This is a genomic window from Bradyrhizobium sp. CCH5-F6 (genome assembly GCF_001556045.1).
GTDB lineage: Bacteria > Pseudomonadota > Alphaproteobacteria > Rhizobiales > Xanthobacteraceae > Bradyrhizobium.
This window is the reverse complement of sequence record NZ_LSIC01000078.1, coordinates 1-115,343: the sequence shown is the minus strand read 5'-3', so window position 1 is coordinate 115,343 and position 115,343 is coordinate 1. Positions and strand designations below refer to the sequence as shown.

Annotated in this window: 98 protein-coding genes, 1 tRNA gene and 2 pseudogenes; 60 read left to right on the top strand and 41 right to left on the bottom strand. The window is 64.7% G+C overall.

Annotated elements, in window-relative coordinates:
- The first annotated feature begins 199 nt into the window (after nucleotides 1–199).
- The 3 genes from ispH to rnhA are packed head-to-tail and all read left to right on the top strand — an operon-like array spanning nucleotide 200 to nucleotide 2,619.
- On the top strand, nucleotides 200–1,168 hold the full coding sequence (gene ispH, locus AX729_RS14730; protein WP_061024173.1) for a 4-hydroxy-3-methylbut-2-enyl diphosphate reductase: 969 nt from the start codon (nucleotides 200–202) through the stop codon (nucleotides 1,166–1,168).
- Nucleotides 1,169–1,174: 6 nt separating this feature from the next.
- On the top strand, nucleotides 1,175–2,158 hold the full coding sequence (locus AX729_RS14725; RefSeq protein ID WP_061024172.1) for a homoserine kinase: 984 nt from the start codon (nucleotides 1,175–1,177) through the stop codon (nucleotides 2,156–2,158).
- Nucleotides 2,155–2,619 carry a ribonuclease HI gene (rnhA, locus tag AX729_RS14720; RefSeq protein ID WP_061024170.1) on the top strand — a complete coding sequence of 155 codons (465 nt, stop codon included), beginning with the start codon at nucleotides 2,155–2,157 and terminating at the stop codon, nucleotides 2,617–2,619. Before AX729_RS14725 ends, rnhA begins: the two co-directional genes overlap by 4 nt.
- Nucleotides 2,620–2,788: 169 nt before the next feature.
- On the opposite strand, the gene AX729_RS14715 is transcribed toward rnhA, so the two are convergent.
- The 6 genes from AX729_RS14715 to AX729_RS14690 all read right to left on the bottom strand — a co-directional run bounded on the left by AX729_RS14715 (nucleotide 2,789) and on the right by AX729_RS14690 (nucleotide 10,445).
- Nucleotides 2,789–3,274, bottom strand: coding sequence for a peroxiredoxin (locus AX729_RS14715; RefSeq protein WP_061024267.1), 486 nt, complete (start codon nucleotides 3,272–3,274; stop codon nucleotides 2,789–2,791).
- Nucleotides 3,275–3,380: 106 nt separating this feature from the next.
- A complete protein-coding gene (locus tag AX729_RS14710; protein ID WP_061024168.1) occupies nucleotides 3,381–3,935 on the bottom strand; it encodes a DUF924 family protein in 555 nt (184 codons plus the stop codon).
- 14 nt (nucleotides 3,936–3,949) lie between these two features.
- A complete protein-coding gene (locus AX729_RS14705) occupies nucleotides 3,950–5,635 on the bottom strand; it encodes a long-chain fatty acid--CoA ligase (protein WP_061024166.1) in 1,686 nt (561 codons plus the stop codon).
- Nucleotides 5,636–5,824: 189 nt separating this feature from the next.
- Entirely contained in the window at nucleotides 5,825–7,324 is a 1,500-nt protein-coding gene (locus AX729_RS14700; RefSeq protein ID WP_061024164.1) for a D-alanyl-D-alanine carboxypeptidase family protein, read from the bottom strand.
- A 189-nt stretch (nucleotides 7,325–7,513) separates the two neighbouring features.
- Nucleotides 7,514–9,310, bottom strand: a complete 1,797-nt coding sequence (locus AX729_RS14695; protein ID WP_061024162.1) for a glucan ABC transporter ATP-binding protein/ permease — start codon at nucleotides 9,308–9,310, stop codon at nucleotides 7,514–7,516.
- An 85-nt stretch (nucleotides 9,311–9,395) separates the two neighbouring features.
- Nucleotides 9,396–10,445 carry an ABC transporter substrate-binding protein gene (locus AX729_RS14690; protein WP_061024160.1) on the bottom strand — a complete coding sequence of 350 codons (1,050 nt, stop codon included), beginning with the start codon at nucleotides 10,443–10,445 and terminating at the stop codon, nucleotides 9,396–9,398.
- Nucleotides 10,446–10,672: 227 nt separating this feature from the next.
- Here AX729_RS14690 and AX729_RS14685 point away from each other — a divergent pair, with 227 nt between their 5' ends.
- The 7 genes from AX729_RS14685 (at nucleotide 10,673) to AX729_RS14655 (ending at nucleotide 16,454) form a co-directional block, all read left to right on the top strand.
- Entirely contained in the window at nucleotides 10,673–11,035 is a 363-nt protein-coding gene (locus AX729_RS14685) for a hypothetical protein (protein ID WP_061024158.1), read from the top strand.
- A gap of 117 nt (nucleotides 11,036–11,152) precedes the next feature.
- Entirely contained in the window at nucleotides 11,153–11,557 is a 405-nt protein-coding gene (gene hisE / locus AX729_RS14680; protein ID WP_061024156.1) for a phosphoribosyl-ATP diphosphatase, read from the top strand.
- A gap of 45 nt (nucleotides 11,558–11,602) precedes the next feature.
- Entirely contained in the window at nucleotides 11,603–12,205 is a 603-nt protein-coding gene (locus AX729_RS14675; RefSeq protein WP_197433603.1) for a YqaA family protein, read from the top strand.
- A gap of 140 nt (nucleotides 12,206–12,345) precedes the next feature.
- Entirely contained in the window at nucleotides 12,346–12,876 is a 531-nt protein-coding gene (locus AX729_RS14670) for a hypothetical protein (protein WP_061024154.1), read from the top strand.
- Nucleotides 12,877–12,912: 36 nt separating this feature from the next.
- Nucleotides 12,913–14,313, top strand: a complete 1,401-nt coding sequence (locus tag AX729_RS14665; protein WP_061024152.1) for an aspartate ammonia-lyase — start codon at nucleotides 12,913–12,915, stop codon at nucleotides 14,311–14,313.
- Between the two features lie 253 nt (nucleotides 14,314–14,566).
- The gene (locus AX729_RS14660) at nucleotides 14,567–15,535 is read left to right on the top strand and encodes an NAD(P)H-dependent flavin oxidoreductase (RefSeq protein WP_061024150.1); all 969 of its coding nucleotides are present in this window, start codon (nucleotides 14,567–14,569) and stop codon (nucleotides 15,533–15,535) included.
- 145 nt (nucleotides 15,536–15,680) lie between these two features.
- Entirely contained in the window at nucleotides 15,681–16,454 is a 774-nt protein-coding gene (locus AX729_RS14655; RefSeq protein ID WP_061024263.1) for a thioesterase family protein, read from the top strand.
- A gap of 321 nt (nucleotides 16,455–16,775) precedes the next feature.
- Here AX729_RS14655 and AX729_RS14650 read toward each other — a convergent pair whose 3' ends face one another.
- Entirely contained in the window at nucleotides 16,776–18,338 is a 1,563-nt protein-coding gene (locus AX729_RS14650) for an AMP-binding protein (RefSeq protein ID WP_061024148.1), read from the bottom strand.
- 107 nt (nucleotides 18,339–18,445) lie between these two features.
- Between AX729_RS14650 and AX729_RS14645 the strand changes: the two genes are divergently transcribed.
- The 4 genes from AX729_RS14645 (at nucleotide 18,446) to AX729_RS14630 (ending at nucleotide 21,421) form a co-directional block, all read left to right on the top strand.
- Nucleotides 18,446–19,411: an NAD(P)H-dependent flavin oxidoreductase gene (locus tag AX729_RS14645; RefSeq protein WP_061024146.1), complete on the top strand. Its 966-nt coding sequence runs from the start codon at nucleotides 18,446–18,448 to the stop codon at nucleotides 19,409–19,411.
- 163 nt (nucleotides 19,412–19,574) lie between these two features.
- On the top strand, nucleotides 19,575–19,823 hold the full coding sequence (locus AX729_RS14640) for a hypothetical protein (protein WP_061024145.1): 249 nt from the start codon (nucleotides 19,575–19,577) through the stop codon (nucleotides 19,821–19,823).
- 132 nt (nucleotides 19,824–19,955) lie between these two features.
- Nucleotides 19,956–20,663, top strand: coding sequence for a hypothetical protein (locus AX729_RS14635; RefSeq protein ID WP_061024261.1), 708 nt, complete (start codon nucleotides 19,956–19,958; stop codon nucleotides 20,661–20,663).
- An 89-nt stretch (nucleotides 20,664–20,752) separates the two neighbouring features.
- Nucleotides 20,753–21,421, top strand: a complete 669-nt coding sequence (locus tag AX729_RS14630) for a hypothetical protein (protein WP_061024143.1) — start codon at nucleotides 20,753–20,755, stop codon at nucleotides 21,419–21,421.
- 53 nt (nucleotides 21,422–21,474) lie between these two features.
- Here AX729_RS14630 and AX729_RS14625 read toward each other — a convergent pair whose 3' ends face one another.
- The gene (locus AX729_RS14625) at nucleotides 21,475–23,031 is read right to left on the bottom strand and encodes a winged helix-turn-helix domain-containing protein (protein ID WP_061024142.1); all 1,557 of its coding nucleotides are present in this window, start codon (nucleotides 23,029–23,031) and stop codon (nucleotides 21,475–21,477) included.
- 447 nt (nucleotides 23,032–23,478) lie between these two features.
- Between AX729_RS14625 and pcaB the strand changes: the two genes are divergently transcribed.
- The 3 genes from pcaB to AX729_RS14610 all read left to right on the top strand — a co-directional run bounded on the left by pcaB (nucleotide 23,479) and on the right by AX729_RS14610 (nucleotide 27,223).
- The gene (gene pcaB / locus AX729_RS14620; protein WP_061024140.1) at nucleotides 23,479–24,840 is read left to right on the top strand and encodes a 3-carboxy-cis,cis-muconate cycloisomerase; all 1,362 of its coding nucleotides are present in this window, start codon (nucleotides 23,479–23,481) and stop codon (nucleotides 24,838–24,840) included.
- A gap of 113 nt (nucleotides 24,841–24,953) precedes the next feature.
- Nucleotides 24,954–26,210, top strand: a complete 1,257-nt coding sequence (locus AX729_RS14615) for an aminopeptidase (RefSeq protein WP_061024138.1) — start codon at nucleotides 24,954–24,956, stop codon at nucleotides 26,208–26,210.
- A 557-nt stretch (nucleotides 26,211–26,767) separates the two neighbouring features.
- Nucleotides 26,768–27,223, top strand: a complete 456-nt coding sequence (locus AX729_RS14610) for a cupin domain-containing protein (protein WP_061024137.1) — start codon at nucleotides 26,768–26,770, stop codon at nucleotides 27,221–27,223.
- 81 nt (nucleotides 27,224–27,304) lie between these two features.
- Here AX729_RS14610 and AX729_RS14605 read toward each other — a convergent pair whose 3' ends face one another.
- The 5 genes from AX729_RS14605 to AX729_RS14585 form a co-directional block, all read right to left on the bottom strand.
- On the bottom strand, nucleotides 27,305–28,357 hold the full coding sequence (locus tag AX729_RS14605; protein ID WP_061024135.1) for an amidohydrolase family protein: 1,053 nt from the start codon (nucleotides 28,355–28,357) through the stop codon (nucleotides 27,305–27,307).
- A gap of 109 nt (nucleotides 28,358–28,466) precedes the next feature.
- Nucleotides 28,467–28,988: a hypothetical protein gene (locus AX729_RS14600; RefSeq protein WP_061024133.1), complete on the bottom strand. Its 522-nt coding sequence runs from the start codon at nucleotides 28,986–28,988 to the stop codon at nucleotides 28,467–28,469.
- A gap of 66 nt (nucleotides 28,989–29,054) precedes the next feature.
- Nucleotides 29,055–29,870, bottom strand: a complete 816-nt coding sequence (locus AX729_RS14595) for an MBL fold metallo-hydrolase (protein ID WP_061024131.1) — start codon at nucleotides 29,868–29,870, stop codon at nucleotides 29,055–29,057.
- A gap of 103 nt (nucleotides 29,871–29,973) precedes the next feature.
- Nucleotides 29,974–31,500 carry a hypothetical protein gene (locus AX729_RS14590; RefSeq protein ID WP_061024129.1) on the bottom strand — a complete coding sequence of 509 codons (1,527 nt, stop codon included), beginning with the start codon at nucleotides 31,498–31,500 and terminating at the stop codon, nucleotides 29,974–29,976.
- The gene (locus AX729_RS14585; protein ID WP_061024127.1) at nucleotides 31,497–32,246 is read right to left on the bottom strand and encodes an ABC transporter ATP-binding protein; all 750 of its coding nucleotides are present in this window, start codon (nucleotides 32,244–32,246) and stop codon (nucleotides 31,497–31,499) included. The genes AX729_RS14590 and AX729_RS14585 overlap by 4 nt, the downstream gene beginning before the upstream one ends.
- A gap of 262 nt (nucleotides 32,247–32,508) precedes the next feature.
- Between AX729_RS14585 and AX729_RS14580 the strand changes: the two genes are divergently transcribed.
- From AX729_RS14580 to AX729_RS14555, 6 genes are all read left to right on the top strand, one after another.
- Nucleotides 32,509–33,384: a branched-chain amino acid ABC transporter permease gene (locus AX729_RS14580; RefSeq protein ID WP_061024125.1), complete on the top strand. Its 876-nt coding sequence runs from the start codon at nucleotides 32,509–32,511 to the stop codon at nucleotides 33,382–33,384.
- 5 nt (nucleotides 33,385–33,389) lie between these two features.
- Nucleotides 33,390–34,541, top strand: a complete 1,152-nt coding sequence (locus AX729_RS14575) for a branched-chain amino acid ABC transporter permease (protein ID WP_061024122.1) — start codon at nucleotides 33,390–33,392, stop codon at nucleotides 34,539–34,541.
- The gene (locus AX729_RS14570) at nucleotides 34,538–35,296 is read left to right on the top strand and encodes an ABC transporter ATP-binding protein (protein ID WP_061024121.1); all 759 of its coding nucleotides are present in this window, start codon (nucleotides 34,538–34,540) and stop codon (nucleotides 35,294–35,296) included. The genes AX729_RS14575 and AX729_RS14570 overlap by 4 nt, the downstream gene beginning before the upstream one ends.
- Nucleotides 35,297–35,300: 4 nt before the next feature.
- The gene (locus tag AX729_RS14565; protein ID WP_061024119.1) at nucleotides 35,301–36,089 is read left to right on the top strand and encodes an ABC transporter ATP-binding protein; all 789 of its coding nucleotides are present in this window, start codon (nucleotides 35,301–35,303) and stop codon (nucleotides 36,087–36,089) included.
- Between the two features lie 91 nt (nucleotides 36,090–36,180).
- Entirely contained in the window at nucleotides 36,181–38,019 is a 1,839-nt protein-coding gene (locus tag AX729_RS14560; protein WP_061024117.1) for an AMP-dependent synthetase/ligase, read from the top strand.
- A gap of 80 nt (nucleotides 38,020–38,099) precedes the next feature.
- Nucleotides 38,100–39,299 carry an ABC transporter substrate-binding protein gene (locus tag AX729_RS14555; RefSeq protein ID WP_061024116.1) on the top strand — a complete coding sequence of 400 codons (1,200 nt, stop codon included), beginning with the start codon at nucleotides 38,100–38,102 and terminating at the stop codon, nucleotides 39,297–39,299.
- A gap of 125 nt (nucleotides 39,300–39,424) precedes the next feature.
- Here the strand turns inward: AX729_RS14555 and AX729_RS14550 are convergent, their stop codons facing one another.
- Together AX729_RS14550 and AX729_RS14545 are read right to left on the bottom strand one after the other, a co-directional pair.
- Nucleotides 39,425–40,540: a lysozyme inhibitor LprI family protein gene (locus tag AX729_RS14550; RefSeq protein ID WP_061024114.1), complete on the bottom strand. Its 1,116-nt coding sequence runs from the start codon at nucleotides 40,538–40,540 to the stop codon at nucleotides 39,425–39,427.
- A 169-nt stretch (nucleotides 40,541–40,709) separates the two neighbouring features.
- Nucleotides 40,710–41,441 (bottom strand): transglutaminase-like cysteine peptidase, encoded by a 732-nt coding sequence (locus AX729_RS14545; RefSeq protein ID WP_061024112.1) that lies wholly within the window; start codon nucleotides 41,439–41,441, stop codon nucleotides 40,710–40,712.
- 619 nt (nucleotides 41,442–42,060) lie between these two features.
- Here AX729_RS14545 and AX729_RS41785 point away from each other — a divergent pair.
- From AX729_RS41785 to AX729_RS14535, 3 genes and pseudogenes are all read left to right on the top strand, one after another.
- Nucleotides 42,061–44,172: pseudogene (locus AX729_RS41785) on the top strand (FecR family protein); the annotation flags it as partial.
- A 3-nt stretch (nucleotides 44,173–44,175) separates the two neighbouring features.
- Nucleotides 44,176–46,737 (top strand): beta strand repeat-containing protein, encoded by a 2,562-nt coding sequence (locus AX729_RS41780; protein WP_502686910.1) that lies wholly within the window; start codon nucleotides 44,176–44,178, stop codon nucleotides 46,735–46,737.
- Between the two features lie 70 nt (nucleotides 46,738–46,807).
- Nucleotides 46,808–49,039, top strand: a complete 2,232-nt coding sequence (locus tag AX729_RS14535) for a CHASE2 domain-containing protein (protein ID WP_061024105.1) — start codon at nucleotides 46,808–46,810, stop codon at nucleotides 49,037–49,039.
- Between the two features lie 213 nt (nucleotides 49,040–49,252).
- Here AX729_RS14535 and AX729_RS14530 read toward each other — a convergent pair whose 3' ends face one another.
- A complete protein-coding gene (locus AX729_RS14530) occupies nucleotides 49,253–50,848 on the bottom strand; it encodes an ABC transporter substrate-binding protein (protein ID WP_061024102.1) in 1,596 nt (531 codons plus the stop codon).
- 201 nt (nucleotides 50,849–51,049) lie between these two features.
- Between AX729_RS14530 and AX729_RS14525 the strand changes: the two genes are divergently transcribed.
- The 12 genes from AX729_RS14525 (at nucleotide 51,050) to AX729_RS14470 (ending at nucleotide 64,289) form a co-directional block, all read left to right on the top strand.
- Nucleotides 51,050–52,708, top strand: coding sequence for an ABC transporter substrate-binding protein (locus AX729_RS14525; RefSeq protein WP_061024098.1), 1,659 nt, complete (start codon nucleotides 51,050–51,052; stop codon nucleotides 52,706–52,708).
- Nucleotides 52,709–52,904: 196 nt separating this feature from the next.
- Nucleotides 52,905–53,858: an ABC transporter permease gene (locus AX729_RS14520; RefSeq protein WP_061024096.1), complete on the top strand. Its 954-nt coding sequence runs from the start codon at nucleotides 52,905–52,907 to the stop codon at nucleotides 53,856–53,858.
- Between the two features lie 3 nt (nucleotides 53,859–53,861).
- Nucleotides 53,862–54,764, top strand: a complete 903-nt coding sequence (locus AX729_RS14515; RefSeq protein ID WP_061024094.1) for an ABC transporter permease — start codon at nucleotides 53,862–53,864, stop codon at nucleotides 54,762–54,764.
- A 184-nt stretch (nucleotides 54,765–54,948) separates the two neighbouring features.
- Complete coding sequence (locus AX729_RS14510; protein ID WP_061024093.1) at nucleotides 54,949–56,010, top strand: ABC transporter ATP-binding protein; 1,062 nt, start codon at nucleotides 54,949–54,951, stop codon at nucleotides 56,008–56,010.
- Nucleotides 56,007–56,210, top strand: a complete 204-nt coding sequence (locus AX729_RS14505) for a hypothetical protein (RefSeq protein WP_061024092.1) — start codon at nucleotides 56,007–56,009, stop codon at nucleotides 56,208–56,210. Before AX729_RS14510 ends, AX729_RS14505 begins: the two co-directional genes overlap by 4 nt.
- Complete coding sequence (locus AX729_RS14500) at nucleotides 56,207–57,622, top strand: Asp-tRNA(Asn)/Glu-tRNA(Gln) amidotransferase GatCAB subunit A (protein WP_061024090.1); 1,416 nt, start codon at nucleotides 56,207–56,209, stop codon at nucleotides 57,620–57,622. The genes AX729_RS14505 and AX729_RS14500 overlap by 4 nt, the downstream gene beginning before the upstream one ends.
- Nucleotides 57,619–58,593: an ABC transporter ATP-binding protein gene (locus AX729_RS14495; protein WP_061024088.1), complete on the top strand. Its 975-nt coding sequence runs from the start codon at nucleotides 57,619–57,621 to the stop codon at nucleotides 58,591–58,593. The genes AX729_RS14500 and AX729_RS14495 overlap by 4 nt, the downstream gene beginning before the upstream one ends.
- 93 nt (nucleotides 58,594–58,686) lie before the next feature.
- Entirely contained in the window at nucleotides 58,687–58,956 is a 270-nt protein-coding gene (locus tag AX729_RS14490) for a GlsB/YeaQ/YmgE family stress response membrane protein (RefSeq protein ID WP_028179604.1), read from the top strand.
- Between the two features lie 251 nt (nucleotides 58,957–59,207).
- On the top strand, nucleotides 59,208–60,956 hold the full coding sequence (locus tag AX729_RS14485; RefSeq protein ID WP_061024086.1) for a type I secretion system permease/ATPase: 1,749 nt from the start codon (nucleotides 59,208–59,210) through the stop codon (nucleotides 60,954–60,956).
- A gap of 10 nt (nucleotides 60,957–60,966) precedes the next feature.
- Complete coding sequence (locus tag AX729_RS14480; protein ID WP_061024259.1) at nucleotides 60,967–62,301, top strand: HlyD family type I secretion periplasmic adaptor subunit; 1,335 nt, start codon at nucleotides 60,967–60,969, stop codon at nucleotides 62,299–62,301.
- Nucleotides 62,302–62,464: 163 nt separating this feature from the next.
- Nucleotides 62,465–63,934: an AMP nucleosidase gene (locus AX729_RS14475; RefSeq protein ID WP_061024085.1), complete on the top strand. Its 1,470-nt coding sequence runs from the start codon at nucleotides 62,465–62,467 to the stop codon at nucleotides 63,932–63,934.
- 79 nt (nucleotides 63,935–64,013) lie between these two features.
- On the top strand, nucleotides 64,014–64,289 hold the full coding sequence (locus AX729_RS14470) for a DUF1488 family protein (protein ID WP_027543415.1): 276 nt from the start codon (nucleotides 64,014–64,016) through the stop codon (nucleotides 64,287–64,289).
- Nucleotides 64,290–64,460: 171 nt separating this feature from the next.
- Here AX729_RS14470 and AX729_RS14465 read toward each other — a convergent pair whose 3' ends face one another.
- Complete coding sequence (locus AX729_RS14465) at nucleotides 64,461–64,943, bottom strand: CinA family protein (RefSeq protein WP_061024083.1); 483 nt, start codon at nucleotides 64,941–64,943, stop codon at nucleotides 64,461–64,463.
- Nucleotides 64,944–65,086: 143 nt separating this feature from the next.
- Here AX729_RS14465 and AX729_RS14460 point away from each other — a divergent pair, with 143 nt between their 5' ends.
- From AX729_RS14460 to AX729_RS14450, 3 genes are read left to right on the top strand one after another with little or no spacing between them, the layout of a single operon-like run.
- Nucleotides 65,087–66,145, top strand: coding sequence for an amidohydrolase family protein (locus AX729_RS14460; RefSeq protein ID WP_061024081.1), 1,059 nt, complete (start codon nucleotides 65,087–65,089; stop codon nucleotides 66,143–66,145).
- A gap of 25 nt (nucleotides 66,146–66,170) precedes the next feature.
- On the top strand, nucleotides 66,171–67,283 hold the full coding sequence (locus tag AX729_RS14455) for an amidohydrolase family protein (protein ID WP_061024079.1): 1,113 nt from the start codon (nucleotides 66,171–66,173) through the stop codon (nucleotides 67,281–67,283).
- Between the two features lie 52 nt (nucleotides 67,284–67,335).
- On the top strand, nucleotides 67,336–67,749 hold the full coding sequence (locus AX729_RS14450; protein WP_061024077.1) for a Rieske (2Fe-2S) protein: 414 nt from the start codon (nucleotides 67,336–67,338) through the stop codon (nucleotides 67,747–67,749).
- A gap of 183 nt (nucleotides 67,750–67,932) precedes the next feature.
- Here AX729_RS14450 and AX729_RS14445 read toward each other — a convergent pair whose 3' ends face one another.
- Both AX729_RS14445 and AX729_RS14440 read right to left on the bottom strand, forming a co-directional pair.
- Nucleotides 67,933–69,261, bottom strand: coding sequence for an MFS transporter (locus AX729_RS14445; protein WP_061024075.1), 1,329 nt, complete (start codon nucleotides 69,259–69,261; stop codon nucleotides 67,933–67,935).
- A gap of 145 nt (nucleotides 69,262–69,406) precedes the next feature.
- A complete protein-coding gene (locus AX729_RS14440; RefSeq protein WP_061024073.1) occupies nucleotides 69,407–70,306 on the bottom strand; it encodes a transcriptional regulator GcvA in 900 nt (299 codons plus the stop codon).
- Nucleotides 70,307–70,416: 110 nt separating this feature from the next.
- Here AX729_RS14440 and AX729_RS14435 point away from each other — a divergent pair, with 110 nt between their 5' ends.
- Both AX729_RS14435 and AX729_RS14430 read left to right on the top strand, forming a co-directional pair.
- Entirely contained in the window at nucleotides 70,417–70,620 is a 204-nt protein-coding gene (locus AX729_RS14435) for a DUF1127 domain-containing protein (RefSeq protein ID WP_061024070.1), read from the top strand.
- A 68-nt stretch (nucleotides 70,621–70,688) separates the two neighbouring features.
- Complete coding sequence (locus AX729_RS14430) at nucleotides 70,689–71,312, top strand: GNAT family N-acetyltransferase (protein ID WP_061024068.1); 624 nt, start codon at nucleotides 70,689–70,691, stop codon at nucleotides 71,310–71,312.
- A gap of 50 nt (nucleotides 71,313–71,362) precedes the next feature.
- On the opposite strand, the gene AX729_RS14425 is transcribed toward AX729_RS14430, so the two are convergent.
- Complete coding sequence (locus AX729_RS14425; RefSeq protein ID WP_061024066.1) at nucleotides 71,363–72,205, bottom strand: oxidoreductase; 843 nt, start codon at nucleotides 72,203–72,205, stop codon at nucleotides 71,363–71,365.
- A gap of 122 nt (nucleotides 72,206–72,327) precedes the next feature.
- On the opposite strand from AX729_RS14425, the gene AX729_RS14420 reads away from it, so the two are divergent.
- Nucleotides 72,328–73,218, top strand: a complete 891-nt coding sequence (locus AX729_RS14420; RefSeq protein WP_061024063.1) for a LysR family transcriptional regulator — start codon at nucleotides 72,328–72,330, stop codon at nucleotides 73,216–73,218.
- Nucleotides 73,219–73,412: 194 nt separating this feature from the next.
- Here AX729_RS14420 and AX729_RS14415 read toward each other — a convergent pair whose 3' ends face one another.
- Nucleotides 73,413–74,243: an enoyl-CoA hydratase gene (locus AX729_RS14415; RefSeq protein WP_061024062.1), complete on the bottom strand. Its 831-nt coding sequence runs from the start codon at nucleotides 74,241–74,243 to the stop codon at nucleotides 73,413–73,415.
- A gap of 152 nt (nucleotides 74,244–74,395) precedes the next feature.
- Nucleotides 74,396–75,097: an SDR family NAD(P)-dependent oxidoreductase gene (locus AX729_RS14410; protein ID WP_061024059.1), complete on the bottom strand. Its 702-nt coding sequence runs from the start codon at nucleotides 75,095–75,097 to the stop codon at nucleotides 74,396–74,398.
- A 221-nt stretch (nucleotides 75,098–75,318) separates the two neighbouring features.
- Here AX729_RS14410 and AX729_RS14405 point away from each other — a divergent pair, with 221 nt between their 5' ends.
- Entirely contained in the window at nucleotides 75,319–77,103 is a 1,785-nt protein-coding gene (locus AX729_RS14405) for an acyl-CoA dehydrogenase family protein (protein ID WP_061024257.1), read from the top strand.
- 40 nt (nucleotides 77,104–77,143) lie between these two features.
- Entirely contained in the window at nucleotides 77,144–78,232 is a 1,089-nt protein-coding gene (locus AX729_RS14400) for a Zn-dependent alcohol dehydrogenase (protein ID WP_061024058.1), read from the top strand.
- Here the strand turns inward: AX729_RS14400 and AX729_RS14395 are convergent.
- The 5 genes from AX729_RS14395 to AX729_RS14375 all read right to left on the bottom strand — a co-directional run bounded on the left by AX729_RS14395 (nucleotide 78,229) and on the right by AX729_RS14375 (nucleotide 84,511).
- Nucleotides 78,229–79,710 (bottom strand): putative hexosyltransferase, encoded by a 1,482-nt coding sequence (locus tag AX729_RS14395; RefSeq protein WP_245325169.1) that lies wholly within the window; start codon nucleotides 79,708–79,710, stop codon nucleotides 78,229–78,231. The genes AX729_RS14400 and AX729_RS14395 overlap by 4 nt on opposite strands.
- A 241-nt stretch (nucleotides 79,711–79,951) precedes the next feature.
- Complete coding sequence (locus AX729_RS14390) at nucleotides 79,952–81,424, bottom strand: amidase (RefSeq protein WP_061024055.1); 1,473 nt, start codon at nucleotides 81,422–81,424, stop codon at nucleotides 79,952–79,954.
- 103 nt (nucleotides 81,425–81,527) lie between these two features.
- Nucleotides 81,528–82,499: an iron exporter MbfA gene (gene mbfA, locus AX729_RS14385; RefSeq protein WP_061024054.1), complete on the bottom strand. Its 972-nt coding sequence runs from the start codon at nucleotides 82,497–82,499 to the stop codon at nucleotides 81,528–81,530.
- 66 nt (nucleotides 82,500–82,565) lie between these two features.
- Nucleotides 82,566–83,714 (bottom strand): alpha/beta hydrolase, encoded by a 1,149-nt coding sequence (locus AX729_RS14380; protein WP_061024051.1) that lies wholly within the window; start codon nucleotides 83,712–83,714, stop codon nucleotides 82,566–82,568.
- Between the two features lie 152 nt (nucleotides 83,715–83,866).
- Nucleotides 83,867–84,511 carry a TetR/AcrR family transcriptional regulator gene (locus tag AX729_RS14375; RefSeq protein ID WP_061024049.1) on the bottom strand — a complete coding sequence of 215 codons (645 nt, stop codon included), beginning with the start codon at nucleotides 84,509–84,511 and terminating at the stop codon, nucleotides 83,867–83,869.
- Between the two features lie 90 nt (nucleotides 84,512–84,601).
- On the opposite strand from AX729_RS14375, the gene AX729_RS14370 reads away from it, so the two are divergent.
- From AX729_RS14370 to AX729_RS14360, 3 genes are read left to right on the top strand one after another with little or no spacing between them, the layout of a single operon-like run.
- A complete protein-coding gene (locus tag AX729_RS14370; RefSeq protein ID WP_061024046.1) occupies nucleotides 84,602–85,678 on the top strand; it encodes an efflux RND transporter periplasmic adaptor subunit in 1,077 nt (358 codons plus the stop codon).
- Nucleotides 85,675–86,748, top strand: coding sequence for an efflux RND transporter periplasmic adaptor subunit (locus AX729_RS14365; protein ID WP_061024044.1), 1,074 nt, complete (start codon nucleotides 85,675–85,677; stop codon nucleotides 86,746–86,748). The genes AX729_RS14370 and AX729_RS14365 overlap by 4 nt, the downstream gene beginning before the upstream one ends.
- A complete protein-coding gene (locus tag AX729_RS14360; protein WP_061024043.1) occupies nucleotides 86,745–89,798 on the top strand; it encodes an efflux RND transporter permease subunit in 3,054 nt (1,017 codons plus the stop codon). The genes AX729_RS14365 and AX729_RS14360 overlap by 4 nt, the downstream gene beginning before the upstream one ends.
- Before the next feature lie 25 nt (nucleotides 89,799–89,823).
- On the opposite strand, the gene AX729_RS14355 is transcribed toward AX729_RS14360, so the two are convergent.
- The 4 genes from AX729_RS14355 to AX729_RS14340 form a co-directional block, all read right to left on the bottom strand.
- Nucleotides 89,824–90,693: an MBL fold metallo-hydrolase gene (locus AX729_RS14355; protein ID WP_061024041.1), complete on the bottom strand. Its 870-nt coding sequence runs from the start codon at nucleotides 90,691–90,693 to the stop codon at nucleotides 89,824–89,826.
- Nucleotides 90,694–90,708: 15 nt separating this feature from the next.
- The gene (locus AX729_RS14350; protein ID WP_061024039.1) at nucleotides 90,709–91,320 is read right to left on the bottom strand and encodes a glutathione S-transferase family protein; all 612 of its coding nucleotides are present in this window, start codon (nucleotides 91,318–91,320) and stop codon (nucleotides 90,709–90,711) included.
- Nucleotides 91,321–91,505: 185 nt separating this feature from the next.
- Nucleotides 91,506–92,348 carry a fumarylacetoacetate hydrolase family protein gene (locus AX729_RS14345; RefSeq protein WP_061024037.1) on the bottom strand — a complete coding sequence of 281 codons (843 nt, stop codon included), beginning with the start codon at nucleotides 92,346–92,348 and terminating at the stop codon, nucleotides 91,506–91,508.
- Between the two features lie 85 nt (nucleotides 92,349–92,433).
- A complete protein-coding gene (locus AX729_RS14340) occupies nucleotides 92,434–93,282 on the bottom strand; it encodes an MBL fold metallo-hydrolase (RefSeq protein WP_061024035.1) in 849 nt (282 codons plus the stop codon).
- A 169-nt stretch (nucleotides 93,283–93,451) separates the two neighbouring features.
- On the opposite strand from AX729_RS14340, the gene AX729_RS14335 reads away from it, so the two are divergent.
- Entirely contained in the window at nucleotides 93,452–93,928 is a 477-nt protein-coding gene (locus tag AX729_RS14335) for a DUF3775 domain-containing protein (RefSeq protein WP_061024250.1), read from the top strand.
- An 88-nt stretch (nucleotides 93,929–94,016) separates the two neighbouring features.
- Here AX729_RS14335 and AX729_RS14330 read toward each other — a convergent pair whose 3' ends face one another.
- Nucleotides 94,017–94,799, bottom strand: coding sequence for an SDR family oxidoreductase (locus AX729_RS14330; protein ID WP_061024033.1), 783 nt, complete (start codon nucleotides 94,797–94,799; stop codon nucleotides 94,017–94,019).
- 129 nt (nucleotides 94,800–94,928) lie between these two features.
- Nucleotides 94,929–95,441: a CvpA family protein gene (locus AX729_RS14325; protein ID WP_061024031.1), complete on the bottom strand. Its 513-nt coding sequence runs from the start codon at nucleotides 95,439–95,441 to the stop codon at nucleotides 94,929–94,931.
- Nucleotides 95,442–95,583: 142 nt separating this feature from the next.
- Here AX729_RS14325 and AX729_RS14320 point away from each other — a divergent pair, with 142 nt between their 5' ends.
- The gene (locus AX729_RS14320) at nucleotides 95,584–96,345 is read left to right on the top strand and encodes an SDR family oxidoreductase (RefSeq protein ID WP_061024029.1); all 762 of its coding nucleotides are present in this window, start codon (nucleotides 95,584–95,586) and stop codon (nucleotides 96,343–96,345) included.
- A gap of 203 nt (nucleotides 96,346–96,548) precedes the next feature.
- Here AX729_RS14320 and AX729_RS14315 read toward each other — a convergent pair whose 3' ends face one another.
- Complete coding sequence (locus AX729_RS14315) at nucleotides 96,549–98,141, bottom strand: GMC family oxidoreductase (RefSeq protein WP_061024028.1); 1,593 nt, start codon at nucleotides 98,139–98,141, stop codon at nucleotides 96,549–96,551.
- Between the two features lie 114 nt (nucleotides 98,142–98,255).
- Nucleotides 98,256–99,689: a coniferyl aldehyde dehydrogenase gene (locus AX729_RS14310; protein WP_061024026.1), complete on the bottom strand. Its 1,434-nt coding sequence runs from the start codon at nucleotides 99,687–99,689 to the stop codon at nucleotides 98,256–98,258.
- Between the two features lie 311 nt (nucleotides 99,690–100,000).
- Between AX729_RS14310 and AX729_RS14305 the strand changes: the two genes are divergently transcribed.
- A tRNA-Met gene (locus AX729_RS14305) sits at nucleotides 100,001–100,077 on the top strand.
- Between the two features lie 289 nt (nucleotides 100,078–100,366).
- Here AX729_RS14305 and AX729_RS14300 read toward each other — a convergent pair.
- The 4 genes from AX729_RS14300 to AX729_RS14285 all read right to left on the bottom strand — a co-directional run bounded on the left by AX729_RS14300 (nucleotide 100,367) and on the right by AX729_RS14285 (nucleotide 106,760).
- Nucleotides 100,367–101,479: an ABC transporter permease gene (locus tag AX729_RS14300; RefSeq protein WP_061024024.1), complete on the bottom strand. Its 1,113-nt coding sequence runs from the start codon at nucleotides 101,477–101,479 to the stop codon at nucleotides 100,367–100,369.
- A 2-nt stretch (nucleotides 101,480–101,481) separates the two neighbouring features.
- The gene (rbbA, locus tag AX729_RS14295; protein ID WP_061024022.1) at nucleotides 101,482–104,253 is read right to left on the bottom strand and encodes a ribosome-associated ATPase/putative transporter RbbA; all 2,772 of its coding nucleotides are present in this window, start codon (nucleotides 104,251–104,253) and stop codon (nucleotides 101,482–101,484) included.
- Nucleotides 104,250–105,317 (bottom strand): HlyD family secretion protein, encoded by a 1,068-nt coding sequence (locus AX729_RS14290; protein WP_061024248.1) that lies wholly within the window; start codon nucleotides 105,315–105,317, stop codon nucleotides 104,250–104,252. Before AX729_RS14290 ends, rbbA begins: the two co-directional genes overlap by 4 nt.
- Nucleotides 105,318–105,554: 237 nt before the next feature.
- Complete coding sequence (locus AX729_RS14285; protein ID WP_061024020.1) at nucleotides 105,555–106,760, bottom strand: ABC transporter substrate-binding protein; 1,206 nt, start codon at nucleotides 106,758–106,760, stop codon at nucleotides 105,555–105,557.
- Nucleotides 106,761–106,926: 166 nt separating this feature from the next.
- On the opposite strand from AX729_RS14285, the gene AX729_RS14280 reads away from it, so the two are divergent.
- From AX729_RS14280 to AX729_RS14270, 4 genes and pseudogenes are all read left to right on the top strand, one after another.
- On the top strand, nucleotides 106,927–107,694 hold the full coding sequence (locus AX729_RS14280; protein WP_502686909.1) for a FadR/GntR family transcriptional regulator: 768 nt from the start codon (nucleotides 106,927–106,929) through the stop codon (nucleotides 107,692–107,694).
- Between the two features lie 54 nt (nucleotides 107,695–107,748).
- A complete protein-coding gene (locus AX729_RS14275) occupies nucleotides 107,749–109,362 on the top strand; it encodes an acyl-CoA synthetase (protein ID WP_061024247.1) in 1,614 nt (537 codons plus the stop codon).
- Between the two features lie 15 nt (nucleotides 109,363–109,377).
- A pseudogene (locus tag AX729_RS41655) lies at nucleotides 109,378–109,593 on the top strand (alcohol dehydrogenase catalytic domain-containing protein); the annotation flags it as partial.
- Nucleotides 109,594–109,714: 121 nt separating this feature from the next.
- A complete protein-coding gene (locus AX729_RS14270; RefSeq protein WP_245325166.1) occupies nucleotides 109,715–110,371 on the top strand; it encodes a zinc-dependent alcohol dehydrogenase family protein in 657 nt (218 codons plus the stop codon).
- Here the strand turns inward: AX729_RS14270 and AX729_RS14265 are convergent.
- Complete coding sequence (locus tag AX729_RS14265) at nucleotides 110,368–111,318, bottom strand: AraC family transcriptional regulator (RefSeq protein WP_061024016.1); 951 nt, start codon at nucleotides 111,316–111,318, stop codon at nucleotides 110,368–110,370. The two genes, AX729_RS14270 and AX729_RS14265, sit on opposite strands and share 4 nt — an antisense overlap.
- Before the next feature lie 249 nt (nucleotides 111,319–111,567).
- Nucleotides 111,568–111,708: a hypothetical protein gene (locus tag AX729_RS39630; RefSeq protein ID WP_156456952.1), complete on the bottom strand. Its 141-nt coding sequence runs from the start codon at nucleotides 111,706–111,708 to the stop codon at nucleotides 111,568–111,570.
- 100 nt (nucleotides 111,709–111,808) lie between these two features.
- Here AX729_RS39630 and AX729_RS14260 point away from each other — a divergent pair, with 100 nt between their 5' ends.
- The 4 genes from AX729_RS14260 to AX729_RS14245 form a co-directional block, all read left to right on the top strand.
- Nucleotides 111,809–112,612: an MBL fold metallo-hydrolase gene (locus AX729_RS14260; protein WP_061024014.1), complete on the top strand. Its 804-nt coding sequence runs from the start codon at nucleotides 111,809–111,811 to the stop codon at nucleotides 112,610–112,612.
- A gap of 158 nt (nucleotides 112,613–112,770) precedes the next feature.
- Entirely contained in the window at nucleotides 112,771–113,787 is a 1,017-nt protein-coding gene (locus AX729_RS14255; protein WP_061024012.1) for an alpha/beta fold hydrolase, read from the top strand.
- 15 nt (nucleotides 113,788–113,802) lie between these two features.
- Complete coding sequence (locus AX729_RS14250) at nucleotides 113,803–114,750, top strand: fatty acid desaturase (RefSeq protein ID WP_061024010.1); 948 nt, start codon at nucleotides 113,803–113,805, stop codon at nucleotides 114,748–114,750.
- A gap of 269 nt (nucleotides 114,751–115,019) precedes the next feature.
- A partial coding sequence (locus AX729_RS14245) for a response regulator (RefSeq protein ID WP_197433602.1) occupies nucleotides 115,020–115,343 on the top strand: 324 nt, incomplete at its 3' end.

The following is a 115,343-nucleotide window of genomic DNA, read 5'->3' as shown; positions in this document are numbered from 1 at the left end:
GGGAATTCGCGCTATATAATCCCGGAGGGGGCAGCCATGCAATGGTTCTGCTATGGATAGTGCCTTGACACCGCCCGAAAGGGGGCCCAATTCCCTTTGAACCGGTGTAAGGTTCAAGCCGACCGTATTAAGCCCTTTCCCATCCATCGACCGCCCCCGCCAGAAGGCGAAACGGGTGATTCGGTCCCGAGATCGCTCAATGTCAGCCAAACCAGACCTCAAGATCGTGCTTTGTTCTCCCCGTGGCTTCTGCGCCGGGGTGGTCCGGGCGATCGACACCGTGGAGCGGGCGCTCGATAAGTACGGCGCCCCCGTCTATGTTCGCCACGAGATTGTGCACAACAAATACGTCGTCGACGGGTTGAAGAAGAAGGGCGCCATTTTCGTCGAGGAGCTTGCCGAAATCCCGGAAAATACCACTGCCCCGGTGGTGTTCTCGGCCCACGGCGTGCCGAAGTCGGTTCCGGCCGATGCCCAGTCCCGCAATCTGTTCTCGCTGGACGCGACCTGCCCGCTGGTCACCAAGGTGCATCGCGAGGCTGCGATTCATTTCAAGCGCGGCCGCGAGATCTTCCTGATCGGCCACTCCCATCATCCCGAGGTGGTCGGCACGCTTGGTCAGCTTCCGCCCGGCGCCGTGACCCTGATCGAGACCGCCGAGGACGCCAAGACCATCACGCCGAAGGACCCCAACAACCTCGCCTTCGTGACCCAGACCACGCTGTCGATCGACGACACCGCGGAGATCGTGGCGCTGCTCAAGGAGCGCTTCCCGAACATCAACGGCCCGCACAAGGAAGACATCTGCTACGCCACCACCAACCGCCAGCTCGCGGTGAAGAAGGTGGCGCCGGTGGTGGACGCCCTGATCGTGGTCGGCGCTCCGAACTCGTCGAACTCGCAGCGACTGCGCGAGGTTGCCGAGCGCGAGGGCTGCAAGATCGCGGTGCTCGCGCAACGCGCCACCGACATCGACTGGACCAGGTTCGGCAACATCACCAGCCTCGGCATCACGGCAGGCGCGTCCGCGCCGGAAGTGATCGTCGAGGAGATCATGGATGCCTTCGCCGAGCGCTACACGCTGCACGTGGAGACGGTCTCGGCCGCGGAGGAGAACGAGTTCTTCCCGCTGCCGCGTCAGGTGCGCCCCGAAGCTGCCGCCGAGTAGACCTTTATGGCGGTCTACACCGACGTCGCCGCCGACGAGCTAGCGGATTTCCTGAAACAATACGATCTTGGCGAATTGCTCTCCTACAAGGGCATCGCCGAGGGCGTCGAGAACACCAACTTCCTGCTGCACACCGGCAAGGGCTCGTTCATCCTCACGCTCTACGAGAAGCGCGTGGCGAAGAACGATCTGCCGTTCTTCCTCGCGCTGATGGCGCATCTGGCCGAGCATGGCGTCAACTGCCCGCTGCCGGTGAAGGGACGGGATGGCGAAGCATTGCGCGAGCTGGCAGGCCGGCCCGCCGCGATCATCACCTTTCTCGAAGGCATCTGGCCGCGCAAGCCGAACGTGACCCATTGCGCCGGGGTCGGCGAGGGGCTGGCCAGGATGCATCTGGCCGGCGCGAATTTTGCGATCAAGCGCGCCAATGCGCTCTCGGTCGCGGGCTGGCGGCCGTTGTTCGATGCGGCGTCAAACCGCGCCGACGAGGTGCAGCCGGGCCTGCGCGGTTTTCTTGCCGCCGAACTCGATTATCTCTCCAGCGGGGTCTGGCCCACCAATCTGCCGCAGGGCGTGATCCACGCCGACCTCTTCAACGACAACGTCTTCTTCCTCGGCGACAAACTCTCCGGGATCATCGACTTCACCTTCGCCTGCAACGACATGCTGGCCTATGACGTCGCGATCTGCCTCAACGCCTGGTGCTTCGAGCCGGATCATTCCCTCAACGTCACCAAGGCGCGTGCCTTCCTCAATGCTTACGGCCGCGTGCGCAAGCTGAGCGAAGCCGAGGAGGCCGCGCTGCCGCTGCTGGCGCGCGGCGCTGCGATCCGCTTCCTGCTGACGCGGCTGGTCGACTGGCTCAACGTGCCGCCGGGCGCGCTGGTCAAGCCGAAGGATCCCCTGGAATATGCCCGCAAGCTGCGCTTCCACCAGAGCGTGACGAGCGTGCGCGATTATGGGTTGATGCCGTCGGGGCTGGTGGCGTGAGCGAGCTTCCCGTTGTCACGATCTATACCGACGGTGCCTGCTCGGGAAATCCGGGGCCGGGCGGCTGGGGCGCGATCCTGAAGTTCGGCGACAAGGAAAAGGAGCTGAACGGCGGCGAGCGCCATACCACCAACAACCAGATGGAGCTGATGGCGGCGATCTCGGCGCTGGAGGCGCTGAAGAAGCCGTGCACGGTCGATCTCTACACCGACAGCCAGTATGTCCGGCAGGGCATCACGGGCTGGATCTTCGGCTGGAAGCGCAACGGCTGGCGCACCGCCGACAAGAAGCCGGTGAAGAATGTCGAGCTATGGCAGCGCCTGGATGCCGCGCTGAAGCAGCACGAGGTTCGCTGGCACTGGGTCAAGGGCCACGCCGGCCATCCCGAGAACGAGCGCGCCGATCAATTGGCGCGGGACGGGATCGTGAAGGCGAGGTTGCAGCAGCGGGTGGCGGAGTAGGCGGGCCGAAGTCGCCGGTGCCGCCTCATTCTCAACTGTCATCGCCCGGCTTGGCCGGGCGATCCAGTATTCCAGAGACGGTTGTGATTGAGCGAGAAGCCTCTGCGTACTGGATCGCCCGCCTTCGCGGGCGATGACAGTTGTGCAAATGGTGCGATGGCGTCGTGCCTTACAGCTGTCCCAGCAGCGTATCGCCGCCGGAGACCTCGACCTTGCCGGGCATCGCCTCGAGGTTCAGCTTCTTGACCACGCCGTCCTCGACCAGCATCGAATAGCGCTTGGAGCGGATGCCAAGGCCGTTGGCGGAGGCGTCCAGCTCCATGCCGATCGCCTTGGTGAAGTCGGCATTGCCGTCGGCGAGGAAGACCGCCTCGTCGCGCTGGTCGGTGTCGCGCTTCCAGGCGTTCATGACGAAGGCATCGTTGACGGAGACGATGGCGATGGTGTCGACGCCCTTGTCCTTCATGGCATAGGCGTTGAGGAAGATGCTCGGCAGATGCATCTTGTGGCAGGTGCCGGTATAGGCGCCGGGCACCGCGAACAGCGCCACCTTCTTGCCCTTGAAGACATCGTCGGTGGTCTTCACCTGCGGGCCTTCCGCCGTCATCACGCGGAATTTCGCCTCGGGCAGCTTGTCGCCAATCTGGATCGCCATCATCAGTCTCCCTGAATATCGGTCCTGCTTTTTAGACCGAGCTGCGGGCCTGCACAATATTGCCGGCGGGGAAGCGGCAGGCTTCCGACGCTTAACTGTCATGTCATCAGCCCGCGAAGCCGCCGCTGTCGAGGAAGGCCTGCTCTTCCGCCGTGGTCTCGCGGCCGAGGAACTGGTTACGGTGCGGAAAGCGGCCGAACCGGCGGATGATGTCGGCGTGCAGATGGGCGTATTCCAGGCTTTCGGCATTGTCGGTGCCCTGGAATAGCGCAATGCAATGCAACTGGTCGGCCAAATGCTCGGAATGCATGAAGGGCATGTAGAGAAATTCGAGCAGGACGGGATCGACCCTGCGGTCGACACCCCGCGCGATGGCGCGACGGGCGACCTCGCGCGCCTGCGCGTCGCTGGCGAAAGCCTGCGGGGTGCCGCGAAACATGTTGCGGGGGAACTGGTCGAGCACGATGACGAGCGCGATCGCGCCGTCATCGCTTGCCTCCCATGACGTGAACTCGCCGGCGGTCGCCTTCTGCCACACAGGGAGAAAGCGGCGCCTGATCTCTGCATCGAAGGCGTCGTCGCGCGTATACCAGCGCTCGCGGCCGGCCTCGCGCCAGAAGGCGAGAATTCCGGCCGGACTGATGTCACCGACCTCGGCCATGAATCAAGGCGTGCTTACGCGGCCTCGGCCTTCGTCTCGTCGCGGAGCTGCCGGCGCAGGATCTTGCCGACATTGGTCTTCGGCAGTTCGGTGCGGAATTCGATGTGCTTTGGCACTTTGTAGCCGGTGAGTTGCTCGTGACAGAACGTGATGACCGCATCGGCCGTGAGGTTCGGATCCTTCTTGACCACGAAGGCCTTCACCGCCTCGCCCGACTTGGAATCGGGGATGCCGATCACGGCGCATTCGAGCACACCCGGATGGCTCGCGATCACTTCCTCGACCTCGTTGGGATAGACGTTGAAGCCGGAGACCAGGATCATGTCCTTCTTGCGGTCGACGATCTTGGTGTAGCCCTTCTCGTCCATGATGCCGATGTCGCCGGTGCGGAAATAGCCGTCAGCGGTCATCACCTTCGCGGTCTCTTCCGGCCTGTTCCAGTAGCCCGACATCACCTGCGGGCCCTTGGCGCAGATCTCGCCGGGCTGGCCGAGCGGCACCTCGTTGCCGTCGTCGTCGCGGATCGAGATATACGTCGATGGCACGGGGATGCCGATCGAGCCGGAGAACTCGGTCGCGGTCGCGGGATTGCAGGTCAGCGTCGGCGAGGTCTCCGACAGGCCGTAGCCTTCGGCGATGAAGCAGCCGGTGATCGCCTTCCACTGGTCGGCGACGGGGCGCTGCACGGCCATGCCGCCGCCGTTGGAGATCTTCAGCTTGGAGAAGTCGAGCTTCTTGAAATCGGGATGGTGCATCAGCCCGTTGTAGAGCGTGTTCACGGCCGGGAAGCTGTTGACCTGGTATTTCGCCAGCTCCTTGATGAAGCCGGGAATGTCGCGCGGGTTGGGGATCAGGAGATTGCAGCCGCCCGCGCGCACCGCGAGCAGGTAGCAGGCGGTCAGCGCGAAGATGTGATAGAGCGGCAGCGCGCACACGACCATGAGCTGGTCGACATGCGGCGGCGCGGCGAGCGCCGGCTGGAGCCAGGCGTCGTTCTGGAGCACGTTGGCGACGATGTTGCGGTGGAGCAGCGTGGCGCCCTTGGAGAGGCCGGTGGTGCCGCCGGTGTATTGCAGGAAGGCGACGTCGCCCGGCGATAGTTTCGGCTTGCTGAACGTCATGCCGCGGCCGGCCGAGAGTGCATCGTTGAACGCGACTGCCCCCGGCAGCGACCAGGCCGGTACCATCTTCTTGACCCGGCGCACGACGAGATTGACGATGACCCCCTTGAAGCCGAGCAGGTCGCCCATGCTGGCGACGATGACGTGCTTCACCTGCGTCCTCGCGATCACCTGCTCGACCGTGTGGGCGAAATTCTCCAGCACGATGATGGCTTCGGCGCCGGAATCCTTGAGCTGGTGCTCGAGTTCGCGCGGCGTATAGAGCGGATTGACGTTGACCACCGCGTATCCGGCCCGCAGCACGGCAGCGGTCGCAACCGGGTATTGCAGTACGTTCGGCATCATGATCGCCACGCGGGCGCCGCGCTGGAGACCGCGGCCCTGCAGGTAGGCGGCAAGCGCGACAGACATCTGATCGAGGTCGCGATAGCTGATCGACTTGTCCATGCAGATGAACGCCTTGCGGTCGGCGAACTTGGCGAAGCTCTCCTCCAGCAGGTCGACCAGCGATGCGTATTGCGTCGGCTCGATATCGGCGGGCACGCCGGGCGGATATTGCTTGAGCCAGATGCGCTCCATGGTAGCTCCCCTCATCATACTGAGCCCGTTGTGTCTCGGGCTTGCCTCATTGCCGCCAGTATCCAACCTGCCGGAACGGGTGGCAAGCCGTCGTGGCTTAGGGCAAAGGTCGGGGCGGAGCTACTGGAATCATCGCAAAACGCGCTGCCGCGGGTGCGAGGCGCGGGCCGCGCTTTGATCCGAGAAACGTTAACTGTTGTTCGCCGGCTTCGCGGCAGCGGCGGGCTTGGTCGCGGCCTTGGGCTTGGCGGGCTTGGCCGCCTGATCGCCGCTTGCTGCAGGCTTGTCGGCGGGTTTCGCTGCCACATCGTGCTTGGTCCCGGCTGGCTTGGCTGCCGCCTTGGCACCGCTCTTGGCCTCCGGCTTGGCTTCGGACTTCGTCTCGGACTTGGCATCCGGCTTCACTGCCGCCGTCTTGGTGTCCTTGCCGGCGTCCTTGTTTGCATCCTTGGGCTTGCTGGCCGCGTCGGGCTTGCTGGCGACGCGCGACTTCTTGCCACGTGGCTTCGCCGTGGTCTGCTGGTCGGCATCGGCGGCAACCGCGGCGATCAGGGCGGTGCCGGTGCGGGTCGGGCCGGTATAGACCAGCACGGGCTCGGTCGCGGCCGGTGCCGAGGCCATCAGCTCGGAAGCCTTCATCATCGGCGGCTGCAGGCCGGCGGTGAAGAACGTGATCTGGGCCTCGCCGCCGGTGGCCGACGCCGATCCGGACGTGGCGCCGCCGTTGGTCGCGATCAGTGCACCATCGTCGTCACTGGCCGGCCGCTTGCGGTGGGGGCCGCACATCTCGTCGCGCAGGTTCGGCGGCGAGGCGTCGACCGGCACGAGGTTGTCGACGGTACCCAGCGAGGGACGCAGCCAGGTGAGATTGTCTTGAGCGAAGCCGCGCTCAAGCAGCTGCGCCGCCTTCACCGCGCGCGCCGTGCCGGAACTTGCGCCGAGCACCACCGCGATCAGCCGGCGGCCGTTGCGCGTGGCCGAGGCAACGAGATTGTATCCGGAGGCGCAGATGAACCCGGTCTTGAACCCGTCGGCGCCGGGATAGCGGCCGATCAGCTTGTTGAAATTGCCGGTGACGCGCTTGCCGAAGCGGATCGCCGGGACGTGCACGAAGTATTCGTATTCCGGCAGGTCGCGCAGGAACGAGCGCGCCAGAATGCCGAGGTCGCGCGCCGACGTGATCTGGCCCTCGGCGGGCAGGCCGTTCGGATTCACGTAGCTCGTCTGCGTCATGCCGAGCTTCTTCGCGGTGTCGTTCATCATCGCGGAGAAGCCGTCGATGGAGCCGCCGACGCCTTCGGCGAGCACCACGGCCACGTCGTTCGCCGACTTCACCATCATCATCTTCAGCGCGTTGTCGACGGTAAGCTGTGTTCCCGGGCGAAAACCCATCTTCGAGGGCGATTGCGAAGCAGCCGTCGGCGACACCGTGAGCAGCGTGTCGAGCGTGAGCCGGCCCTCCTTGACCGCCTTCAGCGTGACGTAGGCGGTCATGATCTTGGTGACGGAGGCCGGGTACCAGGGAATGGTCGCGTTATCGGCCTGCAGCACCTTGCCGCTGTCGGCCTCGATCAGCAGCAGCGCCTCGGCGCTCGCCGCGCGCGGCGCGAGCAGCACGGCGCATGCGAACGCCGCAGCGAGCAGGTTGAACAGGGATTTGCCAGGCAGCAGCGGGCGAAAGGCGTGCACTATCCGATTCCGGTCCTTGGAGATCCGCCTGATACGGTCGGCTCTCGTGATCTGATGGTCGGTTCTGAGATCCAGCGCCGCCGCTTGCGGCGTCGCAAACCTATACCGGCTGGTGCGTCGAGAATAGGGGGATCGCCGCGGTATTCCGCAATGAAATAGGCCGAATTTCGACGGTGCCGTGGGGACTTGTCAGGGGGATTTGGCAGCCGTCGCGGCAGTCTCGGCCGCCGTCACGCTGGCCCGTGCGTTCTCCTGAACCATGAATTGGGCCCTGGCGAGCTCGGCGAAGTGGCCGCCTTTGGCCACGAGTTCATCGAAAGTTCCACTTTCGATCACCCGACCGTTCTCGAACACCAGGATCCGCGTGGCGTTGCGGATGGTTGAAAGGCGATGGGCGATCACGAAGGTGGTGCGGCCCTTCATCACTTCGTCGAGAGCGGCATTCAACTTGGCCTCGGTGACGGCGTCGAGCGCGCTGGTGGCTTCGTCCAGGATCAGGATCGGCGGATCCTTCAGCAGCGCACGGGCGATGGACAGGCGCTGGCGCTCGCCACCGGAGAGCATGCGGCCGCGCTCGCCGGCATTCGTCTCGAAGCCGCCGCTGCGTTCGATGAATTCCAGCGCCTGAGCCCGCTCCGCCGCCTTGCGCATCTCGGCCTCGGTCGCGTCCGGCTTGCCGACGCGCAAATTATCCGCGATCGAGCGATTGAACAGCAGCGCTTCCTGGAACACCACGCCGATGTTTCGGCGCAGCGAGGTCAGCGTGAGGCCGCGCACGTCCATGCCGTCGATCTTGATGACGCCGGATTGCGGATCGAAGGCGCGATGCAACAGTGCAATCGCGGTCGACTTGCCGGCGCCGGTCGGGCCGACCATCGCAATGGTCTGGCCGGGCAGGGCGGTGAAGGAGAGGTCCTCGATCGCCGGACGCTTGCCGTCATAGGAGAAGGTGACGTCGTTGAACTCGACGAGGCCCGACAGCCTGCCGGCATCGATCGCGTCTGGCCGGTCGTGCACCGCGGGCACGGCGTCGAGCACGCCAAAGAACTCGCGCAGGCGCGGGGCTTCCATGAAAACGTTGTTGATGAAGCTCACGACCTGCTCCAGCTTCTGGATCAGCATCGTCGCGAAGCTCACGAACATCACGATCTCGCCGACCGAGGTGAGCCCCTGGTCGTGCAGGGCAATGCCGAAGGTGAAGATCGCGAGCACCGTGATGGTCGTGGAGGCGCGTGTGATCACCGTGACCAGGGCCCACCACGATAGCACCGGCATCTGCGCGGCCAGCAGCTCGTCGGCGACCGAGCGCAGCCCTTTCACCTCGGATTCGACGCGGACGAAGCTCTGCACCAGCGCGACGTTGCCGAGCGCATCCGAAGCGCGCGCGGAGAGCTCGCTGTAGTGCTCCTCGACCGCCATCTGCATGCCGAAGGTCCTGCGCACCACGAAGGTGGTCAGCGCCGTGAAGACGATGCAGAGCACGAACAGCAGAATTGCGAGCCGCCAGTTCAGATAGAGCGACAGCGGCAGCAGCACCAGGACCGAGAGGATCGCGGCAAAATGCTCGCGGAAGAAGCCGAGCCAGAGCCGCCACAGCGCGTCCGTGCCGTTGAGCATCACCTTCATCAGCCGGCCGGAATGCGTCCCGGAATGAAAGGTCAACGGCAGTTGCAGGATGTGCTCGAAATAGCTCGTCAGCACCGCCTGACGCTGGCGGTGCGCGAGCCGGTCGGCCTGCAGAGCCACGAGCGCGCTGCACGCGATGGTGAACAGCCCGAACGCGACCCAGGCGGCCAGGAACGGCCAGGCCGAGCTTGACCCCGCGACCGTCTTGCCCGAGAGCACGTCGACGATACGGCCGAACAGCACAGGCTCGGCGAATTGCGAGCCCGCGAGCAGGAGATTGGCGACCGCGAGCAGCCAGCCCAGCCGCGCCTCCTTGCCGAGCAGCTCGAGAACGCGGGTGTAGAGACGGAGGATGGACATGCGGGCGACGAACTCGGGCGAGTAACGGAGCCCGCATCTTAAGCAGGGATCGTGCGGGAGATATAGCGGAAGCTGTCAGTTTTGCTCAGTTGATCAGCCGTCCGGTAACCGGTGGCAGGAAACGGTCGTCGAAGATATCACCCGCGGTGAGCCGCCGGCGGAACTTGAAGTCCTGCGCGATCTGATCGATCGAGCGCTCCAGCCGTGCCGGCTCGACGCCGCCGATGCCGTTGCGCCTGACCTCGTCGGTCAGGATGTTGTCGGCGAGCACGGCGCGCAGGCGCTCCAGCTCCAGGTTGCGGTCGCCGTTGTCCATGCGGTTCGCCGCCTCCTCCGCCGCACGTCCCGGCTCCCTGACGGTCTCGGCAATGCCCGCGATCAAGGCGCGGATGAAGCCCTTCACGGCATCCGGCTTCGATGCGGCGAAGGCGGGGTTCACCACCATGGCAAAGCCATAGGCTTCGCATCCGTAGTCCGCATAGCGCAACACGACGAGATCGCCACCGGGCACCCCGCGGTCGCGCAGGTTCACGGCCGAGAGATAGCTGAAGCCCGCGACCGCATCGACCTGGCCCGCCGAGAGGATCGGCTCGCGCACTGCCGCACCGATCTTGTGGAATTTGACTCGCGATGCCTTGATGCCGTTCTGCTGCGCCAGCGCCGGCCATAGCCGCATCGACAGATCGCCGTCGGCAACGCCGACCGTCTTGCCGTCGAGATCGGGCAGCAGGTGGATGCCGCGGCTCCTCCGCGCGACGATCGCGTAGGGCGCGCGGTTGAACAGCACGAACACCGCCTTGACCGGCGCCGCGTCCTCCTTGTCGCGAAAGCGGATCAGCTCGTTGATGTCGACGAGCGCGAGCTCGCTGTCGCCCTTGGCGACGCGTGCGAGCGCCTCGGGCGATCCGGCCGCGGTATTGAAGGACACGCTGAGATGCTCGGCGCCGAACCTGCCGTCCTTTGCGGCCAGGAAGAACGGTGCCACGCTCGCGTCCACCGGTCGGTCGAAAGTGAGGTGAATCGTGATGGAAGGCACCGCGGTCTCTACCGCGCCGACATCGCGAGCAGTCAGTGTTGCAAGCGAGATCGAGAGGGCCAGCAGGCAACGAAGCGCGATCGTCCTGAATTCCGACATCAGTTGCGCCGGTCCCGCATTGTTGTGGTTTCGTGACGCCTTGAGCGCCGGCCGGCGTTCAGTCTTTCCGTGTCAACATGAACGGCCGATGAGCGGCGTTGCGGCATCGTTACGCAACCCCGTTCAGCTTGCGTTGGGGTTGGGGAACCTAACTTAGGTTATGCGGGTTTGAGAGGCATGAGCCTGTCCGCAGGCGTCGATTTCAGGTCCCAAAGGAGGGCCAAGACATGTTCGAGCGATTTTCCAAGTTTGCGGGCCGAAAGGCCGTTCTTGCCACCGCTGCGGTGCTGGCGCTGACCACGATTGCCCCGACCGCGTCATATGCGGGCGGTCGCCACTGGCATGGCGGTGGAGGTGGAGCGGCCGCCGCTGCGGCTTTCGCCGCCATCGGCACCGGTCTCGCCATCGCCGCCAGCCGTAACGCATACGACTACGGCCCGGGCTATGGCTATTACGGCGGTCCTGCCTATTACAGTGGCCCGGCCTACGGCCCCTATTACGGTCCGGGCCCGAACTACCAGTATCAGCGCTATGGCGGCACGGCTCCGTCAGAGTACTGCGGCCAGGGATATTACCAGAACTGCTATTAACTCTGGTAGCCGGGGTTAACCGGGACAGGCCGTCGCGCTTGCCGCGCCGGCCTGTTTTCTGCTTTTCTTGTCCTGCGTTAACACGACCACCATTTCTTTAGAGTAGTTTTGACTACCATGAGTGATTCGCTTGAGCGGCTATATCTGGCTGTGCTCGCGGCCAGGGATCTTGATCCGGCAACATCGCGCACGGCGCGGCTGTTTCAGCGTGGCCCGTCCAAGATGGCGAAGAAACTCGCCGAAGAGGCCATCGAAGTCGTGATCGATGCGGTCAACGGCGATAGCGAGGCCGTGGTCCGGGAAAGCGCCGACCTGCTCTACAATCTCACCGTGCTGTGGGCTTCGGCCGGAGTCCGTCCCGAGGACGTCTGGCGCGAGATGGCGCGGCGGGAAGACATGCTCGGCATCGCCGAGAAGCTGCCGAAATCGCCGATGAAACTGCCCAAAGTCGCGTCACCCCGCGTTGCGGCCAGGCGGCCAATTGTCGCGCTTGAGAGCCGTGCCGCGCGCAAGCGCCACTAGAAACGTCATAATTCGCCTCAATCTCGGCATGGACAAATCCGTCCCATGGTGCTTCATCGCGGCGCCATGCTGAAACATATCTACGACTGGTGCATCGACGCCGCCCACAAGCCCTACGCGCTCTGGATCATGGGCGTGGTGTCTTTCGCCGAAAGCTCCTTCTTTCCGGTCCCGCCGGATGTCATGCTGATTCCGATGTCACTGGCGCGTCCGGAGCGCGCCTGGCTCTATGCCGCGGTCTGCACCGCGACCTCGGTGCTCGGCGGCGTCGTCGGCTACGCCATCGGCGCGCTGCTGTTCGATTCGCTCGGCCAATGGCTGATCCAGGTCTACGGGCTTGCCGACAAGGTCGACGCCTTCCGCGCCTCCTATGCGGAATGGGGCGCGGTGATCATCCTGCTCAAGGGCCTGACGCCGATCCCCTACAAGCTCGTCACCATCACTTCGGGCTTCGCCGGCTACAACATCATCCTGTTCATCCTGTGCTCGATCGTGGCGCGCGGCGGACGCTTTTTCGTCGTGGCGATCCTGCTCAATCGCTATGGCGACTGGATCCGGGTCCGGATCGAGCGGCATCTCGGTCTGTGGGTCGCGCTCGGTGCCATCGTGCTGGTGCTCGGCTTCGTCATCGCCATCAAGCTGATCTAGACCACGATCGGATCAAACGGCCGCGCCAGCGCGAAGCGGCCTTCCCGCGCGACAAAGGCAGGCGTTGCGCGGGGATCATGTTCACTCGACAACGCCTCAGCGGCTTTGCCGCCGCTTCGGCTTCGGCTACGGTTGCCGTCATGATGGTTCGATCCGGCAATCCGGCCGTGCGGTTCGGGACGCTGACCTCAGCAGCGCTGCTGCTTCTGCTCGGTGGCGGCGGGACCGGGTGGACGCAATCCGCCCCGCCAGCGCTCGGCCTCCAGCAGCCGGGCGTGCAGGCGGCGCCGCCGCCCGCTCCATCTGCGTCACCGGCGCCTGCGGAAAATCCCGGGCTGATCAACGAAATGGGCAAGCTGTTCGACAAGCTGCCCTCGATCCTGCCGCCGATCAAAAGCCCGAGCGAGACCATGAACGATCTGTCGCGGCTGGCCAAACCCTCGACCGTGGTGTCGGGGCGGGTGGCCTGCCCGGTCTCGTCGAACGGCGCGCCCGACTGCAAGCAGGCCGCCGACCTGCTCTGCCAGAGCAAGGGTTACAAGGAAGGCAAGAGCCTGAATGCCGACTCCGCCGAGAAATGCTCGGCCAAGGTTCTCATTCCGGGCAGGCAACGCAAACCGGACGACTGCCGCACCGATACCTTCGTGACCAGCGCGCTATGCCAGAACTGACGTGATGGCCCAGCGCGGAAGCAGCAAGGAGCGCCCATGAGCCGGACGGAGCAGGACTTCCTCGGACAGCGTGAGATCGCCGACGACATCTATTACGGCGTCCAGACCATCCGCGGGAAGGAGAACTTCCACATCACCGGCATTCCGATGAACCAGGAGCCCTACTTCGTGAAGGCGCTTGGCTACGTCAAGAAGGCTGCGGCCATGGCCAATCGCGATCTCGGCGCGATCGACGCCAAGGTCGCGGACGCCATCATCCTCGGCTGCGACCGCGTCATCGCCGGTGACATGATGGATCAATTCGTCACCGACTTCATCCAGGGCGGTGCCGGCACCTCCACCAACATGAACGCCAACGAGGTGATCGCGAACCTCGCGCTGGAAGCGCTTGGCTTCAGCAAGGGCGACTACCAGCACGTCAGCCCCAACGATCACGTCAATTACGGCCAGTCGACCAACGACACCTATCCGACCGCCTTTCGGCTGGCGCTGATCCTGCGGCTCGAGAGCTACATGACGGCGCTGCGCCAGCTCCAGGAGGCCTTCTTCACCAAGGGGCGCGAGTTCGACCGCGTGCTGAAGATGGGACGCACGCATCTTCAGGACGCGGTGCCGATGTCGCTCGGCGCCGAATTCCGTGGCTGGGGCACCACGATCGGCGAGGAGGTCGAGCGCATTTCGGAAGCGCGCGCGCTGCTGCGCGAGATCAATCTCGGTGCCACCGCAATCGGCACCTCCGTCACCGCGGCGGTCGGCTATCCCAAGCTTGCCGTGCGGCACCTGAGCGCGCTGACCGGCGTCGACTTCATCCTCGCCGGCGATCTCGTCGAGGCGACCTCGGACACCGGCGCCTATGTGCAGCTTTCGGGCGTCTTGAAGCGCACCGCGAGCAAGCTCACCAAGATCTGCAACGACATCCGCCTGCTCGCTTCCGGCCCGCGCGCCGGCTTCAACGAGATCAACCTGCCGCAGCTTCAACCGGGCTCCTCGATCATGCCCGGCAAGGTCAATCCCGTCATTCCCGAGGTGGTCAACCAGACCAGCTTCCTGGTCATCGGGCTCGATACCACGGTGACGCTCGCTGCAAGTGCCGGCCAGCTCCAGCTCAACGTGATGGAGCCGGTGATCTCGTTCGCGCTGTTCTTCTCGATCCGCACCATGGAGCGCGCGGTCAACAGCCTGCGCGAGAATTGCGTCGTCGGCATCACCGCCAACGAGGAGCACACCCGCAACATGGTGCTGAATTCGCTTGGTATCGTCACGGTGCTGAAGCCGCTGCTCGGCTACAAGCAATGCGCCGAGATCGCACGCGAAGGTTACAGGACCGGCAAGTCGCTGCACCAGATCGTCGTCCTCGAGCGCAAGCTGCTGACGCAGGAGACGTGGGACGAGATGTTCTCGTTCGAGCGGCTGATCAACCCGGATTTGATGGGGTAAAGGTTGCTGTCATTCCGGGGCGCGCGAAGCGCGAGCCCGGAATCCATCGGCCCGCAGCGCGAATAGCGAAATGGATTCCGGGTTCGCGCCAAGAGGCGCGCCGCGGAATGACGGAGAAAGGAATTCCGCTGCTTGGAATTGCGGTGGTTCATCCATGCCGGCGTCAAAACGCAATACTTGACAGTGGAAAGATTGCCTTGTTGGTATGACGGCCAACCTTCGATTTGACCGCTAAACAGAGGATCGTTTCGCAATGTCCATGCCTGCCTTGTTCAAGGGGCGTCTGTCGATCCCGGTGATCGGCTCGCCGCTTTTCATCATCTCGGTGCCCGATCTCGTGATCGCGCAGTGCAAGGCGGGTGTGGTCGGCTCGTTTCCGGCGCTGAATGCGCGGCCGCCGGAGCTGCTCGACGAATGGCTGGCGCGGATCACCGAAGAGCTCGCGGCCTATGACCGCGCCCATCCCGACAGGCCGTCGGCGCCGTTCGCAGTCAATCAGATCGTGCACAAGTCGAACAACCGGCTCGATCACGACATGCAGCTTTGCGCCAAGTACAAGGTGCCGATGATCATCTCCTCGCTCGGCGCACGCGAGGAGCTGAACCAGGCGGTGCACGGCTGGGGCGGCATCGTCTTCCACGATGTGATCAACCAGAAATTCGCGCACAAGGCGATCGAGAAGGGCGCCGACGGCCTGATCCTGGTCGCAGCCGGCGCCGGCGGCCATGCCGGCACCATCTCGCCGCTGGCTTTCGTGGCGGAGACGCGAAAATGGTTCGACGGTCCGATCGCATTGTCGGGGGCGATCGCCAACGGCAAGGCCATCCGCGCCGCGCGCATCCTCGGCGCCGACTTCGCCTATATCGGCTCGGCCTTCATCGCCACCAAGGAGGCCAACGCGGTCGAGCGGTACAAGGAGATGATCGCGAGCTCGAGCGCCGACGACATCGTCTACTCCAACCTCTTCACCGGCGTGCACGGCAACTACCTGAAGCCTTCGATCCTCGCCGCAGGCATGGACCCCGACAACCTGCCGACCTCGGATCCCTCCAAGATGAACTTCGGCACCGACGCCTCCGGCGAGCGTGCCAAGCCGAAGGCCTGGAAGGAAATCTGGGGCTCCGGCCAGGGGATCGGCAGCATCGACGGCATCGTGCCCGCCGCCGACATGATCGCGCGCTTCAAGAAGGAGTACGACGAAGCGATCGATCCGCCGCTGTAGTTCTCGTGTCCTGGACGCGGTGCAATGCGCAGCATTGCTCCGCAGAACCGGGACCCATCGCCGCCACGCATGGCCTCCGGATCAACGGCGCAATGCTACGCTCTGCGCCGCGTCTGGGGAACGTCAACTGAGATTGATTGGAATGATGACCGCCATCTACCGCGTCGACGGCAACAGCGTCATCACCAGCCCGGATGCCGCCGGCCCCTGGGACAGGCGCATGCAGCACGGCTCGGCGCCGGCTTCGCTGGTGACATGGGCGGCCGAACGCATTCCGACGCCTGTCCCGATGGACATCGCGCGGGTCACGATCGATCTGATGCGTCCGGTGCCTGTCGCGCCGCTCACGATCGCGACCGAAGTCTTGCGCGAGGGCCGCAAGATCCAGCTCTGCGAGATCAAGCTGCTCGCCGACGGCGTGCAGGTCGTCGGCGCCACCGTGCTCAAGATCAAGGCGCAGGCACAGACGCTGCCGGATGACGTCAAGGAGCTGCCGCTCGCGCTGCCCTTGCCCGAGGATTCGCTGATTGAGGACGGCCATGCCGCCACCAGTCCGTTCGTGCGGTCGGTCTCGATGCGTGCGGCGCGCGGCCGCTTCGGTCAGGCAGGTGCCGGTGCGATCTGGTTTCGCGTCGACCATCCGCTGATCGAAGGGGAGGCCATCTCGCAGGCGATGCGCGCCGTGGTCGCCGCCGACTTCTCCAACGGCACCGCCTCCTCACTCGACTTCCGCGCCTGGACCTACATCAATGCCGATCTCACCGTGAATTTTTCACGCCAACCCGTCGGCGAGTGGATCTTGCTCGATGGCGAGTCGTGGATCGGGCCCGACGGCGTCGGCCTTGCGATGTCGAGGCTGGCCGACCGGCAGGGTTATTTCGGCCGCGCGGTGCAGAGCCTGGTGATCGAGAAACGGTGAGCGTGACGCAAGCGTCGCTCCTGGAGCCGATTGAACGGCAGGCTTCCGCCGCCGCGGAAGGGATGCTTGGCATCCTGCCAGTTCACATTCCGTAGAAGATCTTGATCTCCCACAGCACCACGATGATTGCCGTGATCAACGCAATCGCGGCGATTGCACTTTCCAGGGAAGCGACTCTCATCTCTCACTCCGCTTCCCAGCCCCATCAGCGGTCTAGGTGATTCCCTGATTCGCCGGCAATTGCGTGAACCTCGTCGGCACCCACTCCGTTGCGTGTTGTGGTGTCCGGGCCACAGCGCCCTCCGTAGAATCCCGGAGTGATCATCCCACCATACGGTCCCGGCCACTCCAGAAGCCCGCGCGCAGCACCTTTTTGTCGACCTTGCCGACGCCGGTCATCGGCAATTGCTTGACGAACTGGATCTGTTTCGGCGCATGCGCCGAGCCCTTTCTCGTCTTGACAAGGTTGATCAGCTCGTCCGGATCCGGCCTTGCGCCCTCGCGCGGCACGACGATGGCGGTGACGGCTTCGCCCCATTTCTCGTCGGGAATGCCGACGACTGCGACCATCGCGACGTCCGCGTGTTGCGACAGCACGTCCTCGATCTCGCGGGGGAAAATATTGAAGCCGCCGGTGACGATCATGTCCTTCTTGCGGTCGAGGATGAACATGTAGCCGCGCTCGTCCCTGCGCGCGATGTCGCCGGTGTGGACCCAGCCGTTCTTCAGTGTTTCGGCAGTGATGTCCGGCCGCTTCCAGTATTCCGCCATCACGTGCGGCGCGCGCACGCAGATCTCGCCGGCCTCGCCCGTCTTCACCTCCTGGTCGTTGTCGTCGAGAATCTTGACCTCGCAGGCCGCGATCGGGAAGCCGCAGGACAGGAACAGCTCAGGGTTCTTGGGATCGTGATCCGCCTTGCGCAACACCGAGACGGGATAGCATTCGGTCTGGCCGTAGAGCTGCGAGAACACCGGTCCGATGCGTTCGATGCCCTCGAGCAGCCGGCTCGGCGACATCGCGGAGGCGCCGTAGAGCACGAGCTCGAGCGAGGAGAGGTCGGTTTTGCTCAGCGCAGGCTGATCGAGCAGCACATAGATCATGGTCGGAACGAACAGCGTGAAGTTGATGCGTTCGCGCGCGATCGTCGACAGCACCGCCTCGGGATCGAAGCCCTTCAGCATGTGCACGGTGCCGCCGCGCATCAGGGTCGGCAGCACCTTCGTCCCGGCGACATGACTGATCGGCGCGACGGTGAGATAGCGCGCAGCCTCCGGAATCTCGAAGTCGGCGAGGATAGCGCCGGCAGCCCCGCTGTTCTCGCGATGATAGCGCAGCGCGCCCTTGGATTTGCCGGTGGTGCCGCCGGTGTAGTTCAGCGTGGCGAGATCGTCGGGGCCGGCAAGGCACAGCGGGCTCGCATGTCCTGCATCTTCGAGCGCGGCCAGCAGATCGACGCCGTAGCCGGCGGGGCCCGCGGTGAAGACCGCCTTCAGCCGGGTCGCCCTCGCAGCGAGCTCGCCGCCGCGGTCGTGGAAGGCGGCGGCGTCGACCACCAGCATCTCCGCGTCGGAGTCCTCGAGCTGGAACAGCTGGTCCTCCAGCGATCCGAGCGGATGCAGCCAGGTAATGCAGAGCCGCGCCAATTGTGCGGCGACGCCGGCGCACCAGGTGTCGGCGCGGTTCGCCGTGAGGAAAGCGACGCGCGCACCGGGCTGCAATCCAAGCCGCATGAACACGCCCTGGATGCGTCCGATCAGGTCGATGGTGCCGCTATAGCTCAGCGATCCGCCGGGCCAGGCGAAAGCGGTGCGGTCGGGATAGCGCGACAACGCCCGTAGCGTCTGCGCACAAGCTGGGGGCGATGCGTGGAGCGGATCAGACATATGTTTCCTCGTTGCTTTGTCACCGGCTTCTGGCGTGCCAATGTTGCTGATGACGCTAGCACAGGGAATGCGGGAGGAAACGACAAAGCCCGCGCAGGGAGGCATGCATGCCATCGGATCGACTGCAACGCTTCCACGATCGTCTCGCGCTGCCGCTGATCGCCGCGCCGATGTTCCTGGTGTCGGGCGTCGAGCTCATGGTCGCGTCCTGCCGCAACGGGGTGATCGGCAGCTTTCCCACCGCGAATTGCCGTGGCGCGGAACAACTCGATGAATGGCTCACCGCGATCGGGACGCGACTGCGGCAGCACGAAGATCAAACCGGCCGCAAGGCAGCGCCGCTCTGCCCGAACCTGATCGTGCACCGCTCCAATGCACGGCTCGCGGAGGATCTCACCGTGCTGCTGCGGCACAGGCCCGAGATCGTCATCACCTCGGTGGGATCGCCGGCGCAGGTGCTGAGTCCGCTCCATGATGCCGGCGCGTTGGTGCTGGCGGATGTCGCCTCGATCCGCCACGCCGAGCGTGCGGCGGAAGCAGGCGCGGACGGGCTGGTGCTGCTCACGGCGGGCGCGGGCGGACAGACGGGCTGGCTCAACCCCTTCGCCTTCGTCCGCGCGGTGCGCGCATTTTACGACGGCATCATCGTCTTGGCGGGCGGCATCAGTGACGGCTACGCGCTGCGGGCGGCGGAGGTGCTTGGCTGCGATCTCGCCTATATGGGCACGAAGTTCATTGCGACGCGGGAGAGCATGGCGGATGACCGCTACAAGCGCATGCTGGTCGAGAGCAGCGCAGACGACGTCATGCTCACCACCGCGTTCACGGGCTTGCAGACCAGCATGCTGAGGCCGTCGATCGTCGCCGCCGGGCTTGATCCCGACGATCTGCCGGCGCGTGGCGCGATCGACATCGCCAAGGACATCGACGTGACGGCACGCGAGAGCCGGCCCAAGCGCTGGCGCGACATCTGGAGCGGCGGGCACGCGACGTCAGGCGTCACCGATGTGCTCGCGGTCGACGATCTCGTCGCGCGGACCGCCGCGGAATACCGCGCGGCGGGTGGGCGGTAGGATTTTACGTCTATCCCGCAACGAGAGGGAGAGAGATGGTGCGATCGCATCGATCCCGGCTCATCCTCGCATACCTCAAAGTCCCCTGATTTAACGGCAGATTAACCATCGCCCGCCAAGAATCCTCCTCGATGCCGCCAACGGGGACCGAGAGGGACAGGCGATGGATTTCGATTTTCTCAACAGCAAGACGGCTGCGACGATGGACGAGATTCGCGTCCGCGTCGCCCATGCCCTGGCCCGCCATCCGCTGTGCCGCAACGTCCGTTTCGACGTCGTCAGCGTTCCGCGGACCCGCCGGGGCGGCAACTGGACGGTGACGCTGCAATCGGTCGAGCCGCGCGCGGTCTGGGAGGCCTCGGAGATCGTGGCCGACATCCAGGATGCTTACGACCTTGCGGCAGCTGCCTGATTTCCTTGGGCTTTTCCGGCGATGTCGCCGCAGTCCGCGCGATTGCCGCCGCATTGGCACGGTTAAGCCTTAATTATCGCCCAGTTTCCGAGCAGTGATCACGTGGACTTGAAGCCGGACGCGGAGGGACGTTTGTCCAAAGCCATCACCATCGTCGTGCTGACCTGTTTCCTCGTTCTCGGTGCCGCGACGACCGCCATCCTCGGACGCGACAGCGTGCCCAGCGTCAGCGCCGAGATGATCGCCCAGGCACCGCCGCCCAAGCCGCTCGCAACCAACCGCGCCGCCAAGGCCGACCGCCTGGTTCCGACGCTGGCGCTGGCCTCGGCCGCATACGAACCGGTCCAGGTGGCAGCCGACAAGCTTTCCCAGGCGCCCGTACTGACCGAACCGCTGCGTCAGGCCTTCGCCGCGGCCACGCCCGCTGATTTCCCGATGCCGAAAGCAAGCACCCACGAGGCGCCCGCCGCGACGGAGGTTCCAGCCGTCGAGGTTCCGGCCAAGCCGAAGGTCGTGGCCAAGCCGCAGAAGGCCTATTCGCTTTTGTCCGACATGCAGATCGCGGGAATCCGGGATCGCCTGAAACTGTCGTCCTCGCAGGAATATTACTGGCCCTCGGTCGAGACCGCGCTGCGCAACGTCGCCCGCAAGATCCAGGCGAACAAGCTGTCGAACCCGAACGCGCCGCCCAGCGCGCAGATCGATCCGAATTGCGACGAGGTGCAGCAACTGAAGTCGGCCGCCATGCCGCTGTTGTTCCAGCTTCGTGACGATCAGAAGGAAGAAGTGCGCAAGCTCGCTCGTCTCATCGGGCTCGAGAAGGTCGCGCAGCAAATCTGATCCCGCGCGGTTCCTCCTGGAGGAGCCGCGGCTATCAGGAACATCTGGCAATCCCCACGCGTTGCCCGCTCCAAAGAGGGAGTGGATGAATGCGCGCCTCGACAGCCTATTTTGTCGGTGCCGGGACCATCATCGCGGCCATCGCCATTGGTCTTGGCGGCGGTATCGTTGCCGGCAACATCATGAACCCGGTCGCGCCCAAGCAGGGCCCGGACACCAGCAAGATGGCGCAGCGGGCGGAGGCTGCCACACCGGCTTCCACGAACGCGCCGTCCGAGCGCGTCAACTATCTCACCGGCTCGCAAGCCTTTGGCGCGATGATCGCTGCGCCGGCGCGGGCCGAAGCAAAGCCTGAAGCCGCCAGGCCGGACACGCAAACCGCGCCGGCGAATGCTGAACCGCCGGCGCCTCAGCCCTCGCAAGCCGCTGCGGTCGAGCCGCCCAAGCCGGCACCGGCGTCTCCTCCACGCGCTGCAAAACCGGTCGAACAGCAGGCCTCGACGGAGCCTTCCTCTCCCGACAATGCGTTTGCCAAGGCGAGGGATTACGACGTCAAGCGGGCCGCGACCGAACGGCGCCGAGCGGAGCGTCGCGAGCGCCGCCACCAGGACCTCCGCGAGCCGCGCGGCATGCGCGACCGCACCGACTGGGACGACGTCGCGCGCAACATTCGCGAAGATTCCGATGCGCGCGATTACGCGGGCCGGCCGCGCGGCGGCTTCCCCCAGATCAGGCCGTTCGGGCCTGATGACGACTAGCGGTCAACGAAGGATCGCGGCTGCAAGGTACGCCGCCATCATCGCGGCAGGCGTCAGGTGACCCCCGCGCGCCGCAAGCCTTCGAGATAATGCACGCAATCCTCTTCGCGCAGCATCGGCAGCTCCCGCGTGATCCAGGCAAGCGAGACGTCGGGCTGGACGCGACGCAGGCCTTCCAGGGCGGAAGCCGCAAGCGTCGGAGCACCCAACATGCCGGCGGCTGCCGCCAGCACGCGGTGCGCGCCGACGAAATCTCCGCGCTGTCGCATTGATTCCCGAGCCATCTGTACCGCCCCCTCGTAGTCGCGGCCGACGAAACGGGCATAGGCCGCAACCCCGCAATAAATCGCTGCAAGCGGGTCACGCGGGCTCAGCCGCAGCGCATGGCGGGCGGCGGCATCGCCGTCCTGCCATCGCCCGGCGTAGCACAGCGTAACGCCGTGGAAGGCATGCGCCATCGCGAAATTCGGATTCAGCCTCAAGGCCAGCTCGAATTCGGCCAGCGCGTCGTCGAAGCGGCGGCGGAACAGATAGGTATAAGCGAGGCCGTGATGGGCCCAGGCATCCTCGCGATCGGCCTCCACTGCTGCGAGCGCCGCACGTTCGGCGACCGGCAGGGTCGCGGCCATGTCGGCCCAGCCCATATGCGCGCCGAAGATATGGCTGGTCGCGAGCAGGCCCAGCGCCTTGCCATAGGCGGAATCGACCGCGACGGCCTCTTTCAGCAGGCCTTGCGCGGCGGCATTGTCCTCGCGGTTGATGCGCCAGTAATGCGACATCGCGCGCATCACGAGATCCCATGCATCCAGGCTGCCCGGCGGCTTCTGCTGGGCTCGAAAGCTCTCGGCGGCATAGAGCTGCGGCTCGATCGCGGCGACGATCGCCTCGGTGATCTCGTCCTGTACGGCAAAGATGTCGGCGAGGTCGCGGTCGTAGCGCTCGGCCCAGAGATGGCTGCCCGTCGAAACGTCGTTGAGCTGGGCCGAGATGCGCACCCGCTCGCCGCTGCGCCGCACGCTGCCTTCGACCACGTAGCGCACCCCGAGTTCCCGCGCGACCTCGTGGATGTGCACGGCCCGGCCCTTGTAGACGAAGGAGGAGTTGCGCGCGACGACGAAGAACCACCGCAGCTTTGACAGCGCAGTGATGATGTCCTCGCTGATGCCGTCGGAGAAATAATCCTGCTCGGCCTCGCCGCTCATGTTGGTGAAGGGCAGCACGGCGATCGCTGGCCGATCCGGCAGCGCGAAGGCTGCCTGAGGCTGGGCGATACGGACCGGCTCAGGTGCGCTTGCGCCGAGTTGCATCTGAACATCGCCGACGAAACGAAAACCCTTGCGGGTGATCGTGCGGATCAGCGCCTGGCTGGCGCCATTGTCGCCGATCGCCTTGCGTGCCGCGTTGATGCGGCTGGTCAGGGTGGATTCGGAGACGCTGCGCCCGTGCCAGATCTTGTCGATCAGCTCGTCCTTGCTGACCACCCGGTCGCGATTTTGCATGAGATGGACGACGAGATCGAAAACCTGCGGCTCCACGGCAATGGGAACCTGCTCGCGGCTCAGCTCGCGCCGGTCGGTATCCAGAAGGTGGTCCCGGAACAGAAACTGCACGTCGAAAACCAGGCCTCATTACGAAAATGGTCAAGCAAAATGACAAAAGGAAATTTGGGTCGAAAACCGTGTGTCTGCCGAAGGGGGCACTTGGTTCATCGCGATCGCGTGATGACAGGCATGTCGTTTTCAGAGGGGAATACAACCGCAGCTGGAATGTTTGCCGTTGGATCCGGCTCGCGCCGATCCCTCGTCTCGAAGCGCCGGGGCGCAGAGGAGGCTCGAACAGCCACCTCCCGGCCGCTGATGCTTCGAGGCTCGGCGCTCTGCTTCGCCTCACGCGCCTCCCGGCTCGGATGACGGAGCTGAGCGCCGGAAGAAGCGGGGGCTTGGCGAGACGATCCTACGGCATCGAACGTGTGATGAACCCTGGATGTCGGATTGCCCTGCCCAGCAACCCGCGTAAGCTGCCGCTCACGCAAAACACCAACCACGAAGAAACGCCCCATGCCTGCTTTCCCCGCCTCCACCACCGTGCTCGACTCCATGCTGTTTCGCGACGCCTTCGGCACGCCTGAGATGCGCGAGGTGTTCTCCGACGTCGCGACGGTCGCGCGCTATGCCGAGGTCGAGGTGGCGCTGGCGAAGGCTGAGGCGAAGTGCGGCGTGATCCCGCAAGAGGCGGCCGCAGCGATCGCGGCGCGGACCGACGTCGCCGCGCTCGATTTCGATCTGCTGCGGCAGGAGACCGATGTCGTCGGCTATCCGATCCTGCCTTTGGTGCATCAGATGGTGAAACAATGCGGCGAGGCCGGTCGCTACGTGCATTGGGGCGCCACCACGCAGGACATCATGGACACCGCCGTGGTGCTGCAACTCCGCGCCGCGATCGAGATCGTCGAACGCGACATCGCCGAGCTGCGCAAGATCCTCGCCGATCTGTCGAAGCGCCATCGCGACACGGCGATGGCGGGCCGAACCCATCTCCAGCAAGCGCTGCCGGTGACCTTCGGCTACAAGACCGCGATCTGGCTCGCCATGTTCGATCGCCACGCCGAGCGGCTGGCGCAGCTGAAGCCGCGCGTTCTGGTCGGCCAGTTCGCCGGCGCTGCCGGCACGCTGGCCTCGCTTGGCGACAAGGGGTTCGAGGTGCAGGAGGCGCTCTGCGCCGAGCTGAAGCTCGGCGTTCCCGCCTCGACCTGGCACGTCGCGCGCGACGGCTTTGCGGAGGCGGTGAACTTCCTCGCCCTCGTCACCGGCTCGCTCGGCAAGATCGCGCTCGACATCATGATCATGGCCTCGACCGAGTTCGCCGAGGTCTACGAGCCCTTCGTCAAGGGGCGCGGCGCCTCCTCGACCATGCCGCAGAAGCGCAACCCGATCTCCTCCGAACTGATGCTTGCTGCGTCAAAAGCGGTGCGCCAGCACGCCGGTCTGATGCTCGACGCCATGGTGCAGGATTTCGAGCGTGCAACGGGGCCCTGGCACGCCGAATGGATGGCGATCCCCGAAAGCTTCGTGCTGACCGCCGGTGCGCTGCGCCAGGCGAAGTTTGCGCTCGCCGGCCTCATCGTGGACGAGGCGAAGATGAACGACAATCTCGCCATCAGCCGCGGCCTGATCGTGGCGGAGGCGGTCATGATGGGGCTCGCGCCGCAGATCGGGCGGCAGGAGGCGCATGACGTCGTCTACGACGCCTGCCGTGAGGCTAACGAGAAGGCAATCAGCCTTGCTGATGCGCTGTCGGCGGATTCACGGATATCGAGCCGCATCGACCGCGCCACGATCGAGGCGCTGACCTCACCGAAAAATTACCTCGGTCTCGCGCCCGCCATGGTCGATCGTGTGCTGAAATCGGCAACGCGTTGAAAACCAAAATGCGTGAAACCGCGTATCTTTCATGTGTCGCAAGACGCTCGCACACTTGTGTCTCGCGATGCTAGACTTAAATTGAATGAGCGACTTTCGGCAGAGGGCCCGGCATGACTGACAAACGCGATACCTCAACTCCCATCGATCCCGCGAAGCTCGACCGCCTGGCCGAGGTGGCGGTGAAGGTGGGCCTGGGCTTGCGGCCGGGACAGGATCTGCTTCTGACGGCGCCCGCGATCGCGCTACCGCTGGTGCGGCGAATCGCCGTGCATGCCTACAAGGCCGGTGCCGGCATCGTGACGCCGATCCTCTCGGACGAGGAGATGACGCTGGCGCGCTACCGCCACGGCCATGACAGCAGTTTCGATCGCGCCGCCGGCTGGCTCTACGAGGGCATGGCCAAGGCGTTCTCGAACAACACCGCACGGCTCGCCATCGTCGGCGACAACCCGATGCTGCTGTCGGGCGAGGATCCCTCCAAGGTGGCGCGCGCGAGCAAGGCGAATTCGATGGCCTATCAGCCCGCGCTGGAGAAGATCGTCAATTTCGACACCAACTGGAACATCATCGCCTATCCGAGCCCGTCCTGGGCGAAGCTGGTGTTCCCTGACGATTCCGAGGACGTCGCGGTCGGCAAGCTTGCGGATGCGATCTTCGCGGCGTCCCGCGTCGATCGCGAGGACGCGATGGACAATTGGGCGAGCCACAATGCGGTGCTGCGCGAGCGCACCAACTGGCTCAACGGCCAGCGCTTTCGCGCGCTGCAATATTCAGGTCCCGGCACCGACCTGACCATCGGACTTGCCGACGGCCACGAATGGGAAGGCGGCGCCTCGGTCTCCAAGAACGGCATCAGCTGCAACGCCAACATCCCGACCGAAGAGGTCTTCACCACGCCGCATTGCCGCCGCGTCTACGGCCACGTCGTGAGCTCGAAGCCGCTGTCCTACCAGGGCACGCTGATCGACAACATCGCCGTGCGTTTCGAGGACGGCAAGATCGTCGACGCAAAGGCCTCGCGCGGCGCCGAAGTGCTGAACAAGGTGCTCGACACCGACGAGGGCGCGCGGCGCCTCGGCGAAGTGGCGCTGGTGCCGCATTCCTCGCCGATCTCGCAGAGCGGGCTGTTGTTCTACAACACGCTCTTCGACGAGAACGCTGCGTCTCACATTGCGCTCGGCCAGTGCTATTCGAAATGCTTCGTCAACGGCGCTCAGCTCACGCCGCAGCAGATCGCGGCGCAAGGCGGCAATCAGAGCCTGATCCACATCGACTGGATGATCGGCTCGGCCGAGACCGACATCGACGGCATCTTGGCCGACGGCAGCAAGGTGCCCGTCTTCCGCAAGGGCGAATGGGCGAAGTGACGCCTCTTGCAGGCCGTGCTTCGGGACGCCTGCCGGCGTTGCGCAGCATTCGATGGTCGTCGATGTTGAAGCGGTTGAACAGAGTCGTGAACGGGCTGCCGTTGGTGGCCCGCACGATGGCGTCGGAAGCAGTCACCGCCTCGTAAAGCGCGGTAACAGGATCATCCGCCTCCGGGCAGGGCGCACGCGCCGCGGATCTCTTGACGAGCCTCATGGACCTCACCCTCGTCGTCGCGCGTCGCTTCCGCGCGGCCCTCAGATGAGACGTCAAGCACATCTTGTTACGGCAGCAGGACGAACGCGCCGCCGGAGCCGTCACTGCCGATTGGCCGCGATCTTTCGGTCGCGCACTTTGTCGCACCCAGGGAAAGATCAGTTCATCTGTCGGGATTCTCAGGCGAATCGTGACGTTAACCGTTTCGCCTTTCAACTGGGGGCTGATGGTCGAGGATCGTGTAAGAAAGAATTAGAAAACGGCTACTAGCGTCCCCGCCGTCTTTCGAAACAATCCGGGCCGAGACCCGGCCATTCATTTTATATTTCTCCTGAGGAAGCAGATGTCGCGCGCATTGATTGAAATCGGCAGTTGCAATGTGGACCTCGAGTTGCGGCCGATCGAGCCGTCCTGGATCATCGAGGGCAATCCGGTATCCCGCTCGCGCGTCCTGTCGACCAGCGCCGATGGCACCGCCCAGACGATCATCTGGCATTGCACCGAAGGACGCTTCAACTGGTACTACGACATCGACGAGACGATCATGATCATGGAAGGATCGATCGTGCTCGAAAGCGACGGCATGCCGCCCAAGCGCTACGGCCCAGGCGACGTCATCTTCTTCCGCGACGGCGCGCATGCCAAATGGCATGTCGAAGGTCACGTCAAGAAGATTGCCTTCTGCCGCAAGACCAATCCGGTGATGATTGGCTTCCTGATCCGTGTCGTCAATAAACTGAAGAAGATCTTTGCCTCCAGCGGCGAGCGCCGTCCGGCCTCGCTCATGGGTGCCGGCTAAGGCGGCAACAATATCTCAAGGACGCTTCCCAGCGGCCACGACGAAGAGGGGTCGGGATCAAAATCCCGGCCCCTCTTCTCGTCATGACGGCAGCTCGAGCCGATAGACATCGATGGCGGTCTGCGAGAACAGCGCCGTCTTCTCGGCCTCGCTCAGGGGCGATGCGATGCGCTTGAAGGTGTTGAAGATCACCTGGTAGCTGCACTGGCCCTTGTCCGGAGGGAAGTTGCTCTCGAACATCGCGCGCTTTGCGCCGAACGCCTCGATGCAGGTCTCGACATATGGCCGCCAGGCCGCGGCGAGTTCCTCGGATGACGGCGGCCTCTCGCGCAGATGGAAGTCGTAGCCGAGCAGGCACATGGCAAGGCCGCCGAGCTTGACCACCACGTTCTCGCATGTCGCGATCTCCTGGATCGAGGCGCGCCATTGCGCGAATACCTCCTCGCGCCGTCCTGCAAAGCGGCCGACGCCGGCCGGGCCGCCGCAATGGTCGAGCACGATCCTGGTGTCGGGAAAGGCGCGCGCCAGCTCGGTCAGCTCGCCGATCTGCGGATGGAGCAGCCAGGCATCGAAGCTGAGGTTCAGCGGCGCCAGGCAGGCGAAGCCTTTGCGGAAGGTCTCGTCCTGCAACAGCCCCTGCGGCCTGTTCGCATACATGCCGGCAACGACGGGGTCTTCGTCCCAGGCCGAGGAATGCCTGATGCCGCGGAAGCGGCCATTACCGGCCGCGATCTCCGCTTCCAGCACCGGCTTGGCGGCGTCTCCCAGCAGAAGATTGGCGTGGCTGACGATACCGGCGCAGATCGCCGCTTTGCCGTAGGCGCCGCTCGCGCTCATCGCCGCGACGCCGTTGGCGAACTCGACCTCGCCGACGGGCCGGAATGCCTCAGGTCCGTGCGCGCGATACATCGAGCGGCAATCGACATAGACCGTGGCGATGACGTTGTGGCCGGAGGCGATGTCCGCTGCCATCTCCTCGATCAGATAGCGGTGCCCGCGATTCCAGAGATGGTGATGGGGATCGACGATCGGCCGCGCCGGATCGATGATCTCCTCCTGGTGCTGCGCGAGCCAGTCCTCGCGCGGCTCGACGAATAGTCCGCTCGTGTTGGCAGGCAGACCGCTTGCGGCCATTGGCGTTCGCTCCCTCGCTATTTTTGTACCTGGAGCCTAGCACCTCATCTTGCCGCGCAGCAGCGCGCGCCATGCAACCGCACCCGTCATAGCGAGCACAGCGGCGGTGTCAGCCCTTGCGCCGCTTTGCTCTCACATCGACTATCAGCCGCCAGTCCGCTGCCGCGGCAGGTTTGATCTCCCCGAGCCAATGGAAGGAATCGCCGGTGATCTCCGTAAAGCTCCAGCGCGTCAGCTCGCCGGCTTCGGTCGTGCCTTCCTGAACGATGTCCTCGCCTCGTGGACGGCCGATCTGCTGGCGGAACACGCTGCGGCCGGGGTCGAACCAGGAAATCCGCCATGCGGCGATGGTTGGGTCATAGACACGCAGCGTCGTTCCGTACCAATTGCCGGCGATCGGAAAGGCCGGCGCGCCCGCCGGCCGGGGTATGATCCAGACGTCCTGCACGGCGCGGCCCTCGAGCACCCAGCCGAAATGGACCTCGCCGGGGGCGGTGTGCTCGGCCCCGTCAGGTCCATGGGCAGTGATCTCGGCATCCCAATCGCCGACGAAGCGGCCGTAAAGCTGCAGCGCTGCTGCATGCTCGGGATGCGGTCCGTCCGCGTGCAGCAATCTTGCAAAGTCGGTCATGTCGATCTCCTGTCGGGGGAGAGATCAGCACCAAAGGCCAACAGCCGACTTGGAGAAAATTGCGCCTCAGACCCCGTCGAGGATGATCACCGTCGGCTTCGGCGGCAGCGCATCCCGCGACATCCGGAACGAGCGCTCCATGCGCCGGTCGATCTCGAATTGCTGGCCGATCCGGCGCATGAAGTCGTCGAGCGGGGTGGCGAAGCGGTGCATAGGCAACACCACCGAAGCGCGCAGCCGCTTGGTGATCTCGGAGACGCCGTCCAGCGACATGGTGTAGGTGCCGTCGATCGGCACCATCACGATGTCCAGCCGCCCGATCTGGGCGAAATGACTGTCGTCGAGCTTGTGGTGGAGGTGGCCGAGATGACCGATGCAGAGGCCGGCGACCTCGAAGATGAAGATCGAATTGCCGTCGCGGATCATGTCTGTGCCGGCATCGTCGCCGAAATAGCGCCGGGTGTCGGTCGTGACGTTGCGGATGAAGGTGTCGCCGATGCGGCCCGACACGATGGCCGGCTTGCCGTCCTCGCTCCAGCCATGCAGCACATGGGGAATGCGCTTGTCCGGGAACAGGGTGTAGTGGGTGCTGTGGGCCCGGTTCATGGTGACGACGTCGGGTAGCCGGCCGACCTGATAGGCGCCGCTATAGTCGGTGGCAATGCGCAGGCCGCCGGGCGTGTCGATGAAATAGGTCGAGTGGCCGGCATAGGTGATCTCGACCTCGGCGGCACCGGCGGCCTGCCGGAACGCGACCGGCAGCGCGCGGGGCGCCGCGTTCGCCATCGCCAGACATTCGCTGCGTTGAGGGAGCTGCTGGGCAAGGGCAGGAGCGAAGGATACGCCGAACAGCGCCAGAGCCGCCGAAACCAGTCGCCACATGCATCCGTCCCCGATGACTTCGGGGAAAGTCTAGCGTGCTATGCCGCGCGTCGCCAATGGGCTGCGATCAACAGCGCGTCAGTGTCGCACCTCTTGCGCGCCCTTATTCCCGCCGCGGGCTGAACTTCCAGGTTACGGCAACAAGGCCGGCTGTGATCAGGCCGCTGACGAGGCCGGCGATGGGCAATGCGAGCAGGAGTGCTGCGGTGGCCGCCCAGCCGATCGAGGAAAAGGCCTCGGCAAAGGTCGCAAGCCGCGAGGACGTCTGGCGGCGGCGGAATTGGCTGCGCCGGGCCTGCACCCGGAACCAGAGCTGGATCGCAGTGGCCGAGGCCGCGCTGACGACGATCGCGCCGGCGCTGATTGCTGCCTGGAATGGCGAAGCGAAGGCCACGGCTGCGACCAGCGGACCAAAGATCACGGCGGTTGCGATCAGCACCACTTCGATCTTGGCGCGGATGATGCTCGACGGCGTCAGCGGTGCGGTGGCGACGAGATCGGGGGCGTCCTCGCCGGAGATCGTCAGCCAGGCGAGCCCGCCGGCAAGCTGTCCGGCCGCCATCACGATGACGGGGGTGATCAGCGTCAGGGCGGTGGAACTGTCGGCAAAGTTACGCCAGAGCAGGAGCGCCGGCGGCACCAGATAGAGCAACTGCATCAATGTCTGCGAGATCAGCCACGGATCCCGCCACAGGAGCATGAATTCCTTGCGCCGCAGCGCCTGTTGGCGCGATCCGCCGCGGAACGGGCGCTCCCTCGCGCGGACGCGGCCGGACCTGCCGTACGCCGCGGCATCGATCGCGGTGTCGGCGAAACGGTGCGAGAAGATCGCCATGACGCTGCCGAGCAGGACGAGCGCCAGGGCAAGGAGTAGCAGCAGCGCTTCGGTGTCGCCCATGGTCGCCCGCGCCGGCCACCACCAGATGCTGTCGACGTCGGGCGCGTAGGCGGCAAGGCTCCCCGAGGTCAGGATGGTGAAGCGCGACAGCGTGCCGTAGGACATGATCGCAGCGACTTGAAGCGCGATCACGAAGCCCGCGCCGATGATCGCGGCGAGGATCTGCGCAATCAGGCGCGTTCGCGCCGGGCCGATCAGCCGGAACAGGAGAATGGTGACGGCGATCGCGACCGCCGCAGCCGACAGGCCCATCGCGATGACGACGCCGAAGGCGGCAAGCCAGCGCGCGCCACCGCCGATCACCAGCACGTCGATGAAAGGCGTCGAGAACAGCAGCGCGAGAACGGTGACGGTCAGCGCGATCGCGGCGATGCGGACAGAGAACAGGTTGGCCAGCGTTGCCGGCGAGGACATGATCAGGTCGAGATCGGCGCGGGCATAGAATACCCGCGTCACCGATTCGATCGCCTGCGACAGCATCAAGGTCCAGGCGAAGAAAATCGTCGCCGAAATCACGATCAGCGAGGATTGGTCGAGCGGCAGCTGCGTGTCGGCGAAACGGCCGATCACCGCCCACGCCGGCAGATGCAGCAGCGCGGCGAAGCAGAGCAGGCCGATCACCGCAGCGCGCGTACGCCTGCGCCTGCCGCCCGTCATCATGGCGAGCCATTCGCGCCAGGCGAGCCGCAGCTCGTGGCGGGCAAACCAGGAGAGCGCGGTTGCCGAACTCATGCTGCGGCCTGAAGCGTCACCAGCGCGATGAAGAGATCTTCGAGGCTGGTATCGTCATGGCCGTTCTGCTGACGCAGCTCGGCCAGCGTGCCTTCGGCAACCAGGCGCCCGGACGCGATCACGCCGATGCGGTCCGCCATGCGCTCTGCGACCTCGAGAATATGCGTGGTCATGATGACGGTGCAACCGGCGCGAACGCGCTCGCTCAGCAGGCCCTTGACGTGGCGTGCGGAGACGGCATCGAGCCCCGTCAGCGGCTCATCGAGAATGATGAGGCGGGGATCGTGCACCAGCGCCCCTGCAAGAGCGACCTTCTGGCGCATGCCCTTCGAAAAGCCCTCGCAGCGCTCGTTCCGGTGCGGCTCGAGCCCGAGCGAGTCGAGCAGCTCTTGCGCGACCGGTTCCGAGGCCGAGGGGGCGATGCCCCAGAGGCCGGCGACGAATTCGAGGTATTCGAGCGGGGTCAGCTTGTCGTAGATCATGGGCTCGTCGGAGACCCACGCCATCACCTGCTTGGCGGCGGCGGGACTCTGCAACGCATCGATGCCGAAGATCGAGACGGCGCCGGCATCCGGGCGCAGGAGGCCCGCAACCATGCGCAAGCTGGTGGTCTTGCCGGCGCCGTTGGGACCGACCAGCGCATAGAATTCGCCGGCACGAATGGTGAGATCGAGGCTGTCGACCGCCAGACGGTCAAAACGCTTCGTTAACCCTCGGACTTCCAGCGCCGAGCTGTCCGGCTTCATGACGGCCACACCATCCGGTTTTGATCGCCCGCGACCATGACCCGAAGTTCGTTTCGGCACCGTGAATCGTGCTGCGGCAAATTCCGTCACCCGGGCTGGACCAAGGCAAGTCACCGTTTGTTGACAGCGCCTGACGGTTCAGGCTGAATTGGCGCCGGGACAAATGGCGCTAACGCAGCGAAACGACTGCGTAGCGACTGGACACAAGATGCGGCAAGGCGGTCATGAAGAACCGGCGGCTGCATCGGGAGGACGCGCGTCGATGCTGGATTTTGTTCAGCAGCTGGTCAGCGGTGTTGCGCTCGGCTGCGTTTACGGCCTGATCGCGCTCGGCTTCGTGCTCGTGTACAAGGCTACCGAGGTCGTCAATTTCGCCCAGGGCGATCTGATGATGCTGGGCGGCTTCTTCGCCTTCACCTTCATCGGCATGATGGGCCTGAACTACTGGATCGGCTTCGCCGGTGCGGTGGCCGCGATGGCGCTGTTCGGCATGCTGGCGGAGCGCGTGGTGGTGCGGCCGATCCTCGGCTATCCGCAGTTTTCGATCATCATGGCGACGATCGGCCTCGGCTACTTCCTGCGCTCCGTCGCGGGCATGATCTGGGGCACCGACGACCTGAAGATCGAGACGCCGTTCAGTCAGGGCGTGCTGCGCATGGGCTCGCTGGTACTCGCCTACGACAAGCTGTCGGTCATCGCGGCGACGATGATCCTGTGCGCGCTGCTCTGGCTGTTCTTCAACAAGACCATGCTCGGCACTGCGATGCGCGCCAGTTCCGAGAACATGCTGGCGGCCTATTATATGGGCATTCCGGTCAAGCGCGTGGTGTCGGTCGTCTGGGCGATCAGCGCGGCGGTCGCGACCTGCGCCGGCGTACTGCTGGCTCCGATCACCTTCATCCACTCCAATGTCGGCCTCGTGCTCGGCCTGAAGGCATTTCCCGCCGCCGTGCTCGGCGGCTTCGGCTCGATCCCCGGTGCCGTGGTCGGCGGCGTCCTGATCGGGGTGATCGAGAGCATGGCCGGCTTCTACCTGCCGGAGGGCTGGAAGGACGTCGCGCCCTATGTCGTGCTGCTGACGGTGCTGCTCCTGAAGCCCGAAGGCCTGTTCGGCCACCACGTCCGCAAGAAGGTCTGAACGCCATGCGCTTCATGTTCAAGACCGATTATGAAGACGACATCAGGCTGTTTCCGCATTCGGGCTACATCGTCACCTACGGCGTCCTGCTCGCCCTGCTGCTGATCGCACCTCATGTGCTGTCCAGCTACTTGATGAGCCAACTCGTCTTCGTCTGCATCTATGCAACCGTCGGCGTGGCGCTCTTGATCCTGACCGGGTTCACCGGCCAGGCTTCGCTCGGGCACGCCGCGTTCCTCGCAATCGGAGCCTATACCGCGGCCTATTTGCAGAAGTACAACGTGCCGTTCCCGGTCTACTTCCTCGCCGCCGGCCTCCTGACCGGCATCATCGGCGCGATGGTCGGCTTTCCCGCGCTGCGCCTGACCGGCATCTATCTCGTCATCGCCACCATCTCCTTTGCCCTGATCGTCGAGGAGATACTGGCGCGCTGGGAGAGCGTGACCCACGGCAACGAGGGCATGCGGGTCAAGACGCTGTCGCTGCTCGGCGTCGCGGTGCCGCGCGACAGCCCGACCTTCTATTACCTCTGTCTGGCCGTGCTGGTGCTGACCATCGTCGGCACGCTCAACCTGCTGCGCTCGCCGACCGGCCGGGCCTTCGTCGCGATCCGCGACTCCGAGACGGCGGCGCGCAGCATGGGTGTCAATGTCGCGCTATACAAGGTGAAGTCGTTCGCGATCTCGGCCGCGATCACCGGCTTTGCCGGCGTGCTGTTCGCCCACAAGCTCTCCTTCATCTCGCCGGAGATGTTCACGCTCCAGCTCTCGATCGAGTTCATCATCGTGATCCTGATCGGCGGCACCTTCAGCCTGCACGGGGCGGTGCTGGGTGCGATCTTCATCGTGATGATCGATCCTTTCCTGACCTATCTGAAGGACGACATGCCCGGCATCATCGCCGGCATTGCCGCAGCGTTCGGGGCGGGCTCGGCGACGGCCGGCAATATTCAATCGACCGTCGCTGCCTTCGCCTCGCTCAACGGGCTGAAGGGCGCGATCTACGGCATCATCATCGTCTTGTTCGTGCTGTTCGAGCCGCTCGGCCTCTATGGCCGCTGGTTGAAGATCAAGCTCTTCTTCCAGCTGTTCCCGCTCTACAAGCGCGCCACCTTCAAGCGGCAGAAGATCTACGTGAAGTCGGAGCGCAATCGATGAGCTATTTCCGCGCCGAGAACCTGTCGCTGCATTTCGGCGGTCTCAAGGCCGTCGATGCAGTCTCGTTCGCGGTCGAGAAAGGTGAGATCCTCTCGATCATCGGCCCCAACGGCGCCGGCAAGAGCTCGATCTTCAACCTGATCTCGCGGATCTACCGGCCGACCTCGGGCCGCATCTTCTTCGAGGACCAGGACATCACGGAGCAGCCGCCCTACGACATCGCCAAGCTCGGCATCGCCCGCACCTTCCAGAACATCGAGCTGTTCGAGAACGCGACCGTGCTCTCCAACCTGCTGGTCGGCCGCCACCGCCATTCCACCACGCAGCTCTGGCAGGAGTTGCTGTTTCTGCCGAGCGTACGGGCCAACGAGAAGGTGCACCGTCGCCGGGTCGAGCAGGTCATCGAATTCCTCGATCTCGAGCCCTATCGCGACAAGCTCATCTCCGGACTGCCCTACGGTGTGCGGAAGGTGATCGAGCTCGCCCGCGCGCTGTGCACGGAGCCGAAGCTGATCCTGCTCGACGAGCCGTCCTCCGGCCTCAATGTCGAAGAGACCGGCGACATGTCGTTCTGGATCCGCGACATGAAGAGCGAGCTCGGCATCACCGTACTGATGGTCGAACACGACATGTCGCTGGTCAATCGCGTCTCCGATCGCGTCATCGCGCTGAACTACGGCCGGGTGCTGGCGATGGGCTCGCCCGCCGAAGTGCAGCAGCATCCCGACGTCGTCGCCGCGTATCTGGGAGCTTGAAGCGATGGATGCGACCGCGACGCCAGAGACCATCCTGAAGCTTTCGAACATCGAGAGCTATTACGGGCCGATCATGGCGATTCGGGGCATCTCGCTGGAGGTGCCGCGCGGTCGCATCGTCACGCTGCTCGGGGCGAACGGAGCCGGCAAGACCACGGTGCTGAAGACCATCTCGGGCATCCTCGATCCGCAGAAAGGCACCATCGAGTTCATGGGCAAGCCGATCCAGCGCATGGAAGCCGACAGGATCGTGCGGCTCGGCCTTAGCCACGTGCCGGAGGGGCGCGAGGTGTTCCCGTTCCTCACGGTGCGCGAGAACCTGATGATGGGCGCCTATCCGCGCAAGGACCGGGACGGCGTCGCGGAGGATCTGGAGCGCGTCTACGGCTATTTCCCGCGGCTGAAGGAGCGGATCAATCAGCCGGCCGGCCAGCTCTCCGGCGGCGAGCAGCAGATGCTCGCGATCGGGCGCGCCCTGATGAACCGGCCGACGCTGCTGCTGCTCGACGAGCCTTCACTCGGCCTGTCGCCGCTGCTGGTGAAGGAGATCTTCACCATCATCCGCCGCGTCAACGAGGAGCAGGGGATGTCCATCCTTTTGGTCGAGCAGAACGCCAAGGTGGCGCTGGAAACGGCGCATTACGGCTATGTGCTCGAGATCGGCCGGATCGTGATGAACGACAGCTGCGACCGCTTGATGCATTCCCAGGACATCCAGGAGTTCTACCTTGGCGCCAAGGAAGCGGGCGCGCGGGGCGAGCGGCGCTGGAAAAAGAAGAAGACATGGCGGTGAGAACGAGCTGGCAGTAGGATGAGCTTGCCATCCGCAACAAAGACCGCCGGCAAGGCAGGCAGCGGAGGCAGGCGACAAGGAGGAGAGACGCATGGCCCGACCGGCGGTGCTGACGGTCGCTGATACGATCGCGAAGAGCTTTTTGCGCGCCGCCGAGACGCGGGGCGACAGGCCGGCGATCCGCGAGAAGAAGTTCGGCATCTGGCAGCCGACGAGCTGGCGCGAATGGCTGGAGATATCGAAGGAGATCGCCTACGCGCTTCGCGCGATCGGCTTCATGCCCGGCGACGTCGCCTCCATCGTCGCGAATGCCGTCCCGGAATGGGTCCATGCCGATATGGGCATCCTGTGCGCCGGCGGCGTCTCCTCCGGAATCTATCCGACCGATTCCTCGTCCCAGGTCGAGTATCTCGTCAACGATTCCCGCACCAAGGTGATCTTCGCCGAGGACGAGGAGCAGCTCGACAAGATTCTCACCTGCCGCGCACGTTGTCCGTCCTTGCAGAAGATCATCGTGTTCGACATGGAGGGCCTCAGCGGCTTCTGCGACGACATGGTGATGTCGCTCGACGAGCTTCGCGCGCTCGGCCGCAACCACATGGTCGGCCGCGAAGCGCTGTGGCAGGAGATGATCGACTGCCGCGGCGCCGACGATCTCGCGATCCTCGTCTATACGTCCGGCACGACGGGCCCGCCCAAGGGGGCGATGCACGCCAACCGCAGCGTCACACACCAGATGCGGCACGCCAACGACTTCATCCCGGCAAGAGAGGACGAAGACCGCCTGATCTTCCTGCCGCTCTGCCACGTCGCCGAGCGCATCGGGGGTTATTACATCTCGGTCGCGCTGGGCTCGGTGATGAATTTTGCCGAGAGTACGGAGACGGTGCCGGACAATTTGCGGGAGGTGCAGCCCACCATCTTCCTGGCGGTGCCGCGGGTCTGGGAAAAATTCCATTCCGCCATCACCATCGCGCTGAAGGACGCGACGCCGCTCCAGCAATGGGTCTATCGCCGCGCCATCGCCATCGGCTACCGTATGGTCGAGTGCAGGGTCGAGGGCAGGGCACCGCCGCTGTCGCTACGCATCGCCAATCGCATTGCCTACCAGGTCGCATTCCGCAACATTCGCCGCATGATCGGGCTCGACCGCTGCCGCATCGCCTTCACTGGCGCGGCGCCGATCGCACCGGAGCTGATCCGCTGGTATCTGGCGCTCGGCATCGACATGCACGAGGTCTACGGCCAGACCGAGAATTGCGGCGTCGCCACCATGATGCCGGCGGAAAGAATCAAGCTCGGCTCGGTCGGCACCGCGGTACCCTGGGGCGAGGTCGCGCTGTCGCCCGAGGGGGAGATCCTGATCAAGGGCGACTTCCTGTTCATGGGCTACCTGAATCAGCCCGAGAAGACCGCCGAGACCATCGATGCTCGCGGCTGGCTGCATACCGGCGACGTCGGCACCATCGACAACGAGGGCTTCGTCCGGATCACCGACCGGATGAAGGACATCATCATCACCTCCGGCGGCAAGAACATCACGCCTTCCGAGATCGAGAACCAGCTCAAGTTCTCGCCCTACATCTCGGATGCCGTGGTGATCGGCGACAAGCGGCCGTACCTCACCTGCCTCGTGATGATCGACCAGGAGAACGTGGAGAAGTTCGCCCAGGACCACGACATTCCGTTCACCAATTATGCCAGCCTGTGCCGGGCGACGGAGATCCAGCACCTGATCTGGCGCGAGATCGAAGCGGTCAATGCCAATTTCGCCCGCGTCGAGACCATCAAGAGATTCTACCTGATCGAGCGGCAGCTCAGTCCCGAGGACGAGGAGCTGACGCCGACCATGAAGCTGAAGCGCGGCTTCGTGAACAAGCGCTACGCCGCCGAGATCGAGGCGATGTATCGCGAGCGCGCGGTGGCGTGAGGCGCCTGCAAACTCGAGAAAGCGAAGGAGCCATGGCCCCGCCCTTCGTACAACACGGGCCTTGAGGAGAGGAGACGTCAATGTCGAAATCGTTCAGGACGTTCGGCCTTGCGGTGGGCGCTGTGGCCCTCACCTGTTTGCCGGCCGCAGCGCAAACCAAGGTCACCAACGAAGGCATCTCGGCGACCGAGATCGTCATCGGCACCCATCAGGACCTGTCGGGTCCGATCAAGGGCTGGGGCGTCCCGGTCGCAAACGGCATGAAGATGGCGGCTGAGGAGATCAATGCGTCCGGTGGGATCAACGGTCGCAAGATTCGGCTGGTCGTCGAGGACAGCGGCTATGACCCGAAAAAGGCCGTGTTGGCTTCGCAAAAGCTGATCGAGCGCGACAAGATCTTCGCAATGGTCGGACCGATGGGATCGCCGACAGTGCTCGCCGCGCAGGACATCCTCTTCGACGCCGGCGTCCTGCAGCTCTTCCCGCTGACGGCGGCCGAGTTCACCTTCAAGTTCGATCCAGCCAAGCCGCAGGAACGATTGAAGTTCAACAACCTGCTGCCATACGTCGAGAGCACGCGGGCCGCGCTGAAATACATGATGGAGTGGAAGGGCTTCAAGAAGCCGTGCATCATGCATCAGGACGACGAGTACGGGAAGAACGTGCTCGACGGCTTCAATCAGCAGCTGACCGCCATGAAGACGCAGCCGGCGTCGGTCACGAGCTACAAGCGTGGCGCCTCCGATTTCAGCGCGCAGATCGCCAAGATGAAGTCAGATGGCTGCGACCTCGTCGTGCTCGGCACCGTGCTCCGCGAAACCATCGGGGCGATGTCCGAAGCCAAGAAGCTCGGCTGGGACGTCACCTTCCTCGGTGCCACGCCCACCAACGTGATGGAGGTTCCGGCGCTGGGCAAGGAAACCGTCGAGGGTCTCTATGCCGCCAGCGGCTTCGAGATTCCTTATGAGGACACCGCCAAGGGCAAGGTGAAGGATTGGCTCGTCAACTACAAGAAGATGTTTGGCACCGACGCCAACACGCAGGCGATCATCGGCTACAATGCGGTGATGACGTTTGCGTTCTACGCGAACAAGGCGGGCAAGGAGCTCACGGGCCAGAAGATGCTCGATTCCCTCGAGTCGGGCGAGAAGTTCCTCGACATCTTCAACTCGCCGCCGACCAAGTTCTCCAAGACCGATCACCTCGCCAACACCATCACCCAGGTGCAGCAAGTCAAGGGCGGCCGCTGGGTGCTGGTGAAGGACAATCTGATGTTTTGACGAAGGGCGGCTCTCACGGCACGAACGGTGCACCCTCTCCCCTTGCGGGAGAGGGGCGCTTCGCATGAGCGAAGCCGGGTGAGGGGGGCCTTATCCTGACGAACAGTGTTGCGCGTGCAGAGAACCTACGATCCTCCGTCCGCCGTCCCTGAATTCACCGGGGCCAGCTCGTCCTCCCGGCAGCGCCAGCCGTCGGCGGCCTTCAAGAAGGCGAAAGTCCGCTGGATCCTCAGGCGGCGCGTGACGTTGAAGGCTTCTGCGGAGCGCTCCTTGTTGCCGGCTCCCGGCTGCGGACGGCCCGTCCTCGCGTCCCAGCAGGTGCCGGTGCAGGCGGAGGCGACCTTGCTGCACATGGTGAATGGCGCCAGCACGGCCATCTCGATCTCGCCCGTGACCTGCGCCTCCTGCTCGGTGACCTGGCTGTCGAGCGCGTAGACGCGATTGATCCGCAGGAAGTTGCCGCAGGAATTGGCGGCGTGGATTCGCGCGGCGCAGAAGTCGACTGCGTCGGTGTCGGGCGAGCGGGCCGCGACCTGCCGGCCGAACACCTTCTTGGGGTCGCCTTTGGCCGCGCGGATTTCATCGGCCTTGCGCTTCAATTGGTCGGCGAGACAGTCCTCTGCGGATTCCAGCTCTTGCAGCGGCACGTTCTCCTTGCCGACCAGATTGCATTTGCGGTCGCGCTCTCGCGTCCACCTCCCGTATTCGGCAAAGGCAAAGCGCGCCGCGGTCGGGTCAAGCTTGCCGATCAGGCCGAGCACCTGGCCGTTGAGCTCGGTTTCGGCGACCGCCAGCGATGGGTCCGCGCAGATCAGCGCGCCCGCTGCGGTGTTTGCGGCGAGGCAGTCGAAATCCGGATCGCGCACGATCGCGGCGCGCTCTTCGGTGACCTTGAGCAGGCACGCCCTGACCCGGTCGAAATCGTCGGCGCGTATCGCGGTCTGCCCGACGATGCCGCAGCTGAGATTGCGCTGACGGATCCAGATCGCATTCTCCTCGATCCCAGGCAGGCGATCGGGCAGGCGGGCGAGCCGCGCCTCGACCGCCACGCTCAGCTTCTCGGCGGCGGCGGCAAGCCCGGCGTCACCGCAGAATAATTGGTTGGCGGGGTCGCGAATCCTCTGGCAGTTGTTCTTGGCAAACAGCGGCAGCCTGTCGGCGATCGTGCGATCGGATTGCGCGGACGCGGGCGCCGCCGGCAATGCCAGCAGCGCAAGCACGGACAGCACGATGAATCGCATCCCAGTCGCCCCCGCAAAGCCGGGGCAATGCTAGCGTCCCGCATCGCGCGGTGGAATGGGTTTCTGGAGGGAGCAGATCCGTAGCCGCGATAGAGCAGTGCGCCGGTGCTGGCGGCAAGAATCCAGGATCTCGCTTGCGCTCTATCCGAACCCTAAGGCCACAGCGTGATCAGTGCGCCTCGGCGACCGCCATCGGGACCTGTACTGGTTCGTCGACATACTTCATCACCGCCGACCGGTAGAGCACGAACAGCGGCTGGTAGCTCCGGGTCGCGTCATCCTTGACCATCGCCATGCGGCGATTGTCGAGCATCAGCCATTGGCCATCGAGCCGTGCAGCGGCAATCGCGTGCTCCTCGCCGGCGCGGGTGTCGCGCACCACGACGATGCGGAGGTCTTCCGCGGCAATTCCCGCCAGCCGCAGCGCGGCGAGCTTGGCGATGGCGTAGTCCTCGCAATCGCCGGCGCCGCGCGCGAAGGTCGCAAGCGGCGGGCTCCAGACGTCGTCGGTGCCGTCATTGGCGGCGTGGATGGCGAGATTGATGGCGCGGTTGGTCTCGCCGAGGCGTGCGCGGCCCTCGCGGGCACGGGCCTGGTCGACGATGGCAAGCAGCTGCAGGGCCGCAGGGGATGCGCAATTGTCCCGGTCGCCGTCGCACAGCGCGAGCTGCACCATGTCGTCGTCGAGCTTGTCTTTCAGCGCGGACCATTTCTGCTGGAGGCCGCCGGACGAGATGGCAAAGGCGAACACGCCGAAAGGTTCGGCGGATTTGCGCACGAGGATGCCGGCGCCGGGCGACAGCAGCGTGCCGGCACGAAGCTCGGCGGCCGATCCGAGCAGGATCAAGCCGCACAAGATAAGGATTGCGCGCCAGGCGCGCGAGCGAGCAGCGGTCTCCATCTGACATCCCCTTCCCAGGCTTCGCGAGATCCCCCTCGATCCGACGTGCCGGGCTTTGTTGCTTTCGTGGAGATAGTGCGAGATCGGCCGTTTGGGTCTGCTTAACGCGCTCGGCAGGGGTCCTGAAACCGGAGGGCAGGCTGAAACAGGCCTGGCCAAATTGCGTAAAATTTTACGATTCGCAGGCTAGAGCGGTCTCGCTGCCGCGAAATGGAGCCATTTGCAGGCAGAGGTTGCGATGCGGCCGATTCTGCGCCCCATGGCTAACAATCCGCTATTTCACGGGTTCTGTTAGTTAGGTCACAGATTTAGCTCCGTGTTTGCCGCAGGATGCTGCGGGGCATCACGAAGGGAAGATGACGCAAGTATCTGTTGTATCAATTGTACGATCGATTACTTGGGATGGCGGGAAATGCAGGCATCTAAGCTGATTTCGACTTCAAAATGCTTCAAATATGTCTTCACCTTCTCTGGGAAGGCGCCGCCCCGCGGAGGCTCTTGCGGCCAAGTGACCCGAAATCACACAAGCAATAGATGGTTTCGCTAAGGACTTGGTAATGCTAAGCAAGCTTAGGCAGGCGATACTTACTTAAATTTTAACCCTTTTCACGGTGCCCGGTTGAATTACGCTGGCAAATTCGACGCCGCGATTTCCTTGGACGGCCAGGGTTCCGGCTCGTCCGCCTATGCTCCCGCCGATTCCTTGATGGCCAAGCCCTTCATCGCCAAGGGGCACGGCCATGTGCCTGATGGGGCGTTCGTTGTTCCCGACCCCAACCTGATCTTCAACGGCGAGTTCAAGCGCGCCGGCCTCGATCTCGTGCTGTCCCACGAAGGTCATGAGTTCGTGGTTCACGATTATTTCAGGGGGGACAAGCGCGCCGCCATCGCCTCGCCCGACGGCGCCCACCTCACCGGCGACATCGTCAACGCCCTCACCGGCCACGTCCAGGTTGCGCAGGCTGCACCCGGCGCCGCAGCGGCCCAGGTCATCGGTCACGTCACGAAACTCTCCGGCAGCGCGACCGCGATCCGCAATGGCGTGTCCGTCATCCTGAACAACGGCGACAATGTCGAGAAGGGCGACGTGGTCTCGACCGGCTCCGATTCGACGCTCGGCATCACCTTCATCGACGGCACCGTGTTCGGCCTGTCCTCCAATGCGCGGATGGTGCTGAACGAGATGGTCTACGACCCCAATGGGTCGAGCAACTCCTCGCTGCTCAGCCTGATTGCGGGCACCATCACCTTCGTCGCCGGCGAGACCGCCAAGCACGGCGACATGAAGGTCGACACGCCGGTCGCGACCATGGGCATTCGCGGCACGGCGGTGCTGACCCAGATCAACTTCGTCATTCCCGCCGGTGGCGGCGATCCGCAGCCGCAGGCGAGCTTCCAGGTGCTGGTCGAGCCGAACGGCACGACCGGCTCCTACATCCTGTTCGACAAGATCACGCTGCTGCCGATCGCGACGGTCAACCAGGCCGGCCAGATGATCCAGATCAGCGGCGGCAACGTCTCGATCACCAATGCGCTGATGTCGCCGGAAGTGCAGAAGCTGATCACGGACGTGTTCACGCTGAAGTTCACCGACAACAACACCAATACCAAGCTGACCACGAACTTCACCGACACCATCACGCCGTTCGGCGAAGGTCTGATCTTCAAGACGGCGTCGGGTTACTCTGCCACCCCGACCTTCGTGAACCTCAACCCGCCGGCATCCGAGGGGCCCGGCAATTCCCCGACCTCCGTCGGCCGTATTCCCGGCCAGCCGATCGTGCAAAGCTTCGACCTCGGCGGCAATGTGAAGACGGCGTTCGGGCTGACCGAACGCGCGGACACCACCGGCGACACGCAGGCTGATACGATTTCGGGCCTGATCAGATTCGTCGATCAAAACCTCGGCGACCGGCCGACGGTGAGCGTGAGCCTCGCCGAGGCGCCGAACTATGTCTACAAGAACGCGGGCCAGCAGGACGTCACCGGCTCGCTCACCGCGCTTCAGAAGCAGAGCATCGCGGCGACGCAGATCCAGATCGGCGTCGTTGCCGATCCCGCCAACGAGAACAACGGCTCGGCGGTCTGGACCTACACGATCCCCGACAAAGTCTTCGACTTCCTCGCGGCCGGCGAAACCGTGACGCTGACCTACATGGTCCGCGTCGACACCAATTTCTCGGTGAGCCCCGAGTCCAGATTCGTCCCGATCACCATCACGATCACGGGGACGAACGACAAGCCCACAGTCGCGACGTCGGGCGGCACCGTCATCGAGCAGGTCGGGACCGGCAACGATGCTCTGGACATCATCACGGGCACGGTCACCTTCACCGACGTCGATCTGACGGACCGGCCGATCGTGAGCGCGGAGCTCTCGTCCACCCAGCCGTTCAAATATCTCGATGCGGAAGGCAACGACATCACCGCGACGTTGACGCCAGAGCAGCTCGCGGCGATCTCTGCCGTCAAGGTGCCGCTGACCGTCGTTCAGGGCGCTGGTAACGGCAACAACGGAACCGCCACCTGGACCTACAGCGTTCCGGACCATCTCTTCGACTTCCTTGCCGAGGACGAGAAGCTGATCCTCAACTACGTGGTGCAGGTCGATGACGGGCACGGCGGCATCGTCAGCACGCCGCTCACGGTGTCCATCGACGGCGCGGACGTCAATGTCGAGGGCACCAACGACGTGCCGACGATCGTCGAAGACGACACGGACACGACCGGCGGGGTGACTGAGGATACGTCGGCAACCCTGACGGCGAACGGCACCATTGCCTTCAACGATCCCGATCTCACGGACACGCACAGTGCGAGCTTCGTCCTGAAGTCGACGACGTCGAACGCGCATCTGCCCGGATTCAACAACGGTACCTCGCATATCGGCACATTCGCGCTGGCGTCGGTCATTGAAAGTCCCGGCGCCAGTTCGCGAGGGTCGGTCGGCTGGACGTTTACGCTCGACAATGACGATCCGGTGCTCCAGTCGCTGGCCATGGGCCAGACCATCACGCAGGTCTACACCGTTACGGTCGACGACCATCACGGTGGGACGGTCACCAAGGACGTCACGATCACCATCACGGGGACCAACGATGCCCCGACCATCACCAGCGATGAAGACGCGGCGAAGGGCTGTGTCACCGAGGACGCGGGTCTGACACTCTCGATCGGCGGCACGCTCGCGATCCAGGATCTGGACCTGATCGACGTCCATACGGTGGATGCGGTGTTCACCTCGTCGTCCGTCAGCTCTTCTCTGCCGGGGTTCGGCGCCAACACGAATATCGGCACCTTCACGATCGATCCTTCGGTGCTGGAATCCAACACGGACACCAACAACGGCGCTACGCTGGGCTGGCACTTCACGCTCGACAACAACAACGCGGTGCTGCAATCGCTGGCGCAGGGCCAGTCCATCACCCAGGTCTACACCGTCACCTTCAAGGACAATCACAACGCGACGGTCACGCAGGAGGTCACGGTTACGATCAACGGTGCCAACGACGCGCCGACGATCATCAGCAGCGCCGCGAATGCCGCCGGAGCCGTGACCGAGGACAGCGCGACGCTGTCGATCGGCGGCACGCTTGAGATCCAGGACATTGACCTGATCGACACGCACACCGCGGAAGCCGTATTCAAATCGGCGACGTCCAACGCGCAGTTGCCCGGTTTCGACGGCAGTATACCGCTCGGCACTTTCACGATCGATGGGGACGTCGCGGAGTTCAATACCGACACCGACAATGGGGCGTCGCTGGGCTGGCACTTCACGCTCGACAACAGCAATGCGGTGCTGCAGTCGCTGGCGCAGGGCCAGACCATCACCCAGGTCTATACCGTCACCTTCACCGACGATCACGGCGCGCAAGTCTCGCAGGACGTCACGGTCACGATCAACGGCGTCAACGACGCGCCGACGATCACCAGTGGTGCTGACGATGCCGCCGGGGCAGTGACCGAGGATGGTGCGACGCTGTCGATCGGCGGCACGCTTGAAATACAGGATCTCGACCTGGTCGACACCCATGCTGCACAGGCGGCATTCAAGTCGTCATCGGTCAGCTCCGCCCTGCCGGGATTTGGCGCCAATGCGCATATCGGCACCTTCACCATCGATCTGTCGGTGCTCGAATCAAGCACCGACACCAGCAACAATGCGACCCTGGGCTGGCACTTCAGCCTCGACAACAACGATGCGGTGCTGCAGTCGCTGGCGCAGGGCCAGACCATTACCCAGGTCTATACCGTCACCTTCACCGACAATCACGGTGCCCAGGTCTGCCAGGACGTCACCGTTACGATCACGGGCACCAACGACGCGCCGACGCTCGCCGATCTGCACATCGGTCCGCTCACGGACACCGCCGCGGCCGACACCTTCTCCGATCTCACCGGCCAATTGTCCGGGGCCGACGCCGACAGCGGCGAGACGGCGACGCTGACTTATGCGGTTCTGAACGCGGATCACCATGCGGTGACGACGGTTGCAGGACTGTACGGCTCGCTGACCGTCAACCCCGACGGCAGCTACAGCTACGTTCCGGACGCGACGGCGATCAACGCGCTGCCGGAAGGATCCTATGCGGATACATTTACCGTCCAGACCAAGGACGCGCATGGAGCCACCGGAACGGCAACGCTCACCGTGGATGTGACCGGCGCGAATGACACGACCTCGGCGCCCGTGATCAACATCGACCAGATCAGCGTCACGCAGGAAGGAGACCAGGTCTTCGTCCACGGCATTTCCGTCAGCGACGCCGACTCTGCCGTCGATGAAACTTTCACGCTCGCCGCGACCGCCGATTCGGGCACCTCCGTGGACCCCGCATCGACCTCCGACACGTTGGCCACCGTCAATTCGGCGCTCCAGACGCTGACATATACCGATCCTGGCCAGAGCGCGGCAACGACAGACAAGGTCGCGATCACAGTGACCGACGGCAACGGCGCGAGCGATACGGTCAACCTGATCTTCAACCTGAGCGAACAAGGTCCGGTGACTCTTGCCAGTACCCAGAGCAAGGATGTGCTGTTCGGGACCGGCCATCAAGATCAGTTCGTGTTCGCAGCCAATTCGAACCACGATGTGATCCTCGATTTTGAGCACGGTCAGGACCACATCGACCTGACGGCGGTTGTGACGACCGATATCGACGCGGCATGGATAGCCCAGCATGTGGCGGCCTCAGGAGCCGATACCCTGATCACGATCAATGCGACGGACACGGTCCTCTTGAAGGGCGTCGCAAACGTCCAGGCGAGCGACTTCATCGTCCATGCCTGATTGAGGGACCGGTCGCCTGCACGCCCGATCCGCGCTGCCGTTCGCCGTCAAAGCGTGATATCCAAATCCCATGAAACGTCTCAAGATCCTGCGGCGGTGGTTTGCGCGGAAGTTCGGCCTTGCGCGGCTGATGTGCCTCGTGCTGCTGGTTCTGTTTGCCGGCGCCCGGCTATGGGATCCACCGCCGATCCAGGAATTGCGGCTGCGCACCTTCGACATGTTCCAGCTGATCGATCCGCGCCACAAGACGGCGCGACCGGTCACCATCGTCGACATCGACGACAAGAGCCTCGCCAAGCTCGGCCAGTGGCCGTGGCCGCGTACGCGGATCGCCGATATGATCCAGAACCTCACCAGCAACGGCGTGGTGGCGATCGGCTTCGACGTTGTGTTCTCTGAGCCTGACCGGCTCAATCCGGATCTGGTCGCGAGCCAGATGCGCTCTCTCGACGATGCCACCCGCGCCAAGCTGCGCGAGCTGCCGACCAACGACCAGATCCTCTCCGAGGCGATCAAGCGCTCACGCGTGGTGCTGGGCGAGACCGGACAGCGGGCGATCTCGTCCGAGCTCGACAAGTCGCTGCCGTTCACCGGCATCGCGACGGTCGGCGAGGAGGGCGCCGAACGCTTTCTGTTCGAATTCCCCGGCCTGCTCCGCAACGTGCCCGTCATCGAGAAGGCCGCGGCCGGCCGCGGCCTGTTCACCATCAAGACCGAGCGCGACGGCTTGATCCGCCGCGTGCCGATGGTGATGCGCGCCCAGGGCAACATCATGCCCTCGCTCAGCCTCGAGATCCTGCGCGTCGCCACGGGCACGCCGACGGTGCTGATCCGGACCGACAGGACCGGCGTGCGGGCCGTACGCCTCAAGGGCGTCGAGATTCCGACCGACAAGAACGCTCAGCTCTGGGTGCATTATGCGCGCCAGGACCCCTCGATCTACGTCTCGGCGGCCGACGTCCTCGACAACACCGTGCCGCCTGCCAAGCTCGCCGGAAAGCTGGTGCTGGTCGGCACTTCCGCAGTCGGGCTCAACGACATCAAGACGACGCCGGTGTCCTCGACCATGCCCGGGGTCGAGATCCATGCCCAGGTACTCGAGAGCCTGTTGAGCGGTGCGGTGATCTCCCAGCCGAACTACGCGCTCGGCGTCGAATTGATCGCCGCGCTCGTCATCGGCCTGCTCGTCATCATCTTCACGCCGAATCTGGGACCGGTGCGCCTCGTGCTCGTGGGCGCCACCTTCGCGGCCATCCTGGTCGGCGTATCCTGGTTCTTCTACGCGCAGTACCGTTACCTGATCGACTTCACCTATCCGCTGCTCTCGACCACGGCGATCTATCTGACGCTGATCTTCGCCAGCTTCGTTCGCGAGCAGCGCCAGCGGGTGCAGATCCGCGGCATGTTCGCGCAATACATGTCGCCGGTGCTGGTCGAGCAGCTGGCTCAGTCCCCGGAAAAGCTGGTGCTCGGCGGCGAGGAGCGCGAGATGACGATCATGTTCTCCGACGTGCGCGGCTTCACGACGATCTCGGAGAGCTACAAGCACGATCCGCAAGGGCTGATAGCGCTGATGAACCGCTTCCTGACGCCGCTGACCGACGTGATCATCGAGCGCAAGGGCTATATCGACAAGTACATGGGCGACGCCATCATGGCGTTCTGGAACGCGCCGCTCGACGATGCCGAGCACGAGGTCAACGCCTGCGAAGCCGCGATCCAGATGCTGGAGCAGATCGACGCGGTCAACAAGGAGCGCGAGCAGGAGGCGGCCGAAGGCGGCCACGTCTACATCCCGCTCAACGTCGGCATCGGTCTCAACACCGGCATCGGCGTCGTCGGCAACATGGGCTCCGACCTGAAGAAGAACTATTCGGTGCTCGGCGACAGCGTGAACCTGGCCTCGCGCCTGGAAGGGCAGACCAAGGAATACGGCTTCCCGATCATCGTCGGTTCGAAGACGGCGCTCGCGGTCAAGGACAAGTTCGCGATTCTCGAGCTCGACTTCATCATGGTCAAGGGCAAGACCGAGCCGGAAGTCATCTACGCCATTGCGGGTCGTGAAGACGTGATGCATTCCGGCGCGTTCCAGCGCCTGCGCAACGTCACCATCGAGATGCTCGGCTGCTACCGCAGCCGCGACTGGCGGGGCGCACTGGACGCGATCGAGCGCGGCCGCCGCAGCGAGGACGCCGACACGCTGGAGAAGCTGTTCAGGCTCTACGAGGCGCGGATCGAGGATTTCCAGATCAATCCACCGCCCGAGGGCTGGACCGGGGCATATGCGCTGCTGACGAAGTAGCGGCGCAAGTGTGGTCTTCCGCTGTTTGCCCACACTCCGTCATTGCGAGCGTAGCGAAGCAATCCAGACTGCCGCTGCGGAAAGATTCTGGATTGCTTCGCTACGCTCGCAATGACGAGTCTGTTGAGGCATTTGCGCGCAATGATTATGGGCGGTTGTCCAAGCGAATGCCTGGGCGACCGCGCTTATTGAAGGCAAGTGCTAAGGTCGCCCTCACTCCATCCCGATCGTCGTCAGATCCTGGAACCAGTGCTGCGCCTGGACGAACTGCTTGATCTTCGGCGACAGCGCGTGCGGGTTGGTGTCGTGGACCACCCAGACCAGCGTCGCATCGTCCACGATCAGCGCGTGCGCCTGGGCCAGTAATGCGTCCTGCTTGGCGCTGTCGAAAGTCTGCTTGGCCTCGTCGATCAGCGCGTCGACCTTGGGGTTCTTGTAGCCGCCCCAATTGACGCCGACAGGTGCGATCTGCCCGGAATGGAAGAAGCGGACGATGGCGTAGAGCGGGTCCGAGGTGACATAGGCGATGTTGTTGGCGGTGATGCCGGCGTTCATCTCGTCGGCCGCGCCCTTGCGCCAATGCGTATAGAGCGTCTCGAGCTCGACGACCTTGAAGTCGATGTCGATGCCGATCTCCTTGAAGCTCTGCTGCAGGAACTCGTTCATCGGCAGCGACAGCATCTGGCCGGTGCCGCCTTGCGCAATGATGAAGGTGGCCTTGAGCGGCTTCGACTTGGAGTAGCCGGCCTCCTCGACCAGTTTTTTCGCGGCGGCGAGATCATACTTCAATTCGAAGCTGGGCTTGCCGAACCACGGGCTCGACGGGTCGACCTGGCCCTTGGCCGGCTTGGCCAAACCGTTCATCAGGCCCACCACCGCCTCGCGGTCGATCGCAAGGTTCAGTGCCTTGCGCAGGCGGATGTCGGTCCAGGGCGAGCCCGGCAGCACGCTCAGATGATAATTCCAGACATGCGGCGTGACGTTGTCGACGAGCTTCATGCCGGCCGCTTTCAGCTGCGGTACCGCGTCAGGCGCCGGCGTCTCGATCAGGTCCACTTGCCCCGCGAGCAGCGCGTTGGTGCGCGTGAGCGCTTCCGGCATCGGCACGAGCACGATCTTGTCGGCCTTCGGAATCCGCTTCTTGTTCCAGTAGTCCGGGTTCTTGGTCAGCTCGGCGAGCTCGCGCGGCACCAGTTTGGTCAACTTGAAGGGGCCGGTGCCCGAGGGCTGGCTGGCGAACTTGTCCCAATCCTTGCCGAGCTTGTCGTATTGCGCCGGGCTCGACACCAGGAACCACAACATCTGATACGGGAAGAAGGAATCGACCGTCTTGGTGGTGATCTCCACGGTGGAGTCGTCGATCTTGGCGTAGCTCGCGACTGAAGGAAGGCGCGTCTTCACCTGCGCGCTCTGCCGCTTGTCGAACTGCGGCGCCTTGTCGTTGAGCACCTTGTCCAGGTTCCAGATCACCGCGTCGGCGTTGAATTCACTGCCGTCATGAAACTTCACGCCCTTGCGAAGGGTGAAGCGCCACTTCGTCTTGTCGGCGTCATCCACCTTCCATTCGGTGGCGAGGCCCGGCACCAGCTTGCCGGGCCGGTCGGCGACGTCCATCTCCCAGGCCACGAGCGGATCGTAGATCGTGTAGGCCGTGAATTGATACGCGCCTGCGCCGCGATCGGGTTGGCCGGTGGTCAGCGGGATATCCGCCATCGAGATGCCGTAGCGCACCACCGTCTCGGCGCCCGCCGAGATTGCGGAAGCCGCCAGCGCAAGCACGGCGAGACAGGTCGATAATCGGATACGCATGGCCTAAGGCTCCCAGGGAAATTTCGGAGCCAAACCTGCAATCTTGATGCCAGAATAGGCAGAGCGATGCGATGTCCCGCGCACGGGCTACAAGGACTTGTCGTCGCAGGGACAAATCGCAGAATAAGTTTCTCTTTGGCATAGCCATTGCATACGATTGCATCAAAAATAGTCATCGAAAGCCGGAAAAGGATTGAGGCAATGCTTATGAAGAACAAGAAGACCCGCGCGGCGCTGATCGCGCTCTTGGCGCTCGGCAGCGCGGCGGCGTGGCCACGTCTGGCCAGCGCCGAAACCGTGCTGCGCATCGGCATGACCGCTGCCGATATTCCGCGCACGCTGGGCCAGCCCGATCAGGGCTTTGAAGGCAACCGATTCACCGGCCTCACCATGTATGACGCGCTGACCGGTTGGGACCTGTCCTCAGCCGACAAGGCGAGCGTGGTGATCCCGGGTCTTGCCACCGAATGGAAGGTCGACGATGCCGACAAGACCAAGTGGGTGTTCAAGCTGCGCCCCGGCGTGACCTTCCATGATGGCTCGCCGTTCAACGCCGATGCCGTCGTGTGGAACGTCGAGAAGGTGCTGAAGCAGGACGCACCGCAATTCGACGCCAGCCAGGTCGGCGTCACGGCCTCGCGCATGCCGACGCTGGCCTCCGCCAAGAAGATCGACGACATGACGGTCGAGCTCACCACCAAGGAGCCCGACAGCTTCCTGCCGATCAACCTCACCAACCTGTTCATGGCGAGTCCTGCGAAGTGGCAGGCCTTCTATGACAAGGCCGAAGGCGCCGACGCCAAGGCGAAGTCGCAGGCCGCCTGGACGGCGTTTGCCAAGGACGCTTCGGGCACCGGCCCGTGGAAGATGGCGAGCTTCACGCCGCGCGAGCGGCTCGAGCTGGTCAAGAACGCCAACTACTGGAACAAGGATCGCGTGCCCAAGATCGACAAGATGGTGCTCTTGCCGATGCCGGAAGCGAACGCGCGCACCGCGGCGCTGCTCTCGGGGCAGGTCGATTGGGTCGAGGCGCCGGCGCCGGACGCGCTGCCCGAGCTCAAGCAGCGCGGCTTCAAGCTCTACGCCAACGAGCAGCCGCATGTCTGGCCCTGGCAGTTCTCGCGCGTCGAAGGCTCGCCCTGGAACGACATCCGCGTGCGCAAGGCGGCGAACCTCTGCATCGATCGCGAAGGCCTCAAGGACGGCCTGCTCGCCGGCCTGATGGTGCCCGCGACCGGCACCTTCGAGCCCGGCCATCCCTGGCGCGGCAAGCCGACCTTCGAGATCAAGTACGACAAGGCGGCGGCGCAAAAGCTGATGCAGGAGGCCGGCTTCGGTCCCAACAAGAAGCTGACGGTCAAGACCCAGACCTCGGCCTCGGGCTCGGGACAGATGCAGCCGCTGGCGATGAACGAATATCTCCAGCAGGCCCTCGCCGAATGCTATTTCGACGTGAAGCTCGACGTCATCGAGTGGAACACGCTGTTCACCAACTGGCGCCGCGGCGCCAAGGACCCCTCGGCCAACGGCTCGAACGCGACCAACGTCACCTATGCGGCGATGGACCCGTTCTTCGCGCTGGTGCGCTTCCTGCAATCGGGCATGGCGCCGCCGGTCTCGAACAATTGGGGCTTCATCAACAACCCCAAGTTCGATGAGCTGGTGAAGAAGGCGCGGCAGACCTTCGATCCCGCCGCACGTGACGCCGCGCTCGCCGAATTGCACGCTGCCTCCGTCGACGACGCGGCTTTCCTCTATGTCGCCCACGACGTCGGCCCGCGCGCGATGAGCCCGAAGGTGACAGGCGTCGTGCAGCCGAAGAGCTGGTTCATCGACTTCTCGCCGGTGTCGATCAAGTGACGTGATAGCCACGAACTCGATGCACCCTCTCCCCTTGTGGGAGAGGGTGGCTTCGCGACAGCGAAGCCGGGTGAGGGGTCTCTCTCCGCGGATTCCCCTTTCGCGTTCGTAACGACTGTACTCGCGGCCAGATACCCCTCATCCGGCGCTTCGCGCCACTTTCTCCCACAAGGGGAGAAGGAAGAAAGAAGTTAACGTGCTCGCCTATATCGCCCGACGCATCGTCTATGTCGTTCCGATCGTCATCAGCGTGGCGCTGGTGTGCTTCCTGCTCGTGCACATCACGCCGGGCGATCCGCTCGTTGCGGTGCTGCCGGCCGATGCGTCGCAGGAGCTCGCGGCGCAGCTTCGCGCCGCCTATGGTTTCGATCGCCCGCTGCCGGTGCAGTTCGGCCTCTGGCTCTTGCGTGCCCTCCATGGCGATCTCGGCAACTCCATTGCGACCGGACGCCCCGTGCTGGCCGAGGTCATGCGTGCGGTCGGCAATACCGTCACGCTCGCGATTGCCGCGGCCATCATCGGCTTCACCATGGGCGTCCTGCTCGGCCTGATCGCCGGCTATTTCCGCGAGACCTGGATCGACAAGGTCGCGACGTCCTTCGCCATCGCCGGCGTCTCGGTGCCGCATTACTGGCTCGGCATGTTGCTCGTCATCATCTTCTCGGTCCAGCTCAACTGGCTGCCCGCGGTCGGCGCCGGTCCCAGCGGCTCCAATTCCTGGGCCTGGGACTGGGCACATCTGAAATATCTCGTGCTCCCGGCGATCACGACCTCGGTGATTCCCATGGGCATCGTCACGCGCACGGTGCGTGCCCTCACCGGTGACATCCTCTCGCAGGATTTCGTCGAGGCGTTGCGGGCCAAGGGCCTGCGCGAAACCGGCGTCTTCCGTCACGTCATCAAGAACGCTGCGCCGACCGCGCTCGCCGTGATGGGCCTTCAACTCGGCTACATGCTCGGCGGCTCGATCCTGATCGAGACCGTGTTCTCCTGGCCGGGCTCGGGCTTCCTGCTCAACTCCGCGATCTTCCAGCGCGACCTGCCGCTGCTGCAAGGCACGATCCTGATCCTGGCGCTGTTCTTCGTGTTCCTCAATCTGCTGGTCGACATCGCCCAAGCCGCGATCGACCCACGCATCAAGCGGGGCTAGAGGATGAGCGAGCTTCCGTTGTCCGCCACCGCCGACGCCGCACTCCAGGCCGCGCCCGCGACCAAGGCGCGCGGCTACTGGGCGACCGTCGGCCGCCGCATCATGCGCGACAAGGTCAGCATGGCCTGCGCGCTGGTGTTGTTGCTGATCTTCCTGTCCGCCATCCTGGCGCCCTGGCTGGGTCTCGAAGACCCCTACAAGGGCTCGATGATCCGGCGTCTCCGCCACATCGGCACGACGGGCTATCCGCTCGGCACCGACGAGCTCGGCCGCGACATGCTGGCGCGGCTGATCTACGGCGGGCGGCTGTCGCTGGTCATCGGCATCTTGCCCGTGATCCTTGCATTCTGCATCGGCACCTCGCTCGGTCTCATTGCCGGCTACGTCGGCGGCAAGCTCAACACCGCGATCATGCGCACCGTGGACGTGTTCTACGCCTTCCCCTCCGTTCTGCTGGCGATCGCCATCTCCGGCGCGCTCGGCGCAGGCATCCTCAACTCCATCGTGTCGTTGACCGTCGTGTTCGTGCCGCAGATCACCCGCGTCGCCGAAAGCGTCACCACCGGCGTGCGCAACATGGATTTCGTCGAGGCCGCGCGCGCCTCGGGTGCCGGCGCCTTCACGATCATGCGCGTGCACATTCTCGGCAACGTGCTCGGCGCGATCTTCGTCTATGCCACCAGCCTGATCTCGGTCTCGATGATCCTCGCCGCCGGCCTCTCCTTCCTCGGTCTCGGCACGAAACCGCCGGAGCCGGAATGGGGCCTGATGCTGAACACGCTGCGCACGGCGATCTACGTCAATCCCTGGGTCGCAGCGTTGCCGGGCGCGATGATCTTCGCGGTCTCGATCTGCTTCAACCTGCTCTCGGACGGCCTGCGCAGCGCCATGGACATCAGGAACTAACGATGATGATGGAGATGCAAACTAGCGCCGCGCGCTCCGCACACCTCTCCCGAAGGGAGAGGTCGGATTGCATCGCAAGATGCAATCCGGGTGAGGGGTTACGCTCCACCGAGTTTGCCGCGCCCCCTCACCCGGCGCTGCGCGCCGACCTCTCCCCGGTGGGGAGAGGTGAAGGACGGTGGCTATGAGCGAGAGCACCACATCCGTTGAAATGCTGGAGCCGGTAGAGGACGTCGGCGGAGTCGCGCAGCCGCTGCTTCAGGTCAACGGCCTGACCAAGCACTTCCCGGTTCGCGGCGGGCTGTTCGCCGCCAAGCGTACCGTGCGCGCCGTCGACAACGTCTCGTTCTCCGTCGCCAAGGGCGAGACCGTCGGTATCGTCGGCGAGTCCGGCTGCGGCAAGTCCACCACCGCGCGACTGCTGATGCATCTGATGCCGCGCGACGACGGGGACATCATCTATGACGGCATGAGTGTCGGCCAATCGCTGTCGCTGCGCGAGCTGCGCCGCGGCATGCAGATGGTGTTTCAGGATTCCTACGCCTCGCTCAATCCGCGCCTCACCATCGAGGAATCGATCGCCTTCGGGCCCAAGGTCCACGGCATGGCTGACGGTGCGGCGCGCACGCTCGCGCGCGAGCTGCTCGGCAAGGTCGGTCTGCGGCCCGAGAATTTCGCCAACCGCTATCCGCACGAGATCTCCGGCGGCCAGCGCCAGCGCGTCAACATCGCCCGCGCGCTGGCGCTGTCGCCGCGGCTGGTGATCCTGGACGAAGCCGTCTCGGCGCTCGACAAATCCGTCGAGGCGCAGGTGCTCAATCTCCTGGCCGATCTCAAGCGCGAATTCGGCCTGACCTATCTGTTCATCAGCCACGACCTCAACGTCGTCCGCTACATCTCCGATCGCGTGCTGGTGATGTATCTCGGTGAGGTCGTCGAACTCGGTCCGGTCGACCAGGTCTGGGACCAGCCCGCCCACCCCTACACGCGGGCCCTTCTCGCGGCGATGCCGTCATCGGATCCCGACAAGCGCACCGAGACGCCGCCGATCACGGGCGATCCGCCCAATCCGATCGATCCGCCCCCGGGCTGCCGATTCCACACCCGATGTCCGTTTGCGGAGCCGCTCTGCGCAAATGCGACACCAAAGCTGACTGCGCTCGATAAGATGGGCCACGAGGTCGCGTGCTACATGGCGATAGCCGGTTCAGGCCATAGCCGCGCGCCCAGGGAGATGATCGCATGACGAGACCGACACCGAAAGAGATCAAGCCGATCGCGCAAATCGCGGGCGTTCCGGTGGATGACGAGATCGCAACCCGCATCTCCAATGCCATCGGACCTGCCTTCGAAGGCTTCGCGGCCATTGCCGGCACGCTGCCGTTCGATCTCGAGCCCGCCGGCTATGTCCTCGCGCAAGCGCAGAAGCAGAAGGTGTCGAAATGAGCATCGAGCCTGCATTGATGACGCTCACCGCGGTCGCACGGGCGATCGCGACGAAGCAGGTGTCGTCGCACGAGGTGACGCGCGCGCTGCTGCACCGCATCGCGCAGTGGCAGCCGCATCTCAACGCCTTCATGTCGATCGAGGCGGAGGCGGCGCTGAAGGCGGCCGAGGCTGCCGACGCCGAGCTCGCCAAGGGCAAGGCCCGTGGTCCGCTGCATGGCGTGCCGCTCGCGCACAAGGACATGTATTACGATGCCGGCAAGATCTCGACCTGCGGCTCGCTGATCCGCCGCGACTTCGTTCCGACCGTCACCTCCACCGCCTTGCAGCGGCTGAAGGACGCCGGCCAGGTCCGGCTCGGCACGTTGCACCTCGCCGAATTCGCCTATGGCCCGACCGGGCACAACGCCCATTACGGGCCGGTGCGCAATCCCTGGAACGTCGCGCACATCACCGGCGGCTCCTCGTCGGGGTCTGGCTCCGCGGTCGCCGCGCGCCTGACCTATGCGGCGCTCGGCTCGGACACCGGCGGCTCGATCCGCATGCCCGCGCATTTCTGCGGCGTCACCGGCCTCAAGACCACGGTGGGCCGCATCAGCCGTGCAGGCGCGATGCCGCTGTCGCAGTCGCTCGACACGGTCGGCCCGCTCGCCCGCACCGCCGAGGACTGCGCGCTGTTGCTGGCGTTGATGGCCGGCCCCGATCCCGCCGATTCGACCTGCAGTCACGAGCCGCTGTCGGACTACGTCGCGGCGACGAAGGGTTCGCTGAAGGGCCTCAAGATCGGCGTGCCGGTCTCCTTCTATGTCGACGATCTCGACAGCGAGGTCGCGCGCGTGCTCGATGAGACCATCGCGGTGCTCAAGCGCGAGGGCGCCGACATCGTGAAGGTCGAGCTGCCGGACCAGCGGCAATTGTCCTCGGCGAGCCAGCTCGTGCTCGCGGCGGAGGCGGCGGCCTTCCACAAGCGCTGGATGATCGAGCGTCCGCAGGATTATGGGCCGCAAGTCCTGATGCGGCTTCAGAACGGCCTCGCCGTTCCCGCCATCACCTATCTCGAGGCCATGCGCTGGCGTGGGCCGGCGCTCGCCGCGCACGACGCCGCAACCGCAGGCGTCGATGCGGTGATCGCACCGGCGTCCCCGGTGCCGGCGCCGACGATCGAGGAGAGCGACGTCGGCGGCGGGCCGAACGCGCCGGCGCTGTTGCAGCGGCTGACGCTGTTCACCCGCCCGGTGAATTTTCTGGGCCTGCCGTCGCTCACGGTGCCGTCCGGCTTTACCAGAACCGGCCTTCCGGTCGGCATGCAGCTGATCGGCCGCTCCTTCGATGAAGCGACCCTGCTCACCATCGGCGCGGCCTTCCAGCGCGTCACCGACTACCACGACCGGATGCCCAAACTGCCGTCATGACAAAACTCGTCGAGATATCAGGCCTCAACATCCGCTTCACCGGCGAGCGTACGGTCTATGCCGTGAATGATCTCAGTCTCTCGCTCGGTGACGGCGAGGTGCTGGGCCTGCTCGGCGAATCCGGTTCGGGCAAGAGTGTGACCTTGCGTGCGCTGATGCGCCTGTTGCCGAAGAAGCGCACGCAGATCACAGGCACCGTCAACGTCATGGGCCGCGACGTGCTCGCCTTGAACGACGAGGAGCTGTCGTCCTTCCGCGGGCAGACCGTCTCGATGATCTTCCAGGAGCCGGCGCTGGCGCTCGACCCGGTCTACACCATCGGTGCGCAGATCGCCGAAAGCGTGGTGCGCCATGAAGGCAAGTCTCACGCGGAGGGCAGGGCGAGGGCGCTCGAAATGCTCGAGGTCGTACGCATCCCCTCGGCCAAGCGAAGGCTGGATGCCTATCCGCACGAGATGTCCGGCGGCATGCGCCAGCGCGCGATGATCGCGCTGGCGCTCGCCTGTCGTCCCAAGATCCTGCTGGCCGACGAGCCGACCACCGCGCTCGATGCCACCGTGCAGATCCAGATCCTGTTGCTGCTGCGCGAACTGCAGCGCGAGTTCGGCATGTCCGTCATCTTCGTCACCCACGACATCGGCGTCGCCATCGAAATCTGCGACCGGGTCGCGGTGATGTATGCCGGCCAGATCGTGGAGCAGGGGAGCCTGCGCGACATCGTCCGCTCGCCCGTGCATCCTTATGCCAAGGGCCTGCTCGCCTCGACCATCCACGGCGCCAAGCGCGGCGCGCGGCTGGAGACGATCCCGGGCACGCCGCCCTCGCTGGCCGAAAGACCCCGCAATTGCTCCTTCGCTCCCCGCTGCAAGTTCGCCGAGCCGCGCTGTATGGAGCAATTGCCCGCGAATGTGGCGATCGGACCGGCCCGTGCGGCGAGGTGCGTGCTGGCGGAGCCGGTCGCCGCGCCGTAGCCGCTTCCTCAACGCGGCCTCGATGAACACATTCAGACCCCGTTCATCCCGGTTCCCGTTCCATGAGCCATTCACGCCAGAGGGACCGGACCCATGCACATTTCCAACGAAGGCCTGCTCGTCATCCTGTTCGTCGGCCTGGTCGCCGGCTGGCTTGCCGGCAAGGTCGTGCGCGGGACCGGCTTCGGCATCATCGGCGACATCGTGGTCGGCATCGCCGGCGCCCTGGTGGCGAGCTTCCTGTTCCCAAAGCTCGGCATCCGCCTCGGCACCGGGCTGGTGTCCGAGATCGTCTATTCCGCGATCGGCGCCGTCATCCTGCTCGTGGTGGTACGGCTGGTGCGTGGCGGGGGCAGGTTCTAGACCCCGCGAATTTTGCCACTTGCAGGTCTCGCTTTCCGGAGAAGAGCCTGAAAGCCTGCAAGAAAAAGCCGCAAGCCTGTGAAATTCCGGACTTGCGCGCGAGGCCGGTCGGGGTAGATGTGGCTCATTGGGCCCGGATGAGGTCGACTGCGTTGGACGCGCGGAAAACGCGATGTTAATCCGGGTCGAGTACTCCTGATTTCGCCTTTGAAATCAGAGGCTTTGCCTCTCACCCGAAAGAGACCATCCTGATGGCAGCCATCCCTGGCGTCCGCCGTTCAGAGCTCAGTGACGCCTTGCGCGCTTGTCGCACGGCGTTCGTCGGCGTCGGCTTGATGAGCTGCATGATCAACCTGCTCTATCTGACCGGGTCGATCTTCATGCTGGAGGTCTACGACCGGGTGCTGCCCAGTCGCAGCATCCCCACCCTGGTCGGCCTCATCATCCTCGCCAGCTTCCTCTATATGGCGCAGGGCCTGCTCGACATGATTCGCAACCGCATCCTGGGGCGGATCGGAACGTCGCTGGATGAGGCCCTCAACAAGCGCGTGTTCGACACCATCGTGCGCCTGCCGCTGCTGGTCGGCAACCGCAACGAGGGCCTTCAGCCGCTGCGCGACCTCGACAATGTCCGCTCCTTCCTTGGCAGCATGGGCCCGAGCGCGTTCTTCGACCTGCCCTGGCTGCCGCTCTATCTCGCCATCTGCTTCGCCTTCCACGTGCTGATCGGCGTCACCGCACTGGTCGGCGCCATCATCCTGGTCGGCCTGACGCTGGTCACCGAATTCATGTCCCGCCAGCCGGCGAAGGAGGCGATGGGGCTTGCCGCCCAGCGCAACGATCTCGCCCAGGCCAGCCGCCGCAACGCCGAAGTCATGGTGTCGATGGGCATGGCCGGCCGCATGAACCAGCGCTGGAGCGAGACCAACGAAAAATACCTGGCAGGCAATCAGCGCGCCAGCGACGTCGCCGGCGGGCTCGGCGCGGTCGCAAAGGTGCTGCGCATGATGTTGCAATCGGCCGTGCTCGCGGTCGGTGCCTATCTCGTCATCCACCAGGAGGCGACGGCCGGCATCATCATCGCCGGCTCGATCCTCTCCGCTCGCGCGCTCGCGCCGGTCGATCTCGCCATCGCGCATTGGAAATCCTTCGTGGCGGCACGCCAGAGCTGGCACCGCCTCACCCGCCTCCTGGAGCAGATGCCGGCGCAGGCGATGCCGACCCAGCTGCAGGCGCCCACCAGCCGGCTCTCGGTCGAAGGCATCGCCATGGTGCCGCCCGGCGATCAGCGGCTCGTAGTGCAGGACGTCACCTTCGCGCTCGCCGCCGGCAACGGCCTCGGCGTGATCGGGCCGAGCGGCTCCGGCAAGTCGTCATTGATTCGCGCGCTGGTCGGGGTCTGGCAGCCGGTGCGCGGCAAGGTGCGGCTCGACGGCGCGGCGCTCGACCAATGGTCGAGCGACACGCTCGGCCGCCACATCGGCTATCTGCCGCAGGACGTCGAATTGTTCGGCGGCACCATCGCCCAGAACATCAGCCGGTTCGATCCGGAAGCCACCTCCGATGCCATCATCGCCGCGGCGAAAGAGGCCGGCGTGCACGAGATGATCATCAAGATGCGCGAGGGCTACAACACGCAAGTCGGCGAGCAGGGCGCCGCGCTCTCGGCAGGCCAGGCGCAGCGCGTGGCGCTGGCGCGCGCGCTCTACGGCAATCCGTTCCTGATCGTGCTCGACGAGCCCAATTCCAACCTCGACACCGAAGGCGACGAGGCGCTGACCCGCGCCATCCGCTCGGCGCGCGAGCGCGGCGCCATCGTCGTCGTGGTGGCGCACCGCCCGATCGGCGTCGAGGCCGTCGACCAGATCCTGGTGCTGCGCGACGGCCGCATGCAGGCGTTCGGCCCCAAGGAGCAGGTGCTCGCCCAGGTGCTGCAGCCGCGCCCGACGCCGCCGGCACCGATCAAGATCGTCAGCGAAGGTGGAGTGGCCAAGCCGTGAGCACAAAGCCATGAGCACGCTGGCGATCGGCGGCACCAAGCCAGCCGCGAAGAGGACCGTGGGCGATTCGATCAAGTTCCACCTGTTGCTCGGACTGGGGATCGTGCTGGTCCTGGTCGTCGGACTCGGCGGCTGGGCGTCGACCGTATTGATCTCGGGTGCGCTGATCGCGCCGGGGCAGATCGTGGTCGAATCCAACGTCAAGAAGGTGCAGCACCCGACCGGCGGCGTGGTCGGCGAGGTGCGCGCCCGCGATGGCGACGTGGTCAAGGCCGGCGACATCGTGGTGCGGCTCGACGACACCGTCACCAAGGCCAACCTCGCCATCGTCACCAAGAACCTCGATGCCGCGCAGGCGCGCGCGGCGCGGCTGCAAGCCGAGCAGCGCGGTCTCGACAGAATCGAGTTTCCGCAAACGCTGCTGGATCGTGCCAACGATCCCGACGTCAAGGCGCTGCTCTCGGCCGAAACCAAGCTGTTCGACGTTCGGGTCAACGGCCGCACCGGGCAGAAGGCGCAGCTGCGCGAGCGCATCACGCAGCTCAACGAGGAGATCGCGGGTCTCAGTGCCCAGGAGAAGGCCAAGGACCAGGAGATCGCGCTGGTGCTGAACGAGCTCACCGGCGTGCGCGAGCTCTACGACAAGCGTCTGGTGCAGATCTCGCGTCTGACCCAGCTCGAACGCGACTCGGCGCGCCTCAACGGCGAGCGCGCCCAGTACATCGCCGCGCGCGCCCAGGCCAAGGGCAAGATCACCGAGACCGAGCTCCAGATCATCCAGATCGACAAGGACGTGGTCAGCGAGGTCTCCAAGGACCTGCGCGAGACCAACGACAAGATCGGCGAGCTGATCGAGCGCAAGGTTGCCGCCGAAGACCAGCTGCGCCGCGTCGACATCCGTGCGCCGCAGGACGGCATGGTGCTGCAATCGAACGTCCACACCGTCGGCGGCGTGGTCACGGCCGGCGATGCGCTGATGCTGATCGTGCCGCAGGCCGACGATCTCCAGGTCGAGGCCAAGGTCAATCCGGTCGACATCGACAAGCTCCAGATCGGCCAGAAGACGTTGCTGCGCCTCTCCGCGTTCAACCAGCGCACCACGCCCGAGCTCAACGGCCTCGTCAGCCGCGTCTCGCCGGACGTCACCACCGACCAGCGCACCGGCCAGAGCTACTACACGATCCGCGTCTCGATGCCGGCCGAAGAGATCGCCCGCCTCGGCGACGTCAAGATGATCCCGGGCATGCCCGTGGAGGCCTTCGTCCAGACCGGCGACCGCACCATGCTATCCTATCTGATGAAGCCGCTGCACGACCAGCTGATGCGGGCCTTCCGCGAGAAGTGACGCGCGACAGCGCCGCGTCGTCTGTCCTCGTCATTGCGAGCGTAGCGAAGCAATCCAGGCTGTCTCCGCGGACAGATTTCTGGATTGCTCGCTGCGCTCGCAATGACGACTTGGCCGCCAGTTTGCTATACTGCGATCGCAAACAGCAACCCGGCGGTCGATCATGCAATCCCCACCCTCCATCGCCACCGTATCCTTCTCCGACGCAGCTGCGGCCGTTGCCCGCCTCGAAGAGATCTACGAGCGCAACACGAAGTTCCTGCGCGACCGGTTCGAGGCCTATGTTGGTGGCGAAGCGATCACGACGCGGGTGCGGGCCCATTATCCCTTCGTCCGCATCACCACCGCGACGCATGCGCGGCTGGATTCGCGTCTCGCCTATGGCTTCGTCGCCGGCCCCGGCGTCCATGAAACCAGCGTGACGCGGCCGGATCTGTTTCGCGCCTATCTGACCGAGCAGATCGGCCTGTTGATCCAGAACCACGGCGCGCCCGTCGAGATCGGCGAGTCCGCGGAACCGATCCCCATCCACTTCGCCTATCGCCGCGACATCAACATCGAGGCCGCGATCACGACAAGCGAGAACTCTGCCGTCACGCGGTCGCTGCGCGATGCGTTCGACGTGCCTGATCTGGCCACCATGGACGATTCGATCGCCGACGGCACCTTCGAGCGCCAACCCGGCGCGCCCGAGCCGCTGTCGCTGTTCCGGGCCGCCCGCGTCGACTACTCGCTGCGTCGGCTCTATCACTACACCGGCACCGATCCCGAGCACTTCCAGAACTTCGTGATCTTCACCAACTACCAGTTCTACGTCGATGCCTTCGCGCAGCTCTGCCAGCAGCGGCTTCAGTCCGGCGAGGCCGGTCTCGATGCCTTCGTCGCGCCCGGCAATGTGATGACGCGCAGCGGCGGCGCAACGACCGGCGTCGCGCCCGCGCGCGCACCGCAGATGCCGGCGTTCCATCTGGTCACTCCCGGCTATCGCGGCATCACCCTGATCAACATCGGGACCGGTCCGTCCAATGCGCGCAATGTCACCGACCATGTGGCCGTGCTGCGCCCGCATGCCTGGCTAATGCTCGGTCATTGCGCGGGCCTGCGCAACACGCAGCGGCTCGGCGATTACGTGCTGGCGCACGGCTATGTGCGCGAGGACCATGTGCTCGACCGCGAGCTGCCGCCCTGGGTGCCGATCCCCGCGCTGGCCGAGATGCAGGTCGCGCTCGAGGAGGCGGTCGAGGACGTCACCGGGCTCGAGGGATTCGAGCTGAAACGGCTGATGCGCACGGGCACCGTCGCGAGCGTCGACAATCGCAATTGGGAAATCTCGGGGCCTGAGGTGATCCGCCGCCTGTCGCAGTCGCGCGCGGTCGCGCTCGACATGGAATCGGCTGCCATCGCCGCCAATGGCTACCGCTTTCGCGTGCCCTACGGCACGCTGCTCTGCGTCTCCGACAAGCCCCTGCACGGCGAGATCAAGCTTGCGGGCATGGCCAGCGAGTTCTACCGCCGCCGCGTCGGCCAGCATCTCGAGATCGGCCTCAAGGCGCTGGAGCGGCTCAAGCAGCAGGAATCGGAGCGGCTGCATTCGCGAAAGCTTCGCAGTTTCGCCGAAGTCGCGTTCCAGTAGGGAGAAAGCTCTCCTTTGCTGCTGACAAGCGGGGCGATTTTCAGCATTGTTCGGCGGGGGGCTCGACCGGGACGACTTGATGCCGCTCACGCGCGACAAGATCATTGGCCATGATCTCGAACGTCTGGCCTTTCGCTTCACCATGCTGAACGATGGCGAGGTCGTGCAGTGCCAGATCAGCGACGCTGCCATGGACGAGCTCGCGGGCATGCAGGGCACCGAGAGCAGCGCGCGCCAGGCACAATTTTTGTCGCTGCGCGAAACCATCGAACGCATTGCGTCGGACCTCTACGACGAAGCGCCGCGGTTTCAGGGATATGTGGTGCGGATCTTCATGCGGCATTTGGGGCGGTGAGGTCGCCATACTCTCTGCCGTCATTCCCCGCGAAGGCGGGGAATCCAGTACGCCGCGGCGTCTCGTTTCGATCACTGCCGTCTCGGAGTACTGGATCGCCCGGTCAAGCCGGGCGATGACAGTGGTGTTGGTGGTGAGGCGGTCTCTACTCACTCACTTGCGGCACCAGCGTCACCCCTCCAGCTTCCTCAGCAGCAACTTCAGTGCCGCCGCCGCGAACGCCTCCATGTTCGCAAGCCGGTCGTTGCTACCCGTCTCCAGCGTCATCACTTCGGGCACGGGTCCCGCCACCGCCATGCAGCTATGGCCGGCGGCATCGCCGTAGCGGTTGCCGCTGGGGCCGGCTGCGCCGGTTTCGGACAGGCCCCAGTCGCTGTTGAAGCGCGTTCGCATCTGCTCGGCCAGCAATTGCGCATAGGGCTCCGAGGAGGAGCGAAAGCCCTTCATGCCCTCATCCGAAATGTCCATCAGCACGCGCCTTGCATCGCGGGTGTAGACCACGGCACCGCCGAGGTAATAGGCGGAGGCGCCGGGCACCGCGAGCAGGCTGGCCGAGATCAGGCCTCCGGCCGAGGATTCGGCCACCGCAATGGTCTGCTTGCGCGCGATCAGTCTGGCGGCGACCTGTTCCGCAATGCCGACGAGCTCTTTCATTCCTGCACCTCTCATCCCGCAACCGAGCCCAGCCTTCCTAGCATATGCCGGCCGCCTTGGCCGAGTTGCGGGCACGGGGCAGTCCTGCTTGAATGGCAGGTGCAGAACAAGACGTGACGAGGAAACGTGAGAAGGGAGACGTGATGGCGTCCCTGATCGCCGGCGGCATCGATTGCGACGTGCATCCGGCCGTGCCGCATCTGACCAGCCTGCTGCCTTATCTGAACGATTACTGGCGCGATCAGGTGACGACGCGCGGCATGGTCGACCTCGTCTCGCAATCCTATCCCGAGAGGTCGCCGATCACGGCGCGGCCCGATTGGCGTCCGGAGACCGGCAAGCCGGGCGAAAGCCTGGCGGACATGCAGCGCCATGTGCTCGATCCCTTCCAGCTCAAGCATGCCATCTGCAACCCGCTCTACGGCGTGCAGATGGTGTTCTCCGAGGACATGCAGGCCGCCTTTTGCCGCGCGCTGAACGATTGGCTGGCGAAGGAATGGCTCGATCGCGACGCGCGGCTGCGCGGCTCGATCGTGATCCCCACGCAAAGCGTCGAGAAGGCGGTCGCCGAGATCGAACGCTGCGCGCCGGACAAGCGCTTCGTGCAGGTTCTGATGCTGGTGATGGGGGACGTGCCGCTCGGCAAGCGGGCGCTGTGGCCGATCTATGAGGCCGCGGAACGGCTGCAACTGCCGGTCGGAATCCACGCCGGTTCCGCCTATCACAATCCGCCGACCGCCGTGGGGTGGGGGTCCTATCACATCGAGGATTATGTCGGTCAGGCCCAGGCCTTCCAGACCCAGCTCACCAGCCTGATCGTCGAGGGCGTGTTCGCCAAATATCCGCGCCTGAAAATGGTGATGCTGGAGTCCGGAGTCTCCTGGATCGCACCCTATCTCTGGCGCCTGCACAAGTTCTGGCGCGGGGTGCGGATGGAGACCCCATGGGTCGATCGCGCGCCGCTGGAGATTGTGCGCAGCAACATCCGCTTCTCGTTACAGCCATTTGATGCGCCGCCGGAAGCCGAGACATTAATTCGCCTGTTTGATCATATGCAGTCGGACGAATTGGTCCTATTCTCCACCGACTATCCGCACTGGCAGTTCGACGGCCAGGACGCGCTGCCCGAAGGTCTGTCCCCCGATCTCGTGCGCAAGATCATGATCGACAATCCGTATGCAACCTATCCCCGCCTGACGTAAGCCCGCTGCCAAAGGAGGCAAGGCGATGAATATCCAGTTCCGCGAGAGCCAGGAAGCCGCTTCCCCGCTGACCGTCAAAACCGCGATCGCGGACTGCGACATCCATCCGGCACGCGCCACCCGTACCGAGCTCTATCCCTACCTCGCCAAACGCTGGCAGCATCACCTCGAAGTCTATGGTGTCCATGCCTATCAGGGCATGATGGAAGGCCCGCCCTATCCGAAGGCGCAGCCCAACGCCTCGCGCCGCGATGCCTATCCGCCGGAGGGCGGCCCGCAGGGCTCCTCGCTGTCTTTCATGCAGAAGCAGCTGCTCGATCCCAACAACGTGCAGCTCGGCGTGCTCAATCCGCTCAACACCGGGCAGGGCATCCGCAATCACGAGCTTTCGGCGGCCTTATGCTCGGCGATCAACGACTGGCAGATCGACAAATGGACCTCCAAGGACAAGCGGCTGAAAGCGTCCATCGTCGTTGGCAATGAGGACGGGCTGTCGGCCGCCGCCGAAATCCGCGAGCGCGCCGGCGACAAGAACTTCGTGCAGGTGCTGTTGCTCAGCCGCAATGTCGAGCCGCTCGGCCAGCGCCGTTATTGGCCGATCTACCAAGCCGCGGAAGAGGCCGGCCTTCCCGTCGGCGTCCATGCCTTCGGCTTCGGCGGCAACCCGATCACGCCCTCGGGCTGGCCGTCCTATTACATCGAGGAGATGGTGGGCCACTCGCAATGCCAGCAATCGGCGCTGGCGAGCCTCGTGCTGGAAGGCGTGTTCGAGCGCTTCCCGAAACTGAAAATGGTGATGATCGAGGCCGGCTTCGGCTGGGCGCCGTCGCTGGCGTGGCGGCTGGACAAGGTCTGGCAGCGGCTGAGGAGCGAGGTGCCGCATGTGAAGCGGCCGCCGTCGGAGTACATCCGCGAGCAGGTGTGGTGGACGACGCAGCCGATGGAGGATCCGGAGCGGCGCGAGGATCTGTTCGACGTCATCAAATGGATCGGCTGGGACCGGCTCCTGTTCGCGACCGATTATCCGCATTGGGATTACGATGAGCCGTCGCGTGTCTTGCCGGCGGGCGTCAGCGAGGCCAATCGCGAGGCGTTCTATCTCGGCAACGCCAAGAAGCTTTACGGGATCACCGCATGATCCGGAAAAGTGTGAAGCGGTTTTCCGATCAGATCATGCGGAAGACATAGGCATGGCCCGACATGTCATTGCCGCGGTCGATGAGCTTCCGCCGGGCACGCGAAAATTCCTGGAGATCGACGGGCGGCCGATCGCGGTCTTCAACATCAAGGGCGAGTATTTCGGCCTGATGAACCGCTGTCCGCATCAGGGTGCGGCGCTGTGCGAGGGGCCGCTGATCGGGCTCGCACAATCGAACAATCCCGGCGAGATCGAATACACGAAGCTCGGCGAGATCATCCGCTGCCCCTGGCACGGCTGGGAATTCGACATCCGCACCGGCCAATCCTACTGCGACCCCCGCCGCTTCCGCGTGAAGGCCTATCCGGCCCATGTCGAGCCGGGCGCGAGCGTGGTGAAGGGGCCATATGTCGCCGAGACGATCCCGGTCAGGATCGAGAGCGACTACGTGGTGGTGGAGCTGTAAGCGGCACGATCAGTGCGCCCCCTCGCCCCGTTCTTACGGGGAGAGGGCTGGGGTGAGGGGCCTCTCTCCGCACGTGGGATCGTCGAGAGACCTGTACCCCTCACCCGAATTCGATCTGCGATCGAATTCGACCTCTCCCCGCAAGCGGGGAGAGGTGAAGAGAGTGCGCGCCCGAAACGATGTTCAACGCCCCGCGACCGGCTCCGGCACCGCGTCATATGCCGGCACCGCCTTGCCGCCGCGATACACCGTCGAGGCCGCGATGATGCCGAGCAGGGCGGCGAACATCAGCCAGTAGCCGGGCGAGGCCTTGTCCCCGGTCCGCTCGATCAGCCAGGTCGAGGCGAACGGCGTGAAGGTGCCGAACAGGGCGGCGGCGAGCGCGAACGCCAGCGAGAAGCAGGTGGTGCGCACATGCGCCGGCACGATCTCGACGAGGGCACCCAACATGGTGCCGCTGTAGACGCCGAAATAGAACGAGAACATCATCTCGACCGCGAGCAGCTTGCCGAAGGTCGGCGCCGCCACCAGCCAGTGCAATGCCGGATAGGCGGTCACCAGCGACAGGCAGGCGATCGCGATCAGCACCGGCTTGCGGCCAATGCGATCGGAGAGCGCGCCGCCGACCGGATTCCAGATGAAGTTGGCCACCGCGACGAGCAGCGTGACCAGCAGCGCGTCATGCGTCGACAGCTTCAGCACGGTCTTGCCGAAGGTCGGCGTGTACACGGTGACGAAGTAGAAAGTCGTCGTGGTCAGGATCGCGATCATCATGCCGAGAACGACGATGCGCCAGTTGGCGAGTGCGGAGGCGAACACCTCGCTCGCGGTCGGATGCTTCTTCATGGCGAGGAAGGCCGGCGTCTCCTCCAGCGTTCGCCGCAGGAGGAAGATCAGCGGAATGATCAGGCATCCCACGAAGAACGGGATGCGCCAGCCCCAGGCGGCCACGGTGTCGGCGGGCATCACCTCGGAGAGGATGTAGCCGAGGATCGAGGCCACGAAGATCGCGACCTGCTGGCTCGACGACTGGAACGAAGTGTAGAAGCCGCGATTGCCCGGCGTCGCGATCTCCGCAAGATATACCGACACGCCGCCGAGCTCGACGCCGGCCGAGAAGCCTTGCAGCAGGCGGCCGATCAGCACGATGATCGGCGCCGCGATGCCGATGGTTGCGTAGCTCGGGCAGAACGCGATGACGATCGTGCCGAAGGCCATGATGCCGAGCGTGACGATCAGGCCCTGGCGGCGGCCGATGCGGTCGATATAGGCACCCAGCACGATGGCGCCGACGGGTCGCATCAAGGCGCCGAGCCAGAACACGCCGAAGGTGTTGAGCAGCGACGCGGTCTCGTCGGTGGAGGGGAAGAACGCCTTGCCGATCGCGGTGGCATAGAAGCCGAACAGGAAGAAGTCGAACTGTTCGAGGAAATTGCCTGATGTGGCGCGCAGGATCGCGCCGACGCGCGACTTGATTGCGGGCGGATTGGTTGAGGCGGCTGTTCCAGCCATGACGTTGCTCCCTTTCGAAAGACGCGGCCGGGCCGGAATCCATTTCACGGCAAGGCGACAGATTGATGCTGCGACAATCTGTCATACCCCTTCTCGCGCGGGGCGGGGCGAGTCAACCGGTTTTGGGGAGGAAGCTGCTGATTTTTCAGCCTTTATTTTGCGTTGCAGCGACGATCCATTGCCGGAAGGCCGCAAGCTTCGGCGCCTCACGGCGGCCTTCCGGTGCGACCAGGTAGAACCCGGCATCGGCCGGCAGCGCGATCTTGAAGGGGACGACGAGGCGGCCCTTGGCGATGTCGTCCTGCACGTAGGAGGTCCGTCCCATCGCCACGCCGATGCCGTCGATCGCGGCCTGGATGGTCATGAAGATCATGTCGAAGGTGATGCCGGGCTGTCTCGCGATATCGACGGGCAGGCCCGCCGCGGTCAGCCACAGCCGCCAGTCGTCGCTGTTGGTGTTCGAGGTGTGCAGCAGCGGATGGTTGCGGAGATCCTCAGGCCGGCGCAGCGGCTTGTCGGCGCGCAGCAGTGACGGACTGCACACCGGAAACAGCTCGTCCGCCATCAGCCAGTCGGCGCGCACGCCCGGCCACTGGCCGCGGCCATAGCGGATCGCGGCATCGACATTGTCGCGCTGGAAGTCGACCAGGCCGGTCGAGGTGGTGATACGCACGTCGATGCCGGGATGCTGCTCCTGGAAATCGGTCAGCCGCGGCAACAACCATTTTGCCGCGAGCGAGGCCAGCGTCGACACGGTCAGCACCTTGTCGTCCTCTTTGCGCAGCAGGCGATCGGTGGCGAGCCGGAGGTCGTTGAAGGCGGCGCGGACGCCTGGGAGGTAGTCGCGCGCCTCCGGCGTCAGCGCCAGTGCGCGGTTCTGCCGGATGAACAGGCGGATGCCGAGCTCTTCCTCCAGCCTGCGGATCTGATGGCTGATCGCAGTCTGGGTCACGTTCAGCTCGCTGGCTGCCAGCGTGAAGCTGAGATGGCGCGCGGCGGCCTCGAACGCCCGCAAGCCGTTCAGGGAGGGCAATCTGGCAGTCATCTGGCAGCAGGATACATGACGTTAATTCATGCGAAAAGGTACAAATTGTCGTTTGTCGCAACGCACAAGGAAGCAGATATTGGCAGCAACCCTAGCTCCAGGAGCTGAAAATGTCCACTTTGACTGACAATTCGATGACAAATCATCATGTGCCTGGCCTGATCGAGCAGATCGGCGAGACGCTTCACGTCTGGCACGAGCGCTACCGCACCAGGCGCGAGCTGACCAACTGGACGGCGCGAGACCTTCAGGACGTCGGGCTGTCCTGGACGGACGTTGCCTACGAGGCCGACAAACCCTTCTGGCGGGCCTGATTGGCCGCCAGGCCGGCGCTGCCTGACCACAGGGGCGCCGGCGGTCCCTCTTCCGCACGGCATGTGTCATGAGCATCCTTCGCCTCGAAGACCTGAAGCAACATTCGGATAGCCTGCGCACCCGCGACGGAACGGTGCTCAACGTTCGCTTCGTCGAGCCGCGCGATATCGATGAACTCCAGCACTATTTCCGCTCGCTCTCGAGCCGCTCCCGCTACAACCGGTTCTTCGGCGCGATCAGCGAGCTACCCGAGGGGCTGCTGCACGATTTCCTCGAAGTCGGCGAGCGCGAGCGCTTCACGGTGGTCGCGACCATGACGGTCGACGGCTTCGAAACGATCGTCGCCGAAATGCGCTATGCGCTCCAGGCCGAAACCGCGACAGTCGAGTTCGGCCTCTCGGTTGGCGACCGCTGGCAAGGCCACGGCATTGCCTCCGCGCTCTTGAAGAACCTCGAATGTCGCGCGGCCGCGCTTCGAGCCGAGCACGTGTTCGGCGACACGCTGCGCTCCAACGAAGCCATGGTCTCGCTCGCGCGCAAATCCGGCTTCTCCTTCGTCAATCATCCCGACGACTGGAAGCTGGTGCGTTTCGACAAGGAGATCAGCGTCGCGCCGAGAGACATTCCCTGCGCGAGCTGGCGCCTCGCCGCCCTTTCCCGTCAGGCCGTCAGCCCCTCAGCCACGGCCTGACACCACTGCAGCCCGGCCTGGCCAAGCCAGAGCCGGGTATTTTTTTGTCCTTATGCGGCATCGTTGTCGGTAAAGTCGGTCGAAGTCGCGACCGCCAGCCACTCCGCCAGCTCTTTCGCAACGAACGCGTTCTTCGCCTCGATCCGCTCGACCGTGTCGCTGCCGAGCGGCAGCCGCAGCGGCGGGTTCTTGGCATCAGCCAGCTTCAAGAAGGACTGCGCCAGCTTGCGCGGATCACCGCGCTGGGCGTGGTTCACGTCAGCCGCGTGCGCGCGGGTCTTGCCGACGCTCTCGTGATAGTCGTCGATCACCTGCGCGGTGCGCGACAGCGAGGTCTCGTCGAGGAAGTCGGTGCGGAAGAAACCCGGCTCGACCACGGTGACCTTGATGCCGAGTGGCGCGACTTCGCTGGCCAATGCTTCGCTGAGTCCCTCGACGGCGAATTTGGTCGCGCCATAGACACCCCAGCCGGGATAGCCGGTGTAGCCGCCGACCGACGAGATGTTGATGACGTGGCCGAATCGCTGTCGGCGCATATGCGGCAGCACGGCGCGGGTGACGCTGAGGAGTCCGAACACGTTGGTGCCGAACAGCTTGCGCGTCTCTGCGTCGCTGGCTTCCTCGATCGCGCCCAAGAGGCCATAGCCGGCATTGTTGACGAGGATGTCGATGCGGCCGAAGCGCTTGACTGCCAGGCCCGCGGCCTCGTGCGCTTCCGCCTCGCTGGTGACGTCGAGCCGGGTCGCGAGCAGCCGCTTGTGACTGCCGAGCCGAGCGGTGACGGTGGAGGTATCGCGCGCGGTGGCGACCACCGCGTCGCCTGCCTTGAGGGCTGCTTCGGCGATCAACGCCCCAAATCCGCGAGACGCCCCCGTGATGAACCAGACACGCATGATGTTGCCCTTTCCATTTAAGGCCGCGGCGATCTGCCGAGGCCGACGGGCAAGGTGTAGTGGCTCGTCATAACTGAGATAATCCGCTATGTATTCGACGTGCTACTGAGAAAAATTCATCAATGAGAATCGACCCGTCCGACCTCGCGACCTTCCTCGCCATCGCTCGCCACCGCAGCTTTCGCGCGGCGGCGACCGAGCTCGGCGTCACGCCATCGGCGCTATCGCATGCCCTGCGCAACATCGAGGAGCGGCTCGGCCTGCGCCTCGTCAACCGCACCACCCGCAGCGTGGCGCTGACCGAGGCCGGCGAACGGCTGTTCGCCCGCATCACACCGGCCTTCCGAGACATCGACGATGCGCTCGAGGATCTCAACAATTTCCGCGGCAAGCCCGCCGGCACGCTGCGCTTCACCGCCGCGCGCCAGTCGGCGCAGTTGGTACTGCTGCCGATCGTGACCCGCTTCTTGAAGTCGTTCCCTGACGTCAGCGTCGAGATCGTCGTCAACGACGCCCTGATCGATATGGTCGCGGCCGGCTTCGATGCCGGTGTCCGCTTCGGCGAGACCATTGCCGCCGACATGATCGCCGTGCCGATCGGTCCGCGGCACCGCTTTGCCGTGGTGGGCTCGCCCGCCTTCTTCAAGGTGCATAAGCAGCCAAACACACCGCGCGATCTCAAAGGCCTGCCCTGCATCCGCTACCGCTTCACCTCAGGCGCGCTCTATCACTGGGAGTTCGAGCGTGGCGGTATCGAGCTCGCCATCGACGTCACCGGGCCGCTGACCATGAACGACCAGGGCCTGATGGTCGATGCCGCGCTCGACGGGGCTGGTTTGGCCTATGTATTCGAACAGCAGGTGGAAACACTGCTCGCCAGGCGGAAGCTGGTGCGGGTTCTCACCGACTGGTGCCCCGCCTATCCCGGCTTCTTCCTCTACTATCCAAGCCGCCGCCAATTGCCGGCTGCGCTGCGGGCATTCGTGGATTTTGCGCGGACGCCTGCCAAGTAACCCGAGTCGAGCGACGTGTATCCCGTCATCCCGAGGTGCGATGCCTGGGACGCAAGCGTCCCATGGGGAGCCTCGAAGGATGATCGGCCCGATGCTCATGAAACGCGACTCGCAACCACAGCCGGGCTGTCGCCCTTCGAGGGCCGCGAAGGCGCGGCCGCCTCAGGGTGACGGTCAGAGATTGCCGTATCCTGCTACTTCCCCGTGAACACCGCCTTGCGCTTCTCGATGAAGGCCTGCACCGCCTCCTTGTGGTCGGCGGTCGTGGTCAGGCGGATCAGCCGTTCAGCCTCGTGGTCGCGCGCCGTTTCGAAGTCGAACAGCACGGCCTCGTCGAGATTGTCCTTCATGTAGCGCAGCGCCAGGCGCGGACCTTCGGCGAGCGATCTGGCCAGCGCGAAGGCCTCGGTTTGCAGCTTGTCGTCAGGCACCACGCGGTTGACGAGGCCGATGGCTTCGCAACGCGCGGCATCGACGCGTTCGCCGGTGAACATCAACTCGCGCGCCCGCGCGGTGCCGACGAGCCGGGTCAAGAGCCAAGCGATGCCGTAGTCGCCGCTGAGTGCGATGCGGGCATAACCCGTCGCAACGAAGGCCGATTGCGCGGCGATGCGGATATCGCAGGCCATCGCGATGGCAAGCCCGGCGCCGACTGCGGGCCCGGGCAGGGCGGCGATGGTCGGCTTGCGCACCGACGCCAGCGCGCCGGTCAGCAGCCGCTGCCGTTCCTGCAGATCGGCGATGCGATCTTCGAGCGACATCTCCAGCTTCTTGGGGTCGCGATGGGCGCCCATGCCCTTGACGTCGCCGCCGGCGCAGAACGCTTCGCCTGCGCCGGTGATCAAGAGCGCGCCGACATTGCGATCCTCACCGCAGGTCCGAATCATCATGCGCAGAGCCGGCGTCAGTAAGTCCGACAGCGAATTGCGCGCCTCCGGCCGGTTCAGCGTGATCACGGCGACGCGATCACGGATGACGCAGAGGAGCTCGCTGGTGCCGGTGTCGATGGTGGTTTCCGTGGTCATAGATCCTCCCTGTTCTTGCTGGCTCGTAGGGTGGTTTAGCTGAGCGGACTGCGCCTAGCGCAGTCTGCTCGGCGTAAACCACCTCCTTAGTGTCCGCGGAGACAGAAGAGGTGGGTTACGCCTTCGGCTAACCCACCCTACGGCATCTCATCTCAAAACCTCTCCACCCAGGGCCGCAGCTCCAACTCCCAGCTCCAGGCGCTGCGCGGCTGCTGCAGCACGTTCCAATAGCTCTCCGCGATCGCGTCGGGATCGAGCATCGAATCCGGCCTGTCCGCCGGTTCGGTTCGCTCCGCGCTGCGGATGCCGCCGTCGATGACGAAATGCGCGACATGGATGCCCTGTGGCGACAATTCGCGCGCCATGCTCTGCGCGAGGCCGCGCAGCGCGAACTTGCCCATCGCGAAGGGCGCGGACTGCGCATAGCCCTTGACGCTGGCGGAGGCGCCGGTGAACAGGATCGCGCCGTGCTTGTTCGGCAGCATGCGCCTGGCAGCCTGCTGCGCCACCAGGAAGCCGCCATAGGCGCTGACCGCAATCGCCTGCGCGACGTCGGCCGGAACGAGGTCGACGAACGGCCCGCGCGTGCGGCCGCTGGCATTGTAGACGACGAGGTCGGGCGTTCCGATCTCGCGCTCGACGAGGCCGAACAGCCGCTCCACCTCGTCGGGCTCGGTGGCGTTGCAGGCATAGGCCTTTGCGCCGGTCGCGCTGCAGAGCGCGCCGAGCTTTTCGATCTTTCGCGCGGCGAGCGCGATGCGGATACCCTGGGCGGAGAGCAGCCGCGCCAGCGAGGCACTGAGGCCTTCGCCGGCGCCGACGATGAGGGCGATCTTGTATTTCGGATGTTCCATGGCGTGATCTCTCGGAAACGGGAGCCGCTGATCTAGGCATGGGCCGTGCGAACAACCAGCCGGGTCGATCACAATTCCGCAGAGCGAATTGCTCCTCCACGGCGATCATGCCGCCCTGATAATTTGCGGCTTTATCGCTGCCTGCGACTGGAGCATGATCGACAACATCCAAAGCAGCAAGCGCAAAGAATTGCCGTCGGATGGAAACGAAGAGGACGATCATGCACAAGCCGGTCACAGCGCAGCCACAAAATGTCGCGGCCGCACCATCCGGCCTGCTGGCGCCCGATACGTCAGGCATGAATTTCTACCGCGCCGATCCGGCGCTGGCCGATCTCCTGCGCATTCATCTGCCGGACACGTTGTTCCGCCACATCGAGCCGCATCTCGATCGTCTCGGCGAACTGGCCGGCGGCCATCTCGACGAGTGCGCGCGGCTCGCCGACCGGCACACGCCGGTGCTGCACCAGCGCGACAAGTTCGGCCGCGACGTGCAGTGGATCGAATATCACCCGGCCTATCGCGAACTGGAGAATGCCGCGTTCGGCGAGTTCGGCATCCACGCGCTCTCGATCCGCAAGGGCATCATGGGCTGGCCGGACAAATATCCCGTCGTGGCCAAGCACGCCTTCACCTTCCTGTTCAACCAGACCGAATTCGGCATGGGCTGCCCGATCAACGTCACCGACGGCTGCGCAAAACTGCTGGCGAATTTCGGCAGCGAGGCGCTGAAGGCGAAATACCTCGACGGCTTGACCTCGACCGACATGAGCAAGCTGACCCAGGGCGGCCAGTTCATGACCGAGAAGGAAGGCGGCTCCGACGTCGGCACGCTGACCACGCGCGCGGTGCAGGAGGGCGACCACTGGCGTCTCTACGGCGAAAAATGGTTCTGCTCGAATGCGGACGCCAAGGTCGTGATGCTGCTCGCGCGCCCCGAAGGCGCCGGCCCCGGCACGCGCGGCGTCGGCCTGTTCGTGATGCCGCGCTTTCTCGACGACGGCTCGCAGAACAACTATCGGATCGTGCGCCTCAAGGACAAGCTCGGCACGCGTTCGATGGCCTCTGGTGAGATCAAGCTCGAAGGCGCGATCGCCTATGCGGTCGGCAAGCTCGACCGCGGCTTCGTGCAGATGGCCGAGATGGTGAACTCGTCGCGCCTCTCCAACGGCGTCAAGTCCACCGCGCTGATGCGCCGCGCCTATCATGACGCGATGACGGTGGCGACAAACCGTGTTGTGTTCGGCAGCCGCATCATCGACCTGCCGCTCGGGCGCCGCCAGATGCTGAAGATCATGCTGCCGGTCGAGCAGGCGCTTTCGATGAGCTTTCTCACCGCCGATGCGCTCGATCGCGCCGAAGCCGGCAGCCAGGATGCCGCGGCGCTGCTGCGCATCCTCACCCCGACGCTGAAATTCCGCGCCACGCGCGATGCGCGAAAGGTCTGCGGCGATGCGCTCGAGATGCGCGGCGGCATCGGCTATATCGAGGAATTCGCCACCGCCCGCCTGCTGCGCGATGCGCATCTCGGCTCGGTTTGGGAAGGCACCGGCAACATCGTGGCCATCGATGCGCTGCGGCGCGCGGTCGGCCGTCACGGCGCTGAATCGGCACTCGCGGCCGATCTGCACGCCCGGCTCGACGACAGCGCCTCCGTGCCGCAGGCCTGGAGCGACCGTCTGCGTGGCCTCGCCGATCGCGCCGTCGACTTCGCACGCGAAGTCGCGGCCAGGTCCGAGAACGAGGCGGATGCGCGCCGGGCCACCAGCCTGCTCTATCATGTCGCCAGCGCGGTCGCGCTCGCCTGGGAGGCGCATCGCATCCACGCCATGCGCGGCGATGCGCGCCGCCTGCTGTTGTCACGCCTCGTGGTCGACCATCGCGTGCTGCCGAGCGATCCGTTCCGGCTGACGGAAAATGCCGCGCAGGCGAAGATCGCCGCGCTGCTGCTCGGCGATCGCGCAGGCAGCATGAGCGAGGTTGGCGAACTGGTTCTGGCGGCGTAGGCTGCGCGTTCAAACAAAGAAAAACGACAGGGAGTGCTCGATGAAGGCCGCCGTCCTCTATGAAGTCAACCAGCCGCTGGTCATCGAAGATGTCAGCCTGCCGAAGCCCGGCCCGCGCGAAGTCCTGATCCGCACCACGGTCGCCGGGCTCTGCCATTCCGATCTGCATTTCATGGAAGGGCTCTATCCGCATCCGCTGCCCGCGGTGCTCGGTCACGAATCCGCCGGCGTCGTCGAGCAGGTCGGCTCCGATGTCACTTACGTCAAGCCGGGCGACCACGTCGTCACCTGCCTGTCGGTGTTCTGCGGCACCTGCGACAATTGCACCACGGGCCGCACCGTGCTCTGCACCGACACCACCGTGAAGCTGCTGCCTGGTGTCTCGAACCGCATGCAGTGGTCGAAGCCGGAAAAGCTGCACCAGTTCCTCAACCTCTCCTCTTTCGCCGAGCAGATGCTGGTGCACGAGAACGCCATCGTCAAAATCAGGAAGGAGATGCCGCTCGATCTCGCCGCGCTGATCGGCTGCGGCGTCATCACCGGCTACGGCGCGGTGGTGAACACGGCGAAGGTGACGGCCGGCGAGACCGTGGCCGTGATCGGCTGCGGCGGCGTCGGCATGGCGGCGATCAATGGCGCGCAGATCGCCGGCGCCGGCCGCATCATCGCCATCGACACCAATCCGGCCAAGCTCCAGCTCGCGACCAAGCTGGGCGCGACCGACATCATCAACCCGGCTGACGGCGACGTGGTGAAGCAGGTTCGCGATCTCACCAATGGCGGCGTACATCATTCCTTCGAGGTGCTCGGCCGCAAGGAAACCGCGGAGCAGGCGTTCGGCATGCTCGCCTCCGGCGGCACCGCGACGATCGTCGGCATGATTCCATTCGGCCAGAAGATCGAGCTGCACGGCTTCGACTTCCTGCGCGAGCGCAAGATCCAGGGCTCGTCGATGGGCTCGAACCACTTTCGCGTGGACATGCCGCGCCTTGTCGACTTCTACCTGCGCGGCCGCCTGCATCTGGAAGACTGGATCTCGGCCAAGCTGAAGCTGTCCGAGATCAACGAGGGCTTTGCCAACATGAAGGCCGGCAAGACGCTGCGCAGCGTGATCGTGTTCGATAGCTAGCGCAAGCGAGGCGCCAGGTCCGGGCCGTCGGCCGAGGCGCAGCGCGACTCCTTGACGAGCAGCAGCGTCATCGCCGTGGCTAGTCCCGCGGCGAGCATGTAGGCGGGGGACGCATTCAAGCCGGCGCCAACGAACAGCAGATAGGAGAACAGTCCCGCGGTCGATGCGGCGAAGCCGAGCCAGGCAAGCCTCGGAAGGCGAAATCCACGCTCGCCGCTCCGGAGATCAAGCACGAGGTAGAATACCAGAAAGGTGTTGCAGAGCGCCGCCGGCAGCAGACCCATGACGATCCCGCTCTCGAACGCGAGGTAGGATAGCACGCCGTCGACCTGGGCAATCACCGCGAACGGCAGATAGCGCAGATTGAGGCAGGCCAGGGCAATGCACGCGAGTTCGAACCCGTAGAAGTAGCGCTCGTGCATCTTCGGGAGCAAGTACGGCATGAGGATGAGCGATACACACGCCACGAGCAGAATGAACTCCGGGCCCTCCCGTTTGGCGCGCGCGATGAAGATCGACAAGGCAAGCCCGCTCGCAGCCGCGAGCACCAGGCCGGCGGCGACTCCGATCGCATACGGCGTGCCTCCAGCGAACACCCAGAGGTTCGCGGCATTCATGGACAGACGATGAAAGGTGTGAGCCTGGTCGAGATAGATCCCGAGCACAGACACCAAGGACCTGCCGGCGATGAGCACCGGAATGGCGAGGATCACATAGACTGCAGGAATTGCAGCGAGCCATGCCAGCTGGATCCTGCGGCGCAGAATCATGCCCAGCACGAAGGGTCCCAGGAATACGCCCTGGGCCTTCACCGAGAAAGCCATCGCGAACGGCAGAGTGCCATTTCGGTCCCGCATGAACATCGACACGGAAACCAGCGTGAAGAAGGCCCAGATCGAATCGGCTTGCCCCCACATGGCGCCGTTGAACAACACCGTCGGTGCAAGCCAGACCGCACAGAAGGCAAGGGACGTGCGCAACGGCAGCTTCGTAAATCGCCAGACCATCCGGGCCACGACGATCGCGCAACCGAACTCGAAGATGGTCGAGATCATCTTCACGAGGGAAAGCGGCTGGCCCAGCCGGTCAAATTGGGCGGCGATCAGCAGGAAGTAGCTGTAAATCGGGGTGTAGTTGGTAAAAGCGTCGGCAAGCCCGCCGATGCCGTGATCCCGGGCAAAGGTATACCAGGTAATGTATTCAGCGGCGTCGGCGGTCGCGTGTTCCCGCACGAGGTAACGGAGCCCAAGGCCGACAATCCCGCACCCGACAGCCACGGCAATCGGAATGTGCCATCTCTTGGGTAGCGCCTCGTCTGTACCGACGCCTTGGTAGGGGGCGCGGAGCGCGCCTATCTCAGCAGTGTTTTCTGTCACGCAATCACTCTTGCCGGATTGAGCGGTACCGATTGCCGGTTCAAAGGCATTCCAAGCTTTGCAACGCGTCCATAGCGACGCCTCGGCTGCGAGAGGCGTCATGCTGTGACCTGCAATCTCTACCGAGAAACAATTGCCGGTTGCGTAAATGCGGGTCGTGCAGGTTGCACATCGCCGCTGGGAGGAGATTATTGGTTAGCGATTGCTTTAAGATCGCTCCCGAAACGCCGGAGAGAGCCGCACCCCTCCCAGGCTCAAACCTTCTCCGCGCGTTTCCGGCGCTGCCCCTGGCGGCACCCGTTGATGAGGCGGCGCGACCGCCTCGCGGGCACCGAGGCGATAACTAATCATCAAACATCTGTGGCGGCACGAACCCGCCGAACTCGCGCTCGATCAACTCGGCGAGCTTGAGCGGCGTGCGGTCCTCGAGGAAGGGGCCCACGACCTGTACGCCGACGGGCAGGCCGTCCTTCGACAGGCCGAGCGGAACGGCCGTCGCCGGTAGGCCCGGAAGCGTAGCGACGCCCGGCCAGGCGAGCTGGTCGGAATAGGGATAGTCCTTGCCGTCGATGCTGATCGTTCGCAAGGCTTGCTCCGGCGAATGATCATGCGGATAGGCCGGCGTCGGCATGATCGGGCAGATCACCGCGTCAAAGCTCCTGAATAGCGCACGCCATTGCGCGCGCAACCCGGCGCGCGCAGCGGCGTCGAGCACCCAGGCGCGATGGCTTGAGGTGATGCCGCGCAGTCGCTCCGCGCCGAGGTTGCGATCCTCGGGCAAAAGCTGGCTAGCCCGCGCCTGCGCATCCGCAAGCTCATCCGGCGGGAGGAACGCGCCGAGGAAGCCCAGCAGCATGCGCATGTAAAGCCGCGACGTCTCCGTGAAGTCCGGGAGCAGCGCGCTCTCGCGCGCGACCGTCACGCCGGCCTTCGTGAGGTCGGATGCGAGCTTGTCGATCGCGCCGCGCACGTCCCGGTCGGTCGGCAACAGCGGGTGGCTGTCGATCACTAGGACGCGAAATTCCCGTAGCGACTGATGCCGTGCAACAGGCAGATCGAGCTTGTAGGCGATGCCGGCGTCCAGCGGATCCGGTCCGGCCATGACGTCGAGCAGCAAGGAAAGATCCGCCGCGGTGCGCGCCATCGGTCCGATGACGGCGAGGTCGTTGTCGCGCGGAATGGCTGGGAACGGCGGCGGGGTCTCGCCACGTGCCGCGCAGAGATTGAGGGTCGGCTTGTGAGCGAAGACGCCGCAATGAAATGCCGGCACACGCAGGGAGCCGCCGATGTCGGAGCCGGTGGCGAGCGCGCAATAGCCTGCGGCGAGGGCCGCGGACGATCCTCCGGAGGATCCGCCCGGCGTTCTGCCGAGATCATAGGGGTTGTTGGTGGTGCCGTAGATGTCGTTGTAGCTCTGCCAGTCTCCGAGGCCTACCGGCACGTTGGTCTTGCCGAGGATCACGCCGCCGGCCTGCTTGATACGGGCGACAGGTAGTGCGTCTTCCACAGGCTTGAAATCCTTCTGCGGAACGAACCCCCAGGTCGTCGGCAGGCCGGCGATGTTGAAGGATTCCTTGATCGTCACGGGCAGGCCGAGCAGCGGCTTGCGCTCGCCGCGCGCCAGCGCCGCGTCCGCCTCGCGCGCCGCGACGAGCGCGCGCTCGAAATCGCGTACGCAGATCGCATTGATCTTGCCGTCGTGCCGTTCGATGCGGCCGATCGCATCCCGTGCGAGCTCGACCGCGGAAACCTTCTTTGCGGTCAGCGCGGCCGACAGCTCGACCGCGCTCCTGAAACTCCATTCCGACCTCGCCACGGCGCTTCTCCCGCTCTGGTTGTTGGAGGATGATGCGCAGTTTGGCCGAACGCGGCAACGGCTGTTTGATGGCGATTGCTATGTCAGTGGGACAGTGTGGCTCCTACGCCGCCCCGATCACGATCCCCACCGCCAGCACGATGGCGCCGCCGAGGACGATCTGGAACACGGCCTGGAGGAACGGCGTGTCCATGTAGCGCGAGCGGATGAAGGCGATCGCCCACAATTCGAAGAACACGACGACGCATGCAATCGCGGTGGCGATCCAGAACGCGTTGGCCCAGCTGTCGGGTACGAGATAGGGCGCGGTATGGCCGAGCCCGCCGAGCGTGGTCATCGCGCCGCAGGTGATGCCGCGCAGCCAGGGCGAGCCGCGCCCGGTGAGCGAGCCGTCGTCGGACAGCGCCTCAGCAAAACCCATGCTGATCCCGGCGCCGATCGAGGCGGCGAGGCCCACCAGGAACGTCTGCCAGTTCTGGTGCGTGGCGAAGGCGGCGGCGAACAGCGGCGCCAGCGTCGAGACCGAGCCGTCCATCAGGCCGGCGAGGCCCGGCTGCACATATTGCAGCACGAACATCCGGCGTCGCGTGCGGTCTTCCTCGGCGCGCACGTCGGGCTTCAGGATCTCGTCAGTGAGTTTCGCGGCGGTATGCTCATGAGCCTTCTCGGCTTCGGCGAGATCCCCGAGCAGCCGGCGCACGTTGACATCCTCGGCCTGCTCGGCGGCCTTCGCATAGAAGCGCTCGGCCTCCAGTTCCATGGTCTCGACTTCCTTCCGGATCGTGTCGAGCGGCAGGTTCTTGGTCAGCCAGATCGGGCGGCGGCGCAGGAAGCCCTTGACGTCCTCGCGGCGGATCGGCGGCAGATGCTGGCCGAAGCGCTGCTCGTACGTTTCCAGCAGCATGTGGCGATGGCCGCGTTCCTCCTCGGCCATCTGCTCGAACAGCTTCGCCGAGTCGGGATAGCGCTCCTTCAGGTCCTCGGCGAAGGTCATGTAAATGCGGCTGTCTTCCTCCTCGGAGGAGATCGCAACCGCCAGCACCTCGCGCTCGGTCAGATCGGCAAAGTTCTTCACGGCCGGCCCATCATCTAGTTTAGAATAATTCTAAACTATATAGGGCGCGGTGGTTCCCCGGTCAAATCAGGCGGTGCCGGCCCTGATGAGGAAGTCCAGCAGCAAGCGGGTGACCTCGGCCGGCTGCTCCTGCTGCACCCAATGGCCGGCGCCGTCGACGAGATGGCAGCCGAGCATCTTCGTGCACGCGCTTTTCTGCATCGCCTCGAACACGCCGGGGCGCTGATAGGTGCCCCAGTCCTGCTTGCCGGAGATGAAGCAGGAGGGCACGTCGATGCTGCGGCCGGCAAACAATTGCAGCTCCCTGTTGAGCGTGCCCGATGTGCCGTAGCGATACCATTGCAGCCCACCCTGAAATCCAGTGCGGCCATATTCGCCGCTGTAATAGGCGAGGTCGCTGTCGGGCAGCCAGCGATTGGCAGCGATCGCCGCGCGCGAGGGCATCTCCTTCGCCACCGTCTCGGCCATGGTCTCGCGCAGGTCCATCACGTAGTAGGTCGGCAGCTTCGCAAGCTCACCCGCCGACCACGACTCGAGCGGATACGGCTTGTTGTCGGTCCAGTCGGCACTCTTGTGATGATAGTAGGCGCGCAGGAAATCGTGCACGCCCTGCGGCGCGTGCTGCATGTCCGCGTTCGCCTCGCGCGTCGAGTAGTACCATTGATAGTGCTTTCGCGGCCGCGGCAGCGCGGCAAGCTCGCGATGAACGGGGTCTTCCGCCGCAGGCTTTGCCGGCGTGTCGACCGTGCCGAACGCCAGCGGCGGCGGTCCGCCGAACGGCGCGCTCATCATCGTCACCGAGCGAAACACGTCGGGCCGGATCAAGGCGCACCAGGCTGCGACAGGGCTGCCGAAATCATGGCCGACCACATCGACCTGCCTGTAGCCGAACGCAAACACCAGGGCGAGCGCATCGCGCACGAGATTGAGGAGCGAGAAGGGGGCGAGATCGCCGTCGTACTCCGCACTCCATCCCGTCGTGCGTCCATAGCCGCGCTGATCCGGCGCGATCACGTGATGACCCGCGTCCGCCAGCGCCGGCATCACCTTGCGCCAGGAGAAGGCAAGCTCCGGAAAGCCGTGCAGCAGCAGGATGCAGCGCCGCCCCTTGGTCTCGAAGCCCGCCTCGAGCACATGCATGCGCAAGCCGTTGATGCCGTCGACGTGACGCGAGCGGATGCCGGCGGGCAGGGGGATGTTGGGGAGATCGGCCATGATGTTTCCCGATGACTGAGGATTTGCTGATGCGGCCTGTTGCGAGGGACAATTGTAGGGACATTCGGACCGGCAACAAGCGCGGCGCCAGGATCATAGCGTGATCTGATGTGCGTATCGTCCAGCCGCGTCCGACGATCTCGACCGCCCCGTCAGCCGCGATCGTGTTGCAAGGCAGGTTGCACGATGCCTTGCATCAGCAAGTCGATACTCGCCTCGGTGAATGCTTCGACGTCGATCGGCCGGCGACTGCCGAAAAGCAGCGACCAGAAGCTGAGGAACAAGCCTGGACTCAGCATCAGTTCGGTGAATGCCATGGCAGGAAACGGCCGGAACTCACCCGCGGCGATGCCGTCTGCGATCAGCTCCTCGAAGCGCTCGATCATCGGGCGAATGAATTCGTCGTAGTGCCGGTCGACCAGGCCGGGAAACCGGCTGCCCTCGGCGATCAGGAAGCGGAGCGTCTCGCGTGAGGATCGGTCTTCGGCGATGTACTTGTGGACGAAGACGATCATCGATCGCAGGCGCTCTGCACAGCTCCCCTGCAATCCACTCGCGTAGTCTTGAACCTTGGGAAAGAACGACTGTGACTTGTAGCGGATCATCTCGTCGAAGACCCGCTCCTTGGTGTCGAAATAGAAATAGATCGTCCCTTTCGTCACCCCGGCGCGCGCAGCCACGTCTTCCAGGCGAGTGGCCGCGTAACCGCTTTTCACGAATTCCTCGAAAGCCGCTTCAAGAATTTCCCCGGGACGCTCCGCTTTCCGACGGGCTCGTTTCTTGGGTTCACCTGTCATTTACCACCACACAATCACCGTCACCACATTATTATTGACTTTGCCGTCAGTCAATAATAATCCCGGCACGCTACTCTGTAGAGGCAGGCGATGCGATCACTCTTCCGGATTCAACTTTTGGTCTTGCTGGCGGTGTCGACTTCCGCCTGCGGGAGAGACCAGGCGCCGGTTCGCCCTGCGGCGCTGGTCAAATCCGAAGTCGTCAGCCTGAAGCCGCGCCAGACGGCCATCCGCTTGTCCGGCGATGTCCAGGCGCGCGTCAGCAGCGAATTGTCGTTTCAGGTGAGCGGACGAGTGACCGAGCGGCTCGTCGATGTTGGAGACCACGTCAAGGCCGGTGAAGTGCTGGCCAGGATCGATCCCACCGAACAGCTCGCCGACCTCGAAGGCGCGAAGGCCGCCGTGACATCGGCCGAAGCGCAATTGCGGGTGGCCACAGCGAATTTCCAGCGTCAGAAAACCTTGATGGCCAGCGGATTCACGACCCGGCCCTCTTACGATCAGGCGCAGGAAGCGCTCCATACCGCCGAAGGAAATCTCGAAGCCGCGAGGGCCCAATTGGGCACTTCGACCGATGCGCTCGGATACACGGAGCTTCGGGCGAGTGCGGCAGGCATCATCACGGCCCGCAACATCGAGGTCGGCCAGGTCGCGCAATCGGCCCAATCGGCCTACACGCTCGCCGAAGACGGTGCGCGCGACGCGGTCTTCGACGTCTACGAATCCATCTTCCTGCAAAAGCCCGAAGGCGACACGATCCAGCTCGCGCTGGTGTCGAAGCCGGACATTACCGCGCTCGGCAAGGTTCGCGAAATTTCCCCCACGCTCGATCCCAAGACCGGGACCGTCAAGGTCAAGATCGATATCCTGAATCCGCCGCCGGAAATGACCCTCGGCAGCATCGTCATCGGGGAAGGCAAGAGCCGGCCCGTCGACAAGATCGTGTTGCCCTGGGATGCGATGTCGGCATCCCTGAAGGGGCCGGCCGTATGGGTCATCGACCCCGCGACCCATGCCGTTTCACTTCGGGACATCGTCGTCGAAAGCTACGAAACAAGCACTTTCGTGGTCGGCGCCGGGCTTGCTCTCGGCGAGCGCGTCGTCACGAGCGGCGGGAAATTGCTGCGGCCTGGCCAGATCGTGACCTTTGAAGGGAACGACGCATGAGCCGCCTCCGGACCCTTGGCATGATCGCGGCCTGCGCGATCCTCGCCGGTTGTGGCGACAAGCCCGCCGCGCCCGACCCGATCCGGCCGGTTCTCTCAATGGTGGTTGTCCCGCGCGGCGCCGCCAGCATCAGCGTGGTTGGAACGATCCAGCCGCGATATCAGACCGACTACGGATTCCGCATGCTGGGCCGCCTGATCGCGCGGCGAGTCAATGTCGGCGACACCGTCGAGAAGGGGCAGCCGCTCGCGGCCGTGGATGCGACCGCGGCCGAACTGGCCGTGAGGTCCACCATGGGGGCGCTGACCACCGCCCAGGGGCAGCTGTCCAACGCATCCGGCACGGCGGGGCGGCAGCGCACCCTGCTCGAAACCGGTGCCACGACGCAAGCAAGCCTCGACTCCGCCGAACAAAGCTATGCGGCGGCACAGGCCGGGGTCGTTCGCGCCCAATCCGATCTCGCCAAGGCGCGCGAGCAACTCGGCTATACCAAACTCAACGCAGAATATGCCGGTGTGGTCACGGCCGTCGGCGCGCAGGTCGGACAGATCGTCAGTCCCGGCCAGACCGTGGTTACCGTGGCTCGGCCCGACGTCCGCGAGGCGGTGATCGACGTCGCCTCCGATCTGGCCGAAACCCTGCAAACAGGCATGCCGCTGACAGTCAGCCTGCAGCTCGATCCCGACAGCCGCGCCGAGGGCAAGTTGCGCGAGATCGGCCCGCAATCCGACACGCTGACGCGTCTGCGCCGTGTTCGCATCACGCTCGAATCGGCGCCCGAAACATTTCGCCTGGGATCGACGGTCACGACATTCATTCCAGGCAAGCCGGTACCGGGATTTCGTCTGCCGTCGTCGGCGATCCTGACCCGGGACGGCAAGTCCAGCGTCTGGGTGTTCGATCCCGCGACGAGGTCGGTCGCAACGCGCAATGTCGAAGTCATCTCGAACGATGATGGCTCGGTCGACGTGACGAGCGGTATCGCGGCCGGCGACCGTGTGGTGACCGCCGGTGTGCATCATCTCAAGGAGGGCCAGAAGGTCCGCCTCGAACAGGAACCCGCAAATTGAAACCCTTCAACCTTTCCGACTGGGCGCTGCATCACCGCGCGCTGGTGTGGTACTTCATGATCGCCTTCATGGCTGTCGGCCTGTATGCCTATGTCAATCTGGGGCGCGAGGAGGATCCGGCCTTCACGATCAAGACGATGCTGATCCAGGCCAAATGGCCGGGCGCTTCGGCTGAGGAGGTCACCAAGCAGGTCACCGACCGGATCGAGAAGAAGCTGGAAGAGCTCGAAACGCTCGACTACACGAAGAGCATCACGACGCCCGGTCAAACCACGGTGTTCGTGAACTTGCGCGATACCACCAAGGCCCGCGACGTGGTCCCGACCTGGCTGCGCGTCCGCAACATGATCGCCGACATCCAGGGCGACTTTCCGAGCGGTGTCGTCGGCCCGGCATTCAATGATCGCTTCGGCGACGTTTTCGGCAACATCTACGCGCTCACCAGCGACGGCCTGACACAGCGCCAGTTGCGCGACCGCGTCGAGGACGTGCGCGCCAAGGTGTTGCAGGTCCCGGACGTCGGACGCGTCGATATCGTCGGCGCGCAGGACGAGGTGATCTATCTCGAGTTCTCGACCCGAAAGGTCGCGGCGCTCGGGCTCGACCAGCAATCGATACAGTCCTCGCTCCAGGCCCAGAACGCCATCACGCCGTCGGGCGTGCTGCAGGCGGGGCCGGAACGAATTCTCGTCAGGGTCAGCGGCCAGTTCACCACCGAAGAGAGCCTGAAGTCGATCAATCTGCGCGTCAACGATCGTTTTTTCCCCCTTACGGACGTGGCAACCGTCCGTCGCGGTTACGTCGATCCGCCGACGTCGCTGTTCAGGTTCAATGGCAAGCCGGCGATCGGCCTCACCATCGGCATGAAGCCGGGCGCCAATCTGCTCAAGTTCGGTGAGGCGCTGCAGAAAGAGATGGCACGCATCTCCGGCGACCTGCCGGTCGGCGCCGAGATCCATCTGGTATCGGACCAACCGAAGATCGTGGACGAGGCGGTCTCCGGCTTTACCCGTGCCCTGTTCGAGGCGATCGTCATCGTGCTGGCCATCAGCTTCATCAGCCTCGGCTTGCGCGCGGGCCTCGTGGTCGCGATATCGATTCCGCTGGTGCTTGCGATCACCTTCGTCGTCATGCTCTACACCGGCGTCTCTCTGCAGCGCATTTCGCTGGGCGCGCTCATCATCGCTCTCGGCCTGCTGGTAGACGACGCCATGATCGCCGTCGAGATGATGGTGGCCCGGCTGGAATTGGGCGATACGCTCGCCAAGGCGGCAACTTACGTCTATACCTCGACAGCCTTTCCCATGCTGACGGGCACGCTGGTCACCGTCGCCAGTTTCGTCCCGATCGGCCTCAACAGCAGCGCGGCCGGCGAATTCACCTTTACCCTGTTCGTCGTCATCGCCGTCTCGCTCATCGTGTCGTGGATCGTCGCGGTGCTGTTCACGCCTCTGCTCGGGGTTGCCATCCTGCCGAGCAGGATGGAAGGCCATCACGAGAAACAGGGCTGGTTCTCGGCCGCCTTCGGCCGCGCACTCAGGTTCTGCATGAACCACCGCTGGCTCACCATCGGCGTGACCCTCGGCGCCTTCCTGCTTTCGGTCTTCGGCCTGAGCTACGTGCAGCAGCAATTCTTTCCGTCGTCGGATCGCAACGAGTTGATCGTGGACTGGAATTTGCCGCAGAACAGCTCGATCGCGGAAACCAACGCGCAGATGGCGCAGTTCGAGCGGGAAGCCCTGCAAGGGCAGCGCGACATCGATCACTGGTCGACCTATGTCGGGCAGGGGGCTCCGCGCTTCGTGCTGTCTTTCGACGTGCAGCCGGCGGACGTCTCTTTCGGTCAAATGGTGATCGTCACGAGGAATCTCGAGGCCCGTGACCGGCTGAGAGGCGAATTGCAGGCCTACCTGAAGAAGACGTTTCCCGGGACCGACGCCAACGTGAAGCTGCTCGACATCGGTCCACCGGTCGGCCGGCCGGTGCAGTACCGGCTCAGCGGTCCGGACGTCGGAAAAGTCCGCGCCTATGCCCAGCAACTTGCGGGGTTGATGTCGGACAATCCGCATCTCGGCAGCGTGGTGTTCGACTGGATGGAGCCGGCCCGCGTCGTGAAGGTCGAAGTCTTGCAGGACAAGGCACGCCAACTCGGCGTCACCACCAAGGATATCGCATCGACGTTGAACGGCATCGTCGATGGAACCTCAATCACTCAGGTGCGCGACGACATCTATCTGATCAACGTGCTCGGCCGCGCCAACGACTCGGAACGAGGTTCGATCGAAACCCTTCGGAATCTTCAATTGTCGGGCACCAGCGGTCAGTCCGTACCGCTCGCGGCCGTGGCGCAATTCCGCTACCAGCTCGAGCAGCCGACGATCTGGCGACGCTCGCGACTTCCTACCATCACGCTCGCCGCCGGCGTGCTCGACGACGTGCAGCCGGCCACCATCGTCAAGCAATTGCAGCAGCCGATCGCCGAATTCTCGGCGAAACTGCCGGTGGGCTACCAGGTCGTGATCGGCGGTGCCGTCGAGCAGAGCGCCAAATCGCAGGCGCCGATCGCCGCGGTCATTCCCGTCATGTTGTTCATCATGGCGACCATCCTGATGATCCAGTTGCAGAGCTTCAGCCGGCTGTTTTTGGTGTTTGCGGTGGCGCCCCTCGCGCTGATCGGCGTGGTCGCGGCCTTGCTTCCGAGCAGGGCTCCGCTCGGCTTCGTCGCCATCCTTGGCGTGTTGGCGCTGATCGGCATCCTGATCCGGAACTCGGTGATCCTGATCGTGCAGATCGAACATCTGCGCGACGAAGGAAAGCCCGCCTGGCAGGCCGTGATCGAAGCCACCGAACACCGGATGCGCCCGATCCTGCTCACCGCCGCCGCGGCCAGCCTCGCGCTGATCCCGATCTCGCGGGAGGTTTTCTGGGGGCCGATGGCCTACGCCATGATGGGCGGCATCATCGTCGGCACCGTGCTGACTCTCCTGTTCCTGCCGGCGCTTTACGTGGCCTGGTTCCGCATCAAGCCGGAGGATGGGGCCGCGGCATGACATGCAGCGGCTCCAAACCCCCGCACTATGTCACCGCCGCGCAGACGAACCCACTGCCCTTGCGTCGGATATTCCCCACCGACGGCGAGGGAAAATGTGCCGTGCAGCACAGCGTGTCGGTGTCGCAATAGCGATCGAGGAAGCTGCGGCGCGTCGTGGCTGCCTTGGCCGGATCGACATCGAACTTGATCGACAGTTCCGGATAGAGCGTCTGCAACGGCGAGTGCATGAGATCGCCGGAGAACACCGCCTCGTCCTTGCCGCGGCCCATCGCGAAGGCGACGTGACCCGGCGTGTGACCGGGCGTCGGCAGGATGCGGACATGATCGCCGATCTGATGATCGTTGCCGACGAGTTCGTGCCTGTTGGCTTCGACCACCGGCAGCACGCTGTCGGCGAAAGGCGGGATCTCCGCCTTCGCATTCTGCTCGGACCAGTGGTCGAACTCCTGCTTGGCGAAGACGTAGCGCGCCTTGGGGAAGGTCGGCACCCAGCGGCCGTTCTCCAGCCGCGTGTTCCAGCCGACGTGATCGACATGCAGATGCGTGCACATCACGAAGTCGATGTCCTCGACCGCAAATCCGGCGGCGCTGAGCCCGCGCAGATAGGTGTCGTCGGTCTTCATGTTCCATTTCGGCCGCGGCCGCGGCTTGTCGTTGCCGATGCAGCTGTCGACCAGGATCGTATGATGCGGCGTCTTCACGACGTAGGACTGGAAGCACAGCAGTAGCACGTCCTGATCGTCCAGCGCCCGGGCCTGCCGCATCCACGCCCGATTCTCGGCCAGCACCTCCGCCGTCAGTCCCGGCAGCATTTCCAGCGCAGGGACGAACGAGGTCTCCTGCTCGATGACGCGATGGATGGTGAGATCGCCGACCGAGAACTTCAGGCTCATGAGAACTCCCGAGATTTATGCGGCCGGCGGCACCGAGATCTTTACGGAGGGCCGCTCCAGCATCTTCTGGTGAAACGCGTCGAGCTTCGGATAGGCCTTGCGCCAGCCGCAATCGGCGAAGCGGAAGTCGGCGTAGCCGAGCACGCAAACGAGGCCGATCTGCGAGATGTCGAACGGGCCGTTCAGGACGTCGGGCATGTTCTCGAAGCGCGCCATGCCGGTCCAGGCCCTGTTCCAGTGGTCGTCCGACCAGGCCTGCCATTGCGAGCCCTGCGGGCGCACCATCTTCTCGTAGCGGCACAGCAGCATGGAATCGAGCATGCCGTTGATCAGCGAATGGTTGGTCTTGGCCTTCCAGCGCCGCGGACCGTAGTCGGGGATCAGGCTGCCGCCAGCCATCTCGTTGAGATATTCGACGATGACGTAGGAGTCCAGGATGACGTCGCCGTCGTTGGTGATCAGCACCGGCAGCTTCTTCAGCGGCGTGATGCGCGAATAGTCCTCGTTGGCCGTGCCCGGCGTCACGGCCGCGGGCACGAACTCGATCTTGTCGATCAGCCCGAGCTCGATCGCGGCGATGCGCACCTTGCGGGCGAAGGGCGAGGCGGGGGAGAAGGTGAGCTTCATGGGAAATAACCTCTATCCAGACACACGGTCCTCATCCTGAGGAGCGCGCCCTTGGCGCGCGTCTCGAAGGATGGACAAGAAGGATGGTCTCTCGTCACCCGGCGCGAACGTCGGGTGATCGTGCTTGTGGCGCATCCTTCGAGACGCGCGCGTTGCGCGCTCCTCAGGATGAGGGCCGGAGGCCGTTACGCCGCGATGATCTCCTGGCGCTGCTCGCCGAGGCCCTCGATGCCGAGCGTCACGACGTCGCCGACATTGAGAAAGGTCGGCGGCTTCATGCCGAGGCCGACGCCGGGCGGGGTGCCGGTGGTGATGATGTCGCCGGGCAGCAGCGTCATGAACTGCGAGACGTAGGAGACGCACTTGGCCATGGAGAAGATCATGGTCTTGGTCGAGCCGGTCTGTCGGCGCTGGCCGTTGACGTCGAGCCACATCGACAGGTCCTGCACGTCCTTGATCTCGTCCTTGGTGGCGAGCCACGGGCCGAGCGGGCCGAACGTGTCGTGCGACTTGCCCTTGGTCCACTGCCCCAGGCGCTCGATCTGGAATGCGCGCTCGGAGACGTCGTTGCAGACGCAATAGCCGGCGACATGGTTGAGCGCGTCGGCTTCCGAGACGTATTTCGCGCGGGTGCCGATGATGGCGGCGATCTCGACCTCCCAGTCGAGCTTGGTCGAGCCGCGCGGCTTCTCGACCGGATCGTTCGGGCCGGACAGCGAGGTGTTGGCCTTCATGAAGATGATCGGCTCGCTCGGAATGTCGGCGCCCGTCTCCTTGGCATGGTCGCTGTAGTTGAGGCCGATCGCCACGAATTTCGAGATGCCGGTGACGGGCGCACCGAACCGCGGCTTGCCGGAGACGGCGGGCAGCGAGGCGGGATCGAGCGCCGCCAGCTTCTTCAGGGACTCGGGCGAATAGGCCTCGCCGGTGAGGTCCTTCACATGCGCCGACAGGTCGCGCAGCTGGCCGGATTTGTCGATCAGGCCGGGCTTTTCCGCACCCTTCTCGCCGTAACGAACAAGCTTCATTCTCGTTTCTCCCTGGAGATTGGACCGGTCGGTTAACAGCTTCATGGAACAGGGCGGCAGGAAATTCAACCGCCCAAAACGGAGATCACCCCAGCGCTACGAAGCTGAACGCGTCCCCATCCCGCCTGATATGCCCGGCCGAAAAGTGTCCTCCGATCACCAGCGTCGGCGTGTCGGCAAAGCGGCCGAACAGCGCTGCCCGCGTCGCGGCGGATTGCGCCTGGTCGGAATCGGCTGTCGAGGACCAGTCGAGATGGGCCATCTGGCAGGGGTGATGCGCGACGTCGCCGGTGAGCAGGGCCTGCTCGCCGTCCGACTGGATGAGGATGCTCATATGGCCGGGACTGTGGCCCGGAGTCGGGATCATGCTGATCTCCTCGCAGAGACGGTGGTCGCTCGGGATCAGGTCGGCCCTGTCGGCATCGACGATCGGTTGCACGGAATCGCCGAACACGGCCTGCTTGTCCGGCTCGGTCGAATGGTCGCGCCAGTATTCGTATTCGGTCCTGCCGAAAACGTAGCGCGCCTTCGGGAAGGTCGGCACCCATTTGCCGCCGGACAGTTTCGTATTCCAGCCGACGTGATCGACATGAAGATGCGTGCACAGCACGGTGTCGATGCTGTCGGGCGGAAAACCGGCCGCCGTCATCGTCTCCAGGAACGGCGTGCTGCGGTTGTTCCAGGTCGGGACGTTGCGGCCCTGCTTGTCGTTGCCGAGGCCGGTATCCACCACGATGCGTTTGCCGGGCGTTTCCACCACCAGCGAATGGATCGACATTTTCAGCCGGCCTTCTTCCGTGGCGAAATGCGGGATCAGCCAGGGCAGCTTGCAAATTTCTTCGTTGCTCGCGAGCGGCAGGATGAAACGGGTCGAGCCGACCGTCTCCAATTCCACCACCTTGGTGATTTTGACCTTGCCCACCTGCCACTGCATCCGGCACCTTCCCATGTCCTTGCTTCACCATCTCCGCCATTCCTGGTCGCGACTGCGTGGCGCCCCGGAATGACGGGAAAAGAGGGCGAAACATGCACACTTTCCGCATCTTGGCGCAATGGATCATCTGACGCGATGCGGCGTTATCGCGGGAACCCTGGAGAAAGCCATGCCGGAGCTTACGATTTCCGCCGAGAAGGTCGCCTTCATCATCGAGAAGGCGCGTGAATTCGACGTCAAGGAGGGGGATTCCGATCCGGATTCCGGCTCGAACCCGAGCGATGACGATGCGCTCGATGTCCTCGAGGATGATGGCTCCGACCCTGTCGTCAACGAGCTCGGAAGCTTCATGATCGCCTTGAACGAGGACGAGCAGGTCGATCTCGTCACGCTGACCTGGCTTGGTCGCGGCGACGGCACGATCGATGATTGGGACGATCTGCGCGCCCGCGCCGTGGAGGCGCGCGGTGAGTATCGCAGCCCGCGCCGCGAAACGGTTCACTATCTGCTCGGCGAGCCGATGCTGGGCGACCTGCTCGCCAACGGGCTCGAGGAATTCGGCATCGACTGGACCGGCGAGCGCACGACGCCGGATTCGTCCGGCCCAAGTCAGCAGGACGAAGACGAGCCGACGAAGCAGCGGTGAATTCCCAAGCACATCGTCTTGCCCGGGGCAGGCCCGGGCATGACGATCTTCCGCAGATCCGCGCCGTCCTGGATGCGATGAAGGTGTCTTACAGCGTTCCCGGGAAGGCGCCACCATCCAGCAAGATGTTCTGCCCGGTGATGAAGCCGGCCTTGGCGCCGCACAGGAAGGCGCAGGCATAGCCGAACTCGTCGGGCTGGCCGAAGCGTCCGGCGGGGTTCAGCTTGGCGCGTTCGGCCAGGATCTGCTCCGGCGTGACGCCGCGCTTGTCGGCCTCGGCCTTGGCGGTGCCGGTGAGCCGATCGGTCTCGAACGGGCCCGGCAACAGGCCGTTGATCGTGACGTTGTTGATCACCGTCTTGCGCGAGAGGCCGGCGATGAAGCCGGTGAGGCCGGCGCGCGCGCCGTTGGAGAGGCCGAGGATGTCGATCGGCGCCTTCACGGCGGCCGACGTGATGTTGACGATGCGGCCGAACTTGCGCGCCATCATGCCGTCCACCGTCGCCTTGATCAGCTCGATCGGGGTCAGCATGTTGGCGTCGATCGCCTTGATCCAGTCGTCGCGGGTCCAGTTGCGGAAATCGCCGGGCGGCGGGCCGCCGGCATTGTTGATCAGGATATCGGGCTCGGGACAGGCCTTCAGCACCGCCTCACGGCCGGCGGGTGTCGTGATGTCGCCGACGATCTCGGTGACCGTCACGTCAGGGTAGGCCTTGCGGATCTCATCGGCGGTTTTCTTCAGGGCTTCGGCGCCGCGCGCAGTCAGCGTGACGTGAACGCCGGCGTCCGCCAGCGAGATGGCGCAGGCGCGACCGAGGCCTTTGCTGGATGCGCAGACGATGGCGCGGCGACCTTTGATCCCAAGATCCACTGTTTCACTCCCGTAATGTCAGGCAGGTTTTGGACGGCCGTCACTTTAGCCAACCTCGGTGCCGCTGATAAGGGATGGGCTCGCACCAAAATGCATGGCGCGCCCGCGCGGCGATGCAGATGCGCCCGATCAGATGCGCCGTTCCTGCTTGAGGCGGTCGATCGCGGCGGCCGCCTCCGGCGGCAGGGACTTGAAGCCCATCTGGCCTGCCGTCGAGAACAGCGGCCGCAGATGCGAGCCGGCGAGGAAAGGCGGCTGGCGGTTGGCCGGCACGATCTGGTCGAACACCAGCACCAGGGTGGTCGCGACGAGGCCGACCCTGATGGCGCCGAGCGCGGCGCCGCCGAGCCGGTCGCCGATGCCGGCCTCGCCGATGGTGTCGTTCAGTGCGATGCGCCCGATGTGACCGAACAGCATGCCGACCACCACGAAGATGCCGAAGAACCAGATCCAGTTCTGGAGCAGCGGCGAGTTTGGATTTCCGGCAATCTGCGGTGCGATCAGCGGCATCAACGCAACCGCGATCGGCGCGGCGAGGAGATAGGCGAGGATGGTCATGGCGCTGCGCAGCAGGCCGGTCCTGAACCCGAAGCCGACCGCGACGGCGAGGGCGGCATAGACGGCAAGATCGAAACTGTTCATGAGCAAAACCCTGCCTCGACGGAACGGGTGAACGCCGGACCGATCATTCCGGTTTCAGATCGCTAAAATCGTCTGTATTGATGGCCCCAAAGCTCGCGGGACTGCGCCCGAGAAACCCACGGAAATCGCCAGGGAAATCGTCATGTCAGACCTATTCGACGTCAGTAAAGAAACCATCCTCGTCACGGGCGCGAGCCAGGGGCTGGGCCGGCAGTTTGCGCGGGTGCTGGCGGCGCATGGCGCGTCCGTCGCGCTCGCCGCGCGGCAGGCCGACAAGCTGAAGAGCCTGGAGGAGGAGATCCGCGGCAAGGGCGGCCGCGCGGCTGCGGTCGCGCTCGACGTCACCGACACGGCCTCGATCGCCAGGGCTGTCGACGCCGTCGAAGCCGCCCTCGGCCCCGTCACGGTGCTGATCAACAATGCCGGCATCGCCATCGAGAAGCTCGCAACCGAGCAGACCGAGGCGGACTGGGACGCGGTGATCGGCGCCAATCTCAAGGGCGCCTATTTCCTCGCGACGGAAGTCGCGCGGCGCATGATTGCGCGCAAGCAGCCGGGCAACATCGTCAACATCGCCTCCGTGCTCGGCACCGGCGTGCTCAAGGCGGTCTCGCCCTACGCGATCTCCAAGGCCGGCATCATCCAGGCGACCCGGGCGATGGCGCTGGAGCTGGCGGGGCAGAACATCCGCATCAACGCGCTCGCGCCCGGCTATATCGATACCGAAATGAACCATGCGTTCTGGTCGACGCCGGCGGGCGAGCGCCTCGCCAAGCGCATCCCGCAGCGCCGCGTCGGCGCCGAGTCCGACCTCGACGGCGCGATCCTGCTATTGGCGTCCAACGCGTCGCGGTACATGACGGGGAGTGTGGTGACGGTGGATGGCGGGTTTCTGCTGAATTGAACGTCTCTTCGCCTCTCCCCGCCTGCGGAGAGAGGCCGGCGAGCAAATTCCGGGTGAGGGGGCTCTCCGCCGGCTCGATACCGTTGGCTAACGAATGCTCCATCCGCATCGTCATTGCGAGCGCAGCGAAGCAATCCAGACTCTTTCCGCAGAGGGATTCTGGATTGCTTCGCTGCGCTCGCAATGACGGAGAGTGAGAAGTTTTACCGCATCTCCGCCCTGATCATGTCCGCCGCCTTCTCCCCGATCATGATCGTCGGCGCATTGGTGTTGCCGCCAATCAGCGTCGGCATGATCGAGGCGTCGACGACGCGCAAAGCTTCGACGCCGTGCACCTTCAGCGTTGGGTCGACCACGGCCATTGCATCCGTCCCCATCTTGCAGGTACCGACCGGGTGATAGACGGTGTCGACACGCTCGCGCAGCACGGCGCGGATGTCGTCGTCGGTTCTCACGTTGGACGTGAACATGTCCTTCTTCTGCAAAGCGCGCAGCGCTGGCGTCTCCATCAGGCGGCGCGTGGTCTTGAAGCCTGCGACCATCGCTTCGATATCCTCTGCCTCGCCGAGGAAATTCGGATCGATCATCGGCGCTGCGAGCGGATCGGCGCTCTTCAGCCATACGCTGCCGCGGCTCTTCGGCCGCAACAGGCAGACATGGCACGAGAAGCCCGCCTCCTTGTGCTTCTTGCGGCCGTGGTCGTCGAGCATCGCGATGACGAAGTGGAGTTGAATGTCGGGTATGTCGAGGTCGGGCCGGCTCTTCAGGAAGCCGCCCCACTCGGCGAAATTGGTGGTCATCAGGCCGCGCCGTTCACGGCGATAGCGCTGGATGGCGCGGAGCAGGGACGGTAGCCGGCCGAGCGAGGCGTGAACGAAGTGCGGATAGTCGGAGGCGTAGACGAACACGAAATCCGGATGGTCCTGCAGATTGCGCCCGACGCCGGGCAGATGGTGCACGACGCCAATGCCGTGTGATCGAAGCGCGTCGCCATCGCCCACACCCGACAGCATCAGCAATTGCGGTGACTGGAAGGCGCCGGAGGCCAGGATCACCTCGCGGCGGGCGCGCAACGTCTTCGTCTGCTTGCCCTGCAGATATTCGACGCCGACCGCGCGGCTGCCTTCGAACAGGATCTTCGTGGCGTGTGCGCCCGTCTCGACGCGCAGATTTGTGCGCTTGCCCACGTGGGGATCGAGATAAGCGCGCGCTGCGCTCCAGCGCTCGCCATTGTGCTGCGTCACCTGGTAACCGCCGAGCCCTTCATGATCCTCGGCATTGAAGTCCTCGCGGATGCGAAACTGCGCCTCGCGCGCGGCCTGATGGAACACGTCATGGATCGGGTTTTCGGAGCGCAGCCTGTTGACATGCAGCGGGCCGCCCTTGCCGTGATACTCGCCGTCGAAATCGACGTTGTTCTCCGAGCGTTTGAAGTAGGGCAGCACGTCGGCATAGGACCAGCCGGTGTTGCCGAGCGAGGCCCAGTGGTCGTAGTCCCATTTGTGGCCGCGGATGTAGACCATGGCGTTGATCGCCGAGGAGCCGCCGAGGCCCTTGCCGCGCGGCTGATAGCCGATGCGGCCGTTCAATCCCTTCTGCGGTACGGTATCGAAGGCCCAGTTGGCCGTTTTGTAGGGCAGGGCAAGCCCGAATGGCGTGGTGATTCGCCAGGTGTCGTTCCGTCCGCCTGCATCGAGCAGCGCCACGGACGTCGCCGCATCCTCCGACAGCCGGCCCGCGACGGTGCAGCCGCCCGAGCCCGCGCCCACGACGACGAAATCGAATGTGTCAGTCAATGTTTCCCCCTGCATTTCTTTTTCGTCATTGCGAGCGCAGCGAAGCAATCCAGGCTGTCACCGCGGAGGGACTCTGGATTGCTTCGTTGCGCTCGCAATGACGGCTTTGACGAGCTACGACATGAACCGCATCAACTTCTCCAGCCGCGCGATCTTGCCGCCATAGGGCGGATAGAGATCTGCGAGGCGGTTGAACCGGGAGCGGTAGAACACCGGCTTCAGCTTGCTGAACGTCTTGAAGCCCCATTCGCCGTGATAGGCGCCGGTGCCGGACGCGCCGACGCCGCCCATCGGCTGGTTGATCTGCGCGAAATGAAACAGGCAGTCGTTGATCGTGACGCCGCCGGAAACGGTGCGCGCCAGCACCGCGTCGCGCGCGCTCTGGTCGCTGCCGAACCAGTACAGCGCCAGCGGCCGGTCGCGGGCGTTGACGAAAGCAATCGCCTCCGCCGGCTCGCGATAACCCAGCACCGGCAGCACGGGCCCAAAGATCTCCTCCTGCATCGCCGCCATTGCTTCGCTCGCGCCGACGATCAGCGTCGGCGGAAATTTGCGATGCGCCTTCCAGTTGGGATCATCGGGCTTTGCCGGTTGCAGGATTTTTGCGCCGCGCTGCGCCGCATCCGCGACCAGACCTTCTAGCCGGGCATAGTGCCGGTCGGAGATGATCGAGGTGTAATCCTTGTTGGCGGGATCGGTGCCGAACATGCGCCGCATCTGCGCGCGCACCTTCTCGGCGAAGGCCTGCAACGAAACCTCCGGCACCAACACATAGTCCGGCGCGATGCAGGTCTGCCCGGCATTGAGCAGCTTTCCGTAGGCGATGCGCTCGGCCGCCTCGTCGAGATCGGCCGAGGCGTCGACGATCGCGGGCGATTTGCCGCCCAGCTCGAGCGTGACCGGCGTCAGATTGCGCCCGGCGACCTCCGCGACCAGCCGGCCAACCCGCGTCGAGCCGGTGAAGACCAGATGATCGAACGGCAGGTTCGCAAAGCCCTTGGCGATCTCGTCCTCGACGCCGGTGACGAACACCTCCGTTGCATCGAATCGCTGCCCGACCGTCTCCTTGAGCCGCGCCGAGAAGTGCGGGACCAGCTCGCTCGGCTTGATGATGACGCGGTTGCCTGCGGCAATGGCGCCGATCGCGGGCGCGAGCGTCAGCTGGAGCGGGTAATTCCACGGCGCGATGATGCCGACGACGCCGAGCGGCTGCGGCATCAGGCGGTTGCGCGCCGGCAGGAATTGCAGCGCGGTCGCGACGCGCTGCGGCGCCATCCAGGTCTTCAGGTGCTTCGTGGCATGCCGGATCTCCGAGAACACCAGCATGGTCTCCGCGATGGTGGTCTCGACCGCGCAGCGGTGGCCGAAATCGGCCGAGATCGCCTGCCGGAAGCGCTCCTCGTTGTCGGCGACCACGGCGCGCAGCCGCGCCAGCCGGTCGAGCCGCTGGGCAAGGTCGGGCGCCGGCTCGTTCCGAGTCCGCGCGACCATGGCATGGAAGCCATCCTCCAGCGCCCGCAGCGGGGCGCTCGTCAGGGATTTGTCCACGGCGTTCCTCCCTCGTCCGGCGTTTCCGCCTTGCTCTCGTTGCCGCAAAGCTGGCCCTTTGTGGAACTTCTGGCAAGACCACGGCAAAGGGACCGGAAATCGGTTGATCCGCCTGTCATAAAGTCGAAAAAAACGTTCCCGCGGCCCTTTCCAAAGCCAGCCCGCCTTGATACATACGCCCCGCACCCGACGGGCTTTGCCCCGGGTCGCCTTCCAAGGAAGCCTTTGGGACGGAACAAGCAAGCCACGCGAACAGCGCGGCCCTCAATCCACCGTCCCCGGGATTTAACCGAAGGCGTGCAAGTGTTTAACGCGGGGTGGAGCAGCCCGGTAGCTCGTCAGGCTCATAACCTGAAGGTCATAGGTTCAAATCCTATCCCCGCAACCAAATTCGGTTTGACCGGATCCGATACGAAAATGGCCCGCGATGAGCGGGCCATTTCTGTTTTGGGCACGGCATTGGCGATTGCTCAGCCCTGCGAAGGGGCGCGCCACTCAACGCAAGCCAAGTGAAACGAGCGAAGGGCGATGAGTTGAGCGGACTGCGCTCCCGCCCCACTCAGGGTGGCCGCAGGCACGATCCTGCCCGACAGATCAAATAAATCCCTCAGCCAAAACAAGGACATCGCTACTGTGCATGGGGTTGTTTTCACCGTTTTGAAGCGCTGCCCTTCGCGTCACGCCAGGAACGCTCTGAACCGGCGCAACGCGATCACGAAGAAGATGCTGCCGATCACGGCGAGCGCGAGGAGTTGCGGCCAGACCGCCTCCAGGCCCGCGCCGCGAAACAGGATCGCCTGCGCCAGCATCACGAAATGCGTGTTGGGCGCCGCCAGCATGATGTCCTGGACGAATTGCGGCATGCTCTCCCGCGGCGTCATGCTGCCCGACAGGGTTTGCAGCGGCAGCAGGGTCATGATCAGCAGCAGTCCGAACTGCGGCATCGATCCGGCGACGGTGGCGAGGAAGATGCCCATGCTGGTGGTGGCGAACAGCTGCAGCGCCGCGCCGACCAGGAACAGCGCCAGCGAGCCGTCGATGGTGACCGCCAGCCAGCCCTTGACGACGAAGGCGATCGACAGCGCCGAGGCGAGCAGCACCACCGCTCCCATCGACCAGACCTTGCTCACCATGATCTCCAGCGGCGTGACCGGCATCACCAGCAGATGCTCGATCGTGCCGTGCTCGCGCTCGCGGATCAGCGCCGCGCCGGTCAGGATGATCGAGAGCATGGTGATCGAGGTGATCACGTGATCGATGGCGCCGAACCACGACTTCTTCAGTTCCGGGTTGAACCTCGCCCGCAGGGTGAGCTCGATCGGCGGGGTCTGCGCATTGCGCGTCCGCGCCAGGAACTCGGCGATTTCCGCGCTGACGATCTGCTCGATATAGCCGCCGCCGTTGAACGCCTGCGAAATCCGCGTTGCGTCGATGTTGAGCTGAATCGCCGGCGACTTCCGTGCCAGCAGGTCGCGCTGGAATTCCGGCGGAATGTTCAGCGCAAACGTGTCGAGCCCCGCGTCCATCCGCCGGTCCATTTCATATTGCGAGATCAGGCGCGGCGCGGAAAAGTACGGCGGCGTGAAGGCCAGTTCGATGCGGCTGGAAACCGGGGAACGGTCCTCGTCGACGATGGCGATCGCGGCGCGGTTCAGGGTTTCCGGCAGCGCCTTGGCCCCGGCATAGATTGCGAGCGTGAAGGAATAGACGATCAGCACGAGCAGCATGGGGTCGCGCACCAGGCCGCGCAATTCCTTGATGCCGAGTTGAAACACGTTGTCGAAGCGCATGGTCAACGGGCCTGTTTCTTCAGCAGCATTGCGCCGGCCGCCATCAGCACGGGCACCATGATGGCGAGCGCCAGCAGATCGTTGTGGAGGGTGTCGAAGCCGAGGCCCTTGGAGAAGGTGCCGCGCGAGATCGTGACGAAGTAGGTGGTGGGATAGAGCCGCCCGATCGCGGCCCCCAGGCCCTGGAGCGACGAGACCGGATCAATCAGGCCGGAATACTGGATGGCCGGTATCAGCGTGATCAGCACGGTGCCGAACAAGGCCGCGATCTGGCTGTTCATGAAGGCCGAGATCACCAGCCCCAAGCCGGTCGTGGCCGTGACGTAGAGCAGCGCGGCCAGCGCATAGGTCGGAAAGCTCCCGGTGAAAGGCACGCGGAAGACGGCGAGGGCAAAGCCGACGAGGAGGAGAAAGTTTCCGAATGCCAGCACGACATAGGGCAGCTGGGTGCCGAGCAGGAACTCCAGCCGTGTCACCGGCGTCACGTAGAAATTGACGATCGATCCGAGCTCCTTCTCGCGCACAACAGCCAGTGCGGCGAGCACGGCAGGAATCATGACCAGCAGCAGCGGGATGATGCCCGGCGCCATGGCGACGACGCTGATTACATCAGGATTGTAGCGATAGCGCAGCTGGAGCTGGTAGGCGCCGGCGATGGCAGCATCGCCATAGAGCTCGCGGCCTTTCTGTGCGAGCCAGCTCGCGTGGATCGCCTGGGCGTAGGAGCGCAGCGTCTCGGCCCGCGTCGGATTGGCGCCGTCGACCCAGGCGCCGATCTCGACATGGCGGCCGCGGCTGACGTCGCGGCCGAAACCCGGCGGCAGCTCGATGGCGAGGCCGATCTCGCCGGCGCGCATGCGGCGGTCGAGATCGGCGTAGTCTGTGATCGGGGGCTTCTCGGTGAAATAGCGCGAGCCCGCGATCTGAAGGCTGTAGTCGCGGCTGATCGCGCTGTCGTCGCGGTCGAGCACGGCGAAGGTCAGATTCTCGACGTCCATGCTGATGCCGTAGCCGAGCACGAACAGCAGCAGCACGCTGCCGAGGATCGCGAGCGTGGCGCGGATCGGATCGCGCCGCAGCTCGAGCGTTTCGCGCCGGGAATAGGCGAGCATGCGCGTGGGATTGAATCTCGCGCCGTGCTTGCGCGGAAGCGCCGCGGTCTCCGCGGGCGCCGGCGATCCGACCGCAGGCGGTCCGGCTGAGTCCCCGGTGTCGGCGATCGCTGCCTCCAGGCAGGCAATGAAGGCCTCTTCCAGCGTGGCCGTGCCGTGCGCAGCCACGATGGCTGCGGGCGAGTCCGAGGTCAGCACCTTGCCGGCATGCATCAGCGAGATCCGGTCGCAGCGCTCCGCCTCGTTCATGAAATGAGTCGAGACGAAAATGGTGACGTTGTCCTTGCGGGAAAGCTCGGCCAGGATCTGCCAGAAGCGGTCGCGAGCGACGGGATCGACGCCGGAGGTCGGCTCGTCGAGGATGAGAATGTCCGGCGCATGGATCATGGCGACCGCCAGCGACAGCCGCTGCCGCAGCCCGAGCGGCAAGGCGTCGGGCAGGGCATCGACGACGTCGGCAAGATCGAACCGGGCGATCATCTCGCGGATGCGCGGCGCGATCGTGTCCGCCGGCAGATCGAACAGCCGCGCATGCAGATCCAGGTTCTGCGCAACCGTGAGCTCCGAATAGAGCGAGAAGCCCTGCGACATGTAGCCGATGCGCCGCCGCACCGACATGTCGCGGGCGTCGATGGTGTTGCCGAACAGCCGCGCGGTGCCTTCGCTGACGGGCAGGAGGCCGGTCAGCATCTTCATGGTCGTGGTCTTGCCGCAACCGTTCGAGCCGAGAAAGCCGAAGATCTCGCCCTTCCTGATGCGGAAGCTGACGTCGTCGACGGCAACGAAGCCGTTGAACCGTCGGGTCAGGTGGTCGGCTTCGATCGCGATCTCCTCGTGACCTTCGCCGCGCGGCGGGATGACGACATCGATATGGTTGCTGCGCTCCGTGTGGGGCAGGAGACGGATGAAGGCCTCATCGAGTGTATCGGCGCCGGTCTGCCGTTTGAGTTCAGCGGGCGTGCCGGTCGCCAGCACGCGGCCGGCGTTCATCGCGATCAGGAAATCAAACTGCGCAGCTTCTTCCATGTAGGCGGTCGAGACGATCACGCTCATGCCGGGCCGGCCGTCGCGGATCGAGGCGATCAGTTCCCAGAACTGGCGGCGCGACAGCGGATCGACGCCGGTGGTCGGCTCGTCCAGGATCAGGAGTTCGGGATCGTGGATCAGCGCGCAGCACAGGCCGACCTTCTGCTTCATGCCGCCGGAGAGTTTTGCCGCCGGCCGGTCGGCAAAGGGCGTGAGCCCGGTGTCGCGCAGCAGGCCGGCGATCCGCCTGTTCCGCTCCGCCTTGTCGTGTCCGAACAGGCGGCCGAAGAAATCGATGTTCTCGAACACCGACAGTGTCGGATACAGGTTCTTGCCGAGGCCCTGCGGCATGTAGGCGATGTCGGGGCAGACCATGCGGCGGTGGCGCGCGCTCGCCATGTCGCCGCCGAGCACGTGGATGCGCCCCTGCTGGATCTCGCGCGCGCCCGCGATCAGGGCGAGCAGGCTGGATTTGCCGACGCCGTCGGGGCCGATCACCCCGACCATGCAGCCGGACGGCAGGTCGAGCGTGATGGACTCGAGCGCCCGGGTCTTGCCGTAGCTCAGGCCCACGCCGTCCAGCTGCACCACGCTGCCGACGGCAGCCGGCGCTTCGGCTGCGGCAGTCGTGCTCATCGTGTCAGCTTGATTTTGAGGTTGTCGGGCCATTGCGCGGCCGGATCGAGCTGCACATAGGCCATGCCGGGCAGGCCGGTCTTCACATGCTCGATGTGCTGGCGCAGCAGATCGGGCGCGATATGCGCCTTGATGCGGAACATCAGCTTCTGGCGTTCCTCCTCGGTCTCGACCGTCTTGGGCGTGAACTGCGCGACGTCGGCGACGAAGCTGGCTTTGGCGGGAACCACATATTGCGGGATGGCGTCCAGCACGAGGCGAACCTCGGCACCGATCGCGACGCGGCCGGCATCGGCCGTCGGAAGGAAGAACGTCATGTAGACGTCGCCGAGATCGACCATGTTGAGGACGCGGCCCCCGCCAGCGAGCACCTCGCCGGGCTGGGACACGCGATACTGCACGCGACCGTCGCGCGGCGCCTTCAGCACGCTGTCGTTGAGGTCGGCGTTGATGCTTTCGATCGCGGCTTTGGCCGCGTCGACCGCGGCGCCGGCATCGATCACCAGGGCCCGCGCGGAGCTGATCGCAGCTTCCGATGCCGCCACCTGGGCCTGCGAAGCAGCGAGTGCCGCCTTCGCCGTGGCGTTGGCGGAGCGATCGTCGTCCAGGACCTGCTGGGACACCGCACTCGTCTTGATCAATTGTTCGGACCGGTCGAGCTTGCGGCTCGTGGTGTCGAGCTGGGCGATGCGCTGGTCGACCACGGCTTCGGCGGCCTTGCGTTCGGCCTCGCGCTGGTTCACCAGGCTCTTCGCGGTCTCCACATTGATCATGGCGCGCTGGAGCTGCGCTTCGGCCTGGCGGCGCTGGGCCTGCAGCTGCTCGGTGTCCATGCGTGCCAGAACCTGGCCCGCGCTGACGAAGTCGCCTTCGTTGACCAGGATCTCGCGGATTCGTCCCGGCGTCTTGGTGGCGATGTCGATCTCGACGGCCTCGATGCGGCCGTTGCCGCGGGCGAACCCCGGTGGCAGTGCGTTGGTGTCGCGGTGCTGCCAATAGTAATAGCCGCCGCCCGCGAGCAGGATGGCGAGCGCGGCGACAACGCGACCGGGTGTAAAGTTCATCTGTTCATAACGCCGTGCGGCGGCGCCCATTGTTGAGACACGAACGCCCGGCCGCAGATCGTGCGGAAGGGCTGACTCAACATTGCAGCGAACTCCGCATCGCAACTTGATGCAGATCAGCCCGCGGCGCGAGGCGTCCTGCCTCTATTTTGGGCCTGCGCTCATGACCGCTCGTCCGCCTCGAGCGGACGAGCGAGACTCGCTGAACGGATTACTATCGGCTCGATTCGGGCCGTCTCACTTCACCAACGGGCAGCCACCGTCCTTCAGCGGGCGGAACGCCTGGTCGGCGGGAACTTCGGCGAGCAGCTTGTAGTAATCCCACGGCCCCTTCGATTCCTCCGGTTTCTTCACCTGGAACAGGTACATGCTGTGCACCATGCGGCCGTCCTCGCGCAGGGTGCCATTGTCGGTGAAGGCGTCCCGCACCGGCAGCTCGCGCATCTTGGCCATCACGGTCTTGGTGTCGCGGGTGCCGGCGGCCTGCACCGCCTTGAGGTAATGCAGGGTCGCACTGTAGGTGGCGGCCTGGTTCATGGTCGGCATGCGCTTGACGCGCTCCAGGAAGCGCTTGCCGAAAGCGCGGGTCTTGTCGTTGAGGTCCCAATAGTAAGCCTCGGTGACGATCAGCCCTTGCGCAAGCTTGAGCCCGAGGCTGTGCACGTCGGAGATGAACATCACGATCGCAGCCAGGTTCTGGCCGCCGGCGACGATGCCGAACTCGCCGGCCTGCTTGATCGCGTTGATGGTGTCGCCGCCGCCATTCGCGAGGCCGATGATCTTGGCCTTGGAAGCCTGGGCCTGAAGCAGGAACGAGGAGAAGTCCGCCGTGTTGAGGGGATGCTTGACGCTGCCCAGCACCTTGCCGCCGGAGGCCTTCACGACGTCACCGGTGTCGCGCTCGACCGAATGGCCGAACAGGTAGTCCGCGGTCAGGAAGAACCAGGTGTCGCCGCCGTTCTTGACGATGGCGCTGCCGACGGTGTGCGCGTTGGCGTAGGTGTCGTAGGTCCAGTGCGCGGTGTAGGGCGAGCAGGATTTGCCGGTGATGTCGGAGCTCGCCGCATCCGTCACGATCATGATCTTCTCGTACTGCTTCGACAGCTCCATCACCGCGAGCGCGGTCGCCGATGTCGGCAGATCGATGATCATGTCGACGCCTTCGGTCTCCCACCATTTGCGCGCGATGGTGGAGGCGACGTCGGGTTTGTTGAGCACGTCGGCACTGAGCATCTCGATCGGCTTGCCGAACATCTGCCCGCCAAAGTCCTCGATCGCCATTTTGGTGGCCTCGACATTCCCCATGCCGCCGATGTCGGAATAGACGGACGAGAAGTCGGAGAGCACGCCGATCTTGAGCGGTGCCTGCTGGGCCGAGGTGGGGGTGATCAAGGCAGCCGACAGCAATCCGGCCGCAGACACGAGTGCCGCGATAGGTCTCATTGGATACGTTTCCTCTTATGCGGGGCTATTCTGTCCCTTTGTCCGACAAAGCTAGAACCACGTTCCGGCAGAGTCAATTTCTTGCGTCTGAGGCTCAAATGCGAGAGTTTGACGCATTCTCCGGACAGGCATACAGTTTGTCGGACAATCGCCAATGGAGTTTGATGTGCCTGTCGCTCCGCTGTTTCGCCCGATCGATGTTGCGCCCGCCTATCAGAAGGTCGCCGACGCCATCGAGCGCGAGATCGTCAATGGCCGCATCAAGCCGGGCGATCCCATCGGCACCGAGCACGATCTGGTCCGCCAGTTTGGCGTCAATCGCTCGACCATTCGCGAGGGCATCCGCGTGCTGGAGGAGGGCGGGCTGATCCGGCGCGATTCCTCGCGCCGCCTGCACGCCTGCCTGCCGCGCTACAGCAAGCTCGCGAGCCGCCTCAGCCGCGCGCTGGTCCTGCACGAGGTTACCTTCCGAGAACTGTACGAGGCCTCGATGACGCTGGAGGTCGCCAGCATCGAGGGCGCGGTGGAACGGGCGACGGAGGAGAACATCGCCGAGCTCGCCGGCAATCTCGCGCGCAGCGAGGCCGTCGTCGGCGATGCCGCGATGCTTGCCGAATGCGATGCCGAATTCCACGTTCTGGTCGCCAAGGCCTCGCAGAACCGCGTGCTCCAGCTCGCGCGCGAGCCGGCAGCGCAATTGTTCTATCCGACCACCGAGATGATCGTGACCGGTGTCGCCGAAGGCGGCCCGCGCCTCGTCGCGGCGCACCGCCATCTCATCGATGCGATCCGCCGCCGCGACCGCGAAGCCGGCGTGCTGTGGACGCGCCGGCACTTGCAGGACTGGCGACGCGGCTTCGAGAAGATCGCTTCTCTCGATCGCTCGGTCGAGCACATGTACATGGAGCACGCCCAGGCAACCCGGCGCCGATAGCGCAAGATTTCAAACGATAGATCCAACAAATAAAGACATCACATGGAGGAACACATGACCGGCGACACCGCAGCCATCATCTCGAAAGCGCGCGAGCATTCAATCGGCGATCTCTTGCGCCGCTCGGCGGGCCGGGAACCGAACAAGCTCGCGGCAAGCTGCGGCGACGTCAGCTGGACCTTTGCCGAGATGGATGCGATCTGCAACCGGCTCGGCCGCGGCCTGCTCGGCCTCGGCGTCAGGAAGGGCGACCGTGTCGCCGTGCTCTCGCGCAACTCGCACGCCTTCGCGGCGCTGCGCTTCGCGGTGGCGCGGATCGGCGCCGTGCTGGTGCCGATCAATTTCATGCTCAACCCGGACGAGATCAATTTCATCCTGAAGAGCTCCGGGGCAAGGCTGCTCGCGACCGGACCGGACTTCGTCGAGCAGGCTCGCGCGGCCAGCGCCCGGGATTGCGCGGTCGAGAAGATGATCTGGCTGCCGGGCGAGGATGTGGCGACGGCGCCTGCGGGCCTCACCACCTTCGATGATCTCCTGCATGCCGACGGCTCGTTCCTGGAGGCATCCGTCGACAGCCGGGACCTGGCGCAGATCGTCTACACCAGCGGCACGGAGTCGCTGCCCAAAGGCGCGATGCTGACCCATGAAGCCGTGATGTGGCAGTATGTCAGCTGCATCATCGATGGCGGCATGAGCGTGGAGGACAAGTTCCTGCACGCGCTGCCGCTCTATCATTGCGCCCAGCTCGACGTCTTCCTGGGACCGCAAATCTATCTCGGCGCCTCGGGCGTCATCACCGGCAAGCCGACCGCCGAGAACATCCTGACCCTGATCCAGGCCCACAGGATCACCTCGTTCTTCGCGCCGCCGACGATCTGGATCGCGATGCTGCGCTCGCCGAACTTCGACAAGACGGATCTGTCGACGCTTCAAAAAGGCTATTACGGCGCCTCGATCATGCCGGTGGAGGTGCTGCTCGAGCTCCAGCGCCGCCTGCCCAACGTCAAGTTCTGGAATTTCTACGGCCAGACCGAAATAGCGCCGCTCGCAACCGTGCTGCGGCCGGAGGACCAGCTGCGAAAGGCGGGCTCAGCTGGCAAGCCCGTGCTCAACGTCGAGACGCGCGTGGTCAACACGGCGATGGAGGACGTCAAGGTCGGCGAAGTCGGCGAGATCGTGCACCGCTCGCCGCATTTGCTCTCCGGCTATTACAACGATCCGGTGAAGACCGCGGCCGCATTTTCCGGCGGCTGGTTTCACTCGGGAGATCTCGCCACCGTCGACGACGAGGGCCACATCACTGTGGTCGATCGCGTCAAGGACATGATCAAGACCGGTGGCGAGAACGTCGCGAGCCGCGAGGTGGAGGAGATGGTCTACCGCATCCCCGCAGTGTCCGAGGTCGCCGTCGTCGGCCTGCCCGATCCGCGCTGGATCGAGGCGGTGACCGCGATCGTCGTGGTCAAGAGCGGCGAGACGCTGGACGAAGAGTCCGTCATCAAGCACTGCGCCGGCCAGATGGCACATTTCAAGGTGCCCAAGCGCGTCATCTTCGTCGACAGCCTGCCGAAGAATCCGAGCGGAAAGCTGCTCAAGCGCGAGCTGCGCCAACGCTTCGTCGGCGGCGAGACGCTCGACAAGGCGATCCAGAAGAATTTCGGGACCTGAGACGGAGCGATCGCCATGAAAGCCTGGCAGGTGACACGCGATTGGTCGATCGAGGGGATGGATCTGGTCGATCTGCCGGACCCGACGCCCGGCCCCGGCCAGGTCGCGGTGCGCATGCGGGCGGCGTCGCTGAACTATCGCGACCTGCTCACCGTGCAGGGCAAGGGCGGCGTTTCAAGATTGCCGCTCATTCCGTTCTCGGATGGTGCGGGCGAAGTGGTCGCGGTGGGCGATGGCGTGACCCGCGTCGCGGTCGGCGATCGGGTCTCTCCGATGTTCTTCCAATCATGGGGCGGCGGCCAGCCGCCGTTACGCGCTCGGCGGCACGCGGCCGGGCGTTCTGCAGGAGGTCATGGTGCTCGATGCCGAGGGCGTCAGCCACATCCCTCCGCATCTGTCGTTCCAGGAGGCCGCGACGCTGCCTTGCGCCGGGCTCACCGCCTGGCGCGCGTTGTTCGAGGAAGCGAAAGTGCAGCCCGGCGATACCGTGCTGGTGCAGGGCACCGGCGGCGTTTCGATCTTCGCGCTGCAATTCGCAAAGCTCGCCGGGGCGAGCGTGATCGTGACGTCGTCGAGCGACGAGAAGCTCGAACGTGCCCGGGCGCTCGGAGCCGACCACACCATCAACTACCGGTCAGTGCCGGAATGGGGCAAGGTCGCGGCTGAGTGGACCGGCGGCGGCGTCGACCACATCGTCGAGGTCGGCGGCAAGGATACGTTCTCGCAATCGCTGGAGGCCGCGCGCGTCGGCGGCACCATTCTGGTGATCGGCATACTCACGGGCGCATCGCAGCAGATCGCGATCTCGAGCCTGTTCGCCAAGAACCTGCACGTCATCGGCCTCTCCGTCGGGAGCCGCCGCATGTTCGAGGCCATGACGAGAGCGATCGGACGCAATGGGATGAGACCGGTGATCGATCGTGTGTTCAGCTTCGATGCCGTGCCGGACGCGATGCGGCTGATGCAGCACGGCGGCCATTTCGGCAAGATCGTGGTCGAGTTCGCCTAGTTGGTCCCGCCGGACAGCTTGCGGACATCGTCGGGCGTCTGCCCGAAGCGGCGGCGAAACGCGCGGTGGAAGTAGGAGACGTCGTGGAAGCCCGCGAGATGCGCTATCTCGATGATCTTGCGCATGCGCATGGCGGGATTTCGCAGCAGCCGGTCGGCGCGGAGCAGCCGCTGCTCCAGTACGAAGCTGCTATAGGTGATGCCGGCCCGCTCGAATAGCAGCTGGATGGTGCGCGGGCTGATCCGGTGAGCGGCCGACAGGCCGGTGAGCGACAGCGCGGGGCTGGCCAGTTGGGCCAGGATGTCGGCCTTCAGGGTTTCGAGGCGGGCCGCAGCAAGTCCGCGCGCGCGAGCTTCCTCCGCGACGTCGCCGCGGGCTCCGATCATCAGCACAGCGAGATCGAACAAATGCTGCGAGACCGCGTCCAGCTCCGCGGCCGCGAGCTTGTCGGCATACATATGCGCGAGGTCGTAATAGCGGAGGTACATCGACGTGATCGGATTGGCGCCGGGGATTGAACCTGCAATCAGGTCCTCGGCATTCGGGCACGCGCGCAGCAGGGCCTTGCGCGGCAGCAGCGCGGTCTTGAAATTGCCATGCCCGATCTGGGTGATCTGGGCGCCCTTGATCGAGGGGTCGCCGATCGTGACGTCGCCTGCGGCAACCTCCAGCGCACGATGTCCCATGGCTCCGCTGAGTGCCGAATTGGGCGACATCGTAATCACCAATTCGTCGTTGGTCCCCAACGACACGAAAGAGATCGGCGAGCCGAAGGAGGCCGAGAGCCTGAGGCGGGGCAGAATGGCCGGCGCAATGGTCCGGTGAACCCGCCCGTCGCCCACCGGCACGAAATCGACGTTCGCCACCTGACGGCAAAACTGCTCGCGCCATCGTTCATAGGCCGGACCGTTCGGGTCGCCGTCGAATGAGAGTTGAGGCTGGATCATCGGTCGGGTGACAAACGTTCGTCGGTCATCTGTCGCAGATTGTATTTCCGTACGGCGAACTGCGGCAACCAGAAAGGCCCGGGATTGCGCGAAAAGCCACCCGCAACTGCGCAATGGGCCAGCGACCGGGTGCCGCAGCCAAGTGCCCTCGGATCGCGCCAGGCGATGCCCCAACTTGCCGGCTTTCCGCCCGACGGATCGGTCTCGATCGGCAGTCTGCGCCGTGACGTCGGTGCTGTGCGCTGAAGCTCAAGACTTCTTCGCTGTCGCCCCGAAGGCCAGCCAAAGAGCGATCGACGCGAGCCCGGAGCCGCCGAGCACCTGCATCGGTACGACGCCCCACCATCCCGTGACGAAAAAGGCGAGCACGCCGCGGATCGGCAGGAACATGGCGCTCGCCGCGTTGGTTCCAACCGCTGCTGCCGGTCATCGATCTTGCCGGGCGCTTGCCTGCAATGTCATCCTGCGTTCTTCCAACGGAGCGGGAGTTATGTCTCTCTGGACCTGCGAAACCTGCGGCGCTCAATTTCCCTCACGCGGAGCACCGCCCGGCTCCTGCCCGATTTGCGAGGACGAGCGGCAATTCGTGAACTGGAAGGGGCAGACCTTTCTGACGCGCGAGGAGCTCGCGCGGACGCACCAGGTCGTGGGACGAGACGATCTCGGCCTCACCGGCATCGGGATGGAGCCGAGCTTTGCCATCGGGCAGCGCGCACTGCTGGTGCCTCAAGACGACGGCTGCGTGATGTGGGATTGCATTCCACTCGCATCCGATGAGGCCATCCAGTACGTCGCGGCACTCGGCGGGTTGAAGGCCATCGCGATCTCGCATCCGCATTACTACGGCGCGGTCGCCGACTGGAGCGACACGTTCGGCGGCGTACCGGTCTATCTGCATGCCGACGATCGCGCCTTCGTCACACGGCCTCATCCGGCGATTGTGCACTGGACCGGCGAAAGCCATCGCATCTCCGACGACGTGCTGCTGCTGCGCACCGGCGGCCACTTCCCGGGTGCCACCGTGCTGCACTATGCGCGCGGTGCGGAGGGCAAGGGCGCGCTGCTCACCGGGGACGTCGCCCAGGTGACGATGGACCGGCGCTTCGTCAGCTTCATGTATTCCTACCCGAACTACATGCCGCTCAACGCCGCCGCGGTACGGCGGATCGCGGCAGCGGTCGAGCCGTTCGCCTTCGACCGGATCTACGGAGCCTGGTGGGGCCGCAACATCGCCGCGGGCGCCAAGGCCGCCTTTGCGGCGTCGGTGGCGCGCTATCTGTCCGCCATCGCCTGAGCGGGTGTACGGATCGGATTTATCTTGCCGGCTTCTAATAACTGTACTAAAAGTACAATTATAAATCTGATGCAACGACGCATCGGCGGGGGCCGGCATGATCGATGCATCGCGCAAGCCACAGGGGTTTTGCGACCTCCGTGACGGGAGCTGTATGCATGACGGCGCAGCGTGACTATGAGGTTTTCGAAGCCGGCGACGTCTTGCTCCAGTGCGGGACCGTCTTTCCCTCGCTGAAGCTCGCCTACAAGACCTATGGCGAGCTGAATGCGGCCAGGGACAACGTCATCCTCTATCCGACCTCGTTCAGCGCGCAGCACATTGATACTGAATGGCTGATCGGGCCGGACCGCGTACTCGATCCCACGCGTTATTTCATCATCATCCCGAACCTGTTCGGCAACGGCCTGTCGTCCTCGCCCTCGAATACGCCCGCGCCCTTCCCCGAGGTGACCTATCACGATGCCATCGCGGTTCAGCACCGGCTGCTCATTGAGCGCTTCGGCATCTCGAAGCTGGCCCTGGTCTATGGCTGGTCGATGGGCGGGATGCAGGCCTATCACTGGGCGGCGCTGCACCCTGACATGGTCGCGCACGCCTCGGTCGTCTGCGGCAGCGCCCGTTGTGCACCCTACAACTACGTGTTCCTGGAAAGCGTGAAGGCCGCGCTCACTGCCGACCCTGCCTTTCGCGATGGCCGCTTCGCCGAAAAGCCCGTCGCCGGCTATCGCGCCATGGGGCGCGTCTATGCCGGCTGGGCGATGTCGCACGGCTTCTATCGTGACGAGCTCTGGCGTGAGGTCGGCTTCACCTCGCTCGAGGACTATCTCGTCCGTGCCTGGGACGCGACATTTGCGCGGCGCGACGCCAACGACCTCCTGGCGCAGATCGGGATCTGGCAGAATGGCGACGTCAGCCGCTGCCCGACATTCGCGGGTGATTTCGATCGGGCGCTGGGGGCGATCAAGGCTCACATGCTGCTGATGCCGGGCGCGACCGATCGCTATTTCGACGTTCGCGACAACGAGGACGAACTCGGCCGGCTGGTGAACGCCAAATCCGCCGTGCTGCATCCGATCCCGTCGCCGCATGGGCATCGCGCCGGCAACCCCGTCAACAATCCGCGCGACCTGGCCTTCATCAAGGCCGAGATCGCCGAGCTTCTCCGCAAGTAGGCCAGGCAATCCATCATGAGCGACGCAACCGTTTCAGACAACAGCCATCGCCTCAAGCCGCTGACGCCGGCCATGCTGCGCGAATTGTCGGTTCGCTCCGACCCCAGGGGTGCGGCGCAGAGCCTCGGTCATTACGGCGTGATCTTGCTGGTCGGCGCCCTGATCTGGAAGGTTGCGTCGACATGGGGCGTGCTCTGGGCGCTGCCGCTGATGGTGGTGCAGGGCTATGTCGTCGCCTTCCTGTTCATGGCGGTGCACGAGACCGCGCACAAGACCGCGTTCAAGAGTCGCTCCCTCAATCTCGTCGTCGGCCATCTGTCGGCCTTCCTCATCGGACTGCCCTACGAATATTACTGCCTGTTTCATTGGGACCACCACCGCTACACCCAGGATCCGGAGAAAGACCCGGAGCTGATCGTCGGCGTGAAGCCGACCTCCGACACGCAGCTCGCGCTCGCCTATAGCGGCCTGCTTCAGGTGGCCGGCCGGCTGCGGCTGATGCTCGGCCATGCGGTCAGCGGCAAGGTCACCGTGCCCTGGATCCCCGAGAGCAAGCGCGCCGCCGTCGTGGCGGAGGCGCGAATCTATACCGCGCTCTATGCACTGCTGCTCGCGCTCTCACTCTGGCTTTCCTCGGCGCTGCTGCTCTGGGTCTGGGTCGTGCCGCTGATGATCGGGCAGCTCTTCCTGCGGCCCTACCTCTATGCCGAGCATACCGGCTGCGACCGCACCCGCAGCGCCTTCCACAACACCCGCACGACGTACACGGGCGCGTTCGTCAAATGGTTCGCGTGGAACATGCCCTATCATGTCGAGCACCACGCCTATCCCTCGATCCCCTTTCACGCGCTGCCGAAGCTGAACGAGATCGTCGATGGCGAGATCGTCCATCGCGGCCGCGGCTATATCAGAACGACGCGCGAGACCTGGGCTTGGTTTCGCCGGCAGCGGCCGGCCGGCTAGTCGCGCGCACCTCTCCCGCACGCGCTTGCCAGCTCCCGATAGAAAGCTTCATGACACGTTCATCACACGCGCACATCGGACGCGTCATTCCAATACCGTTTCGCCAGACGGCCGCGAAGTGATCAAAATAATCTATTAAAATCAAAGGTTTGGATGGCTACGAAACGTGGCTAACAAATGCTTCCCGATAGGGAAAGTTTTAGCCGTCTTGTATTCACGACCAAGCGAGGCCGCCGCTCTAGCGTGCAAGCCATCAAGGGAGATTGATGATGAGCGCGACGAGAGGCCGTCTTCTTGTGGTCGACGACGACCTGGTGCAGCGGGTTTTGATCAGCAAGATCGGCTCGAAGCTCGGATACGATTCCGTCGTTGTTCCGTCGTACGAGGCTGCAACCGAGCTTCTGGCGCGTGAAGCCTTCGACGTCATGGCGCTGGACCTGTCGCTCGGCGAGCGGGACGGGGTGGAGCTGTTGCGCTTCGTCGCGGAGCGAAACCTCCGCGCGATGGCGATCGTGATCATCAGCGGCTGCGATGATCGCATCATGAAGGCGACGCGCCGGGTCGCCACCGGGCTGAAGCTGCATCTCGGCGGG

Coding starts and splice junctions, on each gene's coding strand:
- AX729_RS14335 (WP_061024250.1), top strand. CDS start 93,452: ATGCCGGAGCTTACGATTTCCGCCGAGAAGGTCGCCTTCATCATCGAG.
- AX729_RS14290 (WP_061024248.1), bottom strand. CDS start 105,317: ATGAACTTTACACCCGGTCGCGTTGTCGCCGCGCTCGCCATCCTGCTC.
- AX729_RS14300 (WP_061024024.1), bottom strand. CDS start 101,479: ATGCGCTTCGACAACGTGTTTCAACTCGGCATCAAGGAATTGCGCGGC.
- AX729_RS14650 (WP_061024148.1), bottom strand. CDS start 18,338: ATGTCTGATCCGCTCCACGCATCGCCCCCAGCTTGTGCGCAGACGCTA.
- AX729_RS14370 (WP_061024046.1), top strand. CDS start 84,602: ATGCGATCACTCTTCCGGATTCAACTTTTGGTCTTGCTGGCGGTGTCG.
- AX729_RS14325 (WP_061024031.1), bottom strand. CDS start 95,441: ATGAACAGTTTCGATCTTGCCGTCTATGCCGCCCTCGCCGTCGCGGTC.
- AX729_RS14400 (WP_061024058.1), top strand. CDS start 77,144: ATGAAGGCCGCCGTCCTCTATGAAGTCAACCAGCCGCTGGTCATCGAA.
- AX729_RS14380 (WP_061024051.1), bottom strand. CDS start 83,714: ATGGCCGATCTCCCCAACATCCCCCTGCCCGCCGGCATCCGCTCGCGT.
- AX729_RS14560 (WP_061024117.1), top strand. CDS start 36,181: ATGGCCCGACCGGCGGTGCTGACGGTCGCTGATACGATCGCGAAGAGC.
- AX729_RS14355 (WP_061024041.1), bottom strand. CDS start 90,693: ATGAGCCTGAAGTTCTCGGTCGGCGATCTCACCATCCATCGCGTCATC.
- AX729_RS14415 (WP_061024062.1), bottom strand. CDS start 74,243: ATGACCACGGAAACCACCATCGACACCGGCACCAGCGAGCTCCTCTGC.
- AX729_RS14500 (WP_061024090.1), top strand. CDS start 56,207: ATGAGCATCGAGCCTGCATTGATGACGCTCACCGCGGTCGCACGGGCG.
- AX729_RS14345 (WP_061024037.1), bottom strand. CDS start 92,348: ATGAAGCTTGTTCGTTACGGCGAGAAGGGTGCGGAAAAGCCCGGCCTG.
- AX729_RS14260 (WP_061024014.1), top strand. CDS start 111,809: ATGTCTCTCTGGACCTGCGAAACCTGCGGCGCTCAATTTCCCTCACGC.
- AX729_RS14630 (WP_061024143.1), top strand. CDS start 20,753: ATGCGCGCCTCGACAGCCTATTTTGTCGGTGCCGGGACCATCATCGCG.
- AX729_RS14440 (WP_061024073.1), bottom strand. CDS start 70,306: ATGACTGCCAGATTGCCCTCCCTGAACGGCTTGCGGGCGTTCGAGGCC.
- AX729_RS14645 (WP_061024146.1), top strand. CDS start 18,446: ATGCCATCGGATCGACTGCAACGCTTCCACGATCGTCTCGCGCTGCCG.
- AX729_RS14685 (WP_061024158.1), top strand. CDS start 10,673: ATGTTCGAGCGATTTTCCAAGTTTGCGGGCCGAAAGGCCGTTCTTGCC.
- AX729_RS14710 (WP_061024168.1), bottom strand. CDS start 3,935: ATGGCCGAGGTCGGTGACATCAGTCCGGCCGGAATTCTCGCCTTCTGG.
- AX729_RS14475 (WP_061024085.1), top strand. CDS start 62,465: ATGCAATCCCCACCCTCCATCGCCACCGTATCCTTCTCCGACGCAGCT.
- AX729_RS14465 (WP_061024083.1), bottom strand. CDS start 64,943: ATGAAAGAGCTCGTCGGCATTGCGGAACAGGTCGCCGCCAGACTGATC.
- AX729_RS14655 (WP_061024263.1), top strand. CDS start 15,681: ATGACCGCCATCTACCGCGTCGACGGCAACAGCGTCATCACCAGCCCG.
- AX729_RS14725 (WP_061024172.1), top strand. CDS start 1,175: ATGGCGGTCTACACCGACGTCGCCGCCGACGAGCTAGCGGATTTCCTG.
- AX729_RS14460 (WP_061024081.1), top strand. CDS start 65,087: ATGGCGTCCCTGATCGCCGGCGGCATCGATTGCGACGTGCATCCGGCC.
- AX729_RS14660 (WP_061024150.1), top strand. CDS start 14,567: ATGTCCATGCCTGCCTTGTTCAAGGGGCGTCTGTCGATCCCGGTGATC.
- AX729_RS14525 (WP_061024098.1), top strand. CDS start 51,050: ATGCTTATGAAGAACAAGAAGACCCGCGCGGCGCTGATCGCGCTCTTG.
- AX729_RS14450 (WP_061024077.1), top strand. CDS start 67,336: ATGGCCCGACATGTCATTGCCGCGGTCGATGAGCTTCCGCCGGGCACG.
- AX729_RS14690 (WP_061024160.1), bottom strand. CDS start 10,445: ATGTCGGAATTCAGGACGATCGCGCTTCGTTGCCTGCTGGCCCTCTCG.
- AX729_RS14580 (WP_061024125.1), top strand. CDS start 32,509: ATGCTGGATTTTGTTCAGCAGCTGGTCAGCGGTGTTGCGCTCGGCTGC.
- AX729_RS14425 (WP_061024066.1), bottom strand. CDS start 72,205: ATGCGTGTCTGGTTCATCACGGGGGCGTCTCGCGGATTTGGGGCGTTG.
- AX729_RS14350 (WP_061024039.1), bottom strand. CDS start 91,320: ATGAAGCTCACCTTCTCCCCCGCCTCGCCCTTCGCCCGCAAGGTGCGC.
- AX729_RS14505 (WP_061024092.1), top strand. CDS start 56,007: ATGACGAGACCGACACCGAAAGAGATCAAGCCGATCGCGCAAATCGCG.
- AX729_RS14365 (WP_061024044.1), top strand. CDS start 85,675: ATGAGCCGCCTCCGGACCCTTGGCATGATCGCGGCCTGCGCGATCCTC.
- AX729_RS14250 (WP_061024010.1), top strand. CDS start 113,803: ATGAGCGACGCAACCGTTTCAGACAACAGCCATCGCCTCAAGCCGCTG.
- AX729_RS14670 (WP_061024154.1), top strand. CDS start 12,346: ATGATGGTTCGATCCGGCAATCCGGCCGTGCGGTTCGGGACGCTGACC.
- AX729_RS39630 (WP_156456952.1), bottom strand. CDS start 111,708: ATGTTCCTGCCGATCCGCGGCGTGCTCGCCTTTTTCGTCACGGGATGG.
- AX729_RS14555 (WP_061024116.1), top strand. CDS start 38,100: ATGTCGAAATCGTTCAGGACGTTCGGCCTTGCGGTGGGCGCTGTGGCC.
- AX729_RS14480 (WP_061024259.1), top strand. CDS start 60,967: ATGAGCACGCTGGCGATCGGCGGCACCAAGCCAGCCGCGAAGAGGACC.
- pcaB (WP_061024140.1), top strand. CDS start 23,479: ATGCCTGCTTTCCCCGCCTCCACCACCGTGCTCGACTCCATGCTGTTT.
- AX729_RS14470 (WP_027543415.1), top strand. CDS start 64,014: ATGCCGCTCACGCGCGACAAGATCATTGGCCATGATCTCGAACGTCTG.
- AX729_RS14610 (WP_061024137.1), top strand. CDS start 26,768: ATGTCGCGCGCATTGATTGAAATCGGCAGTTGCAATGTGGACCTCGAG.
- AX729_RS14600 (WP_061024133.1), bottom strand. CDS start 28,988: ATGACCGACTTTGCAAGATTGCTGCACGCGGACGGACCGCATCCCGAG.
- ispH (WP_061024173.1), top strand. CDS start 200: ATGTCAGCCAAACCAGACCTCAAGATCGTGCTTTGTTCTCCCCGTGGC.
- AX729_RS14705 (WP_061024166.1), bottom strand. CDS start 5,635: ATGGAGCGCATCTGGCTCAAGCAATATCCGCCCGGCGTGCCCGCCGAT.
- AX729_RS14530 (WP_061024102.1), bottom strand. CDS start 50,848: ATGCGTATCCGATTATCGACCTGTCTCGCCGTGCTTGCGCTGGCGGCT.
- AX729_RS14640 (WP_061024145.1), top strand. CDS start 19,575: ATGGATTTCGATTTTCTCAACAGCAAGACGGCTGCGACGATGGACGAG.
- AX729_RS14445 (WP_061024075.1), bottom strand. CDS start 69,261: ATGGCTGGAACAGCCGCCTCAACCAATCCGCCCGCAATCAAGTCGCGC.
- AX729_RS14340 (WP_061024035.1), bottom strand. CDS start 93,282: ATGCAGTGGCAGGTGGGCAAGGTCAAAATCACCAAGGTGGTGGAATTG.
- AX729_RS14575 (WP_061024122.1), top strand. CDS start 33,390: ATGCGCTTCATGTTCAAGACCGATTATGAAGACGACATCAGGCTGTTT.
- hisE (WP_061024156.1), top strand. CDS start 11,153: ATGAGTGATTCGCTTGAGCGGCTATATCTGGCTGTGCTCGCGGCCAGG.
- AX729_RS14590 (WP_061024129.1), bottom strand. CDS start 31,500: ATGAGTTCGGCAACCGCGCTCTCCTGGTTTGCCCGCCACGAGCTGCGG.
- AX729_RS14605 (WP_061024135.1), bottom strand. CDS start 28,357: ATGGCCGCAAGCGGTCTGCCTGCCAACACGAGCGGACTATTCGTCGAG.
- AX729_RS14535 (WP_061024105.1), top strand. CDS start 46,808: ATGAAACGTCTCAAGATCCTGCGGCGGTGGTTTGCGCGGAAGTTCGGC.
- AX729_RS14430 (WP_061024068.1), top strand. CDS start 70,689: ATGAGCATCCTTCGCCTCGAAGACCTGAAGCAACATTCGGATAGCCTG.
- AX729_RS14265 (WP_061024016.1), bottom strand. CDS start 111,318: ATGATCCAGCCTCAACTCTCATTCGACGGCGACCCGAACGGTCCGGCC.
- AX729_RS14565 (WP_061024119.1), top strand. CDS start 35,301: ATGGATGCGACCGCGACGCCAGAGACCATCCTGAAGCTTTCGAACATC.
- AX729_RS14285 (WP_061024020.1), bottom strand. CDS start 106,760: ATGAGACCTATCGCGGCACTCGTGTCTGCGGCCGGATTGCTGTCGGCT.
- AX729_RS14455 (WP_061024079.1), top strand. CDS start 66,171: ATGAATATCCAGTTCCGCGAGAGCCAGGAAGCCGCTTCCCCGCTGACC.
- AX729_RS14320 (WP_061024029.1), top strand. CDS start 95,584: ATGTCAGACCTATTCGACGTCAGTAAAGAAACCATCCTCGTCACGGGC.
- AX729_RS14270 (WP_245325166.1), top strand. CDS start 109,715: ATGGTGCTCGATGCCGAGGGCGTCAGCCACATCCCTCCGCATCTGTCG.
- AX729_RS14675 (WP_197433603.1), top strand. CDS start 11,603: ATGGTGCTTCATCGCGGCGCCATGCTGAAACATATCTACGACTGGTGC.
- AX729_RS14405 (WP_061024257.1), top strand. CDS start 75,319: ATGCACAAGCCGGTCACAGCGCAGCCACAAAATGTCGCGGCCGCACCA.
- AX729_RS14595 (WP_061024131.1), bottom strand. CDS start 29,870: ATGTGGCGACTGGTTTCGGCGGCTCTGGCGCTGTTCGGCGTATCCTTC.
- AX729_RS14550 (WP_061024114.1), bottom strand. CDS start 40,540: ATGCGATTCATCGTGCTGTCCGTGCTTGCGCTGCTGGCATTGCCGGCG.
- AX729_RS14695 (WP_061024162.1), bottom strand. CDS start 9,310: ATGTCCATCCTCCGTCTCTACACCCGCGTTCTCGAGCTGCTCGGCAAG.
- AX729_RS14665 (WP_061024152.1), top strand. CDS start 12,913: ATGAGCCGGACGGAGCAGGACTTCCTCGGACAGCGTGAGATCGCCGAC.
- AX729_RS14435 (WP_061024070.1), top strand. CDS start 70,417: ATGTCCACTTTGACTGACAATTCGATGACAAATCATCATGTGCCTGGC.
- AX729_RS14495 (WP_061024088.1), top strand. CDS start 57,619: ATGACAAAACTCGTCGAGATATCAGGCCTCAACATCCGCTTCACCGGC.
- AX729_RS14615 (WP_061024138.1), top strand. CDS start 24,954: ATGACTGACAAACGCGATACCTCAACTCCCATCGATCCCGCGAAGCTC.
- AX729_RS14255 (WP_061024012.1), top strand. CDS start 112,771: ATGACGGCGCAGCGTGACTATGAGGTTTTCGAAGCCGGCGACGTCTTG.
- AX729_RS14420 (WP_061024063.1), top strand. CDS start 72,328: ATGAGAATCGACCCGTCCGACCTCGCGACCTTCCTCGCCATCGCTCGC.
- AX729_RS14545 (WP_061024112.1), bottom strand. CDS start 41,441: ATGGAGACCGCTGCTCGCTCGCGCGCCTGGCGCGCAATCCTTATCTTG.
- AX729_RS14375 (WP_061024049.1), bottom strand. CDS start 84,511: ATGACAGGTGAACCCAAGAAACGAGCCCGTCGGAAAGCGGAGCGTCCC.
- AX729_RS14410 (WP_061024059.1), bottom strand. CDS start 75,097: ATGGAACATCCGAAATACAAGATCGCCCTCATCGTCGGCGCCGGCGAA.
- AX729_RS14570 (WP_061024121.1), top strand. CDS start 34,538: ATGAGCTATTTCCGCGCCGAGAACCTGTCGCTGCATTTCGGCGGTCTC.
- AX729_RS14275 (WP_061024247.1), top strand. CDS start 107,749: ATGACCGGCGACACCGCAGCCATCATCTCGAAAGCGCGCGAGCATTCA.
- AX729_RS14515 (WP_061024094.1), top strand. CDS start 53,862: ATGAGCGAGCTTCCGTTGTCCGCCACCGCCGACGCCGCACTCCAGGCC.
- AX729_RS14485 (WP_061024086.1), top strand. CDS start 59,208: ATGGCAGCCATCCCTGGCGTCCGCCGTTCAGAGCTCAGTGACGCCTTG.
- rbbA (WP_061024022.1), bottom strand. CDS start 104,253: ATGAGCACGACTGCCGCAGCCGAAGCGCCGGCTGCCGTCGGCAGCGTG.
- AX729_RS14715 (WP_061024267.1), bottom strand. CDS start 3,274: ATGGCGATCCAGATTGGCGACAAGCTGCCCGAGGCGAAATTCCGCGTG.
- AX729_RS14585 (WP_061024127.1), bottom strand. CDS start 32,246: ATGAAGCCGGACAGCTCGGCGCTGGAAGTCCGAGGGTTAACGAAGCGT.
- AX729_RS14510 (WP_061024093.1), top strand. CDS start 54,949: ATGAGCGAGAGCACCACATCCGTTGAAATGCTGGAGCCGGTAGAGGAC.
- AX729_RS14395 (WP_245325169.1), bottom strand. CDS start 79,710: ATGACGCCTCTCGCAGCCGAGGCGTCGCTATGGACGCGTTGCAAAGCT.
- AX729_RS14490 (WP_028179604.1), top strand. CDS start 58,687: ATGCACATTTCCAACGAAGGCCTGCTCGTCATCCTGTTCGTCGGCCTG.